The 112536-nt window shown below is 67.1% G+C and carries 97 protein-coding genes (1 of these 97 only partly in view); 50 read left to right on the forward strand and 47 right to left on the reverse strand.

What is annotated here, in order from left to right; translation table 11 throughout:
• The 8 genes from dnaA to AAN986_RS00040 all read left to right on the forward strand — a co-directional run bounded on the left by dnaA (position 1) and on the right by AAN986_RS00040 (position 13555).
• Entirely contained in the window at positions 1-1407 is a 1407-nt protein-coding gene (gene dnaA / locus AAN986_RS00005) for a chromosomal replication initiator protein DnaA (protein WP_016447259.1), read from the forward strand.
• A gap of 121 nt (positions 1408-1528) precedes the next feature.
• Positions 1529-2647: a DNA polymerase III subunit beta gene (dnaN, locus tag AAN986_RS00010; RefSeq protein WP_016447260.1), complete on the forward strand. Its 1119-nt coding sequence runs from the start codon at positions 1529-1531 to the stop codon at positions 2645-2647.
• A gap of 202 nt (positions 2648-2849) precedes the next feature.
• Positions 2850-5429: a DNA topoisomerase (ATP-hydrolyzing) subunit B gene (gyrB, locus tag AAN986_RS00015; RefSeq protein WP_016447261.1), complete on the forward strand. Its 2580-nt coding sequence runs from the start codon at positions 2850-2852 to the stop codon at positions 5427-5429.
• Between the two features lie 153 nt (positions 5430-5582).
• Positions 5583-7211, forward strand: a complete 1629-nt coding sequence (locus AAN986_RS00020) for a class I SAM-dependent DNA methyltransferase (protein WP_047217512.1) — start codon at positions 5583-5585, stop codon at positions 7209-7211.
• A complete protein-coding gene (locus AAN986_RS00025) occupies positions 7208-8578 on the forward strand; it encodes a restriction endonuclease subunit S (RefSeq protein WP_162233970.1) in 1371 nt (456 codons plus the stop codon). The genes AAN986_RS00020 and AAN986_RS00025 overlap by 4 nt, the downstream gene beginning before the upstream one ends.
• 4 nt (positions 8579-8582) lie before the next feature.
• Positions 8583-9494, forward strand: coding sequence for an OST-HTH/LOTUS domain-containing protein (locus AAN986_RS00030; protein WP_047217513.1), 912 nt, complete (start codon positions 8583-8585; stop codon positions 9492-9494).
• A 45-nt stretch (positions 9495-9539) separates the two neighbouring features.
• Complete coding sequence (locus AAN986_RS00035) at positions 9540-12839, forward strand: type I restriction endonuclease (protein ID WP_349335541.1); 3300 nt, start codon at positions 9540-9542, stop codon at positions 12837-12839.
• A 5-nt stretch (positions 12840-12844) separates the two neighbouring features.
• Complete coding sequence (locus tag AAN986_RS00040) at positions 12845-13555, forward strand: SprT family zinc-dependent metalloprotease (protein ID WP_047217515.1); 711 nt, start codon at positions 12845-12847, stop codon at positions 13553-13555.
• A gap of 34 nt (positions 13556-13589) precedes the next feature.
• Here AAN986_RS00040 and AAN986_RS00045 read toward each other — a convergent pair whose 3' ends face one another.
• The gene (locus AAN986_RS00045; RefSeq protein ID WP_349335542.1) at positions 13590-14522 is read right to left on the reverse strand and encodes a DUF5655 domain-containing protein; all 933 of its coding nucleotides are present in this window, start codon (positions 14520-14522) and stop codon (positions 13590-13592) included.
• Between the two features lie 487 nt (positions 14523-15009).
• Positions 15010-15939: a LysR family transcriptional regulator gene (locus AAN986_RS00050; RefSeq protein WP_012201944.1), complete on the reverse strand. Its 930-nt coding sequence runs from the start codon at positions 15937-15939 to the stop codon at positions 15010-15012.
• A 239-nt stretch (positions 15940-16178) separates the two neighbouring features.
• Here AAN986_RS00050 and AAN986_RS00055 point away from each other — a divergent pair, with 239 nt between their 5' ends.
• From AAN986_RS00055 to AAN986_RS00075, 5 genes are read left to right on the forward strand one after another with little or no spacing between them, the layout of a single operon-like run.
• Positions 16179-16967 carry a 5-oxoprolinase subunit PxpA gene (locus AAN986_RS00055; protein ID WP_047217517.1) on the forward strand — a complete coding sequence of 263 codons (789 nt, stop codon included), beginning with the start codon at positions 16179-16181 and terminating at the stop codon, positions 16965-16967.
• Positions 16968-17020: 53 nt separating this feature from the next.
• A complete protein-coding gene (locus tag AAN986_RS00060) occupies positions 17021-17269 on the forward strand; it encodes an acetyl-CoA carboxylase (protein ID WP_012201946.1) in 249 nt (82 codons plus the stop codon).
• 11 nt (positions 17270-17280) lie between these two features.
• Positions 17281-18678 (forward strand): acetyl-CoA carboxylase biotin carboxylase subunit, encoded by a 1398-nt coding sequence (locus tag AAN986_RS00065; RefSeq protein WP_047217518.1) that lies wholly within the window; start codon positions 17281-17283, stop codon positions 18676-18678.
• Positions 18675-19586: an allophanate hydrolase subunit 1 gene (locus AAN986_RS00070; RefSeq protein WP_047217519.1), complete on the forward strand. Its 912-nt coding sequence runs from the start codon at positions 18675-18677 to the stop codon at positions 19584-19586. Before AAN986_RS00065 ends, AAN986_RS00070 begins: the two co-directional genes overlap by 4 nt.
• The gene (locus tag AAN986_RS00075) at positions 19576-20553 is read left to right on the forward strand and encodes a biotin-dependent carboxyltransferase family protein (RefSeq protein WP_047217520.1); all 978 of its coding nucleotides are present in this window, start codon (positions 19576-19578) and stop codon (positions 20551-20553) included. The genes AAN986_RS00070 and AAN986_RS00075 overlap by 11 nt, the downstream gene beginning before the upstream one ends.
• A gap of 119 nt (positions 20554-20672) precedes the next feature.
• On the opposite strand, the gene AAN986_RS00080 is transcribed toward AAN986_RS00075, so the two are convergent.
• Both AAN986_RS00080 and AAN986_RS00085 read right to left on the reverse strand, forming a co-directional pair.
• Positions 20673-21797: a CaiB/BaiF CoA-transferase family protein gene (locus AAN986_RS00080; RefSeq protein ID WP_047217521.1), complete on the reverse strand. Its 1125-nt coding sequence runs from the start codon at positions 21795-21797 to the stop codon at positions 20673-20675.
• A gap of 133 nt (positions 21798-21930) precedes the next feature.
• Entirely contained in the window at positions 21931-22851 is a 921-nt protein-coding gene (locus AAN986_RS00085; protein ID WP_026062803.1) for a LysR family transcriptional regulator, read from the reverse strand.
• Between the two features lie 126 nt (positions 22852-22977).
• Here AAN986_RS00085 and AAN986_RS00090 point away from each other — a divergent pair, with 126 nt between their 5' ends.
• The 3 genes from AAN986_RS00090 to AAN986_RS00100 all read left to right on the forward strand — a co-directional run bounded on the left by AAN986_RS00090 (position 22978) and on the right by AAN986_RS00100 (position 24954).
• Complete coding sequence (locus AAN986_RS00090; RefSeq protein ID WP_016447264.1) at positions 22978-23949, forward strand: tripartite tricarboxylate transporter substrate binding protein; 972 nt, start codon at positions 22978-22980, stop codon at positions 23947-23949.
• A gap of 11 nt (positions 23950-23960) precedes the next feature.
• Entirely contained in the window at positions 23961-24425 is a 465-nt protein-coding gene (locus AAN986_RS00095) for a MaoC family dehydratase (RefSeq protein ID WP_047217523.1), read from the forward strand.
• A 130-nt stretch (positions 24426-24555) separates the two neighbouring features.
• Positions 24556-24954 (forward strand): YkgJ family cysteine cluster protein, encoded by a 399-nt coding sequence (locus tag AAN986_RS00100; protein ID WP_013799932.1) that lies wholly within the window; start codon positions 24556-24558, stop codon positions 24952-24954.
• Between the two features lie 7 nt (positions 24955-24961).
• Here AAN986_RS00100 and AAN986_RS00105 read toward each other — a convergent pair whose 3' ends face one another.
• The 5 genes from AAN986_RS00105 to AAN986_RS00125 all read right to left on the reverse strand — a co-directional run bounded on the left by AAN986_RS00105 (position 24962) and on the right by AAN986_RS00125 (position 32952).
• The gene (locus tag AAN986_RS00105) at positions 24962-26362 is read right to left on the reverse strand and encodes a HAMP domain-containing sensor histidine kinase (protein WP_046239392.1); all 1401 of its coding nucleotides are present in this window, start codon (positions 26360-26362) and stop codon (positions 24962-24964) included.
• A gap of 4 nt (positions 26363-26366) precedes the next feature.
• On the reverse strand, positions 26367-27071 hold the full coding sequence (locus AAN986_RS00110) for a response regulator transcription factor (RefSeq protein ID WP_017407046.1): 705 nt from the start codon (positions 27069-27071) through the stop codon (positions 26367-26369).
• A 153-nt stretch (positions 27072-27224) separates the two neighbouring features.
• The gene (locus AAN986_RS00115) at positions 27225-28682 is read right to left on the reverse strand and encodes a TolC family protein (RefSeq protein ID WP_047217524.1); all 1458 of its coding nucleotides are present in this window, start codon (positions 28680-28682) and stop codon (positions 27225-27227) included.
• Positions 28669-31782: a CusA/CzcA family heavy metal efflux RND transporter gene (locus tag AAN986_RS00120; RefSeq protein WP_016447267.1), complete on the reverse strand. Its 3114-nt coding sequence runs from the start codon at positions 31780-31782 to the stop codon at positions 28669-28671. The genes AAN986_RS00115 and AAN986_RS00120 overlap by 14 nt, the downstream gene beginning before the upstream one ends.
• 21 nt (positions 31783-31803) lie before the next feature.
• Positions 31804-32952 (reverse strand): efflux RND transporter periplasmic adaptor subunit, encoded by a 1149-nt coding sequence (locus tag AAN986_RS00125; protein ID WP_016454185.1) that lies wholly within the window; start codon positions 32950-32952, stop codon positions 31804-31806.
• An 816-nt stretch (positions 32953-33768) separates the two neighbouring features.
• Between AAN986_RS00125 and dinG the strand changes: the two genes are divergently transcribed.
• Positions 33769-35943 carry an ATP-dependent DNA helicase DinG gene (gene dinG, locus AAN986_RS00130; protein WP_082138049.1) on the forward strand — a complete coding sequence of 725 codons (2175 nt, stop codon included), beginning with the start codon at positions 33769-33771 and terminating at the stop codon, positions 35941-35943.
• Positions 35944-37466: 1523 nt separating this feature from the next.
• Here the strand turns inward: dinG and AAN986_RS00135 are convergent.
• Positions 37467-38099, reverse strand: coding sequence for an acyloxyacyl hydrolase (locus AAN986_RS00135; protein WP_016452298.1), 633 nt, complete (start codon positions 38097-38099; stop codon positions 37467-37469).
• A gap of 176 nt (positions 38100-38275) precedes the next feature.
• Positions 38276-38821, reverse strand: coding sequence for a Spy/CpxP family protein refolding chaperone (locus AAN986_RS00140; protein ID WP_047217526.1), 546 nt, complete (start codon positions 38819-38821; stop codon positions 38276-38278).
• Positions 38822-39130: 309 nt separating this feature from the next.
• Between AAN986_RS00140 and AAN986_RS00145 the strand changes: the two genes are divergently transcribed.
• Positions 39131-40168: a recombination-associated protein RdgC gene (locus tag AAN986_RS00145; protein WP_047217527.1), complete on the forward strand. Its 1038-nt coding sequence runs from the start codon at positions 39131-39133 to the stop codon at positions 40166-40168.
• A gap of 64 nt (positions 40169-40232) precedes the next feature.
• On the opposite strand, the gene AAN986_RS00150 is transcribed toward AAN986_RS00145, so the two are convergent.
• From AAN986_RS00150 to AAN986_RS00185, 8 genes are all read right to left on the reverse strand, one after another.
• Complete coding sequence (locus tag AAN986_RS00150) at positions 40233-41420, reverse strand: acetyl-CoA C-acyltransferase family protein (protein WP_047217528.1); 1188 nt, start codon at positions 41418-41420, stop codon at positions 40233-40235.
• Between the two features lie 99 nt (positions 41421-41519).
• On the reverse strand, positions 41520-42308 hold the full coding sequence (locus AAN986_RS00155) for an enoyl-CoA hydratase-related protein (protein ID WP_047217529.1): 789 nt from the start codon (positions 42306-42308) through the stop codon (positions 41520-41522).
• Positions 42309-42315: 7 nt separating this feature from the next.
• A complete protein-coding gene (locus tag AAN986_RS00160; protein ID WP_047217530.1) occupies positions 42316-44151 on the reverse strand; it encodes an AMP-binding protein in 1836 nt (611 codons plus the stop codon).
• Positions 44152-44296: 145 nt separating this feature from the next.
• Positions 44297-45115 carry an ABC transporter ATP-binding protein gene (locus tag AAN986_RS00165; protein WP_016447277.1) on the reverse strand — a complete coding sequence of 273 codons (819 nt, stop codon included), beginning with the start codon at positions 45113-45115 and terminating at the stop codon, positions 44297-44299.
• Between the two features lie 25 nt (positions 45116-45140).
• Positions 45141-46322, reverse strand: a complete 1182-nt coding sequence (locus tag AAN986_RS00170; RefSeq protein WP_047217531.1) for an ABC transporter substrate-binding protein — start codon at positions 46320-46322, stop codon at positions 45141-45143.
• 37 nt (positions 46323-46359) lie between these two features.
• Entirely contained in the window at positions 46360-47397 is a 1038-nt protein-coding gene (locus AAN986_RS00175; protein WP_047217532.1) for a branched-chain amino acid ABC transporter permease, read from the reverse strand.
• 22 nt (positions 47398-47419) lie between these two features.
• Positions 47420-48301: a branched-chain amino acid ABC transporter permease gene (locus tag AAN986_RS00180; RefSeq protein WP_016447280.1), complete on the reverse strand. Its 882-nt coding sequence runs from the start codon at positions 48299-48301 to the stop codon at positions 47420-47422.
• Entirely contained in the window at positions 48298-49182 is an 885-nt protein-coding gene (locus tag AAN986_RS00185; protein ID WP_047217533.1) for an ABC transporter ATP-binding protein, read from the reverse strand. Before AAN986_RS00185 ends, AAN986_RS00180 begins: the two co-directional genes overlap by 4 nt.
• A gap of 130 nt (positions 49183-49312) precedes the next feature.
• Between AAN986_RS00185 and AAN986_RS00190 the strand changes: the two genes are divergently transcribed.
• Complete coding sequence (locus tag AAN986_RS00190; protein ID WP_047217534.1) at positions 49313-50083, forward strand: TetR/AcrR family transcriptional regulator; 771 nt, start codon at positions 49313-49315, stop codon at positions 50081-50083.
• A gap of 26 nt (positions 50084-50109) precedes the next feature.
• Here AAN986_RS00190 and cueR read toward each other — a convergent pair whose 3' ends face one another.
• Both cueR and AAN986_RS00200 read right to left on the reverse strand, forming a co-directional pair.
• Entirely contained in the window at positions 50110-50544 is a 435-nt protein-coding gene (cueR, locus tag AAN986_RS00195) for a Cu(I)-responsive transcriptional regulator (protein ID WP_012201974.1), read from the reverse strand.
• Positions 50545-50587: 43 nt separating this feature from the next.
• Positions 50588-50782, reverse strand: a complete 195-nt coding sequence (locus tag AAN986_RS00200; RefSeq protein WP_012201975.1) for a heavy-metal-associated domain-containing protein — start codon at positions 50780-50782, stop codon at positions 50588-50590.
• A 300-nt stretch (positions 50783-51082) separates the two neighbouring features.
• Between AAN986_RS00200 and AAN986_RS00205 the strand changes: the two genes are divergently transcribed.
• Positions 51083-52786, forward strand: coding sequence for a methyl-accepting chemotaxis protein (locus AAN986_RS00205; RefSeq protein ID WP_012201976.1), 1704 nt, complete (start codon positions 51083-51085; stop codon positions 52784-52786).
• A gap of 105 nt (positions 52787-52891) precedes the next feature.
• Here the strand turns inward: AAN986_RS00205 and AAN986_RS00210 are convergent, their stop codons facing one another.
• The 3 genes from AAN986_RS00210 to AAN986_RS00220 form a co-directional block, all read right to left on the reverse strand.
• Positions 52892-54010: an alkene reductase gene (locus tag AAN986_RS00210; RefSeq protein ID WP_047217535.1), complete on the reverse strand. Its 1119-nt coding sequence runs from the start codon at positions 54008-54010 to the stop codon at positions 52892-52894.
• 287 nt (positions 54011-54297) lie between these two features.
• Positions 54298-54906, reverse strand: coding sequence for a glutathione transferase GstA (gene gstA, locus AAN986_RS00215; RefSeq protein WP_013799958.1), 609 nt, complete (start codon positions 54904-54906; stop codon positions 54298-54300).
• A 95-nt stretch (positions 54907-55001) separates the two neighbouring features.
• Positions 55002-55589 (reverse strand): NAD(P)H-dependent oxidoreductase, encoded by a 588-nt coding sequence (locus AAN986_RS00220; RefSeq protein ID WP_047217536.1) that lies wholly within the window; start codon positions 55587-55589, stop codon positions 55002-55004.
• Between the two features lie 302 nt (positions 55590-55891).
• Between AAN986_RS00220 and mnmG the strand changes: the two genes are divergently transcribed.
• The 9 genes from mnmG to AAN986_RS00265 all read left to right on the forward strand — a co-directional run bounded on the left by mnmG (position 55892) and on the right by AAN986_RS00265 (position 66427).
• Positions 55892-57871 carry a tRNA uridine-5-carboxymethylaminomethyl(34) synthesis enzyme MnmG gene (gene mnmG, locus AAN986_RS00225; RefSeq protein ID WP_016447288.1) on the forward strand — a complete coding sequence of 660 codons (1980 nt, stop codon included), beginning with the start codon at positions 55892-55894 and terminating at the stop codon, positions 57869-57871.
• Positions 57868-58530 carry a 16S rRNA (guanine(527)-N(7))-methyltransferase RsmG gene (gene rsmG / locus AAN986_RS00230; RefSeq protein WP_349335543.1) on the forward strand — a complete coding sequence of 221 codons (663 nt, stop codon included), beginning with the start codon at positions 57868-57870 and terminating at the stop codon, positions 58528-58530. The genes mnmG and rsmG overlap by 4 nt, the downstream gene beginning before the upstream one ends.
• Positions 58531-58636: 106 nt before the next feature.
• Positions 58637-59251, forward strand: coding sequence for a LysE family transporter (locus tag AAN986_RS00235; RefSeq protein ID WP_016447290.1), 615 nt, complete (start codon positions 58637-58639; stop codon positions 59249-59251).
• A gap of 13 nt (positions 59252-59264) precedes the next feature.
• Positions 59265-60035 (forward strand): AAA family ATPase, encoded by a 771-nt coding sequence (locus AAN986_RS00240; protein ID WP_016447291.1) that lies wholly within the window; start codon positions 59265-59267, stop codon positions 60033-60035.
• Between the two features lie 2 nt (positions 60036-60037).
• Positions 60038-60616 (forward strand): alpha/beta fold hydrolase, encoded by a 579-nt coding sequence (locus tag AAN986_RS00245; RefSeq protein ID WP_017405073.1) that lies wholly within the window; start codon positions 60038-60040, stop codon positions 60614-60616.
• 13 nt (positions 60617-60629) lie between these two features.
• A complete protein-coding gene (locus tag AAN986_RS00250; protein ID WP_016447293.1) occupies positions 60630-61565 on the forward strand; it encodes a ParB/RepB/Spo0J family partition protein in 936 nt (311 codons plus the stop codon).
• A 195-nt stretch (positions 61566-61760) separates the two neighbouring features.
• Complete coding sequence (locus AAN986_RS00255; protein WP_016447294.1) at positions 61761-62795, forward strand: peptidoglycan-binding domain-containing protein; 1035 nt, start codon at positions 61761-61763, stop codon at positions 62793-62795.
• Between the two features lie 173 nt (positions 62796-62968).
• Positions 62969-63790 (forward strand): hypothetical protein, encoded by an 822-nt coding sequence (locus AAN986_RS00260; protein ID WP_047217538.1) that lies wholly within the window; start codon positions 62969-62971, stop codon positions 63788-63790.
• A 333-nt stretch (positions 63791-64123) separates the two neighbouring features.
• A complete protein-coding gene (locus tag AAN986_RS00265; protein ID WP_349335544.1) occupies positions 64124-66427 on the forward strand; it encodes an IPTL-CTERM sorting domain-containing protein in 2304 nt (767 codons plus the stop codon).
• Between the two features lie 16 nt (positions 66428-66443).
• On the opposite strand, the gene AAN986_RS00270 is transcribed toward AAN986_RS00265, so the two are convergent.
• The 5 genes from AAN986_RS00270 to AAN986_RS00290 form a co-directional block, all read right to left on the reverse strand.
• A complete protein-coding gene (locus AAN986_RS00270; protein ID WP_047217540.1) occupies positions 66444-66791 on the reverse strand; it encodes a cytochrome c in 348 nt (115 codons plus the stop codon).
• A gap of 96 nt (positions 66792-66887) precedes the next feature.
• Positions 66888-68177, reverse strand: coding sequence for a sulfite oxidase (locus AAN986_RS00275; RefSeq protein ID WP_349335545.1), 1290 nt, complete (start codon positions 68175-68177; stop codon positions 66888-66890).
• Positions 68178-68245: 68 nt separating this feature from the next.
• Positions 68246-68833: a hypothetical protein gene (locus AAN986_RS00280; protein ID WP_047217542.1), complete on the reverse strand. Its 588-nt coding sequence runs from the start codon at positions 68831-68833 to the stop codon at positions 68246-68248.
• 11 nt (positions 68834-68844) lie between these two features.
• Positions 68845-69405 (reverse strand): sigma-70 family RNA polymerase sigma factor, encoded by a 561-nt coding sequence (locus AAN986_RS00285; RefSeq protein ID WP_046985944.1) that lies wholly within the window; start codon positions 69403-69405, stop codon positions 68845-68847.
• A 98-nt stretch (positions 69406-69503) separates the two neighbouring features.
• Positions 69504-70556 carry a helix-turn-helix transcriptional regulator gene (locus tag AAN986_RS00290; protein ID WP_082138050.1) on the reverse strand — a complete coding sequence of 351 codons (1053 nt, stop codon included), beginning with the start codon at positions 70554-70556 and terminating at the stop codon, positions 69504-69506.
• A gap of 65 nt (positions 70557-70621) precedes the next feature.
• Between AAN986_RS00290 and AAN986_RS00295 the strand changes: the two genes are divergently transcribed.
• Entirely contained in the window at positions 70622-71896 is a 1275-nt protein-coding gene (locus AAN986_RS00295; RefSeq protein ID WP_047217604.1) for an MFS transporter, read from the forward strand.
• Between the two features lie 156 nt (positions 71897-72052).
• Entirely contained in the window at positions 72053-73342 is a 1290-nt protein-coding gene (locus AAN986_RS00300; protein ID WP_047217544.1) for a M20/M25/M40 family metallo-hydrolase, read from the forward strand.
• Between the two features lie 188 nt (positions 73343-73530).
• Here the strand turns inward: AAN986_RS00300 and AAN986_RS00305 are convergent, their stop codons facing one another.
• Together AAN986_RS00305 and AAN986_RS00310 are read right to left on the reverse strand one after the other, a co-directional pair.
• Positions 73531-74532, reverse strand: a complete 1002-nt coding sequence (locus AAN986_RS00305) for a tripartite tricarboxylate transporter substrate binding protein (RefSeq protein WP_012202001.1) — start codon at positions 74530-74532, stop codon at positions 73531-73533.
• Between the two features lie 71 nt (positions 74533-74603).
• Complete coding sequence (locus AAN986_RS00310; protein ID WP_012202002.1) at positions 74604-75812, reverse strand: CaiB/BaiF CoA-transferase family protein; 1209 nt, start codon at positions 75810-75812, stop codon at positions 74604-74606.
• Positions 75813-75938: 126 nt separating this feature from the next.
• On the opposite strand from AAN986_RS00310, the gene AAN986_RS00315 reads away from it, so the two are divergent.
• Entirely contained in the window at positions 75939-76844 is a 906-nt protein-coding gene (locus AAN986_RS00315; protein WP_047217545.1) for a LysR family transcriptional regulator, read from the forward strand.
• Here AAN986_RS00315 and AAN986_RS00320 read toward each other — a convergent pair.
• Complete coding sequence (locus tag AAN986_RS00320; RefSeq protein WP_047217546.1) at positions 76834-78258, reverse strand: FAD-linked oxidase C-terminal domain-containing protein; 1425 nt, start codon at positions 78256-78258, stop codon at positions 76834-76836. The two genes, AAN986_RS00315 and AAN986_RS00320, sit on opposite strands and share 11 nt — an antisense overlap.
• A gap of 82 nt (positions 78259-78340) precedes the next feature.
• On the reverse strand, positions 78341-78700 hold the full coding sequence (locus AAN986_RS00325; RefSeq protein ID WP_043789497.1) for an EF-hand domain-containing protein: 360 nt from the start codon (positions 78698-78700) through the stop codon (positions 78341-78343).
• Between the two features lie 181 nt (positions 78701-78881).
• On the opposite strand from AAN986_RS00325, the gene AAN986_RS00330 reads away from it, so the two are divergent.
• Entirely contained in the window at positions 78882-79454 is a 573-nt protein-coding gene (locus AAN986_RS00330) for a cob(I)yrinic acid a,c-diamide adenosyltransferase (RefSeq protein WP_046987903.1), read from the forward strand.
• 18 nt (positions 79455-79472) lie between these two features.
• Positions 79473-80378, forward strand: a complete 906-nt coding sequence (locus AAN986_RS00335) for a LysR substrate-binding domain-containing protein (RefSeq protein ID WP_016452275.1) — start codon at positions 79473-79475, stop codon at positions 80376-80378.
• A 12-nt stretch (positions 80379-80390) separates the two neighbouring features.
• On the opposite strand, the gene AAN986_RS00340 is transcribed toward AAN986_RS00335, so the two are convergent.
• Entirely contained in the window at positions 80391-81620 is a 1230-nt protein-coding gene (locus tag AAN986_RS00340) for a D-amino acid dehydrogenase (RefSeq protein WP_047217547.1), read from the reverse strand.
• A gap of 222 nt (positions 81621-81842) precedes the next feature.
• Here AAN986_RS00340 and AAN986_RS00345 point away from each other — a divergent pair, with 222 nt between their 5' ends.
• Positions 81843-82724 carry an amino acid ABC transporter substrate-binding protein gene (locus AAN986_RS00345; protein ID WP_047217548.1) on the forward strand — a complete coding sequence of 294 codons (882 nt, stop codon included), beginning with the start codon at positions 81843-81845 and terminating at the stop codon, positions 82722-82724.
• Positions 82725-82738: 14 nt separating this feature from the next.
• Entirely contained in the window at positions 82739-83500 is a 762-nt protein-coding gene (locus AAN986_RS00350) for an amino acid racemase (protein ID WP_047217605.1), read from the forward strand.
• On the opposite strand, the gene boxA is transcribed toward AAN986_RS00350, so the two are convergent.
• From boxA to AAN986_RS00370, 4 genes are all read right to left on the reverse strand, one after another.
• Positions 83494-84825 (reverse strand): benzoyl-CoA 2,3-epoxidase subunit BoxA, encoded by a 1332-nt coding sequence (gene boxA / locus AAN986_RS00355; RefSeq protein ID WP_047217549.1) that lies wholly within the window; start codon positions 84823-84825, stop codon positions 83494-83496. The two genes, AAN986_RS00350 and boxA, sit on opposite strands and share 7 nt — an antisense overlap.
• Before the next feature lie 26 nt (positions 84826-84851).
• Positions 84852-86279: a benzoyl-CoA 2,3-epoxidase subunit BoxB gene (gene boxB, locus AAN986_RS00360; protein WP_047217550.1), complete on the reverse strand. Its 1428-nt coding sequence runs from the start codon at positions 86277-86279 to the stop codon at positions 84852-84854.
• A gap of 38 nt (positions 86280-86317) precedes the next feature.
• Positions 86318-87988, reverse strand: coding sequence for a 2,3-epoxybenzoyl-CoA dihydrolase (gene boxC, locus AAN986_RS00365; protein ID WP_047217551.1), 1671 nt, complete (start codon positions 87986-87988; stop codon positions 86318-86320).
• 194 nt (positions 87989-88182) lie between these two features.
• A complete protein-coding gene (locus AAN986_RS00370) occupies positions 88183-89097 on the reverse strand; it encodes a helix-turn-helix transcriptional regulator (protein WP_047217552.1) in 915 nt (304 codons plus the stop codon).
• Positions 89098-89271: 174 nt separating this feature from the next.
• On the opposite strand from AAN986_RS00370, the gene AAN986_RS00375 reads away from it, so the two are divergent.
• From AAN986_RS00375 to AAN986_RS00400, 6 genes are all read left to right on the forward strand, one after another.
• Positions 89272-90864 (forward strand): benzoate-CoA ligase family protein, encoded by a 1593-nt coding sequence (locus AAN986_RS00375; RefSeq protein ID WP_047217553.1) that lies wholly within the window; start codon positions 89272-89274, stop codon positions 90862-90864.
• A gap of 164 nt (positions 90865-91028) precedes the next feature.
• A complete protein-coding gene (locus AAN986_RS00380; protein WP_047217554.1) occupies positions 91029-92192 on the forward strand; it encodes an ABC transporter substrate-binding protein in 1164 nt (387 codons plus the stop codon).
• Positions 92193-92234: 42 nt separating this feature from the next.
• Entirely contained in the window at positions 92235-93107 is an 873-nt protein-coding gene (locus AAN986_RS00385; RefSeq protein WP_047217555.1) for a branched-chain amino acid ABC transporter permease, read from the forward strand.
• Between the two features lie 3 nt (positions 93108-93110).
• Positions 93111-94187, forward strand: coding sequence for a branched-chain amino acid ABC transporter permease (locus AAN986_RS00390; protein WP_047217556.1), 1077 nt, complete (start codon positions 93111-93113; stop codon positions 94185-94187).
• Positions 94180-94938: an ABC transporter ATP-binding protein gene (locus AAN986_RS00395; RefSeq protein ID WP_047217557.1), complete on the forward strand. Its 759-nt coding sequence runs from the start codon at positions 94180-94182 to the stop codon at positions 94936-94938. The genes AAN986_RS00390 and AAN986_RS00395 overlap by 8 nt, the downstream gene beginning before the upstream one ends.
• Before the next feature lie 4 nt (positions 94939-94942).
• Positions 94943-95644: an ABC transporter ATP-binding protein gene (locus AAN986_RS00400; protein ID WP_034348629.1), complete on the forward strand. Its 702-nt coding sequence runs from the start codon at positions 94943-94945 to the stop codon at positions 95642-95644.
• Between the two features lie 32 nt (positions 95645-95676).
• Here the strand turns inward: AAN986_RS00400 and AAN986_RS00405 are convergent, their stop codons facing one another.
• The 5 genes from AAN986_RS00405 to AAN986_RS00425 all read right to left on the reverse strand — a co-directional run bounded on the left by AAN986_RS00405 (position 95677) and on the right by AAN986_RS00425 (position 100866).
• Positions 95677-96522, reverse strand: coding sequence for a nucleotidyl transferase AbiEii/AbiGii toxin family protein (locus AAN986_RS00405; RefSeq protein WP_047217558.1), 846 nt, complete (start codon positions 96520-96522; stop codon positions 95677-95679).
• On the reverse strand, positions 96519-97133 hold the full coding sequence (locus tag AAN986_RS00410; protein ID WP_016447321.1) for a type IV toxin-antitoxin system AbiEi family antitoxin domain-containing protein: 615 nt from the start codon (positions 97131-97133) through the stop codon (positions 96519-96521). The genes AAN986_RS00405 and AAN986_RS00410 overlap by 4 nt, the downstream gene beginning before the upstream one ends.
• 107 nt (positions 97134-97240) lie before the next feature.
• The gene (locus AAN986_RS00415; RefSeq protein WP_047217559.1) at positions 97241-97714 is read right to left on the reverse strand and encodes a hotdog fold thioesterase; all 474 of its coding nucleotides are present in this window, start codon (positions 97712-97714) and stop codon (positions 97241-97243) included.
• A 122-nt stretch (positions 97715-97836) separates the two neighbouring features.
• Positions 97837-99351, reverse strand: a complete 1515-nt coding sequence (locus AAN986_RS00420) for an acetyl-CoA hydrolase/transferase family protein (RefSeq protein ID WP_012202025.1) — start codon at positions 99349-99351, stop codon at positions 97837-97839.
• A 207-nt stretch (positions 99352-99558) separates the two neighbouring features.
• The gene (locus AAN986_RS00425) at positions 99559-100866 is read right to left on the reverse strand and encodes a solute carrier family 23 protein (RefSeq protein WP_047217561.1); all 1308 of its coding nucleotides are present in this window, start codon (positions 100864-100866) and stop codon (positions 99559-99561) included.
• A 195-nt stretch (positions 100867-101061) separates the two neighbouring features.
• Here AAN986_RS00425 and AAN986_RS00430 point away from each other — a divergent pair, with 195 nt between their 5' ends.
• The 7 genes from AAN986_RS00430 (at position 101062) to minE (ending at position 108416) form a co-directional block, all read left to right on the forward strand.
• Positions 101062-103125, forward strand: coding sequence for an acetoacetate--CoA ligase (locus AAN986_RS00430; RefSeq protein WP_047217562.1), 2064 nt, complete (start codon positions 101062-101064; stop codon positions 103123-103125).
• Between the two features lie 88 nt (positions 103126-103213).
• On the forward strand, positions 103214-104371 hold the full coding sequence (locus AAN986_RS00435) for an acyl-CoA dehydrogenase family protein (protein WP_047217563.1): 1158 nt from the start codon (positions 103214-103216) through the stop codon (positions 104369-104371).
• Between the two features lie 168 nt (positions 104372-104539).
• Positions 104540-105556, forward strand: coding sequence for an acyl-CoA dehydrogenase (locus AAN986_RS00440; RefSeq protein WP_047217564.1), 1017 nt, complete (start codon positions 104540-104542; stop codon positions 105554-105556).
• A 24-nt stretch (positions 105557-105580) separates the two neighbouring features.
• Positions 105581-106369 (forward strand): crotonase/enoyl-CoA hydratase family protein, encoded by a 789-nt coding sequence (locus AAN986_RS00445; RefSeq protein WP_047217565.1) that lies wholly within the window; start codon positions 105581-105583, stop codon positions 106367-106369.
• Positions 106370-106537: 168 nt separating this feature from the next.
• Complete coding sequence (gene minC / locus AAN986_RS00450) at positions 106538-107284, forward strand: septum site-determining protein MinC (RefSeq protein WP_047217566.1); 747 nt, start codon at positions 106538-106540, stop codon at positions 107282-107284.
• A gap of 49 nt (positions 107285-107333) precedes the next feature.
• Positions 107334-108146: a septum site-determining protein MinD gene (minD, locus tag AAN986_RS00455; RefSeq protein ID WP_016452260.1), complete on the forward strand. Its 813-nt coding sequence runs from the start codon at positions 107334-107336 to the stop codon at positions 108144-108146.
• Between the two features lie 6 nt (positions 108147-108152).
• Entirely contained in the window at positions 108153-108416 is a 264-nt protein-coding gene (gene minE / locus AAN986_RS00460; RefSeq protein WP_016447328.1) for a cell division topological specificity factor MinE, read from the forward strand.
• Between the two features lie 19 nt (positions 108417-108435).
• Here minE and AAN986_RS00465 read toward each other — a convergent pair whose 3' ends face one another.
• Genes AAN986_RS00465 through AAN986_RS00475 form a run of 3 tightly spaced genes read right to left on the reverse strand, consistent with a single transcriptional unit; the run spans position 108436 to position 111153 of the window.
• Positions 108436-109773, reverse strand: coding sequence for a sensor histidine kinase (locus AAN986_RS00465; RefSeq protein WP_047217567.1), 1338 nt, complete (start codon positions 109771-109773; stop codon positions 108436-108438).
• On the reverse strand, positions 109763-110443 hold the full coding sequence (locus tag AAN986_RS00470; protein ID WP_013800000.1) for a response regulator transcription factor: 681 nt from the start codon (positions 110441-110443) through the stop codon (positions 109763-109765). The genes AAN986_RS00465 and AAN986_RS00470 overlap by 11 nt, the downstream gene beginning before the upstream one ends.
• Positions 110443-111153, reverse strand: coding sequence for a PepSY domain-containing protein (locus tag AAN986_RS00475; RefSeq protein WP_223275184.1), 711 nt, complete (start codon positions 111151-111153; stop codon positions 110443-110445). Before AAN986_RS00475 ends, AAN986_RS00470 begins: the two co-directional genes overlap by 1 nt.
• A 148-nt stretch (positions 111154-111301) precedes the next feature.
• Between AAN986_RS00475 and AAN986_RS00480 the strand changes: the two genes are divergently transcribed.
• Positions 111302-112501, forward strand: a complete 1200-nt coding sequence (locus AAN986_RS00480) for a DUF5666 domain-containing protein (protein WP_016452257.1) — start codon at positions 111302-111304, stop codon at positions 112499-112501.
• On the opposite strand, the gene AAN986_RS00485 is transcribed toward AAN986_RS00480, so the two are convergent.
• Positions 112498-112536, reverse strand: partial view of an amino acid permease gene (locus AAN986_RS00485; RefSeq protein ID WP_047217568.1) — the final stretch only. 1377 nt of this gene lie beyond the right edge of the window; 39 of the gene's 1416 nt are visible here — the last part of the coding sequence; the start codon falls outside the window, past its right edge — the gene reads right to left on this strand; the stop codon is at positions 112498-112500. The two genes, AAN986_RS00480 and AAN986_RS00485, sit on opposite strands and share 4 nt — an antisense overlap.

A 112536-nucleotide genomic window follows, 5' to 3' on the forward strand; every position in this document is an offset into this window, starting at 1 on the left:
ATGACAGAGGAACCTACGAACGATGCAGGCCAGGGCCTGTGGCAAGTCTGCGTTGAGCAACTGGGGCAGGAAATGCCTGAGCAGCAGTTCAACACCTGGATCAAGCCCCTGACCGCGCACGTCGCCGAAGACTTCTCCAAAGTCACCGTCTACGTGGCCAACCGCTTCAAGCTCGACTGGATCCGCGCCCAATATGCAGGCCGCATCTCGGCCATGCTGGAGTCGCTCTATGGCCAGCCGGTGACACTTGAGTTAGCGCTCGCTCAACGGGAAAGCGTTGTGCGTACTTATGTTCGCCCATCTTCCAGCGAGCGCTCGGCCCCACCGGAAACCATTGTCACCTCGGTGCCCACGGTCACTGGCGAAGACGCGGCAGCGCCGGTCTTCCGTACGCGCCTGAACGCCGCGCTGACCTTTGAAACCCTGGTGGAAGGCACGGCCAACCGCATGGCACGCTCGGCCGCCATGCATGTGGCGGGCTCGCCCGGCCACCTGTACAACCCGCTGTTCATCTACGGCGGCGTGGGCCTGGGCAAGACCCACCTGGTGCATGCCGTGGGCAACAAGCTGCTGGCCGACAAGCCCGACGCGAAAGTTCTCTACATCCACGCCGAGCAGTTCGTCTCGGATGTGGTCAAGGCCTACCAGCGCCGCACTTTTGACGAATTCAAGGAGCGCTACCACTCGCTGGATCTGCTGCTGATCGACGATGTGCAGTTCTTCGCCAACAAGGACCGCACGCAGGAGGAGTTCTTCAACGCCTTCGAGGCCCTGCTGGCCAAGAAGAGCCACATCGTGATGACCTCGGACACCTATCCCAAGGGTCTGGCCAACATCCACGAGCGGCTGGTCTCGCGCTTCGACTCCGGGCTGACGGTGGCCATCGAGCCGCCCGAGCTGGAGATGCGCGTGGCCATCCTGATCAACAAGGCCCGCGCCGAGAACGCCGAGATGCCCGAGGAAGTCGCCTTCTTCGTGGCCAAGAACGTGCGCTCCAACGTGCGCGAGCTCGAAGGCGCGCTGCGCAAGATCCTGGCCTATTCGCGCTTCAACCAGAAGGAAGTCTCCATCCAGCTGGCCCGCGAGGCCCTGCGTGATCTGCTGTCCATCCAGAACCGCCAGATCAGCGTGGAAAACATCCAGAAGACGGTGGCCGACTACTACAAGATCAAGGTGGCCGACATGTACAGCAAGAAGCGCCCGGCCAGCATTGCCCGGCCGCGCCAGATTGCCATGTACCTGGCCAAGGAATTGACCCAGAAGAGCCTGCCCGAGATCGGCGAGCTGTTCGGCGGACGCGACCACACCACCGTGCTGCACGCGGTGCGCAAGATCGCCGGCGAACGCCAGCAGCTGACCGAGCTGAACCAGCAGCTGCACGTGCTGGAGCAAACTCTCAAAGGTTGATGAAAACTCCCCCGTTCAGGCCCTGCGTACGCGGCAAAATGGGGGATTCGAGCGGCAAGAGGGGGCTCATGTGTGAGCCGCCGCTCCCACCGAGACCCGCATCCTTAAATCAGAGGTTGACATGATCGTCCTGAAAGCCACACAAGACAAAGTTCTCGCGGTCCTGCAATCGGTGTCCGGCATCGTCGAACGCCGCCACACGCTGCCCATCCTGGCCAACGTGCTGATCAAGAAGACCGGCAACGCATTGCAGCTGACCACCAGCGACCTGGAAATCCAGATCCGCACCACCGCCGAACTCGGCGGCGACACCGGCGACTTCACCACCACCGTGGGCGCGCGCAAGCTGATCGACATCCTCAAGACCATGCCCGGCGACCAGACCGTGAGCCTGGAGACCCAGCAGGCCAAGATGGTGCTCAAGGGCGGCAAGAGCCGCTTCACGCTGCAGACCCTGCCGGCCGAGGATTTCCCGCTGGTGCAGGAGGCTGCGGCCTTCGGCCCGTCGTTCAGCGTGCCGCAGAAGGTGCTCAAGGACCTGCTGGGCCAGGTCTCCTTCGCCATGGCCGTGCAGGACATCCGCTACTACCTCAACGGCATCCTGTTCGTGGCCGAGGGCAAGCAGCTGTCCCTGGTGGCCACCGACGGCCACCGCCTGGCCTTTGCAAGCAGCCAGCTGGACGTGGAAGTGCCCAAGCAGGAAGTGATCCTGCCGCGCAAGACCGTGCTGGAGCTGCAGCGCCTGCTGTCGGATGCCGGCGGCGAGAACCAGCCCCACATCGAGATGCAGTTCGCCAACAACCAGGCCAAGTTCACCTTTGGCGGCATGGAGTTCGTGACCAAGCTGGTCGAGGGCAAGTTCCCCGACTACAACCGCGTCATCCCGCGCAACCACACCAACAGCGTGACCCTGGGCCGCGCCCCGCTGCTGGCCAGCCTGCAGCGCACGGCCATCATGACCAGCGACAAGTTCAAGGGCGTGCGCCTGACGGTGGAGCCCGGCACCTTGCGCGTGGCCTCCAACAACGCCGAGCAGGAAGAGGCCATGGACGAGCTGGACATCGACTACGGTGGCGACACCATCGAGATCGGCTTCAACGTCACCTACCTGATCGACGCCCTGTCCAACATGGGCCAGGACATGATCAGGATCGACCTGCAGGACGGCAACAGCTCGGCGCTGCTGACCATCCCCGAGAACGACAGCTTCAAGTACGTCGTGATGCCGATGCGCATCTGAGCGCGCGCCACACCTACCCGATGCCTGACACATTGCGCAGCCCCTGCACCCGCCGCCCGGTGGCACAAGCCGGTGCAAGGCGCGCAACCACCCTATCCGACTCGTAGCCCGCAGCGCGCGTCCCTACGCACCGCGCCAGCGGCCGAATCGAACATTTTCAAGCGAAGCGACAGCTTCCGACGGAACTACCCCAGGGCCTTCCATGACCGACGAGAACAAGCCAGAAAACCAGACCATTGCCCCCGAAGGCTCAGACTCCAGCGGCTATGGCGAAGGCGCGATCCAGATCCTCGAAGGCCTGGAGGCCGTGCGCAAGCGCCCCGGCATGTACATCGGCGACACCTCCGATGGCACGGGCCTGCACCACCTGGTCTTCGAAGTGGTGGACAACTCCATCGACGAAGCCCTGGCCGGCTACTGCGACGACATCCTGGTCACCATCCATGCCGATGGCTCCCTGTCCGTCATCGACAACGGCCGCGGCATCCCCACGCGCGTGAAGATGGACGACAAGCACGAGCCCAAGCGCTCGGCGGCCGAAATCGCCCTCACCGAACTGCACGCGGGCGGCAAGTTCAACCAGAACAGCTACAAGGTCTCGGGCGGCCTGCACGGCGTGGGCGTGTCCTGCGTGAACGCACTGTCCATCTGGCTCAAGCTCAGCGTGCGCCGCGACGGCGAAGTCTACGAGATCGACTTCTCGCGCGGCCAGGTGCAGAACCGCCCCATCGAGATCGTGGACGGCGTCGAGGTCTCGCCCATGCGCGTGGTCGGCAAGAGCGACAAGCGCGGCACCAAGGTCCACTTCCTGCCCGACACGGAAATCTTCACGCAGAACCATGAGTTCCGCTACGAGATCCTGGCCAAGCGCCTGCGCGAACTGTCCTTCCTGAACAACGGCGTGCGCATCCGCCTCAAGGACGAGCGCGACGGCCGCGAGGACGACTTCTCCGGCGCCGGCGGCGTCATGGGCTTCGTGCAGTTCATCAACGCCAACAAGAAGGTGTTGCACCCCACCGCCTTCCACGCCAACGGCACGCGTCCTGCGGAAAGCTACGGCGGCATCCCCGGCACCGAGATCGGCGTCGAAGTCGCCATGCAGTGGAACGACAGCTACGCCGAGCAGGTGCTGTGCTTCACCAACAACATCCCGCAGCGCGACGGCGGCACCCACCTGACGGGCCTGCGCGCCGCCATGACGCGCGTGATCGGCAAGTACATCGAGCAGAACGAACTGGCCAAGAAGGCCAAGGTCGAGGTCAGCGGCGACGACATGCGCGAAGGCCTGTGCTGCGTGCTGTCCGTGAAGGTGCCCGAGCCCAAGTTCAGCAGCCAGACCAAGGACAAGCTGGTCTCCAGCGAAGTGCGCGCGCCCGTGGAGGACATCGTCGCCAAGGCGCTGACCGACTACCTGGAAGAAAAGCCCAACGACGCCAAGATCCTGTGCAGCAAGATCGTCGATGCCGCGCGTGCCCGCGAGGCCGCGCGCAAGGCCCGCGAGATGACGCGCCGCAAGGGCGTGCTCGACGGCATGGGCCTGCCCGGCAAGCTGGCCGACTGCCAGGAAAAGGACCCGGCGCTGTGCGAGATCTACATCGTCGAGGGTGACTCCGCCGGCGGCTCCGCCAAGCAAGGTCGCGACCGCAAGTTCCAGGCCATCCTGCCGCTGCGCGGCAAGATCCTGAACGTGGAAAAGGCCCGCTACGAGAAGCTGCTGTCCAGCAACGAAATCGTCACCCTGATCACGGCCCTGGGCACCGGCATCGGCAAGGCCACGGCCGAATCGGGCAAGAGCGGCAGCGACGACTTCGACCCCAACAAGCTGCGCTACCACCGCATCATCATCATGACCGACGCGGACGTGGACGGCGCCCACATCCGCACCCTGCTGCTGACCTTCTTCTACCGCCAGATGCCGGACCTGGTCGAGCGCGGCCACATCTACATCGCCCAGCCGCCGCTGTACAAGGTCAAGAACGGCAAGGAAGAGCTGTACATCAAGGACGGCCCCGCGCTCAACCAGTACCTGCTGCGCATCGCGCTGATGAACGCCAGCGTCAGCACCGGCGGCGCCAACCCGCGCACGCTGGACGGCGAGGAACTGGCCAAGCTGGCCAACATGCACCTGGCCGCCGAGACCGTCATCGACCGCCTGTCCAACTTCATGGATGCCGAGGCCCTGCGCGCCATCGCCGACGGCGTGCAGATCACGCTGGACAGCATCGAGGCGGCACAGGCCTGCGCCCCCATCCTGGAGGCCAAGCTGCGCGAGTTGACCACCACAGGCGTGCCCGCCGAGGTCACGGCCGAAATCGATCCGGTCTCCGAAAAGCCCGTGCTGCGCATCAGCCGCCACCACCACGGCAACATCAAGAGCTCCATCCTCACCCAGGAGTTCGTGCGCAGCCACGACTACGCCGCGCTGGCTGACGAAGCCCAGAACTTCAACGGCCTGCTGGGCGAAGGCGCCAAGGTCACGCGCGGCGAAGGCGAGAAGGCCAAGAGCGACAAGGCCACCGACTTCCGCCAGGCCATGCAATGGCTGCTGCACGAGGCCGAACGCACCACGGCCCGCCAGCGCTACAAGGGCCTGGGCGAAATGAACCCCGAGCAGCTGTGGGAAACCACCATGGACCCCACCGTCCGCAGCCTGCTGCAGGTGCAGATCGGCGACGCCATCGAGGCCGACCGCGTGTTCACCATGCTCATGGGCGACGAGGTGGAGCCGCGCCGGGACTTCATCGAGACGAATGCGCTGCGGGCGGGCAATATCGACGTGTAGGCCGCCTATAAGGCGACACATTACGTGAAAATTTGAGACCCATAAGTTGGGAAACTTATGGGTCTTTTGCCATTAATTGGCAACCTCCATTGCTTTCCATCCGAGGCGCTACTAGCCAGCTTCGCGCCTCTTGCACCGGTAATACACAGAGACATGGCCAACCAGCTAACCCTAGAAACCCTCGAATCCTGGCTCTGGGAGTCCGCCAACATTCTGCGCGGCTCCATCGACTCCTCGGACTTCAAGAACTACATCTTCGGCCTGCTGTTCCTCAAGCGCTTCAACGATGTATTTGAAGAGCGTGTGCGACATCTCCAGCAAGTGGAGCTCCTGAGCGAGGTGGATGCCGTGCTTGAGGTCCAGGACAAGTGGGGATCGTTCCCCAAGAACGCGCGCTGGCCCAGCCTGATCGCCCGTACCGAGAACATCGGCGAGGCGCTGGACAAGGCCTTCTCGGACATCGAGCAATACAACACCGAACTGCAATACGTGCTGACCGCCACGCAGTACGGCGACAAGCGCGTGTTGTCCGATGCCACGCTGCAGCGCCTGCTGCGCCATTTCAACCAGTACAAGCTGGGCAATGCCGACCTCTACAAGGCCGACATGCTGGGCGATGCCTACGAGTACCTCATCAAGCAGTTTGCCGACGATGCCGGCAAGAAGGGCGGCGAGTTCTACACGCCCAAGGCCGTGGTGCAGCTGGTGGTGGAGCTCATCGACCCGCAACCCGGCCACAGCGTGTACGACCCTACCTGCGGAAGCGGCGGCATGCTGGTGGAGAGCGCACACCACATCGCCAAGCTGCCCGGCGGCACGCTGATCGGCGACCGCCCCAACGCCCTGCTCTACGGCCAGGAAAAGAACCTGGGCACCTGGGCCATCGCCAAGCTCAACCTCTACCTGCACAACATGCGGGCCGAAATCGAGCGTGGCGACACTCTGGTGGAGCCCAAGCACCTGGACAACGGCTACCTCAAGACCTTCGACCGCGTCATTGCCAATCCGCCGTTCTCGGCCAAGGCCTGGTGGACGCCGCTGGAGCTGGAGAGCGAAGCCAAAAAAGAGAGCGAAGACAAGGATCCCAAGAAAAAACCCAAGTCGCCCAATTACAAGGAGGTCAGCGACCCCTTCGGCCGCTTCACCTACGGCGTGCCGCCACGTGGCTATGCCGACCTGGCCTTCGCCCAGCACATGCTGGCCAGCCTGAAGGCCGATGGCCGAATGGGCATCATCCTGCCGCACGGCGTGCTGTTCCGCAGCGGCGAAGAGGGCAAGATTCGCGAGGGCCTGCTGTTCGGCACCGATGCCGCCAGTGGAGGCCAACCGGGCGACCTGATCGAGGCCATCGTCGGCTTGCCGTCCGCGCTGTTCTACAACACCGGCATCCCGGCCTGTGTGCTTGTGCTGAACAAGCGCAAGCCCGTCGCGCTCAAAGATAAGGTCATCATCATCGACGCCAGCCATGAGTATCTCGAAGGCAAGGCCCAGAACAGCCTTCGCACCGAGGATATCGAGCGCATCGCCCGCATCCATAAAACCGCCTTCGAGCGGCAGGCCGAGGTGGAGAACTACTGCCGCTTGGTCACGCTGGACGAGATTCGCGGCAATAACGGCAACCTCAACATTGCGCGGTACATCGATAAAGGGGAGACCGAGGAAACCGTCAATGTGACGGCAACTTTGGCGGAACTGGCGGCACTGGCCGAAGAAGAGGCGCAGATTGATGCACGTATGAACGGTTACCTGTCAGAGCTGGGTTTGTTCGGGGAGCGTATATGACACAGGCAACTCACCATTTCCTTCAGAACAGCCTGCGGCGCTTGATCGCCTCGGACTGGAAACTGGGAGTGGTTGGGGATTTCGTTGCTGAGCTGAATGCTGGTGTGAGCGTCAATGCGGTTGAGACTGAGGGTGGCTGCGCAGGGGATGAAGTCGGCGTGCTGAAGTCCGGTGCGGTGCTCCGAGGCAAGTTCTTTCCTGAACAGCACAAGGTCGTAGTCCCCGCGGACCGTGGGCGCGTCGCGACAAGTGTCCGTGCTGACCGAATCATCCTTAGCCGCATGAATACGCCCGCACTCGTCGGAGAGTCAGGGTATGTCGAAGAAGACGCCCCGCATCTGTTCCTGCCGGATCGCCTTTGGCAGACGGAGCCGTCGAACGAGCCACATTCACAGCGCTGGCTGTCCTACTGGTTGCAGCATCCCGCGGTGAGGGCGCTCATTGTGGCGGCGGCGACAGGCACGAGCAACAGCATGAAGAACATCTCCAAGGAGACGGTCCTGTCATTGCCCGTGCCGCGAACACCACTGGCTGAGCAGACAAGGATCGCCGCCATCCTGACGGCTGTGGACGACAAGCTGGACGTGATTGCGCGCCAGATTGAAGCCACCCAGACCCTTAAGCAGGGCCTGATGCAGACACTATTCAGCCGGGGTGTCGGCACCAAAGGCTCGAACGGCACATGGGCACCCCACACGCACCTCCACCATATTGATGGGCGAGAACTCCCCCGGGCTTGGGGAGCAGCAACGCTAGGCGCCTACATCGCCGAGCTTCGCTCAGGCGTTAGCGTGAACGCGGAAGACCGGGTCTGCCGCCCGGGCGAGATAGGCGTGCTCAAGGTCAGCTCAGTTCAAGACGGCAGATTTTTTCCGTCGAATCACAAGACCGTCGTTCCCATGGAACTTGATCGAGTGGCTGAACCGGTACAAGAAGGTTGCATCATCATCAGCCGGGCCAACACTCCAGCACTCGTCGGCGAATCTGCCTACGTAGTGAATTCTCACCCGGAGCTATTCCTACCAGACAAGCTTTGGCAGACTCGGCCAACCGACAGCGCCCATTCGGCGCGCTGGCTAGCGTTCTACCTTCAAAGCCCGGGAGTTAGGCAAGAAGTTCGAAAGGCTGCCACCGGAACCAGCGGAAGCATGAAGAACATCTCTAAGGCTTCGTTGCTGAACATATTCATGCCGCTGGTTCCCTTGGAAGAGCAGCTCCACATTGCTGAGTTGCTTGGTGCGATCACGTCCAAGATTGAGGCATTGGAAGAAAAGGATCGGCACTACCAGAGCCTCAAGCGCGGCCTCATGCAAAAGCTCCTGACCGGCGAATGGCGCGTCAAGATCGGCACCGAGACAGCCACCTGATCCCATGGATGCCGCAGTCACGCCAAACGCCAACAGCACTTGCCTAGCCGAGCTGCAGCGCGCCACACAGCACAAGCTGGGCGGCTGCCTGCTGCGCCTGCAGCAGTACGAGCAGCTGCTGAAGGCTATGGTGGTCGGCATGAACCTGGAAGGGGAGCCGGTCCAGCTCCAGGCCGCGCGAGACGCCCGGGTGGCAAGTGTCCAGAAGACGACCCTGGGCGGGCTGGTAGGCCTCTTTACGGGGACGTATCTGCATACGGAGGAAAACGCGGCCGCATCGGAGCAGGAGACGGACAATTCCCCCGGCGACAGGCTCTGGGTCAGCTACCAGCAACGCATGGTGATGAGCGCCGAGTGCCATGAGGCGATCAAGGTCGAGCTCAAGGAGTTGGTGGACCTGCGCAATGAGCTGGTGCACCACCTGCTGGAGCGCTTCGACCTGGGCCAGCTCGACCGATGCGAAGCCGCCGTGGCCTACCTGGATGCCAGCCGGGCGACCATCGACAGGCACTACCAGACGCTACGCAACTGGACCGAGCAGATGGACCATGCGCGGACCCTGATGGCGTCATTCATGGACGGTGGCGCCTTTAAAGACCTGCTATTCGGCGCAATCACACCTGACGGTCAAGTGCATTGGCCCGCAAGCGGCATCGTGGCCAGCCTGCGCGAGGCGGAACAGGCACTCGTTGCATCGGGTGGCAAGGAGAACTGGATCGTGCTGAACGCTGCCATCGCCTGGATCGCCCGGCAGCATCCGGACCAGATGCCCAAACGCTACGGTTGCAGTAGCTGGCGGCAGGTGCTGCATGAAAGCCGACAGTTCGAGGTGATGAAGAAGACACCGACGCCCGCCCAAGGCGCCGGCCCCTCAACAGGCACAGTGGTTTGCTACCGTAGCCGCCGGGAGGAATAACCCAATGAACCACACGCTGCAAACCCAGATCCTGGGAGTACATCCATGAGCCAGTCCCCCGAGAAAACCGGAGTGGAAACTCCGGCCCTGGAATGGCTCGTGCGACTGGGCTACACCCATTTGCCCGGTGCCGCAGTGAAGGTGGAGCACCGCCACTTGGCCCCGGTACTGGAAGACGTGCTGCGCGCGCGGCTGCTGGCCCTGAACCCCTGGCTGGCCGAAGCGCCCAGCGGGGTGGATGCGGCGCTGATCGAGCTGCGCAAGCGCACCCACGACGCGCTGCTGGCGGCCAACCAGGCCGTATGGCAGCAGGTGCTGCACCGCTCGGACATCCAGGTGAAAGACCTGGCGGGCCTGCCGCGCAGCGTGCGCTTTCTGGACGCAGCCGAAGCCAGCCGCAACGACTTCCATGTGGTGGACCAGTACGTGGGCCGCAATGCCGACGGCGACCTGTTCCGCCCCGACCTGCTGCTGTTCGTCAACGGCCTGCCGCTGGCCATCATCGAATGCAAGGCCAGCCACCACCGCCTGGACGAGGCGCTTGGCCAGCTGGATGGCTATCAGCGCAGCTTTGCGCCGCAGTTCGTGTTCAACCAAGTCTGTGTGGCATTGAACCGGCGCCAGGGCCTGTATGGCGCAATCCTCACCAAACCGGCCTTCTACGCACGCTACCGCCTGCAGGAAGACGAACTGGGTACGGTGAGGGAACTATTGGACAGCGAGCCGAGCCAACAGGAGCAACTGCTGTGGGCACTATTCGAGCCTCGACGCTTTCTGGAACTGGTCACCCACTTCGTGCTGTTCGAGGCACGTGATGGCAAGACCGTCAAGAAATTGCCGCGCTACCAGCAGTGGCGTGCCGTCCGCAAGACGCTTGCGCGCCTGACGGCGGCAACACCCATGGGAGGCGTGATCTGGCACACCCAGGGCAGCGGCAAGTCGCTCACCATGGCCTTGCTGGCCCGCATGCTGCGCGCCGACAGCACAGGCCTGGCCAACCCCACGGTGCTGGTGCTGACGGACCGCAAAGACCTGGACAAGCAGATCTTCGATACCTTTCACGCCGTAGGCATCAAGGCCATTCAGGCCATCTCGGTGGCAGGCCTGGTGCGGATGCTGGGCAATGACTATGGCAGCGTCTTCACCAGCACCGTGCAAAAGTTCCAGGAGAACGATGAGCCGCATTCGCCGGAGCAGTTGGCCACCACCCATGGCGCAGACGACGAAGACGAGTTGAACAAAGCCACGCGGCACAGGCGCATACGCGAAGGCAAGGACTTCTTCATGGTGCAGGAGTTCAACGAGCACTTCGGCCAGCACGATGAAGATGGCGTTGCACTTGCGGCCAAGTGGCAGGAAATCAGCCGCGAACCGGTGAACTTCCGGGTACTGAGCGCCAAATCCAACTGCTATGTGCTTGTGGACGAGGCCCATCGCAGCCAGTACGACTTTCTGGCCGCCTTCATGCGGGCCAGCCTGCCCCACGCAAAATTCATTGCCTTCACCGGCACACCGCTGCTGAACGATGACAAGCACACGCTGGCGGAGTTCGGGGGCGACGCCTACATCGATGAATACCGGCTGCACGAGGCTGTGGCCGACGGTGCCACGTTGCCCATCAAGTACCAGGACGCCTGGGTCAAGCTGGCTGCCGATGCGGGGCTTGACGCGGCCTTCGACGCACAGTTCGCCAAGGAGTCCGAGGCGCGTCAGCAGGCTCTGAAGCAAGCGCTGCTTGCCCAATGGCGCAAGGCGGGAAACCGCATGCAGCAAGTGGCGGCGCATCTGGTGGAGCACTTCGTGACCCATGTGCAAGCCAAAGGGCTGAAGGCCATGCTGGTCTGCGACGGCCGCGACATGGCCGTGCGCTACAAGGACTTGCTCGACAGCCTGATGGCACAACGTGCCGAGCAGGGTCTTCCCACCTTCCAGAGCAAGGTAGTGATTTCACTGGCCGGCATCACCGGCGCGCGCACAGGGGCGACCGTCGAAGAGGCTGCTGCGACATACAAACTCGAAATAGCCAAGGTCCAGAGCATCGAAGAGCGGGTGCGAGACGAGCTCAAGAACGGCAAGGAACCGGTCGCCATGCCGTCGGAGCAGATCAGCACATTCGTCGGCAAGCTCTTTCCGCTGCCCTATGGTGACGAGCGCAAGGGGTACGACGGCCAGGCACATGCGAACAATGTGGGCCTCATCATCGTCTCCGACATGCTGCTGACAGGTTGGGACGCCCCCATCGTCAGCACCATGTATCTCGACAAGCCACTGAAGGAGCACACGCTGCTGCAGGCCATTGCACGCGTGAACCGCACGCTGACGGGCAAGAACGCCGGCTATATCGTGGACTACCACGGTGTGGTGGACCACCTGGATCATGCATTGAAGATCTACGGTGGCGAAGTACAGCCCTCACAGGTCTGGCAAGGCGTGGAGAGCGAACTGCCCAAGCTGCAGAGCACACTGGAGCGCATCCTCAAGCTGCTGCCCAAAAAGCATGACCCCGTGACCCAACGCGAGGGCTACAAGGACGATGCAGAGAGCTTTCTCGATCCGGCCTACCGGCTGGATGCCGTCGAGGACTTCCTGGAACTGGTGAAGCAGTTCAATCGCAGCATCGACATCATCCTGCCCGATGTGCGTGGCGTGCCCTTCAAGCCCTACTTCACACTGTTCGGAGAGATCCGGCTGATGCTGCGCGACAAGTTGCCCGATGCCACTTACCGCGAGCGCATTACCCAGTTGGAATCCGCCTTGCTGCAGCGCCTGCTGGACGAGTACATCGCCGCCAGCCCGGCCAGAAGCCTGCTGGGGCGCGAAGTCTCCATTCTGGATGCCAGCGACATGGCGCGGCTGAAGCATCTGGCCAGCCCTGGCAGCCAGGCGCTGGTGATGAAGAACCAGCTCAAGCACACCATTGCCACCGGACGTGACAAGGACCCGGCCTTCTTCGACAAGCTGGCAGAGGAACTGGAGAAGCTGCTGGAAGAAGAGAAGGCAGGACGCATCAGCCAGGCACAATTCCTGGAACAGTTGGAGCTGTTCGGGCAGCGGGTGATGGACAAGGACAAGACGACCGGTTTTGACAAGCCGGCAGAGGCGGCCACCTACCACTACTTGGCAGCGCTACTGGGCAATGAGACCGCCCGAGCTGCAACTGCCAAGCTGTTTGAAGACCAGGAACTGAGCCATACCCTGGCTGCCAGCAACTGGAAGCAGATGCTTGATCTGCATCCCGAGGTCCGAGACCTGCTGCGCAGATTGCTGACGCCCATCGCTGGCTGGGAACGCCCAGTGGCTCGCGAGCATGCCGGACGCATCTTGGACATTCTTTTGAAGAACTGAGCGCCATGCCTCAGCTGCAATACGGACAGACGACCATTGAATGGCGCTTCAAGGCAGACGCCACGCTCAAGCGTCACTACGTGACTGTCGAGCGTGGCCAGCCGGTGTTGCTGCGCGGTCCGAGGGTCTCCCGGCAAGAGCAAGAGGTCTTGGTACGTCAGCGTGCGCGCTGGATTCGCGAGAAGCAGGCGCAGGTCGAACAGCCATTGGCCGAAGAGCTGGTAGTCACCGGCAGCCGTCTGCGCTATTGCGGACGGACCTACTTCACCGAGGTGAAGCACACGCCCGGCCTGCTCTATCCCACGCTCCATTTCACCGCTTCGCGCTTCCTGATCGAAAACCCGATGGGCCGAGATATTGGCGCCGATGCGCTGGCGCCCTTGCTGACAGCGTTTTATCGAGAGCGGGCGCAAGAGAAACTGCTGGCGCGCGTCCGCCACTGGGAACGCCAGTCCGGCTTGCAGGCCGCTGGCGCACGCATCAGACTGTTCCAAAGCCGGTGGGCCAGTTGCAGTGCGAAAAACGTATTGGAATTTCACCCACGCGTCATGGAGTTGCCAGCCAGTGTGCAGGACTATGTGGTCGTGCACGAGTTATGCCATACGATCGAGAAGAGCCACACCCGGGCTTTCTGGGCTCTTGTGGCACAACAGATGCCGGACTGGCGGCGGCAGCACACGCTGCTCGAACAGGCAGCGTTTGGCGACACGATCTAGGACCTAATGACGAGCAGTTGCAAGGGTCTATTCCTCACCCCTCCACATACGCCCGCTCCAGCAACACCTTTGCCCGCTCAAGATCCCCCGCGCTGCGCAGGCACAGCTCCAGCTCCCCCGTCCCCCAGTGCCCGATCTGCCGCACGTCGCGGCTGAAACCTTCCTCCAGCGTCACAGTGTCGGGGTCCAGTTTCAGCATCACGAGCATCTTGTTGGGGTACATGACCACGCTGGCAAAGTTCTTGAGCTTGCGGAAGGCGACATAGAGCTTGAGCTGCTTTTCCGTTACGTCGTCGCCCAGCGCAAACACGAATGAGCGCACATCGGCATACAGGGCCTGGATGTCCGCAGTCGCGCCTTGCAGCTGTTCGGCAAAGCTTTTGTCTTTGCCTTGCGGCTTGGGGGTGATGGGGCTGGCATCTATCGAAGACGATTTGGCGGTCACCGTGGCTGGTTCGACCACCGTCTGCGTGTTCACCAGCTCCAACAGCAACAGGTCTTCGCCAAAGCGTTTGTAGCGGATCAGCTCGATATTGCGTGGGATCTGCTGCACCGCGTGCTGGTCGTAGCGCGTGAAATCCGCAGCGATGCACAGCAGCCGGGTGCCCGACCATTCCACGCTGTCCGCCACGTCCTTACCCAGCCTTTCCATCACCAACCAACGGAATTCGGCCTTGTGGTCCAGCAGCCAGTCCAGGTAGAACAGCCCCTGGTTGATGACGTTCTCGTTGCTGTGCCGCTTGTATTCGATGATGACGGGGCAGTTGTTCTCGTCCAGCCCCAGCGAGTCGATACGGCCGCGGTGCGTCTTGCCGGTGGCGTATTCCGTGGCCAGGAAGCGCACGCCCAGGAAGGTTTCCATCTGGCCTTCGATCAGCGTCTGCAGATTGCGCTCCAGCGCCACCGCCGTGGCGGCCAATTCGGTGGCGGTGCCGCCTTGCAGACGGAAAAGCTGGATATCGCTCATGAGGGGACCTTTTGCACCATGCAGCAGAAGAGATAAGGCCATTCTTCAATGGCCGGCCAAGTCTACAAGAGGCGCATTGGGGCAAAGCACCCCCAACCAGGACTGCCCCGGGGCGCGACCGAAACCATGTGCGGGGCTAGCTCCCTCAGGAAGGGCTCAAGAACAGCGAACAGCGAACCGCGCACGCCCGAATTCTCAGACCCGCCGAGATCATCTGACCCAGCGACTGGCCGTCCAGCGTCAGCGCCACAAGGCGGCTGCCGCCTGCGGCGCAGCGGTGACGCAGGGCCGTGGATGAGACCATGGCCATGCCGTAGATCAAGCGTGAAAAACAGCGGCTGAAAGAGAATGTCGATCGATCCAAGAATCGCCGGCATTCTTCACCCAGGCCATGAAGTGATGCCTCAATTGATGCATTCGCATGTGCGGGAAATTCGGAGCAAGCCGTTTTGCTGAATGCAGAAATGGGCATGTCCAACCAACGACATCAACCGCCGGGCCTCCTTCTGCCTTGATGCACGACCGGCTCGAGAAACAACTGCCGAAAGTAATCGCGAAACGCCGTCATCGCTGGGGAAAATTCGATGCCTTGCTTCCACCCAAGCCCGATGTTCATCGTTGGCACGGCGTCGCGCAGACTGATGGTTTCAATGCGCTTTCCCTCCAGCGACCAAGGTCGATAAACCATATCCGAGAGAACGGTCACACCTAGGCCATTCGCCACGGTGCTGCGCACTGCTTCTACAGAGCTCGTGCGCAGCCTGATCTGAGGTTGGTACGGCGTCTTGCTCCAATATTTCATTGCAGTGCCCGCAGCCTCGTCCACGGTGAGCAGGATGTAGGGCTCGGCCGCCACATCGGCCAGCGTGACTTCCGCCTTTTCGAGCAGCGCATGCTTGGCCGGCACCCACAGTCGGCGTTGCGAGCCAAAGAATGTCTCGAGCGACAGCTCGCGCAGCACCACATTGGACGTGAGCAGTACTCCCATGTCGTATTGCTGCGTGATCAGTCCCTCCTCAATGGCTTCACGCACTACTTCGTGCACCTTGACCTTGATCTGCGGATGCAATTGCTCGAAACGCTGAAGGTGATGGGGCAAGAAGTAGCCGAGCACCGTGTAGGTGGCGGCAATGGTCAGCGTCCCCTCGACATTCACTCCCTCATGCGGCATGCGGATCGCCTCGTCGGCAGCAGAGAGCACGGCATAGGCATGGCTCAGAAAACGCCGTCCGGCCCGGGTCAGTTCCACGCCATGAGGCTGTCGCTCAAACAGCTGCTGCCCCAGCATTTCCTCCAGCTCCCGGACTGCCGTGGTCACCGCCGATTGCGAGATGTTGAGTTGAAGTGCCGCATGTGAGATGCGCCCCACTTCGGCCACCGCCGTGAAGTACTTGAGCTGGCGAAGGGTCAGAGACATGGTGCGGTCTTCCTGGGGTATTTACTTATCTCTCAAAAATTACATGCCAGCGCGCGCAAATCCGATACCGAGGATTCACTGATCTGCAGGGTAGCGTTCATTGCAGGCAGTCGGCGTATCTGTTTTTCAGATATCGCATCGCCTGTAAATAATGCTTTTCAGCCGATTTTCAGCTCACTAATCTTCACCTTGTCCCGCATTGCTGCCATCTGGCCGTGCCAACAACACAAGGCAAAAACGTGAAGAAGACGCTGATTGATCTGAACTCCGACATGGGCGAAAGCTTCGGTCCATGGGCCATCGGCGATGGTGTGGACCAGGAATTGATGCCGTTGATCAGCTCGGCCAATATCGCCACAGGCTTTCATGCGGGTGATCCGAACATCATGCGCAAGACGGTGTTGTTGGCCCGGGAAAACGGCGTGGGCATCGGCGCGCACCCGGGCTTTCGCGACCTCGTGGGCTTCGGGCGCCGCCATATCAATGCACCGGCCGACGAGCTGGTGAACGACATGGTCTACCAGCTCGGCGCGCTGCGCGAATTCGCGCGGCTGGCCGGCATGACGCTGCAGCACATCAAGCCGCACGGCGCGCTCTACATGCATGCGGCACGCGACGAGGCGCTGTCGCGTGCACTCGTCACGGCCCTGCAGCAGATCGAACCGACGCTGCGCCTGTTCTGCATGGAATCGTCCGTCACCTTCCAGGTGGCGTGCGAATTGGGCCAGCCCGTGGCGCGCGAGTTCTATGCCGACCGCGACTACGACCTGAGCGGCTCCATCGTCTTCACCCGCCGCGTCGGCGCGCTCGACCCCGAGGCCGTGGCCGCCAAGGTGCTGCGCGCCTGCACCGAAGGCGTGGTGCGCACGGTCGAAGGCCAGGACGTGGCGATCGGCTTCGACTCGGTGTGCATCCACAGCGACACGCCCGGCGCGCTGGCGCTCGTACAGGCCACGCGCCGCGCACTGGCCGAGCACGGCATCGAAGTTGCAGGTTTTGCCGGTGCGGCTGCGCCGGCGCGGCCTTGAGTTTTCCGTTCTTCCCGCTTTCGTTCCTGTTCCCGCTTTCCAGGAGTGCATCGATGCCCGCTACCCATGAAGTCCTCAGCCCGCTGCCGGGCACTTTCTACCGCCGTTCGGCGCCTGACGCGCCGCCATTCAAGGCCGAAGGCGACACCGTGGCCGTGGGCGATGTGATCGGCCTGGTGGAGGTGATGAAGCAGTTCAGCGAAGTCACGGCCGACGTGGCCGGACGGCTGCGGGGCTTTGCCGTGGAGAACGGCGAACCCGTCGATCCTGGCCAAGCGCTGGCCGTCATCGAAACGGCGTGAGGCCCCGGACCATGACCGCCGCATTCGACAAACTGCTCATCGCCAACCGCGGCGAGATCGCGGTGCGCATCATCCGCGCCGCGAAGGAACTGGGCCTCAAGACCGTCGCCGTCTACAGCGACGCTGACGCGCAAAGCCTCGCGGTGCGCATGGCCGACGAAGCCGTGCGCATTGGCCCGGCGCATGCCACCAGGAGCTATCTGAGCGTAGACGCCATTCTTGAAGCGGCAGCCGACAGCGGCGCCGGCGCCGTGCATCCGGGCTACGGTTTCCTGTCGGAAAACGCCGTGTTCGCCGAGCGCATCGAGGCCGCGGGCCTGGTGTTCGTCGGCCCGACGCCGCACGCGATCCGCACCATGGGCGACAAGGCCGCCGCGCGCGCCGCGGCCATGAAGGCCGGCGTGCCCACCGTGCCCGGCAGCGTGGGCGTGGTGACAGACGCCGACACCGCCGTCGCGCTGGCAAAGGGCATCGGCTACCCCATCATGATCAAGGCCTCGGCCGGCGGGGGCGGGCGCGGCATTCGCGTGGCGCATGACGAAGCCGAGCTGCGCCAGCAGTTCGCCACCGCCACGGCGGAAGCGCAGGCCGCTTTCGGCAACGGCGAGGTATACCTCGAACGCTTCATCCGCCAGGCGCGCCACATCGAGGTGCAGATCCTGGGCGACGGCCAGCGCGTGGTTCACTGCTTCGAGCGCGAATGCTCGCTGCAGCGACGCCGCCAGAAAGTGTGGGAAGAAGCGCCCTCGGCCGCCATCAGCGAGGCCACGCGCGCGGCGCTGTGCGAATCGGCGCTGCGGCTGGCCCATGCCGTGGCCTACCGCGGCGCGGGCACGCTCGAATACCTGTACGACGACGACACGCGCGAGTTCTTCTTCATCGAGATGAACACGCGCATCCAGGTCGAGCACCCCGTCACCGAGATGATCACCGGCATCGACCTCGTGAAGGAGATGCTGCGCATCGCGCTCGGCCAGCCGCTGCGCCTGCAGCAGGAAGACATCCGGCTGACCGGCGCGGCCATCGAGGTGCGCATCAACGCCGAGAACGCCGCGAAGAACTTCATGCCGAGCCCGGGCCTTGTGTCGCAGCTCGTGGTGCCGGGCGGCCCCGGCGTGCGCTTCGACACCATGCTGTTCCCCGGCTGCACCGTGCCGGCGTACTACGACTCGCTGCTGGGCAAGCTGATCGTGCACGACACCGATCGCGCCGGTGCGCTGGCCCGCATGCGGCGCGCGCTCGACGAGCTGCAGGTCGAAGGCATCCACACCACGATCCCGCTGCACCGCGCACTGTGCGAGGACGCGGGCGTGGCGCAGGCCGCATTCCACACGGGCTTTCTCGAAACCTGGCTGGCGGTGAATCCGCTGGCCGACGCACCCGCTCCACTTGCGGAGGTGAACGCATGACCGCTGCCAGCACCCTCCCCGCCCAGGCCCGCTACAGCTTCGGCGGCGACGAGCACCTGTTCGTCGAGATCAGCGAAGAGATGTCGCTGCCCGCGTTCTTCAAGGGCATGGCCATCTGCAATGAGCTGCGCCGCCGCGCACAGGCGGGCGAGATCACGGGCGTGACCGAGATCTGTCCCGCCAACGCCGCCTACCTCGTGCGCTTCGACCCCGATGCGATCGCGCCCGACGCACTGCTCGCCATGCTCAAAGACATCGAAGCGGGCCTGGGCGATGCCGACCTGCAGATGCAGACGCGCATCGTCGAGATTCCCGTGCTCTACAACGACCCGTGGACACACGAGACGCTGATGCGCTTTCGCGAGCGGCACCAGGACCCGTCAGGCACCGACATCGAGTACGCGGCGCGCATCAACGGCCACGTCTCGGTCGAGGCCTTCATCGAGGCGCACTCGTCGGCGCCCTGGTTCGTGTCGATGGTCGGCTTCGTGGCCGGCCTGCCCTTTCTGTTCCAGATGGTCGAGCGCCAGCGCCAGATCCAGGTGCCCAAGTACCTGAGCCCGCGCACCGACACGCCCAGGCTCACGCTGGGCCACGGCGGTTGCTTCAGCTGCATCTACTCGGTGCGTGGTGCGGGCGGCTACCAGATGTTCGGTGTCACGCCCGCGCCCATCTTCGACCCGGCGCAACGGCTGTCCTACCTGAAGGAGCTGATGGTGTTCTTCCAGCCCGGCGACATCGTCAAGTACAAGCCCATTGACCGCGCCGAGTACGACCGCCAGATCGCGCAGGTCGAGGCCGGCACCTACGCGCTGCGCATCGCACCAGTGTCGTTCTCGCTCAACGATTTCCTGGCCGACCCGGGCGGCTACAACCAACAGCTCCTGAAAGTGCTCCATGGCGATTGAAGTGCTCAAGCCCGGCCTCGCGACCAGCGTGCAGGACGCCGGCCGCCCCGGCTACTACCACCTGGGCATTCCGCTGTCGGGTGCGCTCGACCAGCAAAGCCTGGTGCTCGCAAACCTGCTGGTCGGCAACGACGAAGGTGCGGCCGTCATCGAAAGCACGCTGCTCGGGCCCGAGCTGCAGTTCGACGCGCCCGCGCTGGTGGCCGTGACCGGCGCCGACGCGAAGATCAAGCTCAACGGCAATGAGGTGCCACGCAATACCGCATTCGCGGTGCAGGCCGGCGACAGGCTCGGCTTCGACTTCATGAAACTCGGCGCGCGCATGTGCATCGCCGTGGCCGGCGGCATCGACGTGCCGGTGGTGCTGGGCAGCCGCTCGACCTACGGCCTGGGCGCATTCGGCGGCTTCAACGGACGCAAGCTGCTGGCCGGCGACAGACTGCCCGTGGGTGTACCGTCCGCCGCCGCCCGCGCGGGTCGCACGGTGCAGGCCGCATTGCTGCCGGTGCTCGACAAGGAAGTGGTCCTGCGTGTGCTGCCGGGCATCTACTTTCACCGACTGCAGGAGGTGTCGGTGCAAAGCTTCTTTGCCGACACCTGGACCGTCGGTTCCGAGGCCGACCGCATCGGCTACCGCTACAAGAACGGCACGCCGCTGAAGTTCCACGAGCGCACGCCGCCATTCGGCGCGGGCGACGACCCGTCGAACATCGTCGATGCGGGCTACCCGTACGGTTCCATCCAGGTGCCGGGCGGACGCGAACCGATCATCCTGCACCGCGATGCGGTCTCGGGCGGCGGCTACGCGATGGTCGGCACCGTCATCAGCGCCGACATGGATCTCATCGCCCAGATGCAGCCAAACCACAAGGCACGCTTTGTCGAAGTCGATATGGCGCAGGCGCTCGAAGCACGCGCCGAGCGGCGGCGAAGAATCGAGCGCTTGCGCGCAGCGCTCGCGGCCTGAGCGCGACCCTCTTCGTCCCTCTCAAGAGAGCCGATGACAACCAAGGAAGCGGTCGAGTTCGCCACGCTCGAATGGGTTGCGTCGTTCAACCACCATCGCCCGCCTGGACCCATCGGGCATCACTCTTGCCGGCCTCGAGCCTGCCCGCCAAACTCCTCCCACAGCGCCTGCGTATGCTCGCCCAGCGCGGGCACGGCGCCCATGGCGGCTTCGGCATCCGACAGCGTGGCCGGGGGCAGCAGGGCCTGGACGCTGCCGGCGGGCGTGGCGACTTCGCGCCAGCGTTGGCGTGCCTTCAGCTGGGGATGGCTCCAGACCGCGTGCATGTCGTTGAGCGGCGCGTTGGCGATGCCGCCTGCATCCAGGCGCTGCATGGCCTGTTCGCGGCTCAGGTGGGCCAGCACGGATGCGATCACCGCATCGAGTTCCGCACGGTGCGCCACGCGCTGCAGGTTGGTGGCAAAGCGCGCGTCCTGCGCCAGCGCGGGCTGCTGCAGCACATGGGTGCAGAAGCTGTGCCATTCGCGGTCGTTCTGCAGGCCGAAGATCAGGCTCTGGCCGTCACCGGCCGTGTACTGGCCATAGGGCGCGATGGAAGGATGGGTCAGCCCGCTGCGCGCGGGCGCCGTGCCGCCGTAGTGGGCGAAGTTCAGCGGGTAGGCCATCCATTCGGTCAGCGCCTCCAGCATGGACACCTCCACGCGCAGGCCCCGTCCGGTGCGGGCGCGCTGCAGCAGGGCGGACAAAATGCCCGAGTAGGCATACATGCCGGCCGCGATGTCGGCGATGGAAATGCCCACGCGTGCGGGCTGGTCGGGCGTGCCCGTGACCGAGATCAGGCCGGCTGCCGCCTGGATCAGCAGGTCATAAGCCTTCCTGTCGCTGAGCGGTCCGCCCTCGCCATAGCCCGATATATCGCAGACGATGAGACGCGGATATTTTTCATGCAGGCTGTCGAAATCCATGCCCATTCTCTGCATGGCACCCGGGGCCAGGTTCTGGATCAGGATATCGGCGTTTTCCAGTATTTTCCCGACGATATGCTGCCCCTCGGCGGTCTTGATATCCGCAGCCAGGCTTTGCTTTCCCCGATTGGCCCAGACAAAAAAGGATGATTCACCATGGACCTTGTCGTCATAGCCCCGTGCAAAATCCCCATCGGGCAATCGCTCCAGCTTGATGACCCTGGCACCCAGGTCCGCCAGCTGCCGGCTGGCAAAAGGCCCTGCCACGGCGTGTTCCATGGCCAATACCGTCAAACCATCCAATGGGCGTGTCTGCATTTTCTTGAACGAGGCGAATATTCGATTCGCCGCATTCTAGAAGTGCGACCATCACCCAGCCAGTCGGCATTTTCTAAGCGGAATTTCAAATCTTCTAAGGCAGGGATTCCTGCACGGCGCCTTCCTCGGGCAAAGGCTGGGCCGCCACATAGGCCACGAAATCGCGGGCATAGGCGGGCAGGGTTTCGGGTTCGCGCGTGACCACCTTCTGCTCGCGCTGCGCCCAGGCCTCGTCCAGGCCCACGGCAGCCAGCCTGCGCGCCTGCAGCGCCGGCCGGGCAATGGAGCGCGGCACCAGCGCAATGCCCACGCCTTCCTGCACGCACTGCAGCACGGCCTCGAATGTTGGTGCGTGCACACGTACCCTTGGATTCATGCCCAGCCTGGAAGCCATGCCTTGGAGGTAGAGGAAGTTGCTGGTCTTGCGGCCGATCGAGACCAGGTCGTAGGTCAGCGCAGTTTCCAGCGGCACCCTGCTGCTGGCGGCCAAGGGGTGGCCAGCGGGCACCACAAACACCAGTTCATCGTGGCCATAGGTGATGGCGTGCAGGCCATGCAGATCGATCTGGCCGGCCACCAGGCCCACATCGGCACTGCCGTCGAGCACGGCGCGCACCGTGTCTTCGCTCAGGCGCTCCTCCAGGTCCACATTGACGTTCGGATAATGGGCCAGATAGCGGCTGAGCACGGGCGCGATTCCCGTCAGCGTGCTGCTGTTGGCAAAGACGCGGATATGGCCTGATATTCCGTTGATGTGTCTTTGCATTTCTCCGTGCAGGCGGTCCACACTGCCGAAAATGGAATCGGCGTATTTCTTGACCGTCATTCCCGCCGGGGTCAGCACCATGCCTTTGGACGTTCTTTCAAACAGCGATGCGCCCATGGCCTGCTCCAGATTCTTGAGCCGGTAGCTGGCCGATGGCGCCGTCAAATGCATTTCAGCCGCGCCTGCGCTGAGGCTTTTGGCCTGGGCAATCGCAAGGAAAACCCTGAGATCCGTCAATTCATATCGCATCCGTTGCATGCCCGCCGGGAGCATTTCCTTGGTGTTAGACGGTTTCTAACCGCCCTATCAATGATTCGACTGGCCGCATTGGCAGCGCATTTCTATAGTCGGCGCCAGGAGACAACGGAGAAAATTATGGACTTCAAGACGGCAAGACGCCAAACCCTGATCACCGCCTTGCTTCTGGCCGCAGGCGCGGCCGCAGCGCAGGACTATCCTGCGCGCCCCATCAAGCTGGTGATTCCCTACGCGGCAGGCGGCCCCACCGACACCTTCGGCCGCGCCATGGCCGATGTCTGGAGCCAGAAGCTGGGCACGCCCGTGGTGATCGAGAACCGCACGGGTGCCGGCACCCTGGTGGGCACGGAGGCGGTTGCCAAGGCAGCCCCTGACGGCTACACCCTGCTGCTGACCACGGTGGCGCATGCCGTCAATCCCTATATCCACGACAAGCTGGGCTACCGCACGGAGGAAGACTTCGCGCCTGTGGGACTGCTCGCCAGGGCGCCGCTGGTGCTGGTGGTGGACAAGCGGCTGCCCGTGCAGAGCCTGCCGGATTTCCTGGCCTATCTGCGGGCGCGGCCCGGCCAGGTCAGCTATGCATCGGCGGGCGTGGGCAGCGCACCGCACCTGGGCGCGGAGCTGCTGAACCTGATGGCGGGCACCCGGGCCCAGCATGTGCCCTACCGGGGCAGTGCGCCAGCCATACAGGACCTCATCGGCGGGCACCTGGCCTTCATGCTGGACAGCGCGCCCACAGGCCTGGCCCAGGTCAAGGCGGGCACGGTGCGCCTGCTGGCCACCACCATGGCCCAGCGCCTGCCGCAGACGCCCGACACGCCTGCCATTGCCGAGCAGGTGCCCGGCTACGAGGCCTATACCTGGAACGCCGTGTTCGCCCCCGCAGGCACGCCGCCAGCGCTGATTGCCCGCCTGCAGTCCAGCCTGCAGGCCACGGTGGACGATGCCGGGCTGCAGAAAAAGGCCTACGACATGGGCCTGGTGCTGGAAAAGCAGCCGCGCCCCCAGGCGCTGGCCGCCTTCCTCAAGCAGGAGCTGGACAAATGGGGCAAGGTCGCCCGGGCCGCCCACATGAGCGCGAACTGAGGAGAGTCGCCATGCCACGCCACCCATCCCTGTGCGCCCAGCGCTACTTTGAAGACTTCGCGCTGGGCGAGGTCTTCGCCCTGCCATCGCGCACCATGACCGACGCCCTGTTCGCCGCCTTCCAGCTGGCCAGCGGCGACAACCATCCCGTGCACTACGACGTGGAGTACTGCCGTGCGCGCGGCATGCCCCATATGCTGGCCCACGGCTACCAGGTGGCCATACAGACGGCGGCAGGCGCCGGCCTGTTCCCGCACATGGTCGAGGAATCGCTCAAGGGCTTTCTGGAGCAGGGCAGCCGCTTCCTGGCCCCCGTCCATGTGGGCGACACGCTGTACTGCACGCTGACGGTGTCCGAGCTCAAGCCCGGCAACACCACGGGCGTGCTGACCCTGGCCACCGAGGTGCTGAACCAGCGCGCCGAGCGGGTGTCCGACGGGTTTCAGAAATACCTGTTGAGGAAGCGGCCGGCCTGAAGGCCAGGGGATGGATGCAGGGGCGGCGTCCCCCAAAGACCCGCCCCCTCGCTTGGCTACGCCGGCGCGGCAACCGCCGCCAGGCTTTCTGGCGAAAAATAGCGGCCCTGCACACGCCCATCGCCCACCCATGAGATCCCCCATCAGCATCGTCGACGTCGACCGCCTCGACTCCTGGAGCAAATACAAGCCCGGCATGTGCGACAGCTGTGCGGCCAACTGCTGCACCATGCCGCTGGAGGTGCAGCTGCCCGATCTGGTACGGCTGGAGCTGGTGGATCCGTTCGAGGTGGACAACGTGGAGCCCAAGCTCATCGCCAAGCGGCTGATGAAGATGCGCTTGATCGACCACTACAACCCCAAGCACAACATCTTCACCATGGCGCGGCGCGCCAGCGGGGACTGCAATTTCCTGGATGCCAAGTCGCGGCGCTGCACGGTCTACGACAAGCGGCCCGAAACCTGTCGCCTGCACCCCAAGAAGGGGCCCAAGCCCGGCTTTTGCGCCTACGGTCACAAGGACCGCTGAAACGGCTTCAGGCCGTGGGCAACCCGGGCAGCCAGATCCTCGCCTGCAGGCCCGGATGCATGTTCTCGAAGCCCAGCTTGCCGCCATGCAGCTGCACGATGGCCAGCACGCTGGCCAGGCCCAGGCCATAGCCTTCGCGGTCCGATTCGGCGCGGTAAAAACGGGTGCTCATCTTCTCGCGCGTCTGCGCGTCCACGCCGGGGCCGCGGTCCTGCACGATGATTTCCACGCCCCATGCGCCGCCGTCCATGCCGTGTTCGTGGGCCACGCCCGCGCGCAGCAGCATGTCGGCGCCGTGGTCGCTGTCGGGCAGTGATCCGTACTTGATGGCGTTGTCCACGAGGTTGGCCACGGCGCTGGCCAGCAGGTCGCCGTCGCCCAGCGCCATGGGCGTGCCTTCGACCTGCAGCCGCAGCACGCCGCCTGCGTCCTCGACCAGCGGTTCGTAGAACTCCACCACGTCGACCAGCAGGGCGCGCAGGTCCACGGGCGCGAAGTTCTTGCGGCTGGCGCCGCTTTCCACTTCGGCAATCTGCAGCAGCTTGTCGAAGACCACGCCCAGCTCGGCCACTTCCTGGGCCACCAGCGCCAGCGTCTCGTTCTTTTCCTCGGGCGTGGCCTGCTGGGCATTGCGCAGGCGCAGCAGGATGCGCGTCAGCGGCGTGCGCAGGTTGTGGGCGATGGTGTTGGAGACATGGCGTATGCCGTCCATCAGCAGTTCCAGCCGGTCCAGCATGGTGTTGATGTCGCGGTTGAGCAGCGTGAACTCATCGTCGCGGCGCGTGACCGGGATGCGCTGGCGCAGGTCGCCCGTGGCCACGCGCGCCATGGTGCTGCGGATGTCGGCGGCACGCTCTTCCACCACGCGCCGGAAGGCCCCGGCGCCCAGTACGGCCATGCCCAGGGCCACCAGGCCGGCCAGCAGGCTGGCGCGGCCGAACAGCTCCTCCACATCGCTTTGCACCTGCATGTCGCTGCCCACGGCCAGCAGCTTGCCGTCGGACAGCTGGGCCACGGCCACGCGGCCCGCGATGATGCGGCCGTTGCGCCGCACCTTGAGATCGCGCACGCCCATCTCCGTCAGGCGGCGTGCGGGCACCACGTCGGCGTTGCCGATGATGGGATTGCCGTCGCCATCCATGAGGATGAGGATTTCGGTATCGGTGTTGACGCCGTCCAGCAGGGTCTGCTGGATCTCGGCCTCCAGCGCGGGCTCGCCGTACTTGTCGCGGTGCTCGACCAGGCGGCGCATGTGGTTCTCGGCCTGCCTGTCCATGCGCATGCGCAGCACGCCCACGGTCTGCACGTAGAACACCGACAGCACGATGGACATGGTCAGCACCAGCAGCACGCCGTAGGTCAGCGCCAGCCGGAAGGCCGTGGAGCTCCAGGGCTTGGCCAGCGACATGGGATCAGGCCACCTGCGGCAGGTCCTGCGGCCGGTCCGACAGGCTGTAGCCCACGCCACGCACGGTGTGGATCAGCGCGGGCTCGAAGCCCTTGTCCACCTTGCCGCGCAGGCGGCTGATGTGCACGTCGATGACATTGGTCTGCGGGTCGAACCGGTAGTCCCACACCGACTCCAGCAGCATGGTGCGCGTGACGATCTGGTGCGCGTGCTGCATCAGAAAGGCCAGCAGGCGGAACTCGCGCGGCTGCAGCGCCAGCGGCTGGCCCGCGCGCTCGGCGCTGCGCGTGAGCAGATTCAGCCGCAGGTCGGCCAGGCGCATCTCGCGCGCGGGGGCCGGGATCTGGGCGCGGCGCACCAGGGCCTCCAGGCGCGCCGAGAGTTCGGAGAAGGCAAAGGGCTTGGTCAGGTAGTCGTCGCAGCCGGCCTTGAGGCCGCGCACGCGCTCGTCCGTGGCCGACAGGGCGCTGAGCACCAGCACCGGCGTCTGCTTGCCCATGGAGCGCAGCGTCTGCAGGATCTGCAGGCCGTCGAAGCCGTTGGGCAGCATGCGGTCGAGGATGATCACATCCCAGCTCTCGCCCACGGCCATGGCGATGCCCTGCACACCATCGCTGCACACCGCCACCTGCGCGCCCTGCTGGCGCAGGCCTTCGGCGATGTAGCGCGCGTTCAGCGCGTCGTCTTCGATGATGAGATAGCGGTACATGCGGGCGGCAGGGCCTGACTCGAAACTGAGGCAGACACTATACGGCGCGCCAGACTCCGCCGAGATCGGTGGGGATGCCGGCATGTTGACCACCTCTTTCCAGCTAGGGGCAGGGCCGCGCGGCATCCCAAAGCACCGCGCCGCATGAAACCGTCAGGGCGCAGCCCACATCGGCAGATCGCCGCTGGCCACGCGCACCTGCCACTCGGCCAGCATCATTTCCTTGACCAGGTCCAGGTGCTCCAGGCGGTGCTCGTTGATCGATGCCAGCGAATCGATCAGCTCCAGGATGGAGCCCTGGCCCAGCTTGTAGGCGTCCTGGGCCATCTGGTTGAGCGGCGCGATCTGCGCCAGGCCCTGCTTTTCGTAGGCGCGCACGGCATCGCGGCGCAGCTTCAGCTGCCTGATGGCGCGCTGCAGCTCGGTACGCGCCTCGATCAGCGCGGCGTCGTAGCGCAGCTGGGCCTGCTCGGCCTCCACCTGGGCACGCGCGATGGGGCCTTCGCGGCGATCGAACAGCGGCAGCTCCACCGACACGCCGATCTGGTTGTAGTTGCCGTCCAGCCGGTTGCGCACCCGCGCCACGCTGATGCTGGGCGTGGGCAGGGCTTCGCGGCGTTCCAGCTCGACCTTGTGGCGCAGCTGGTCCAGCTCGGCCTGGGCGGCCACCAGGGCCGGCAGGCGCAGGCGCGCGGCCTCCCAAAGTTCCTGCTCGTGCAACAGCTGGGCCACGGGAACGGCCTGCAGGCTGCCCGTGGCGCGCGGTGCCCACTGGGGCAGGGCGGCCAGGGCGGCGGCGTGCGAGGCGGCATCCTGCCAGTCCGACTGGGCCTGGCTGACCTGCATGGCCATCTGGGCCTGCTGCAGGCTCAGGCGCGCGCCGTCATAGCGGCTGCGCGCACCGGCCTCGATCTGTCCGCGCACGATATTGCCCGCGCTGTTCAGGGCCTCCTGCGCCTCTTGCCAGACCTTCAGGCGCTGCTGCGTCATCAGCAGGTCGATGAAGGCCGTGGCTGCATCGTTGAGCGTGGTGGCCACGGCCACCTCGACATTGGCGCGCGCCGCCGTCTCGCCCTTGCGCGCGTTCTCCATGCGCAGGCGCCGCTGGCCGAAAATGGGCAGCGGCTGCTCTATGCCCCACTGCTTCTCGCCCGGCTTGCTGCTGTACGACGCCGAAGGATTGGGAAACGCCGCCGCCGTGCGGCTGTCCGCCTGCGCAATCCCGATCTGCAGTCGCTGCGCAGCCAGCTGGGGCTGGTTGCGCACCACCATCTGCAGATACTCCTGCATCCCCACCGGCTGCTGCGGCGCAGCCGCCGGAGCCACCTCGGAGGCAGGCGCCGCAGTGGTGGCCGGCACAGCCGCCCCGCCCGGTACAGCGGGTACAGCGGGTACAGCGGGTACAGCCTGCTGCGCAAGCGCAGAACCCGTCCCCCAGCACAGCGCCACAGCCACAAACAGGGCCCGATAACGGGCGCTGCCTGCAAAACCGGCGCGACCAAAAGCCAGGGACGCCGAGCAAGAGCCGCCTCGCGGCGAGGGCGTCGTCCCCCCCGCGAAGCGAGAGGGGGAAGCGGCGAAGCCGCTCAGGGGGCTATCACTCTTTTTCATCGAGTTCTTCCTGCGTCAACATGTTCTTGGGGCCCAGCAGCGCATAGAGCACGGGCAGCAGCACCAGGGCCACCAGGGGCAGCACCACCATGCCGCCCACGATCACGGAGGCGAAGGGCTTTTGCGTCTCGCTGCCCACGCCCGTGGACAGCGCCATGGGCAGCAGGCCCAGCAGCGCCAGCAGCGCCACGAGCACGATGGAGCGCATGCGCTCGGCAGCGCCCTCGACCAGGGCCTGCATCATGGGCATGCCCTGCCGTCGCAGCTCCTCCACGGCCGAGATCACCAGCAGCCCGGCCAGCGCCACCTGCCCCAGCAAGGCAATGAAGCCGATGGCCGCGCTGATGGACAGCTCGATGCCCGCCAAGTGCAGGGCCGCGATGCCGCCCACCATGGTGAAGGGCGCGCACAGCAAGATGATGCCGGCGCTGCGCGCCTGGCCCAGCGCGCCGAACAGCAGGGCGTAGACGATGATCAGCGACAGCGGCACCACGATCTTCAGGCGTGCGGCCGCGCGCTGCTGGTTCTCCCACTCGCCGCCCCAGACGGCCTGGTAGCCCTCGGGGATCTTCACGTTCTTCTTGAACGTGGCCAGCGTGTCCTTGACCACGGAGCCGATGTCACGGCCTTCCACGTTGAACTTGAGCGCCATGTAGCGTGCATTGCCTTCGCGGAAGATGGAGGAGTTGCCGATCTTGATGGCCACCTGGCCCACGGAGTGCAGCGGCACCGAGCCGCCCGCAGCGCCATTGGGCAGGGGGATGGCGATGTTGCGGATGCGTTCCTCGTCCATGCGGTCCACGTAGGGCAGGCGCACGCGCACGGGCACGGGGTACTCGCCTTCCCACAGCGTGGTGGAGATGTTGCCGGCCAGCGCGGCCTCCAGCGTCTTTTGCGCGGTCTCCATGGCAATGCCCTGGCGCGCCAGCGCCTGGCGGTCGAACTCCACGTGCACCTGGGGCGCAGGCGCGTCGCGGTACAGGCCCAGGTCGACCACGCCGTCGATGTCCTTCACCAGGTCCACGGTCTGCTGCAGGATGGAGCGCAGCTGCGGAATGTCGGGGCCGAAGACCTTGAGCACCACCTGGCCGCGCGCGCCGGACGTCGATTCCTCCACGCTGTCGCGGATGGGCTGGGCGAAGTTGAACGACACGCCCGGAATCTCGCTGAGCGTGGCGCGCATCTGCTCGATGAGCTGGGGCTTGGTCAGGCCCTTGCGCCATTCGCCGTGGCCCTTCAGGCGCACCAGCACCTTGGCCAGGTTCAGCGTCTCGTTGTCGGTGCCGGACTCGGGACGGCCCTGCTCGGTGGTGACGGTGATGACCTCGGGGAAGGTCTTCAGGCGCAGGCGCACGTCGCGCAGCACTTCCTGGCCCTTTTCCAGCGAGATCGATGCCGGCATCTGCACCAGCACGTAGGCGTCGCCTTCATCGAGCTCGGGCAGGAATTCCGTGCCCAGCCAGGCCGCCGACAGGCCTGCCGCCACCAGGATGGCCAGCGAGGCGACCACCACCATGACACGGCGCCGCCCGGCGCCCAGCAGGCTGCCGATCCAGTGCTGGTAGCCGTGGTGCGCGCGGTCGAAGATCTTGGGCTCTTCCACCATCACGTGCTGGGGCTTGAGGAACAGCGCGCACAGCGCCGGCACCAGGCCCATGGCGAAGACCAGGGCACCCAGCAGCGCGAAGCTGTAGGTCATGGCCAGCGGACGGAAGATGCGGCCCTCGATGCTTTCCAGCGAGAACACGGGGATCAGCGCCGCGATCACGATGGCCATGGCGAACAGCGTGGGCTTGGCCACGGCCACGGCCGAGTCGATGATGATGTGGCGCATGTCCGCCTGCGTCTGCGGCTTGCGCAGGCGGGCGTTGCGGATGATGTTCTCGGCCAGCACCACGGCGCCGTCCACCATGATGCCGAAGTCGATGGCGCCCATGGAGATCAGGTTGGCCGGCATGCCCAGCAGGTGCAGGCCGATGAAGGCCACCAGCAGCGACAGCGGGATCACCGTGGCCACGATCAGCGAGCCGCGCAGGCTGCGCAGGAACAGCCACAGCACGCCCACGATCAGCGTGGCGCCGAACAGCAGGTTGTGCTGCACCGTGCCCAGCGTGTGGCCGACCAGATCGGAGCGGTCGTAGTTGGTCTCCATGTGCATGCCCTCGGGCAGGCCGCCGTCATTGAGCGCGGCCACCTTGGCATGGATCTGGTCCAGCACCACCGAGGGGTTCTCGCCGCGCTTGAGCAGCACGATGCCCTGGACCACGTCGTCGGCATCGTCCATGCCCACCGAGCCCTGGCGCGGCGTGTGCGACTGCACCACGCGCGCCACGTCGCCAATGGTCACGGGCGCGCTGCCGCGCATGGCCACGACCACGCCCTGGATCTCCTGCGGCGTGCGCAGCAGGCCGATACCGCGGATGATCAGCGACTGCTCGCCGCGGCGCATCAGGCCGCCGCCCACGTTGCGGTTGGACTTGGACAGGGCATCGCTCACGTCTTCCAGCGACAGGCCCAGCGCATACAGCTTCTCGGGATCGACCTCGACGTGGTACTCCTTGACGAAGCCGCCGATGCTGACCACATCGGCCACGCCCTGCACCTGCTTGAGCACGCGCACCACGCGCCATTCCTGCTCGGTGCGCAGCTGCGCCAGCGTGTGGCGGTCGCTCTTCAGGCGGTAGTAGAAGATCTTGCCCAGCGGCGTGTAGTCGGGCGCCATCTCGGGCGTGACGCCGTCGGGCAGATTGGCCTGGGGCAGGCGCTGCGACACCTCGGCGCGCGCATGGAAGCTGTCGGCCTCGTCATTGAAGACGAGGTTGATCATGGCCAGGCCGAAGTAGCTCTCCGAGCGCAGCGACACCAGGCCCGGCGTGCCGTTGAGCTCGCGCTCCAGCGGCTGGGTGATCTGGCGCTCCACCTCTTCGGGGGCCAGGCCCGGCGCCTGGGCAATCACGCCCACCTGCACATTGGTCACATCGGGATAGGCCTCGATGGCCGTGTGCAGGTACGAATACACGCCATAGATGGCGATGATCAGGGTGGCGCACAGGGCGACGAGCCGCCGGTGCACCACAAACGCTATCAGGGAACGCAGCATTGATGGGACTCCTTGCCGCGATCAGAGCAGCTGGCTGGCTGCGCCGTCGAGCAGCAGGCCACCGCGCACGACGATCTTCTCACCCGACTTCAGGCCCGACACCACGGGCACCATGCCGCGCGAGGGCCGGCCCAGCACCACGGTGCGGGCCTCGAACTGCAGCTCGCCGGTCTGCACGAAGACGATGCTGCGGCTTTCATCCTTGATGAGCACGGCCGTCACGGGGATCAGCATCTCGTGCTCGTTGGAGACCTGCAGGCCCACGCGCGCCTGCATGCCGGAACGCAGCACGGGGTTTTGCGCATCGAGCTGCACGATGACGGAGGCGCGGCGCGATTCCTTGTCCAGCGTGGCGCCCAGGTGGCGCACCGTGCCGGTCAGGGGCTTGGGCAGCTGCGGCACATCGACCTGCACGGCACTGCCCAGGCGGATGCCGGGCAGATCGCTTTCGAAGACATCGGCCACCACGTTCATGGCGGCGGGATCGCCGATCAGGAACAGCTCGCCGCTGGGCTCGACCGAGGCGCCGACCACGGCCTTGCGCTCGGCCACCACGCCGGCGCGCGGCGCACGCAGCACCAGCCGGTCGCCGCCGCCTTGCCCCAGCAGCGCCGACGTGCCCTGGGCACGCGCCAGCTCCTGGGCCGACTCGCGCAGCTTTGCCTGGGCCGCGCGCAGATCCACCTCCACGCCCACGCCCTTGTCCACCATGGTCTGCTGGCGCCGCACTTCCACGGTGGCCACGTCATGCGCGCTGCGGGCAGCTTCCACTTCGTAGCGCACGCGCAGCGCCTCGGGGCTGACCAGGGTGGCCAGCTCGTCGCCGGCCTTGACGATGTCGCCCACGTGGGCACGCACGGACACCACGCGCGCGGCCAGCGGCACCGAGACGGTGGCCACGCGGTCCTCGGCAAAGGTCACGCGCGCCGGCGCCCAGGCCATCTGCGTGCCCTGCGGATCGGCCACCGCGGCGATGTCCAGCATCTTCAGCGACTCGGGCTTGACCCGCACCACGCCGGCGGGCGCGGGTGCCTGCGCGGCAGGCTCGTTCTGTGCCGATGCCTTGGATGCATCGCAGCCCGCCACAAGGCAGGCCACGGCGATGACGGCGCATGCCGAGGCCGCCGGAAACCGGGCTGCCGTGGGCAGGCCCGCAAGTGTCTTGATCATTCTTGCCCCTTCAATCCATGCCTGGAGCGCAGGGACTGCAGCGAGCCGCCCCTTGTCTCCTGAGATGAAACAGATGCTAGAAAACGCATCTTCCGGCGTGCGTGAAGCCTTCATTACCGTTTGGTAAGGCACTCGCATGCCCTGGGCTTGCCCCCGGGACCTGTCCCCGGCGGGGATGGTCTGTGCCTTTGCCGGACTTTTGCGAGATCCGGCGCGGTCCGCGGCGCACAGCCTGCGCGGTCCCGGACCTGCCGCCTGGCGTGGGACCCAGGCCAGGCCGCAGCGGCGGCAGACCTGTGGATATCCCGGGGAAAAATGTGCCCTGCAAAGCCAGAGATCTGCACAGGCCCTGTTTTCCACAGTGGTGACAACTTCCATCACCTTCTGCAAATTGCAGCAAACCTTAATCCGCGAAAAATTCGTTGCAAATCAACGATGAATCGCGACAATCACTCCATCAATCCACAGGCATGCCAACAGCATGCACACAAGATTGACCACAGGCCGCACACCCTGGCAGCTGTGGGCAAGACTGTGGATGCAGCCACGCGCACAGCCATCAACGGCCATGGGAACAATCCAGGAACAGCCGGTGGACAGATGTCCATCCCGGCCACCGATACCCACCTGTACGCACATGCGATTGGCGGGTGCAGTGATCCATATGACGTGCAGCTTGTAGGCTGTACGGCATACGAAAAACGCGCTTTGTGCGCTGTATTCCATAAGATTTCGCATCTTATTTAATACATATCACTGTACGAATCCTTATAAACAGACGGACCAAAGTGATCCATCTGGTCGAAATACGCCGAAATGCATGAAAAAAAATGGGCTGACCAAGCCCTGAAATCCTTCGATGACGTGGTCGGAGCCATCCCGGGGTTCCGAAATCGTGAGGGGCAGCGAAAAATGGCGGCCCAGGTCGCGCAGACCTTGAGCCAGGCCCAGCTGGGAAAAATCGATGAGGGCGCGCCGGAGCCCACCCGGTCCATTGCCGTGGTGCAGGCCGGAACGGGGGTGGGCAAATCGCTGGCGTACAGCATTCCCGCCATTTCGATGGCGCTGGCGCGCGGCACCCGGGTGCTGATTTCCACGGCCACCGTGGCGCTGCAGGAACAGCTGGTGAACAAGGATCTGCCCGCGCTGGCCCAGCAGCTGGAGCAGCCTTTCAAGTTCGCGCTGGCCAAGGGCCGGGGCCGCTTTGTCTGCAAACTGAAGCTGGAGCGGCTGGCCAGCACTGGCGAGGCCCAGGACGAGGATCTGGACGATCTGTTCGCCGAGGAAAAGGCCCAGGCCCAAAGCCGCGTGGCACGCCCGGCCCTGGAGCTGGAGGCGCGCATGCAGTTCTACAAAAGCATGGCCAACGCGCTGGCCAGCCAGGCCTGGGACGGCGACCGCGACTCGCTGGAAACCCCGCCCGAGGCCGAGGCCTGGAGCCCCGTGGCGGCCGAATCCTCGTCCTGCACGGGCAAGCACTGCCCGGCCTTCAGCAACTGCGTCTACTACGAGCGCCGCAAGGACCTGGTGGCCGCCCAAGTCATCGTGGCCAACCACGATCTGCTGCTGTCCTCCCTGGGCGCGCGGCTGCTGCCCGAGCTGGACAACTGCCTTCTGGTGCTGGACGAAGCCCACCATCTGCCCGCCACGGCGCTGGGCCAGTTCGCCGGCGAGATGGACCTGAGCCGCCTGGGCTGGATAGACAAGCTGACCAGCCGCGCCCTGCGCGTGAATACCCTGGTCGAAGTGGAGGAACTGGCCGACCTGCCCAGCCATGCCAGCCAGCTGCGCCAGCAGCTGCAGGAATTGGCGCGCCTGGTGATGGAGCTGTACGGCGATACGCTCAAGTCACAAAAGGACAGCTGGGGGCCGGCGCGGGTGCGCGCACCGCGCGGCATGTTGCCCGAGCCCCTGCTGGAGCCGCTGGGCAGGGCGGCCCACCATGCCAACAGCTTTCTGGACGCGCTGCGCGCCATCTCCAAGGCGCTGCGCGCCGCCATCAAGGACAATCCAGAGGAAGCACGCAGGCTGTCTACAGCTTATGCACAGGTTGGCGCACTGGCACCCCGCCTGGAATCCGTCTATGACACGGCCCAGTTGCTGATGCAGCAGCCGGTGCAGGATGACGACAGTAGCCGCGTACCCAATGCCAAATGGTTCACGTTGGAGACAGATGGCGAGTACATCGTGGTCAAGGCCCATGCCAGCCCCATCCTGCCCGGCGCCACGCTGCGCCATCACCTGTGGTCCCAGGTGCGCGGCGCGGTGCTCACGTCGGCCACCTTGACCAGCTGTGGACAATTCGACTTCTTCCTGCGCGAGGCCGGCCTGCACGACGATGCGGCCGTGACCACGCTGGAAGTGCCCAGCCCCTTCGACTACGCGCGCCAGGGCACCCTGGTGGCGCGCGAAACCGTGGCCGATCCCAAGGAGGCCGCCCGCTTCACCCAGGAGATGGTGGACGCCCTGCTGGGCGACCTGTCCCGTGTGCAGGCCGGCGCCCTGGTGCTGTTCACCTCGCGCGAGCAGATGCGCCTGGCGGTGGATGCGCTGTCCACGGCCATGCGCTCGCAGGTGCTGGTGCAGACGGCCATGCCCCGCGCCCTGCTGCTGGCACGCCACCGCGATGCCGTGGAGATGGGCGAGCCCTCCATCATCTTCGGCATGCAGTCCTTCGGGGAGGGACTGGACCTGCCCGGCGCACTGTGCGAGTCCCTGTTCATCACCAAGCTGCCCTTTGCCCCGCCCGACGACCCCGTGGGCGAGGCCCGCGCCGAATGGCTGCGCAGCAGCGGCCGCAACCCCTTCAACGAACTCGTGGTGCCGGCCACGGCGATCCGCCTGGCCCAGTGGGTGGGCCGCGCCATACGCACCGAGGAAGACCAGGCCCATGTGTATTGCTATGACCGGCGCCTGGTGAACACCAGCTATGGCCAGCAGCTGCTCAAGGGCCTGCCGCCCTTTGCCTTGCAGCGCCGCCCGGCACGCTGAGACGAAAGCTGTGGAAAGAACGGGGAAACCAGCCCCTCTCCGTTTCCTCCACCTCGCTCCATCCACATAAGCCCTTGATTTCAGGCAATTTTCCTGAAAACCATCCTCCCGATTGCCCACAGGCCATTTGCACACAGCCTGTGGGCAACTTCACTCCACGGGATCCGTTCATGCATGCGGCGCCCGGCAACAGGTTCAAAGGACCTGCGCGACCTCGCAGGCCACACCTGCCGACCACCCCCGGAGATCACGGCCCACAGGCCATCAGGCGGCCCCAGGAAGCGCTTTGGCGCCCCTGCAGGGGTCCTGGCATCTGCCTGGTGTTTGCGCTGTCTGCGGGCCGTTGGAGAGACGGCCTGATTCCCATCCTTTCTCCCTGCAGTGCTGCAGCCATCACTTTTCGTGATTGCCCTTGCCAGTGCTGGATCAGCTGCTCCTGATTCGGATGCACAGGCCGCTTGCAGGGCCCAGATCAAGGATTGAATTTTTTTGAATGAACAACGGCGGCCTCTGGCGTGTCCGCATGTGCCCGTGCGAGAGACGCCGTTTCCTCGAAGTTTTCCCTGGTTGTTCACAGCCTGGCGTGAAAAAGGCCGTCGTTCACCTGCATGCCAACCGGGTGACGGGTGACGTCTTGTCTTCATGAGCAAGGCCATCGCCCAGGAGTCTTGCGGATTTTTTGCAGACAGGCGCGCCAATTTCGCTGGAGCGCAGTCCTTCTTTGCACTTGCCTGGCTCCAGCCAAGCTCACGCGTCTGTTTTTTTGGCAAACCTGGCTGCCTTGGCTTCCCGGCGTGACTTCGCCTTTGGTTGTTCTTTGATCTTCTTATAAAGAATAGTCGTAGTAGTAGAGGCATGATATCTCTGTGGATAACTGCCATTACCTTAAAAAAAACAAGGATCTAGCGTACTGAAAAACATGTGGTCAACGCCCTGTTCCTGGTGTCTTGCCAACGGGGATAGATTGCATGTCACGGATTTTTCTGTGGATAACTTGAAAGTTGATCATCTTCTATCCACAGTTTTACATGACAGGCTTTTTTTGTGATGTTTTCTCGTAAGTTATTGATTTAAAAGAAATTTAAGCGTTTACCACTCAGAAGGCAGACCTGTGATGCATGGATGAACACAGGGTCTGACCATGCTGTGATCTGTTGACAAGCAGCTTTTCCTGGGTAAGGGGGCTGCTTTTTTTATCCAGATCGGCGTTCGTGCTGTGAAAAACCGAGCTCGGCTGTTATTCCTATTTCTTCTATTTTTTAATTAGTAGTAGTAGTAAGTGAAGCGCTTAATTGTTGATAACTGATTTTTCACATTGAAAATCAATAAGTTATGAGTATGCAAACCCTGTGGTGGATGCTGCCTTGCAGCTGCACCCGTTTTGGGAACAACTTTCCGAGATGCATCCATCCTGTGAATAAGCATGGATTTACAAGGTTTTTATACCCAGGTTTTTCCACAGGCCTGCAGCGGGCAAAAAAAAGACCACCTCGCGGGTGGTCGGGGCTGGGCTGCAGCGATGGTCAGAAATGGTGGGCGTAGCGCAGCTGCAGGAAGTTTTCGCCGGGGTTGGGCTTCTTGATGCCAGCGTTGGAATGGTGCTCCAGCCTCAGCACCAGTTCATGCTGGCCTTGGTTGCCAAACAGGTAGCCCACGCCGATATGGGTGGCGAAGTTGTAGCGGGTCGGGAATTCCTTCTCGTCCGTGACGTAGCGCCGGTTCAGTGCCCAGCTCAGACCCACGCCGGTTTCTGCAAACCAGGGTGACTGTCCGTTGCTGCCACGCCAGCGCAGCGTGGGATTGATGCCCACCACCCAGGTGCTGCGGTGGCTGCCTTCCAGGGGGGCGGACCATCGCGCGCCCCAGATATCCCAGTAGCCGCTGAGCTGGCCGCCCCACAGCGCATGGCGCCAGTTGCGCCAGGGCACGGTAACGCCCAGGGTCCAGCTGTCGGCGCTGCGCTCGGCCGCGCCATATTGCAGGTACAGGGAAGGGGTGGATTCCGGCGCCAAGGATTGCGCCTGGGTCGCCATCGGCAGGACAGCGCCTGCGCAGGCCAGCATCACGGTCGCTACCAGGCGTGCTGGCGGATGGATGCGTGCCTTGGCGAGGCGCTGGTAGCTGGATGGCGTCGTTTGAATGATTTTGAGGGCCATGATCTTCTCCGGGGGCGGCACACGTTGCTGTGCCTGTAACACTCTAGGGAGGCTGGTGAAGACCAGGGCGTCAGCAAAAAAGCCCTTGCACTGTCGGTCGCCCGACAAGGCGTCCGTGCAAGGGCTGGCTCAAGCAATCCGGCTGCCCGCCGGTGGCAGGCAGGCCAGGCTGGCGCTTACTGGGCAGGTGCCGGGGCAGGGCGGGCCTGGCCGCTCTTGTGGTCATAGCGCGGGCCGTGGCCCATGCCGTGGTGGCCAGGGTGTCCCTTGTGCAGCGTGGCGGCATCGAAGGTCTTTTGCTGGTTGGCGTCCAGCTGGGCGTAGAAGGCCTTGGTGGCTTCGCCGCGGCGATCGGCATCGGCCGCGCGCTGGGCGCGCATTTCACGCATCTTGTCGATGCGCTGGGGCGTGGTCAGCTTGGCGAAGTCCTCGCGCTCCATGCGCTGGGGACGCTCGCCGGGCTTGAAGGTGGCCGCATAGGTGTTCCATGCGGTCTCCTGGGCCGGCGTGAGCTTGAGGTCGGCCTTGAGCTTTGCGATGCGCTGCTGCATGTGCTCGCGGCGCTCGCCGGGCTTGTGCATTGGACGTTCGGGCTTGGGCGTGGTGGCTGCAGCCGGTGCTGCCGGCGCGGCGGTCTGGGCGTACGAGGGCAGGGCGAACGATGCCAGCAAGGCGGTGGCAGCTGCGGCGCTGGCGAGGGTGCGGCGGAAGGTGGTGGTCATTCCAAAATCCTTTCTGGAGAGGGTGACTGAAGGCCGCCGTCAAGGCACTTGGCGGGCCCTGTGCAGCGGATGGTTGAAGTGTGGTCGTCCGATGTATCGGGGCCGTGAGGTTTTGCGCAGGGCTTGTAAAGAATTGACAAGCTTGTGCAGCGCTGTCCGGTGCCAGGCATGCACAATGGCCGGGCGGGGCGCCAAGGCATGGCGCCCCTGCTGTTTTTTCTGTTTTCTCCCTCTGGATGGAGGCGGCGCAGCCCGGTGTTGCACACCCTCTTGCGGCACGGCCGCAGTCCGTCCGAGCAAAGGTTCGCTATGTTCAAAAACATGATCGTCTATCGCATTGCCGAGAGCTGGCAGGGCGATTTGCAGCAGCTTGAAGAAGCCCTGGGCAAGAGCCCGTTTGCCGAGTGCGGCGCCACGCAGGAGCGCAGCGCCGGCTGGGTGCCGCCGCGCGGCGAGCCCCATGGCCCGCTGGCCGAGTCCGTGGCCAATCAGTGGGTGATGCGCTTCATGACCGAGGCCAAGATGCTGCCGGCCAGCGTGCTCAACCGCCGCGTCAACGAAAAGGCTGCCCACATCGAGGCCACCGAAGGCCGCAAGCCCGGCAAGAAGGAAAAGAAGGATCTCAAGGACGAGGCCAAGCTGGACCTGCTGCCCATGGCCTTCACCAAGCAGGGCTCCATGTGGGTCTGGCTGGACCCGCAGGCCCGCACCCTGGTGCTGGACACCGGCAGCCAGGCGCGCGCCGACGAGGTGGTCAGCTCGCTGGTGGAGGGCCTCACTGGCTTTGCGCTGGCCCTGGTCGATACGCAGACCAGCGCACAGGCCGCCATGGCGCACTGGCTGACCACGCAGGAAAGCCCGGCCGGCTTCTCGATTGACCGTGAATGCGAGCTCAAGGCCGCCGACGAATCCAAAGCCGTGGTGCGCTATGCGCGCCATCCGCTGGACATCGACGAGGTGCGCCAGCACATCGAGCACGGCAAGCTGCCCACGCGCCTGGCGCTGACCTGGGATGACCGCGTGAGCTTCGTGCTGACCGAGGGTCTGCAGATCCGCAAGATCGCGCTGCTCGATGCCGTGATGGAAGGCCAGTCGCAGGACGACGGCGGCTTCGATGCCGATGTGGCGATTGCCACGGGCGAGCTGTCCCGGCTCATCCCCGATCTGATCGAGGCGCTGGGCGGGGAAGGGCGCACGGGCCTGGGCCAGGATCTGCCGGCATCGCTGCAGACGCCTGCTGCCCACGCTCCCGCGACGGCACCGCGCGCAGCGGCATCGGGCCGTGGAGCGCTGACGGGGCCGGCCACGGCACCCGTGGACACGGCGCCTGAAGAAGCGCCGTTCTGAGCCAGCAGCAAGGCACCCGGGCCGGCAATGTTTCATGTGAAACATCGCCACGCCCCCAGGGCGCTCAGACCCTTTCGAAGATGGCTGCGATGCCCTGGCCGCCGCCTATGCACATGGTCACCAGCGCATAGCGGCCGCCCGTGCGCTGCAGTTCGGCGATGGCCTTGGTGGTGATGATGGCGCCCGTGGCGCCGACCGGGTGGCCCAGCGAGATGCCCGAGCCGTTGGGATTGACCTTGGCCGGGTCCAGCGCCAGTTGCTGGATCACGGCGCAGGCCTGGGCCGCAAAGGCCTCGTTGGCCTCGATGACGTCCATGTCTGCAATCTTCAGGCCCGTGCGCTGCAGCACCTTCTGCGTAGCCGGCACGGGGCCTATGCCCATGTAGGCGGGGTCCACGCCGGCATGGGCGTAGCCCACCAGGCGCGCCAGCGGCTTCAGTCCCAGGGCAGCCACGCGATCGCCTGCGGCCAGTGCCACGGCGGCGGCACCGTCGTTGATGCCCGAGGCATTGCCGGCCGTCACGGTGCCGCCTTCCTTGCGGAAGGCCGGCTTCATGGCGCTGAGCACTTCGATGGTGGTGGCCGCGCGCACATGCTCGTCGGTGTCGAAGACCACGACGCCCTTGCGCGTGGCGATTTCCACGGGAACGATCTGCTCCTTGAAGTGGCCGGCCGCGATGGCAGCGGCCGCGCGCTGGTGGCTGGCCGCTGCCAGTTCATCCTGCATTTCGCGGCTGATGTGGTAGCGCTCGGCCACGTTCTCGGCCGTGATGCCCATGTGCATCTTCTGCCAGGGATCGTGCAGGATGCCCAGCATGTAGTCGATGCTCTTGGCGTCGCCCATGCGCGCGCCCCAGCGCGCGGCCTGGTCGAAGTAGGGGCCGCGGCTCATGGACTCGCTGCCGCCGCCGATGGCCACGTCGCAATCGCCCAGCGCAATGGCCTGGGCGGCAGAGACGATGGCCTGCAGGCCGGAGCCGCACAGCCGGTTGACGTTGAAGGCCGGCGTCTCGATGGGGCAGCCCGCATCGATGGCGGCCACGCGCGAGAGGTAGGCGTCCTTGGTATCGGTGGGGATCACATTGCCCATGACCACGTGGCCGACGGCGTCGGGCGCCAGGCCCGCGCGCTCGATGGCGGCCTTGACGGCCGTGGTGGCCAGCTGGGTGTTGGGTACGTCCTTGAGGCTGCCGCCGAAGGTGCCGATGGCGGTGCGCGCAGTGCCGACGACGAAGACGTCGCGTGGGGTCATGGTGAAGCTCCTCGAAGCGATGAACACGGGGGATGGAGTGCATTGTGCCGGGCAGGCGGCAGGCAGCGCAGCCGCCTCGGCGTCAGTTCCGGGCGCAGGTCAACGTCCCTCGAATTGCGGCGCCTGCCTGGCGTGGAACGCCGCAATGCCGCGCGGCAGGTCGGCCGTGCGGGCACAGGCGTCGAAGGCGCAGGCCTCGGCGGCCAGCTGGTCGCGCAGGCTGCGGTCCAGACCGGCGCGCATGAGGCGGCGCATATGGCCCAGCGCCACCGTGGGGCCGGCGGCCAGGCGCTGGGCCAGCTGCTGCACGGCGGCGTCGAGTTCGGCGGGCGGCAGGACGCGGTTGATGAGGCTCAGGCGCTGCGCTTGGGCGCAGTCCAGGGTCTCGCCCAGCATGGCGATCTCCAGCGCGTTGCGCAGGCCCACGATGCGCGGCAGCGCCCAGGAGGCGCCCACGTCGCAGCTGGCGCCCAGGTTGATGTAGGCCAGGTTGAAGCGCGTGCCCTCGGCCGCGTAGACGAAGTCGGCCTGCAGCATCAGCGACAGGCCTGCGCCTGCCGCCGCGCCATGCACCTTGGCGATGACGGGCGCATCGAGCTGGCCCAGCAGCGCCACGGCCTCGTTGAGCGGGCCCAGCAGTTCGGCGGCGCCGCGCACGGGGTCGGCGGCCAGCGTGTCCAGGTCACCGCCCGCCATGAAGGCGCGGCCCGCGCCTTCCAGCACCACGCAGCGCAGCGCGCGGTCCTGGGCCAGGGCGCGCACGGCGTCGCGCAGCGCCAGTGCCATGGGCACGTCGATGGCATTGAGGGCGGCGGGGCGGTGGAAGGTCAGCGTGGCGATGGCGCCTTCGCGCTGCAGCCGCAGCGGGGTGTCTTGCGTATCGGTCATGGGAGGCTCAGTGGTACAGGGCGTCGATTTCGGCGGCGTAGGTCTTGTAGATGGAAGAACGGCGCACCTTCATCGTGGCCGTGACTTCGCCGTCGTCGTGGTCCAGCTCCTTGGTCAGCAGATGGAAGCGCCGCACATGCGAGACCTGGGCCAGGCGCGCATTGCCCTGCGCGATCTCGGCCTCGATGAGCGCGCGCACCTCGGGCATCTCGGCCAGGGAGCGGAAATGCGTGAAGGCAATGCGCCGCGCCTGGGCCCATTGGCCCACGGTCTCGTAGTCGATCTGAACCAGCGCGCCCACGAACTTGCGGCCCTCGGCCACGACGATGCACTCCTTGATGAAGGGGCTGGCCTTCATGGTGTTCTCGATCTCCGAGGGCGTGAGGTTCTTGCCGCCGGCGGTGATCATGATGTCCTTGAGGCGGTCCACGATGCGCAGCTGGCCGCCCTGCACGCGCACCACGTCGCCCGTGTGCAGCCAGCCGTCCTGGATGCTTTGCGCCGTGGCCTCGGGGTTCTTGTAGTAGCCCGCGAAGACCATGTCGCCCTTGATCTGCAGTTCGCCGCTGTCGTCACCCTCGTGGCCCGCGCTGCTGCCGAGGCTGGCAATGCGCCACTGCACGCCTTCGGTGGCCACGCCCACGGTGCCCACAGACACGTCGTCCAGCCGGTGGCCCGTGACCATGCCCGTGGATTCGGTCAGGCCGTAGACCTCGATCAGCGGCACGCCCAGCGTGCGGAAAAAGCGCACCACATCGGGCGGTATGGGCGCGGCGCCGGTGAGCGCCACGCGCGCCTCGCGCAGGCCGATGAAGTTCTGCAGCGCGCGCAGCACGCTCCAGTAGCTGGCCGCCCAGGCCAGGCGCTCGGCCAGGCTCCACTGCCTGCGGGGCTTTTCGGCCAGCGGCGCGCAGGCCGCCATGGCGCGCCGGTAGAGCGCGCGGCGCAGCGGCCCGGTCTCCTGCATCTTGATGCTGATGGCCGCATGCAGCTTTTCCCAGATGCGCGGCACGCCCAGGAACATGTTCGGCGCCACTTCGCGCAGGTCTTCCTGCACCGTGCGGATGGACTCGCCGAAGTGCACCTGCGAGCCCAGGTAGACGGGCACGAAGCTGGTCAGCATCTGCTCGGCCACGTGGCACAGCGGCAGGTAGGACAGGTGGCGCGTGCCGCCATCCAGCCCCAGCCGCTCGGCAATGCCGGGCACCACGCCGCGGATGTTGCGGTAGGTGATCATGGCGCCCTTGGGCTTGCCGGTGGAGCCCGAGGTGTAGATCATCAGCCCCACGTCATCCAGCGTCTGGCGTGCCAGCGCCTGTTCGATGGGGGCGCGGCTGGCGGCCTGGGCGCCCAGGCGCTCGACCTCGTCGAAGGTGGTGATCAGGGCGCGCAGCTCGGGCGCAAGGCTGCGCAGGCCCTTGGTCTCCATGACGATGATTTTCTGCAGCTGCGGCAGCTCGGGCAGGGCGGCCAGCAGCTTGTCGGTCTGCTCCTGGTCCTCGCACACCATGATGGCGATGTCCGCGTGTCCGGCCACGTAGGCGACCTCGGGCGTGGGACTGGTGGGGTAGACGCCCACGGTGATGGCGCCGATCAGGCCCGCGCCCATCTGGGCCAGCACCCACTCGATGCGGTTCTCGGAGATCACGCCCATGTGGCCGCCTGGCGGCAGGCCCAGCTGCGCCAGGCCCAGCCCGAAGTGGCTGGCACGCTCGTGGTAGCGCGCCCAGCTGGTGGGCTTCCAGATGCCGAAGTCTTTTTGCCGTATGGCCACGCGCTGGGCATCGCTGCGTGCGCGTTCGGCCAGCATCTGGGGCAGGGTGAGTTCGGGAAGGTTCTTCATATCAATGACCCATCGCGCTGCCTGTGACACTGGCGTGCCCCCACACGGGAGCACCGAGGAAGGGCCGCCCCGCACCGAGGGTGCTGTCCCCCTCCCTCGCGAAGCGGGAGAGAGGGGGAAGGCGCGAAGCGACTCAGGGGGTGCTTCATGACAACCAGCGCTTGCGGCGCTTGTAGTGCTTCAGGTCGCGAAAACTTTTTGCCTCGCCGCCACCACCCATGCCCAGGTAGAACTCGCGCACGTCGGCATCCTGGGCCAGGCGTTCGGCCGGGCCGTCGATGACGATCTTGCCGTTCTCCATGATGTAGCCGCTGTGCGCCACGGCCAGGGCCACGGTGGCGTTCTGCTCGACCAGCAGCATGGAGGTGCCGCGCTCGGCATTGATGCGCGCGATGATGGTGAAGATGTCCTCCACCAGCTTGGGCGCCAGGCCCAGCGAGGGCTCGTCCAGCAGCATGAGCTGGGGCTCGGCGATCAGCGCGCGGCCAATGGCCAGCATCTGCTGCTCGCCGCCCGACAGGTAGCCGGCCAGGCCTTTGCGTCGCTCATGCAGGCGCGGGAAGTAGCTGTAGACCAGGTCGAAGTCGGGCTTGACTTGATGGCGGCCCGTGAGCGCGTAGGTTGCGGCCACGAGGTTTTCCTCCACCGTGAGGTCCTCGAACACGCGCCGGCCCTCCATCACATGCGACAGCCCCAGGCGCACCAGCTGCTGGGGCGCGTACTGCGCGGTGGACTGGCCGTTGTAGCGCACGCTGCCGCTGGCCAGCAGGCCGTCCTCCAGCGCCAGCAGTCCGGAGACGGCCTTGAGCGTGGTGCTCTTGCCCGCGCCGTTGCTGCCCAGCAGCGCCACGATCTGGCCGCGCGGCACGGCCAGCGACAGGCCGCGCAGGGCCTGCACGACCTTGTTGTAGATGACCTCGATGTTGTTGATTTCGAGGACCTTGTCCGTGGGCTGCTCGGTCATGTGCGGGCGTCTGTTCGGACGACGGTCAAAGTGCGATCCAGTCGGACGCAGGCAGCATCTTCTGCGCCTTCATGTCCGCCTTGTAGACGCGGCCCACGGGAATCGAATTGCCCTTGATGGTGATGGGCACGCCGATCAGTCCGCCCGTGTCGAAGTCCTTGATGGAGTTGAGCGCTGCCTTGAGGTTGGGGCCGGTGAGCGGCTTGCCCGCGTCCAGGCAGCGCCTGGCCGATTCCACGAACAGCATGGCCGCCAGAAAGCCCTGGATATAGGCCGTGCTCTGGTACTCGGGGCGCAGCGCGCGGATCTTGTCCAGCATGGGCGCCTTGGCCGAGGTGTCGTAGTAGTAGCGGTAGGGCATGACGCCCATGAAGCCGTCGCCGGCCTCGCCCATCTTCATGACGGTGGAGCTGTCCATGGTCCAGAAGGTGCCCATCCATCGGCTGGTCATGCCCATCTGCTTGCCCTGCTGGATGAACTCGGGAATGGGCGCGAGGATGTAGCCGTGGAAGATGGTGTAGTCGGGCGCGGCGCGGCGCAGCTTGATGACTTCGGTGGACACGTCCACGCTGCCGGGCGGCGTCATCAGCTTGGCCACCATGTTCAGGCCCAGCTTCTTGGCGGCCGCTTCGCTGGCCTCGATGGGGTCGCGGCCGAATTCGGAGTCGGAGTAGACGAAGGCCACCTTGGCGCCTGGTTTTTCCTTGGCGATGTGCTTGAGCAGGATGCCGAACATCTCCGTGTAGTCGGGCCCCACGAGGAACTGGTTCGGGTACTTGGCCGGGTTGTTGAGCTCGGTGGCGAAGGAGGCGCCCGCCATGAGGATGGCGCCGTTGCGGTCCAGCTCCGGATTGATGGTCTTGGAAAAGCCCGTGGAGTCGCCGTAGTAGAGGTTGACCTTGTTCTGGCTGGTGATCTTCTTGAACGCGGCCACCGAGACATCGACCTTGTAGCCCGTGTCCTCGGGCACGTAGCGGACCTTGCGGCCCTTGATGCCGCCGGCCTCGTTGACCATCTTCACGTAGTCGCCCATGCCGGCATTGATGCCCACGCCCGCGAAGGCGAACACGCCCGTCATGGGGATGGAGCCGCCGATCACGATGTCTTCGCCACCGGCCTGGGCGCGGGCGGCCAGCGGTGCGGCCAGGCTGGCGCCGGCCGCCAGCAGCAGGCTGCGGCGGCGCGAGGAGGTCGGGTGTTGCTGCATTGCTTGTCTCCTTTTGCTTGTCGTGCGCGGCGCCGCCTCAATTGCGGAAGGGCCACAGGTGGAAGAAGCGGCGCAGGCGCCGCCACATTTGTGCGAGCCCCTGCGGCTCGAAGACCAGAAAGACGATGATCAGCAGCCCGAACACCATGGTGCGCACGGGCGACAGGAAGACGGCCAGCTCCGAGCCGCCGGGCAGCAGGTCCACGATGAGCTTGAGCAGCTCCGGGACCATGGTCATGAAGACCGCGCCCAGGATGCCGCCCAGGATGGAGCCCATGCCGCCGACGATGATGGCCGCCAGAAAGAAGATGGACATCAAGAGGGGAAAGCTCTCGGGCGTGACCACGCGAAAGAAGTACGCCCACAGCCCGCCCGCCACGCCCGCGTAGAACGAGGACAGCCCGAACGACAGCAGCTTGTAGCGCAGCAGCGGTATGCCCAGCACCTCGGCCGAGATGTCGCGGTCGCGGATGGCGATGAAGGCGCGGCCTATGCGCGTGCGAAACAGGTTGGCCGCGCCCAGCAGCATCAGCAGCGTGACGGGCACGATCACCCAGTACAGCCGGAACGAGGTGTCCAGCGCCACGCCGAACACCGTGGCCGGCTGCAGCGTCAGGCCCGCCGTGCCGCCCGTGAGCCTGAGGTTGGCGAACAGGAAATGGGCGATGAACGAGGCCGCGATGGTGGCAATCGCCAGGTACAGGCCCTTGACGCGCAGCGAGGGCAGGCCCACCACGATGCCGCCCAGCATGGCCACCAAGCCGCCCGCCAGCAGGTTGAACAGCACGGGCGTGCCCCAGCGCGCCTGCACGATGGCCACCGTGTAGGCGCCCAGTCCCATGAAGGCGGCTTGGCCCAGGCTCACCAGACCCGTGTAGCCGGTGAGGATGTTCAGCCCGGTGGCGCCGGCCACGTTGATGCTGACCAGGCAGGCCAGGTACAGCCAGTAGTCGCTGGCCATGAAGGGAAACAGCAGCAGCAGCGCGCCGGCCATGGCCAGCCAGATGCGTTGCGTGCGGGAGTCGAACAGCGCCGCATCGGCGATGTAGCTTTCCTTGAGGGTGCCTATGCGCATGCTGCCGTCTTTCTGAAGCTGTCTAGAGCCGCTCGATCTCGTGCGTGCCGAACAGGCCGTAGGGCCTGAGCATGAGCACCACGACCAGCACGATGAAGGTGGCCAGCAGCTTGTACTCGCCGCCCAGGTAGGCGCCGGCCAGCGCCTCCACCAGGCCGATGAACAGGCCGCCGACCAGGGCGCCCAGCACGCTGTCCAGCCCGCCCACGATGACGACCACCAGCACCGACAGGCCGAACACGCCCATGCTCGACGAGATGCCGCCGATGGAGCCGACGATGATTCCCGAGACCGCCGCGATCATGGCCGACACCACCCAGGCCAGCGAGAACACGCGCGGCACGTTGATGCCCACCGAATAGGCCGCTGCCTGGTCGCTGGCCGTGGCGCGCAGGGCCACGCCGCCACGCCAGTAGCGGAACACCAGCAGCACGGCCGCGATGAAGACCACGGCCACGGCTGCGCCCCAGGCCACCTTGGGCGCGAGAAAGGCCTCGCCGATCATCACGGGCTGCGTGGGCATGAACTCGGGCAGGCGGCGCTGGTCGGCCGTCCAGATCAGCTCCACCAGGCCCACCAGCACCGAGGCCAGGCCCACGGTGACCATGAACACCGAGATCGGCGGCTCGCCCAGCAGCGGCCGGATCATCGTGCGCTCGATCAGCGCGCCCAGCAGCCCCGTGCCCAGCACGGCGGCGGGAATGGCCAGCCACAGCGGCAGCGCGAACATGGCCGCGAAGGTGAAGAACAGGTAGGCGCCCACCATCAGCAGCTCGCCGATGGCGATGTTGACCACGCGCGTGGCCTTGTAGACCACCACGAAGGCCAGCGCGGCCAGCGCATACAGGCCGCCGCCGGCCAGGCCCGTGAGGGCGATCTCGAACAGGTAGGCCCAGTCCATCATGCGGCCCTCTGTGCCATGGCGGGCAGGTGCTCGGTGGACGCTGGCCGTTCGGCTGCGCCGCGCAGCCGCTGGCGCAGCTCGCCCACGTCGCCCGCGCCCAGGTAGGCCCGGTTCACCTCGGGATCGGCCTGCACAAGGGCGGGCGTGCCCTGGGCGATGACCTGGCCGAAGTTGAGCACCACCACATGGTCGGACAGGTCCATGACCATGCCCATGTCGTGCTCCACCATGAGCACGGTCACGCCCCATTCGGCGCGCACGTCGAGGATGAAGCGCGCCATGTCCTCGGTCTCCTCGCGGTTCATGCCGGCCACGGGCTCGTCCAGCATCAGGATGCGCGGCTGCATGGCCAGGGCGCGCGCCATCTCCACGCGCTTTTGCAGGCCGTAGGACAGGGCGGCCACGGGCGCATGACGGATGTGGTCTATCTCCAGGAAATCGATGATGCGCTCCTCGATGTCGCGGCGCAGCTCGGCCTCTTCGCGGCGAGCGCGGCCCAGGTAGAGCAGGGCGTCGAGCACGTTGGTGCGCAGGTGGGCGTGGCGGCCCAGCTTGATGTTGTCCAGCACCGTCATGCCCCGGAACAGCGCAATGTTCTGGAAGCTGCGCCCCAGGCCCAGCCGCGCGCGGCGCGGCGCCGGCATGCGCGTGATGTCCTCGCCCTGGAAGCGGATGGAGCCGCCCGTGGGCCGGTAAAAGCCCGAGATGGTGTTGAACAGCGACGTCTTGCCCGCGCCGTTGGGACCGATCACCGCCGTGATCGAGCCGGGCTGCACATCGAAGCCCACGCCCGACAGCGCCTTCACGCCGCCAAAGGCGAGCGTGACGCCATCGACCTGCAGCAAGGGGGCGGGCGGGCCGCCGTCGGGGTGTGTCTCCATGGCTGTCTCGTGCGTTGGTTCGTCGAGCCGGGCAGGAGCCTACTGATGCGTAGGCTGTTTACTTTGGAGTAGATTCTGGTTGTCGCCCACCGCATGCAGCATCGGTGATTTCCCCGGTGCACCCGCCGCCATGAAGCCATCGAGCCCTGAAACCAAGACCCGACCCAGCCCCAGCCCCGGAACCCGCGCCGGCAAAGGCCGTGCAGCGGCCGTCGTGGACTCGCCCTGGAGCGGCACGCCCGACCGCGAGCAGCAGCGCGAGGCCAAGCGCCAGGCCGTGCTGCAGGCCGCCGCGCAACTGTTCAACGAGCGCGGCTTCTCCGCCACCTCGCTGGACGACATCGCCGCACGGCTGGGCGTGAGCAAGCCCACGCTGTACTACTACGTCAAGAACAAGGACGAGATCCTGCTGCAGTGCGTGAACCAGGGCCTGGCCATGACGCTGGAAGGCATCGAGGCCTCGCGCCGCGCAGGCGGCCAGGCCGTGGACCAGCTGCGCGCCTGCATGCAGGTCTATGCGCGCATCGTCACCATGGACTTCGGCATGTGCCTGATCCGCGTGGGCGACGAACAGGTCCCCCCAGACAGCCGCCGCGAACTGCGCCGCCAGAAGGCCGCCATAGACCAGGCCTTCCGCCGCCTGGTGGCCGCCGGCGTGCAGGAGGGCTCGCTGGCCCCCTGCGACCCCAAGATGACCGCCTTCGTGATTGCTGGCGCGCTCAGCTGGATAGGCCGCTGGTACCAGCCTGGCGGCCAGTACTCGGCCGAGGAAGTGGCGCAGCAGTGCATTGATACCTTGATGGGGGGCGTGTTGCGGCGGGCGGATGTTCTCGATACGCCCAAGTTATCCAAGCCACCCAAGGTGGGCAAGCCTGCAAAGCGTGCGAAGGCGGGCGGCTGAAGCGCCGTTCCCTGCCTTGAGACACGCTACGGCGCCGCACTCTCCTGCGCCGCCAGATCATCCAATATCGGGCAGTCCGGCCGGTCGTCGCCGTGGCAGCAGTGCACCAGGGTCTTGAGCGTGCGCTGCATGGCCTGCATGGCGGCGATGCGCTCGGTCAGTTCGTCGATGTGCCGCTGGGCGATGGCCTTGACCTGGCTGCTGGCGCGGCTCTTGTCCTGCCACAGGCCGAGCAGGGTGGCGATCTCGTCCATGGAAAAGCCGAGGTCGCGCCCCCGGCGGATGAAGCGCAGGGCGTGCACGTCGGCCTCGGCGTACTGGCGGTAGCCACCGTCCGTGCGGTGCATGGGCGGCAGCAGGCCCTGGGCTTCGTAGTGGCGCACCATGCGCGCCGAGACACCGGCGCGGCGCGCGGCCTCGCCGATGGAGACGGGCCAGTGCTGTGCGGGGTGGGCGGACATGGTGCGTGCCTTTCGGATGCCTTCGGTGTCTTTGAGGTGTCTCTCAGGCGACCTTGTAGCCTTCTTCGGCAATGGCGGCGCCCAGTGCCTCGCGGCTGGCGCTGCTGTCGACTTCCACGCGCTGGGCGGCGCGATCGATTTTTACCTGGGCCTGGTCATCCACGCCCTGCACGGCCTGGGTGACGGCGCGTTCGCAGTGGCCGCAGGTCATGCCCTGCACGGTGAAAACATGTTGCATCTCTCGCTCCTGGTTGGGGCGCGCCGAAGTGGCGCAAGCCATGGACGGCATGTTGAACCCTGACACCATGGCAAGGTCAAGCGCCTGGCTGGACAAGGGTTGATTTGGCCCAATTCGATGTGAGTCGGCCGGCTCAATGATCCGCTGCAATGGCCGATAGATCGAAAAGAGCCGTGAATATGCAAAAACCGTCATAGACCATTGGCGATCATCTGACAAACTGCAACAATTTGTATTTACGTTGGCGCTATGCACTTGGAGACCGTGCGTGCGCCCTGACTGACAGAGAGGAAAACGGTCATGAACTTGTTGGGAATGATGCGGGCTTTCACGATCCGCACGCGGATGCTGGGTGCCATCGCCATGGTGCTGGTACTGCTGGGTCTGCTGGGCGGAGCCGGGATGCTGGGCATGTTCCGCATCCATGGCATGAGTCAGCAGTTCATGCATACCTCGTACGCCAAGATGGGCTACATGGTGGAGTTGCGCGCCGAGCTGGGTGCCGTGCGCGCCCATGAAAAGGACATGATCATCCAGTACGAGCGTGCCGAAGAGGTGCGCAAGGCCCACACCCAGTGGCTGGCCGCCATCGACCGCGTGAAATCCGTGGCCGAGCGCTTTCTGAAGGATGAGGATCCGGCCGACGATGCCATCGTCAGCGGCATCTCCGAGCGCGTGGACCGCTACCGCCAGCAGTTCGAGCACATTGCGCGACAGCTGGAGGCCGGTGGCTATGACACGGCGACCACGGCCAACCGCATGAGCGGCAAGGCCATGGCCGAGGTGGCCGAGGTCGAAAAGCTCATCGCCCAGCTCGACCAGCTGCTGCGCCAGCAGGTCGATGCCATGGCCGCCGAGGAGCAGGGCGTGGCCGAGCAGACGCAGTGGATCTTCGTGGCTGCCGTGGTGCTCACGGTGCTGGTGGTGGTGCCGCTGACGCTGATGAACATGCTGTCCATCTGCCGCCCCCTGGTGCAGGCGCGCCAGACGGCGCTGACCATTGCCCAGGGCGATCTGTCGCAGAGCGTGAAGGTGGAGGGCAAGGACGAGGTGGCCGATCTGCAGCGCGCGCTGGACCAGATGCAGCAGAGCCTGGGCTCCATGGTGACCCAGGTGCGCGACGCCAGCGGCAACATCGCCACGGCCAGCCAGGAGATCGCCACGGGCAACCAGGACCTGTCCTCGCGCACCGAGCAGACGGCCAGCAATGTGCAGGAGACCGTGGCCTCGCTGTCCCAGCTCACGGCCACGGTGCAGCAGACGGCATCGTCCTCGCAGCTGGCCAACCAGCTGGCGGCCTCTGCCTCGACCACGGCCACGCGCGGTGGCGACGTGGTGGCCCAGGCGGTGGTCAGCATGCAGGAGATCACGACCTCCAGCCGCAAGATCGGCGACATCATCGGCCTGATCGACTCCATCGCCTTCCAGACCAACATCCTGGCGCTGAACGCCGCCGTGGAAGCGGCACGCGCCGGCGAGCAGGGCCGCGGCTTTGCCGTGGTGGCGGCCGAGGTGCGATCCCTGGCCCAGCGCTCGGCCCAGGCGGCCAGCGAGATCAAGGCGCTGATCCAGACCAGCGTGCAGGCCGTGGACGTGGGCGTGCGCCAGGTCGAGGACGCGGGCAAGACCATGAAGGAAATCGTGGACAGCGTGCAGCGCGTGGGCGACATCATTGGCGAGATCACGGCGGCTTCCAGCGAGCAGTCGGGGGGCATCGGCCAGGTCAACCAGGCCGTGGGCGACATCGACCGCATGACGCAGCAGAACGCAGCCCTGGTCGAGGAATCGGCTGCCGCCGCCGAGTCGCTGCGCGAGCAGGCCGCGCGCCTGGCGCAGGTGGTGGGCCAGTTCCGCATTGCCGGTGCGGCCGTGGCGTCCATGGGCTCGCATGCTTCCTATGGCCGTCCCTCCCAGGGCCAGCCCAGCCTGGCGCCGGCTGCAGGCCGCGCCTCGCTGGCCTCTGGCCGGGACACGCGCGAGACCCAGCTGCTGGAACACGCCTGAGATAGCGGACGCAGGGACAGGGGCCTGACCCCTGTTCCACGTGGATCGTCTGGACAAAAAAAGCGGAGTGCGATGCACTCCGCTTTTTGTTTGTGCGGCCGCAAATCAGGCCTGGCGCGCGAACGGGTAGTCGGTATAGCCCTCGGGGCCGCCGCCGTAGAACAGGCTGGAGTTCCAGGGGTTCAGCGGCAGGTCGTCGCGCAGGCGGTGGACCAGGTCGGGGTTGGAGATGAAGGCCTTGCCGAAGGCCACGATATCGGCGTGGCCGCTTTCCACGGCGCGCAGCGCCATGTCGCGGTCATAGCCGTTGTTGACCATCCAGGCGCCCTGGCCGCCGGCCTCGCGGTAGGCGGATTTGAGGGCCGCGTAGTCGAAGGGCCGGTCGGGCAACTCACGCGGGCCGCCGGTGGAGCCTTCGATGATGTGGATGTAGGCCAGGCCCAGCGGCGCCAGCTGGCGCACCACGTATTCGAACAGCGGCTGAGGGTCGGCATCGGCGATGTCGTTGGCCGGCGTCACGGGCGACAGGCGGATGCCCACGCGGCCGCCGCCCACGGCATCGGCGGCGGCGCGCGTGCATTCGAGCAGCAGGCGGGCGCGGTTCTCGATGCTGCCACCGTAGTCGTCATCGCGCTGGTTGGCGCCGGTCTTGAGGAACTGGTCCAGCAGATAGCCGTTGGCGCCGTGCAGCTCCACGCCGTCGAAGCCGGCCGTCTCCACGGCATTGCGCGCGGCCACGGCGAAGCTGTGGACGATGGCGGGAAGCTCGTGCTGGGCGAGCGCGCGCGGCGCGGAGGTGGGCACGAACTGGCCCTTGCCCGAGTCCTCGTCGATCACATAGGTCTTGGATCTGGCCGCCACCGGGGACGGCCCCACGGGCGCCTGGCCTTCGGGCTGCAGCGAGGTGTGCGAGACCCGGCCCACATGCCACAGCTGGGTGACGATGCGCCCGCCGGCCTTGTGCACGGCGTCGGTCACGCGCTTCCAGCCGTCGAGCTGCTCGCTGCCGTACAGGCCCGGCACATGGGCATAGCCCTGGCCCTGGTGGCTGATGGCCGTGCCTTCGCTGATCAGCAGGCCGGCGCTGGCGCGCTGGGCGTAGTAGGTGACCATGATGTCGTTGGGCAGGGCCTGGGGTGCGCGGTTGCGCGTCAGCGGCGCCATGGCGATGCGGTTGGGCAGGCGCAGTTCGCCAGCCTGTATGGGATCGAACAGAGAGGTCATGCAACGGGGCTTTCTGTGCGTGAAGCAAAAGCGCCACCTGTGCGGGCGGCGCGGCGTACGGCACAGATTACGCCCATGGAATCAATCGTGCAGGCCAGGGATTTGCGCGCTGTCGTGCAGGCGACGCCCGCATGCCGCATGGCCCGGCAGATGCGCGCGGCACCCGCCGAGGTGCAGCCGCGCATCCGCAGGCGCCAGGCCTGCGCCGCAGGCACCAAAGACAAAGGGCCGGCCGGTTCCACACCAGCCGGCCCCGTCAGGCCTTGAGCGCCGCAGCGCGGCGCTGCTTACTTGAGCAGGCCTTCGGCCTTCATCGCGGCCTGCACGGCAGGGCGGGCCAGCACGCGCTCGCGGTAGGCCAGGAGGTTGGTCAGCTCGGAGATGTCCACGCCCACGAACTGGGCCCAGCCCGTAACGGTGAACAGGTAGGCGTCGGCCACGGTGAACTGCTCGCCCATCAGGTAGTCGCGGCCATTGAGCTCGCCGTCCACCCACTTGAGGCGGTCCAGCACGCGCTGGCGCACCACGGGCTTGTAGTCGTCGGGCGTGGCGGGGTTGAACAGGGGACCGAAGCCCTTGTGCAGCTCGGTGCCGATGAAGTTCAGCCACTCCTGAAGGTGGTAGCGGGCCATGGTGCCGTTGGCAGGCGCCAGCTTCTTCTCGGGGACCAGATCGGCCAGGTACTGGACGATGGCCGGGCCTTCATGCAGCGTGTCGCCGTCGTCGAGCACGAGGAAGGGAACATAGCCCAGCGGGTTGATGCCGTAGTAGTCCGTGCCGTCCTGCAGCTTGTGCGTCTTGGTGCTGGCCAGGACCGGCTCGTAGGCCAGGCCTGCCTCGTGCAGGACGATGTGGGGAGACAGAGAGCAGGCGCCAGGGCTGTAGTAGAGCTTCATGGTGGATGGCTTCCGATCAGGGTAAGAAAGACAAGCGCCCATGCTAACCCCATGTGGCGGGGCTGCGCATGATGGGACCGCGCTGGCGCCAGGGTTCAGGCCGACAGGCGCTGTGCAGCCCAGAGCACCTGTTCCAGCACGGCCTTCATGCCCAGCTGGTCCTGGGGCCGCTGCAGGCGGCCGGCCTCGTCAAAGGCCTGGCCTGCCTGTCCTACGGCGTGGCTCACGGGTGCCAGCCAGCACTGCAGGTTCAGCAGCAGCGGCGCCAGGTGCGACTGGGCCCGCAGGCCGCCCAGGCCGCCGGGCGAGGCGCTGGCCATGCCCACGACCTTGCCGCGAAAGGGCAGGGTGCCATCGGACCAGACCGGATCACCGGCCACGGGGCTGGAAGCCCAGTCGACGGCGTTCTTGAGCAGGGCGGGGTAGCTGCCGTTGTACTCGGGCGAGCAGATCAGCCAGGCCGGGTGGCTGTGCAGCGCGGCCTTGAAGCGCAGCACGTCGGGCGGCGTGCCGCTGGCCTCCAGGTCGGCGTTGTACATGGGGATGTCGAAATCCGACAGCTCCAGCAGCGTGGGCTGGGCGCCCAGTTCACGGGCCATGTCGGCGGCGGCGGCGGCCAGGCGCCGGTTGTGCGATTGTTGGCGGGTACTGCCCGCGAAGATGAGGATCTGCATGGCCGCCATTGCATCACAGGCCCTGCACATGTTTCTTGCAAGCGGGCCGCGTTGCGGGCGGCGGCGCGCAGCATCCTGCGGAGAATGCCGTCGCCCGCCGCCCTGTTTCACGTGGAACACCGGCACAGTGCCGGCCCGGTGGCAGGGCCGGCCGACCCCTTGCAAGGCACTGGTGCGGCAAAGGTGGGAAAATCGCGGGTTCCCCGCTGGGTTCCCCTCGCTACATGAACGAGGGCCGCCTGCCATGAGCGCCGGAGCGTGAGTGCTCCGTGTCGGGGGCTTGGGCCGGGCAGGCCCCCGGAGTGATAAGCATGTTGTACCCACAGGAATTTGATGTGATCGTGGTCGGTGGCGGCCACGCCGGCACCGAGGCCGCGCTGGCCGCTGCGCGCATGGGCTGCAGGACGCTGCTGCTGAGCCACAACATCGAGACCCTGGGCCAGATGAGCTGCAATCCCAGCATCGGCGGGATCGGCAAGGGCCATCTGGTCAAGGAAGTGGATGCGCTGGGCGGCGCCATGGCGCTGGCCACCGATATCGGCGGCATACAGTTCCGCATCCTCAACAGCTCCAAGGGCCCGGCCGTGCGTGCCACGCGCGCCCAGGCCGACCGCATTCTCTACAAGGCCGCCATCCGCGACATGCTGGAGAACCAGCCCAACCTGTGGCTGTTCCAGCAGGCGGTGGACGACCTCATGGTCGAAGGCGACCGCGTGGTGGGCGCCGTCACGCAGGTCGGCGTGCGCTTTCGCAGCCGCACCGTGGTGCTCACGGCGGGCACCTTCCTGGACGGCAAGATCCACGTGGGCCTGAACAACTACGCGGCAGGCCGCGCGGGCGACCCGCCGGCCGTCAGCCTGTCGTCGCGGCTCAAGGAGCTGCAGCTGCCCCAGGGGCGCCTGAAGACCGGCACGCCGCCGCGCCTGGATGGCCGCAGCATCGACTTCTCGCAGTGCGAGGAGCAGCCCGGCGACGGCATGCCCGGCGGTGTCAACGAAGGCGTGCTGCCCGTGTTCAGCTTCATCGGCAATGCGGCCATGCACCCGCGCCAGATGCCCTGCTGGATCACCCACACCAACGAGCGCACGCACGACATCATCCGCAGCGGCTTTGACCGCAGCCCCATGTTCACGGGCAAGATCGAGGGCGTAGGCCCGCGCTACTGCCCCAGCGTCGAGGACAAGATCAATCGCTTTGCCGACAAGGAAAGCCACCAGATCTTCCTGGAGCCCGAAGGCCTGACCACCAACGAGTTCTATCCCAACGGCATCTCCACCAGCCTGCCCTTCGACATCCAGTACGAACTGGTGCGCAGCATGAAGGGGCTGGAGAACGCGCACATCCTGCGTCCCGGCTACGCCATCGAGTACGACTACTTCGATCCGCGCTCGCTCAAGAGCAGCTTCGAGACGCGCCAGATCCAGGGCCTGTTCTTCGCGGGCCAGATCAATGGCACGACCGGCTACGAGGAAGCGGCGGCCCAGGGCCTGTTCGCAGGCCTCAACGCCGCGCTGCAGTGCCGCGGTCAGGAAGCCTGGCTGCCGCGCCGCGACGAGGCCTACCTGGGCGTGCTGGTCGATGACCTGATCACCAAGGGCGTGACCGAGCCCTACCGCATGTTCACCAGCCGCGCCGAGTTCCGTCTGCAGCTGCGCGAGGACAACGCCGACATGCGCCTGACCGAGGCCGGCCGCGCCATGGGCCTGGTGGACGATGCGCGCTGGGATGCCTTCAGCCGCAAGCGCGATGCTGTTTCACGTGAAACAGAGCGCCTGAAGTCCACCTGGGTCAATCCGCGCATCGTCGCGCCCGAGGAATCGGAGCGGGTGCTGGGCAAGTCCATCGAGCGTGAATACAACCTGTTCGACCTGCTGCGCCGCCCCGATGTGGGCTACGGCAAGCTGATGAGCCTGAACGAGGGCCGCTATGCCTCGGCCGATGTGCAGCCCGAGGTGCTGGGCGATCTCAGCGCCTCCGTCGTCGAGCAGGTGGAGATCGCGGCCAAGTACGCAGGCTACATCGACCGCCAGAAGGACGAGGTGCAGCGCGCCGCCCACTTCGAGAACCTGCGCCTGCCGGCCGAGCTGGACTATATGCAGGTGCCGGCCCTGTCCTTCGAGGTGCGCCAGTCGCTGCAAAAGCACAGGCCCGAGACGCTGGGCCAGGCATCGCGCATGTCGGGCGTGACGCCAGCGGCGATCTCCCTGCTCATGGTGCACCTGAAGAAGGGGGGCTTCCGCGGCTTTGCCCCTGATGTGACAGACGCGAAGGGCGAGGAGGCATCCGCATGAGTCAGGAACTGCGCGCTCCTCTCGAGGCCGGCCTGCGGGCGCTGGGCCTGGAGCTTTCCCCTGCCCAGGTCGATACGCTGATGGAATTCCAGGCCCTGCTGGGCAAGTGGAACAAGGTCTACAACCTCACGGCAGTGCGTGATCCGCAGGAGATGCTGACCCACCACCTGCTCGACAGCCTGGCCGCCGTGCCGCCCCTGCAGCGCCACCTGGCCCAGATGCCTGCGCGCGCAGGGCGCACCGCCATGCTGGACGTGGGATCGGGCGGCGGCCTGCCCGGCGTGGTCTTTGCCGTCTGCTGCCCGCAGGTCGACGTGCACTGCGTGGACACGGTGGGCAAGAAGGCGGCCTTCATCCAGCAGGCGGCGGCCACTCTGCGCCTGCCCAACCTGCGCGGCATCCACAGCCGCGTGGAGCAGTTGACCACGCGCTATCCGCTGATCAGCTGCCGTGCCTTTGCCTCGCTGGCGGACTTCACCAGCTGGTCGCGCCAGGCGCTGGAGGAGGGCGGCACATGGCTGGCCATGAAGGGCAAGCACCCCGACGAGGAAATCGCCGCGCTGCCTGCCGACGTGCAGGTGTTTCACGTGGAACCATTGAAGGTGCCGGGCCTGGATGCCGAGCGCTGCATCCTCTGGCTGCGCACTGCTGCAGCCTGATTTTTTTACCGAATAGCACACTGCCGCGTTGCGGCGGGGCCATGTTCCCCATGCGCTGGCCATGGCCCTCGCATAAACTCCCAGCTTTCATCGCTCAGGGGTCAGCATGTTCGGCATCTCCGATTTCAGCGCATTCGTTGTTGCCATTCTTCTGTTTTTGCTGATTCCGGGGCCGGGCAATCTGGCGCTGATCACCTCCACCGGCAAGGGCGGCATACGGGCCGGAATGGCGGCCTGCGCCGGCGTGCTGGCGGCCGACCAGGTGCTGATCTGGATGGCGGTGGCGGGCGTTGCCGCGCTGCTGGCCTCCTATCCCGCGGCCTTCCATGCCGTGCAGTGGCTGGGCGCCGCCTACCTGGGCTGGCTGGGTTTCAGGATGCTCACGGCCAGGCCCGGCGACAAGCCCGTGCTGCACATCGAGCCGCGCCACTACTTTCGCCAGGCTGGCCTGATCACCCTGATGAACCCCAAGTCCATCGTGTTCTACATGGCCTTCTTCCCGCTGTTCGTGGATCCCGCAAGCCACCAGGGCCTGCTCACGTTCGCGGTGATGGCGGCCACGGTGGCTGCTCTGACCTTTCTCTATTGCCTGATCGTGGTGCTGCTGACCGCGCATCTGGCCGAGCGCATGCGCGCCAATCCTGCGGTTTCCCGGGTTCTCGAAAAGACTGCGGGCGTGTTTCTGATCGGTTTTGGCCTCAAGCTGGCCATCGCCAAATAAGCGTGTAAATACCATGGCCAAAATCTTCTGTGTCGCCAATCAAAAGGGTGGGGTCGGCAAGACCACCACCGCTGTCAACCTTGCTGCGGGCCTGGCCAAGATCGGCCAGCGCGTGCTGATGATCGACCTGGACCCCCAGGGCAATGCCACCATGGGCTCGGGCGTGGACAAGCGCGCGCTGGAGCTGTCGGTCTACGACGTGCTGCTGGAGAACGCCAGCGTCAAGGAAGCCGCCGTGCGCTCCGAGGCCGTGGGCTATGACGTGCTGGGCGCCAACCGCGAACTCAGCGGCGCCGAGATCGAGCTGGTCACGCTGGAGCGCCGCAACGAGCGCCTGAAGGGCGCCCTCAGGGCGGCCGATGCCGACTACGACTTCGTGCTCGTGGACTGCCCGCCCAGCCTGTCCATGCTCACCCTTAACGGCCTGTGCGCGGCCCATGGCGTGGTCGTGCCCATGCAGTGCGAGTACTTCGCGCTCGAAGGCCTGACCGACCTGGTCAACACCATCAAGCAGGTGCACGCCAACATGAACCCTGACCTGCAGATCATCGGCCTGCTGCGCGTGATGTTCGACCCGCGCACCACGCTGCAGCAGCAGGTCAGCGACCAGCTCAAGGAGCACTTCGGCGACAAGGTGTTCGACACCGTCATCCCGCGCAACGTGCGCCTGGCCGAGGCGCCCAGCTATGGCGTGCCCGGCGTGGTCTTCGACCCGGGCGCCAAGGGCAGCAAGGCCTTCATCGATTTCGCGCACGAGATGGTGCGCCGCATCAAGAAGATGTAGTCATGCAAGGTTCACATGAAACGGCAGGGCAGGGCGTGCCGACCGGGTGGGCTGCCGAGGACGTCTGGCTGCTGCCCGGCTGGCAGAACTCGGACGCCGGCCACTGGCAAAGCCGCTGGGAGCAGCGCCACGGCTACCGCCGCCTGGAGCAAAACGACTGGGACCGTCCGCTGCGCGGCGACTGGAGCGCCAGGCTGCAGGAGACGGTGCTCGACGCGCCGCGCCCGGTGGTGCTGGTGGCCCACAGTCTGGGCTGCATCCTTGTGGCGTGGTGGGCGGCGCATTCGCCGCTGGCCGCCCGCAAGGTGCGTGGCGCGCTGCTGGTCGCCCCCGGCGATACCGAGCAGCCCCAGCTGCGCGAGCAATTGCCTGGCTGGTCGCCCGTGATGATGCAGCGCCTGCCGTTTGCCTCCATCGTGGTCGGCAGCAACAACGATATCTATTGCAGCGCGCAGCGCGTGCAGACCCTGGCCGATGCCTGGGGCGCGCGCTTTGTCGATGCAGGGCCTTCGGGCCATCTCAACACGGCCAGCGGGCTGGGCGACTGGGACAGCGGACACGCGCTGCTGGCGTCGCTTTGACAAGGACAACACCATGGTGACCAAGAAACCCAAGGGACTGGGACGCGGACTCGAAGCCCTGCTCGGCCCCAAGGTCCACGACAAGGAAGAGGCCGGCGGCCCCGTGGCCGAGACCGGGCTGCCCAGCATCCTGCAGCTGGACGTGATGGTGCCCGGCCAATACCAGCCGCGCACCCACATGGACGAGGGCGCGCTCTACGAGCTGGCCGAAAGCATCAAGGCCCAGGGCATCATGCAGCCCATCCTGGTGCGCCGCCTGGCCAAGGGCGAGCACGCCGGCAAGTACGAAATCATCGCGGGCGAGCGGCGCTTTCGCGCAGCCCGCATCGCCGGCCTGGCCGAGGTGCCGGTGCTGGTGCGCGAGGTGCCCGACGAGGCCGCCGCCGCCATGGCGCTGATCGAGAACATCCAGCGCGAGGACCTCAACCCGCTGGAAGAGGCCCAGGGCCTGTCGCGCCTGGTCAAGGAATTCGGCCTCACGCACGAGCAGGCGGCCCAGGCCGTGGGACGCTCGCGCAGCGCGGCCACCAACATCCTGCGCCTGCTGAACCTGGCCGACCCGGTGCAGACCATGCTCATGGCCGGCGACATCGACATGGGCCATGCGCGCGCCCTGCTGTCGCTGGACCGCGCGGCCCAGATCACGGCCGGCAACCAGATCGCGGCCAAGAAGCTGTCGGTGCGCGAGGCCGAGGCCCTGGTCAAGAAGATCGGCGCCGACTTCAGCCTGGTGCGCCAGAAGTCCAAGAAGGAAGGCAAGACGCGCGACATCAAGCGCGTGGAGGAAGAGCTGTCCGACCTGCTCATGGCCGATGTCGAAGTGCGCATCAAGAAGTCCGTGCGCCGGGGCGGCAAGCTGCAGGAAATGGGCGAAGTGGCGATCCAGTTCGGCTCGCTCGATGCGCTCAACGGGCTGATCGAACGTTTGCGCGGCGATGCACCCGAGTGATGACAACAGCTTGTAACCGTCTGTGATCTGTCGTTCTCCAGCAAAGCAGCGCTTTTTCGCGAGGGTGAATCCCGGTATATTTGCGCGCTGTTATGCGGGGTAATTGTGTGTAATCGCTGACTGGCGACGCTGCCAGTGCGTGGACGCCATTGCCCTGGCGCTGATTCACCTAGACCAGACCAAGAGGATTACAACGTGAAGAAGTATCTTGCCCTGACTGCCATCGCCGCCGTGGCGCTGACCGGCTGCGTGACCACCGACATGCGCATGGGTTCGCCGGAAGCCAAGACCGTGGCCACGGGCGCCGCGGGCGGTGCCAGCGCCGAGAACGCCAACACCGAGCTGGAGCGCTGCGACTCCTCGCTGGGCACCATCTCCCTGGTCGAGAACCAGACCGCCGGCTGGTACACCATCCTCACCCAGCAGTACCGCCTGCCGCCCACCTCGCAGCTGCTGCGCCTGATGATCCAGCAGTCCAACTGCTTCATCGTCGTGGAACGCGGCGCGGCCGGCATGGGTGCCATGGCGCGTGAACGCGCGCTGATGGACTCGGGCGAAATGCGCGGCGGCAGCAACCTGGGCAAGGGCCAGATGGTGGCCTCCGACTACGGCCTGTCCCCCGAAGTGATCTTCAACCAGAGCGATGCCGGCGGCATGGGCGGCGCCATCGGCGGCCGCGCCGGCGGCATCTTCGGCGCGCTGGCTGCAGCCACCAAGACGCGCGAGGCCTCGGTCATGCTGGCCCTGGTGGACAACCGCTCGGGCGTGCAGGTGTCGGCTTCCGAAGGCTCGTCTTCCAAGACTGACTGGGGCGGCATGGGCGCGCTGTTCGGCGGCTCTGCCGGCGCCTCGCTGGGCGGCTACACGCGCACGGCCGAAGGCAAGGTGATCGCCGCCGCCTTCATGGACGCCTACAACCAGATGGTGCGCTCGCTGCGCAACTACAAGGCACAGACCGTCAAGGGCCAGGGCCTGGGCGGCGGTGGACGCCTGGGCGTGGACGGCGGTGCCGCACCGTCGCAGACATCGGCTCCGGGCGCCAATGCCGCCGGCATGTCGCTGCGCGCTGCCCAGCAAAAGCTCAATGCCCTGGGCTACACCGCAGGCACGCCTGACGGCGCCATGGGCAAGAACACCCAGAACGCCCTGCGCGAATTCCAGCGCGACCAGAGCCTGCCGCAGACCGGCCGCCTCGACCGTGCCACCTCGCAAGCACTGCAACAGCAATGAGATGCAGCACCCCCTGAGTCGCTTCGCGCCTTCCCCCTCTCCTGCGGGAGGGGGACGACAGCCTCGCTGCGGGGCGGCCCTTGCTCGCTGTCCCTGGTTTGGGGCGTTTCGGGCGCATAGGTCGCGCTCGTTTCATGGGCTGTGGGAGGCGCGTCGCGCAATGAGGCTCTGACATGCGGCGCCTTCCCTGGCCGGCCCCGGCCCTTCTTGCCTGGGCAGGCGCCTGGCTTGTGTACGCCGCGCTGCAATCGACCCTAGGGCCGCTGGCCGCCTGGCTGGCGGCCTGTTTTTTGGGCGTGCTCGCCAGCCTGCTGGCCACGCCCTGGTGGCGGCGCCTGGCCGTGGCGGCGGGCTTTCCGCTGTCCTGCCTGATGCTGTGGGGGCCGGGCGGCCTGGCCGCCATCAGCCCCTGGCTGTGGCTGGCGGCGCTGGGCCTGCTCGCCCTGGTCTACCCGCTCAACGCCTGGCGCGATGCGCCGCTGTTTCCCACGCCCGCCGATGCGCTGCAAGGCCTGGCCGATGCCGCGCCGCTGCCGGACGGCGCGGCCGTGCTCGATGCCGGCTGCGGCCTGGGCGACGGCCTGCGCGCGCTGCGCGGCCAGTACCCGCAGGCGCGGCTCAACGGCATGGAGTGGAGCTGGCCGCTGCGCTGGCTGTGCGCGCTGCGCTGCCCCTGGGCCCGCGTGCGCCGCGCCGATATCTGGCTGGCCGACTGGAGCGGCTACCAGATGGTCTACCTGTTCCAGCGCCCCGAAAGCATGGGCCGTGCGGCCGTCAAGGCCGCCACGGAGCTGCCCGAGGGCGCCTGGCTGGTCAGCCTGGACTTTGCGCTGCCCGGCGTGGAGCCCTCCTGGCAGCGCCAGGGCCCGGGCCGGCACAGCCTCTGGGTCTACCGCATGCCGCTGGGCGGTGCCGGCGAGGCCGTGGTGCATGTTCCCGAGCCCGAGGAGACGCCCTACGAAAAGGCGCGGCGGGAGCTGCAGCAGCGCCGATGAGAGCCTGTGCCGCTCCAGCCGTGACGTTGCACGGCCGGGGCCTGGCACTGAGTCCGGACGGCGGGCCCACACACTTCGCGCCTTTGTCTTACAGGAGAAAGGCGGGCTCTCCATGCTCCCCGGAATTGACTCTTTGTGTACGTGCGCAAGACTTGCTGTGCCTGCCATCCACAGATGCAGGACCTGCAAGCCTTGACCCATCTGCTGCGCCAGGCTGCGGTGCAGATGACAAACACAAAGATCGCCAAGATGGATATGGAACTGTCTCGTGCATGCACGGCCCGCAGCCGCATGCGTTCGCCTTCTTCTTCGCTGCCTGTGCCCCCTCGGTCCGTGTTGAAAATCCTGGCATGGGGCGTGGCCTTGTGCTGCACCCAGGCGCAGGCCCAAACGGTCACTTCCACCGGCGATGTGGTGCCTGTCCAGGTGCCCAACCCCTCGCCCAGCTGGAATGCGGGCACCACGCTGCACGTCGGCAGTACGGGCACGGGAACGCTCACCATGGACAGCGGAGGCTCAGTGACCCACTCCGGGGTCGGCACCGTGGGCTACGACCTGGGCAGCAATGGCACGGTCACCGTCCGGGGCGCGGGTTCCACGTGGAACGGTTCAAGCAGTCTCGTGATTGGTGGCAGGGGCACAGGCACCTTGAAGGTCGAAGATGGGGGCGTGGTGTCAGGTGTGGTGGGTGCTTTGGGCGATGTCCCTGAAGGCGTGGGCACGGCGACAATCAGTGGAACAGGCTCGGCCTGGCGCAGCACCCAGGATTTCTTCACCAGCTTCAACGGAACAGGCACGGTCACCTTGCGCGATGGTGGTGCGCTGTCTGTGCAGGGGGGCGCCGGGACCATCACCATGGATGCTGACGCGGGCGCTGTCGGAACCCTCCAGGTGGGCGGTGGACCGGCCGACGCCGCCATGGCGCCCGGCGTGGTCGATGCGGCCCGCATCAACTTCAGCCTGGGGACCGGCACCCTGCATTTCAACCATACGGGCGCCAACCTGGGCTTTGGGCTTGCGCTGTCCAGCGTCGATCCCGGCACGCACCGCATCACCCATCAGGCCGGCACGACCACGCTGTCGGCCGACAGCTCCGGTTTCTCGGGCAGCACCGCGGTCTCCGGGGGGCGGCTGGTGGTCGCCAATGCGCTTGGCGGCACGGCGTCGGTCACGGGCGGGCAGCTGGATGTCGATGGGACGCAGGGCGGCACCGTCACGGCCAGCGGCTCCGGCGTGGTGACCGGGGCGGGCACGGTCTCTGGCGACCTGGACCAGACCGCCGGCGGCGTGCTGCTGGGCCAGCAAGGCCGCAAGCTCAGCGTTGCAGGCCTGGCGACGCTGGGCGGCGGTGCTGTGGTACAGGCCGGCCTGGGAGCGCCTTCGGCCACGGCCTTGTTCGATGTGAACGGCAATCTCACGCTGGGCGGCACGCTTGGCATCAATGACCTGGGCGGCTTTGGCGCAGGCGTGTACCGGCTGTTCGACTATCGCGGCACGCTGGCCGGGAGCCTGGCCTTCGGCGCGCTGCCCGCAGGCGTGGTGGCGGACAACCTGACCCTGCAGACTTCGGTGCCCGGGCAGGTGAACCTGCTCTCCACGGTCGGCGTGGCCCTGGGCTATTGGGATGGTGGCAATGCCGCGCTCAGGGACAACAACGTGGTCAACGGCGGCACAGGCGTCTGGCGCGCCGATGGCCGCAACTGGACCGGCGCGGGCGGCGCGCTCAACGGCCCTTATCAACCCAACCCCACCGTGGCCCGGTTCCAGGGCCTGGCCGGTGTGGTGACGGCGGATGCCGGTGCGGGGGCCATCGGCATTACCGGCATGCAGTTCGATGTCGATGGCTACCGCCTCCAGGGTGCGACCCTGGGATTGCTGGGCGCGGGAGCCAACACGGTCAACGTGGCCAGCGGCGCGACGGCGACGGTGGCATTGGTGCTGTCCGGCCCGGGTGGCCTGGCCAAGGCCGGCGCCGGCACGCTGGTGCTGGAAGCTGCCGGCAGCTACGGCGGCGCCACCACGGTCCAGGGCGGCAGTCTGCGTGCCGGCGCTGCCAATGTGCTGACCAGCGTTTCGGCCCATGAGGTGCAGGCTTCGGGCGTGCTGGATCTCGACGGCCTGGCCCAGACCGTGGCCAGCCTGGTGAACGCGGGCACGGTGCGCCTTCCCAGGAACGGCGCTCCGGCCGTACCCGGCACCACGCTGAGCGTGACAGGCAACTACAGCGGCGGCGGCGTGCTGGCCATGGCCACGCAACTGGGCAATGAAGCGTCGCCCAGTGACCGCCTGGTGGTGAACGGCAGCGTGACGGCAGGTGCGCCCACGCGCCTGGACATTGCCAACGCCGCAGGCCTGGGCGCGGCGACCGCGGGCAACGGTATTTTGGTCGTGCAGGTCAATGGTGCGGTATCGCCTGCAGGTGCCTTCGTGCTGGCGGCGCCGCTGCAGGCTGGAGGCTACAGCTACCAGCTGGTGCAGGTGGGCAGCCACTGGTATCTGCAGTCACGCCTGGCGGGTGCCACAGGGGTGCAGCAGATTCCCGCGCTGGGCACGGCGGGCCTGGCTGGCCTGGCCCTGATGCTGGGCGGGCTGGCTGCCTGGCGGCAGCGCCGCCGTCCGGGCGCCGTGCGGGACTGAGCACGGCGGCCTGCCTCTACTTCTTCGCGCTGGCCTTGCTCACATAGAGCGACAGCGCGGCGATATCGGCCTCGCTGAGCGTGGCCTTGAACGAGGGCATGGCGCCTATGCCGTCGCGCAGGGCACGGGCCACGCGCGCGGCGTCGGGCTTGAGCTCGTCGAGCACGGGGCCGATGGCGCCCTCGGCACCCGCGTCCTTGAGCGTGTGGCACAGCGCGCAGGCAGGCGTGGCCGTGGTGAACAGCTTCTTGCCCAGGGCCATCTGGGCCGCTTCATCGGCAAAGGCGGGGGCGCACAGCAGGGCGCTGCCGAACAAAGTGCTGCCCAGCAGGGCGGTGTGGATCAGGTGTTTCATCGTGAACATGGCAATGGGGGTACGGGCCCGCCACGGTCTGGCGCCGTGTGCGGGAGGTGACGGTAGTGAAGAGAAGGGGGGGCGGGATGAGCGCGCGGGCCGTGTTCAGGCCACGGTGACGGTCACGGCGTGGTCGGCCCAGCTGGTGTTGTTGTAGCCACTCTGGTTTTCGCCGCGCGTCTCGGGCTGGACCCGGCCGCGCGCGTCGGTGGCGCGGCTGGCCAGCACATGCGTGCCCTTGGGCAGGCGCGCCTGCAGCACGAACTGGCGCCAGGCGTACTTGCCCAGGTCGGGGCCGACCAGGCGCGCGGCCTGCCAGCTCTTGCCGCCGTCCGTGGACACCTCCACGCCCTTGACGGCATCCATGCCGCCAAAGGCCACGCCGTGGATCTGCACCAGGCCGGCGGCCTGCCCGCCGTCCTCGGGCAGGGGCGAGTTGATCCAGGACTTGACGCTCATCTCCTGCACCGAGGGCTGGCTCGGATCGCCCTTGCTGCCGGGCGGCGAGATGCGGTAGCCGTGGGACATGATGTGGGCCTCGCTCTCGCGCGGCGTGAAGGCCAGCTGCTTGATGTACTTGATGTTGTTCACGCCCGTGTAGCCGGGCACGATCAGGCGCAGCGGCCCGCCATGGGCCAGCGGGATGGGCTCGCCGTTCATCTCCCAGGCCAGCAGCGCGTCTTCCATGGCCGACAGCGGCACCGAGCGCTCGACGATGACGCTCTTGGGGTCCAGCCCTGCAGGCAGCACCTCGCCGCCCGTGCCGGTCATGTAGAGGCCGCCGTCGGCCACGCCGCCCAGGGCCTTGACCACCTCGCGCACGGGCACGCCGCTCCAGACCACGCAGCCGGCCGCACCCACGGTCCAGGCCGTGCCGCTGGGCTTGCTGGGAAAGAAGGCCCGGCCATTGCCCGAGCACTGCAGCACCATGGCCACGGTCTCCAGGCCCAGGGACTTGAGCTCGCGCACGCTGAGGCTGCGGGGCTGGCGCACGCCCTCCACCTGCAACTGCCAGGCATCGCGGTCGGCCACGATGGATTCGGGCGGTGTGGGCAGGTTGTTGCGCACATAGAGCTGGTCGCTGGGCGTGATCACGCTGGTGCCGAAGGCGCCGCGCCGCGTCTCTATGGTGGTGGAGCTGTGGACGATGAGGGCATCGGCCTTCTTCCAGCCCGCGTAGCCGGGCAGGGGCTTGGCCGCCGGTGCTGCCGCAGCTGCGGGTGCCTGGGCCTGGGCCTGGGCCTGGGCCTGGGCCTGGGCCTGGGCCTGGGCCTGGGCCTGGGCCAACGCGCCCTGGTGCAGGCCGGCCAGGCCTGCGGCGGCCAGTGCGCTGGCGCTGCCGGCCAGCAGGCTGCGGCGCGCGGGGGAGGTGGGCGATGTCGGCAAGTGGTTCATGGTTGTCTCCTCGTGGTGGTGGTCAGGGGGCGTGTCATGGCGTCTCATGGGGCATCTCATGGGGCATCTCATGGGGCAGGGGGGCCCAGGGCCTTGCTGGCCACGGCCAGGGCCTGTTTCTTCTGGGCCACCAGCACCAGCGGCCGGCCTTCGCGCGAGCGGACGACCTGCCAGTGCATGTTGGCCCACCAGCCCTGGCCATCGGCCAGGGGCTGGGGCTGGTCGAAGGCCAGTACGGTGACGATGCCGCCCTTCTCGAAGAAGGTGGTCAGGTGGTAGGCGCGCGTGCCGTCGATGTCGCAGGGCCGCATCAGCTGGGTGTAGCCGGGCAGCTTCTCGCCGGCCGGCAGGTCCATGCGGCGCGCCACCTCGGCCTCGGGCATGAAGCTGCCGCGCAGCGTGCGCTCGTAGTACTCATGCTCGATGGCGGCGCGCACCAGCTCGGGCGGGCGCATGGCGAACACGGCCGTGGCGGCCGAGCTGCCCACCAGCAGCGCGGCGATCAGGCGGCGCACGCCGCTGCGCGCATGCCAGGGCGTGTGGCGCAGCAGATGGGCGGGCGGCTCGCCGTGCGGCCCGGGGTCGAAGGCCAGGGCCAGTTCGGCGCGTGCGCGCAGGTCGAAGGCCGATTCGTCGGTCGTGTCCGGGGCAGTCATTTCAAGCCTTGCTATCGGGTGGCGCGCAGCGGGGTGGGGCGCAGCGGGATCACGCTGGCAGTCTCTGGGGCAGGCGCCGGGGCGGCCTGCTCCAGGGCCGCCTTCAGCGCATCGCGGGCGCGTGACAGGCGCGACAGCACCGTGCCCGGCGCAATGTCCAGGGCCTCTGCCATCTGGGCCGTGGGCATGTCGTCGAAGTAATAGAGCACCAGCACCTCGCGGTGGATGGGGGCGATGCGCGACAGCGCCTTGACCACGTCGAGCCGGTCATCCAGCGCCGAAGGCGAGGGGGTGGGGGCGGGATGCTGGTCCAGTGCCTCGTCATCGCTGACCAGATGGGCCGATGGCGCAAGGTGCCGGAAGGCATGGCGGCGCATGATCTGGAACAGCCAGGCCCGCGCCATTGCGGCCTCGCGCAGCTGGTGGCGAAAGCGCCAGGCGCTGGTGAAGCAGTCCTGCACCACGTCCTCGGCCAGCGCGCGCGAGCCGGTCAGCGCCCAGGCGCTGCGCAGCAGGAATCGGTAGTGCTCGCGCACCCACTGGTTGTAGCGCGACTCGGCGGTGGAGATCATGCGGCATAAGAGCACGCAGGGCGCCGCCCTATTCCATGGGCTGGCCTTAGGCAAACCCTATATCGGATCAGCTATCGCGAAGAGGCGGTGGTTCCCAGTCATTCCCTGGTCGGCCGCGATACAGCGCCTGATCCGACCCTGTGGGCAGCGGAGCCGGCCTGCTGCCCGAAGAACCGTGCCGGAGGCATGCCCACCGTGCGGTGCACCATGGCGCTGAAGGCGCTGGGGCTGTATCCCAGCTCGGCCGCGATCTGCTGTATGGGAAGGCCGCGCGCGGCCAGGCTCAGGCCGTGGGCCAGCACGACTTGCTGGCGCCAGGTGGTGAAGCTGCAGCCCAGCTGCTGCTGGAACAGCCGGGCCACGGTGCGCGGGCTGGCGCCGGTGTCTGCCGCCCAGTCGGCCAGGCTCTCGTGCTGGGTGGGGTCGGCCACGACGGCCTCGCAGAGCATGCGCAGCCGCTTGTCCTGGGGCATGTTCACGCCAAGGTGGACTTCGCTGGCCCGGCGCAGTTCTTCCAGCAGCAGGGCGCTGAGATGGTGCTCGCGCTGCAGGGTGGCGGCGTCCGGGGCGGGCTGGTCATCGCTTTGCTTGGGCAGGGCCGTGATCAGCTCGCGCATCAGCGGCGAAACCTCCAGCACGCGGCAGCGTGCCCAGTCCTGCGGGTTGCAGGCCACGCCGCAGGGCGGGAGGTCCGGCAGTACGGGGCCCTGGGCCGGATCGTCCTGCAGCACGGGGCCCTGGGCCGGATCGTCCTGCAGCACGTAGATGGAGACGAGATCGGCTTCCTCGACCATGGCCACGGCGTGGACCAGGCCGGGCGGAATCCACACGGCCTTGGAGGGTGGGGCGATCAGCGTGCCCTGGGGGGCCGACAGGTGCAGCACGCCGTCCAGCGAGATGGCGATCTGTGCCCAGCTGTGGCTGTGCGGTATGACGCGCGTGCGTGCCGACAGGCGATGCTGCTTGGCGCGCACGGGGCGCTGGGGCGTGGGCACGAACAGGTGTGGATGCAGGGCCTCCACCGGCTCCATCGGCCGGGCCCTGCGCACCGACCGCAGTGCGGCTGCGGGGCAGGCGCTGGGCAGGGTGTCGGCACAAGTGTCGGCAAGGGTGTGGGCAGGGGTGCCGGGTATGGAGACAGGCTTTGGCATGTTTGCGACAGAAGTTGGCAGACTATCGCATACAAGACGAAACGCTGCTGCCTAAGATGCGGCCCATGACCGCCTCTTCCTCTTCCATGCCGGACGCCGTGGCGCCGGACCCGCTGCGCAGCGATGTGCGCACCATCGGCCTGATCGGCCTGGCGCATGGTTCCTCGCATTTCTTCCACCTGCTGCTGCCGCCGCTGTTCCCGTGGCTGATCGCCGAGTTCGGCTACAGCTATGCCGAACTCAGCGTGATGGTGTCGCTGTTCTTCGTGGTCTCCGGCGTGGGACAGGCCATGGCCGGCTTTGCCGTGGACCGCTTCGGCGCGCGCCCCATTCTGTTTGCGGCGCTGGGCAGCTTCACCGTGGCGGGCGTGGTCGCCAGCCTGGCACAGGGCTATGGAATGCTGCTGCTGGCAGCCTTCTTCGCGGGCCTGGGCAATGCGCCCTTCCACCCGGTGGACTTCACCATCCTCAACAAGCGCGTGTCGGCCAAGCGCATCGGCCATGCGTTCTCGGTGCACGGCCTGTCGGGCAATATCGGCTGGGCGCTGGCGCCGCTGTTCATGGCGGGCATCACCACGGCCACGGGCTCGTGGCGCCTGGCCTGCCTGTGCGGCGCGGCCCTGGCCGCCGTCATCCTCACCATCATGGTGCTCAACCGCGAGGCGCTGGACGACCGTGCGGCCGATGCCCTGGCCCCGGCGGCGCGTGCCGCTGCGGCCGCCGTGCCGCAGGAGCATCCCATGGCCTTCCTGAAGCTGCCCTCGGTCTGGCTGTGCTTCTCGTTCTTCTTCTGGAGCACCTGCGCGCTCAGCGCCATCCAGAGCTTTGCCAGCCCCGCCATGCAGTCCATGTACGGACTGCCGCTGAGCGTGACGGCGCTGATCGTCACGGGCTATATGCTCTGCGGCGCGGCAGGCATGCTGGCCGGTGGCTTCCTCGTGGGCCGCGTGCAGCGGCTGGAGAAGGTGATCTCCATCTGCATGCTGGGCTCGGGTGTTGCGCTGTTCCTGGTCGGCACGGGCTGGCTGCCGGCCATGGCGGCCGTGGCCGTGGCCTCCATCGCGGGCCTGGGCACGGGCCTGGCCGGCCCCTCGCGCGACATGCTGATCAAGCGCGCCGCCCCGCCCGGCGCCACGGGCCGCGTCTACGGCACGGTGTATTCGGGCCTGGACCTGGGCTTTTGCCTGGCCGCGCCGGTGTTCGGCTACATGCTGGACCACGGCATGAGCCACGGCGTGTTCTACGGATCGGCCATTGCCCTGGTGCTGAGCGTGGTGTCGGCCGTGGTCGTGGGCGATGGCGTGAGCCGGAAAAGCGGCATGGCGCTGAGCGCGGGCTGATACCGGGTCGCACTCCCCACAAGGCCCCGCAGGCCCAAGCTTGCGGGGCCTTTGCTTTGGGCGCAGAGATGGACAAAACAGGCACGCCAATTGCGTGCGCACTGCGCGGCGCCTGCTATCGTGCAGGCACAACTTTTCAACACAGGAGACCTGTCCATGCGTTCCGCCTTCGCACCGCTTTCCCTCATGTTCCGCAGCGCCCCGCTGGCGCTGGCCCTCGCCATGGCCGGCCTGTCCGGCAGTGCCCTGGCTGCGCCCAAGGCCGATATCCAGGCGCTGGCGCAAAAGCACCAGCAGCCCCTGCTGGACACGCTGCGCGAGCTGGTGCACATCGAGTCGGGCAGCAAGGACATGGAGGGCGTGGAACAGATCGCCAACTACGTGGCCGGCAAGCTGCGCGAGCAGGGCGGCAAGGTCGAGATCCTGCAGCCCACCGACGTCTACCGGCTGGGTGACACGCCCGAGAAGATCGGCCCCATGGTGCATGCCGAGTTCAAGGGCAAGGGCACCAGCCGCATCATGCTGATCGCCCACATGGACACGGTCTACCTGCGCGGCATGCTCAAGGACCAGCCGTTTCGCATCGACGGCGAGCGCGCCTACGGCCTGGGCATTGCCGACGACAAGCAGGGCGTGGCCCTGATCCTGCACACCGTGGCCATGCTGCGCCAGATGGGCTTCGACAACTATGGCACGCTGACCGTGCTGATGAACAGCGACGAGGAAATCAGCTCGCCCGGCGCGCGCAGCACCATCACGCGCCTGGGCGCCGAGCAGGATGCGGTCTTCTCGTTCGAAGGCGGCGGCACCGACGGCGGCGTGCGCCTGGCCACCAGCGGCATCGGCGCGGCCTACCTCAAGGTCGAGGGCAAGGCCTCGCACGCGGGCGCCAAGCCCGAGGACGGCGTGAATGCGCTGTACGAGCTGTCGCACCAGCTGCTGCAGATGAAGGACCTGTCCAAGCCCGAGACCGGCCTCAAGCTCAACTGGACCGTGGCCAAGGCCGGCACCAACCGCAACGTCATTCCCGCCGAGGCCACGGCCCAGGCCGACGCCCGCGCGCTGCGCGTGGCCGACTTCACGGCGCTGGAGCAGGCCATGCAGGCCAAGGTGGGCCACAAGCTGCTGGACGCCAGCAAGGTGCAGCTCAAGTTCGAAGTGCGCCGCCCGCCGCTGGAGGCCAACGAGGCCTCGCGCAGCCTGGCCAAACAGGCGCAGACCATCTACAGCGATGAGCTGGGCCTGAAGATGAGCGTGATGGAAAAGGCCACGGGCGGCGGCACCGACGCGGCGTTTGCGGCGCTCAAGGCCAAGGGTGCCGTCATCGAGGGCTTTGGCCTGAGCGGCTACGGCGCGCACTCCAATGATGCGGAGTATGTGCAGCTGAACACCATCGTGCCGCGCCTGTACCTGGCCACGCGCATGATCATGGATCTGTCGAAGTAGCCCCCACGCTCCCCTGCTTCGCATGGTCCGCTGCCCCTGGCCGGGCGCCCCCCGAGGGGGCCGCGTTTCGCCTTGGGGCGGCCCGGCGGCGAAACCTGGCGCACTCTGCAGATGGCGGGGGCAAAAAGCAAAAAAGGGCATGCCTTGCGGCATGCCCTGAAGGCGCATCGTGGGGCGCTCTGTGTTCTTTACTGCGAAGAGATGTTCTTGTCTTTCGCGATCTTGCTCCAGCGCGTGAAGTCGGCATTCAGGCGCGCCTTCATGGCCGCGCCGTCCTGGTAGGTGGCGATGGCGCCTGCGGCCAGCATCTTCTTTTGCAGCTCGGGCTCGGCCAGGATGAGCTTGAGTTCCTGGTTCAGGCGCTGGACCACGGCGGGAGGCGTGTTCAGCGGGGCGATCAGGCCGCCCCAGGTGTCGGCGTCGAAGCCGGGGAAGCCCTGCTCGGCCACCGACTTCACATTGGGCAGCAGCTGCTTGGCCTTTTGCGAGCTGACGGCAATGGCGCGCAGCTTGCCGGCCTGGATGTGGGGCAGGGCCGCGACCACGTCGGCGAACATCACGGCGATCTGGCCGCCGATCAGGTCGGTCACGGCCGGCGCGCTGCCGCGGTACGGCACGTGCTGCATGTCGAAGCCGCCCAGGTCCTTGAGCTGCTCCATGGACAGGTGGCCGAAGCTGCCCGTGCCCGAGCTGGTGTAGTTCAGCGCCGGCTTGGCCTTCCTGGCGTGCTCGATCAGCTGCTGCAGGTTGGTCACGTCCGGCAGCTCGCGCGGGTTGATGACGATGGCCATGGGCAGGTCATAGACCGTGGCCACGGGCAGGAAGTCCTTGCGCACGTCGTACAGGTTGTTGTTGAACAGCATGGGCGCCAGCAGCGCGGGCATGCCGAACATGGACAGCGAATAGCCGTCGGGCTGCGACTTGATGAAGGCCGCCGTGCCCACCGAGCCCGAGGCGCCGGGACGGTTGTCGATGACGATGGTCTGGCCCAGGCGCTCGGTCAGGCGCTGGGCGACGATGCGCGCGGCCGTGTCGGTGGGGCCGCCGGGCGGGAAGGCCACGGTCAGCTTGATCAGCTTGTCGGGCCACTGGCTCTGGGCCCGTGCGGCGGGGGCCAGCGTGGCGATGGCGGTGGCGCAGGCGGCGGAAAGGATCTGGCGGCGCGAGGCCTGGAAGGGGGTGGAAGTCATATGTCTCCTCAAGCGGGAAGGGGTGGAAATGAGAGCCGTGGAGCGGTCTGGGTGGGAACGTCTGCGCGCTCTCAGATGATGTTTTTGGCGCGCAGCGCGGCGCGGGCCTGTTCGTCCAGGCCCAGGCGCTGCTGCAGCACCTCGTCGGTGTGTTCGCCCTGGTGCGGCGGCGGGCGGCGCACGGGCAGGCGCTGGCCGTCCAGCGCATAGGGCGGGGCCAGCACGGACTGGCTGCCGGCTTCGCTGTCCTCGAAGCGGTGCAGCAGGCCGGCGTCGGCCGTGCGCTGCGAGTTCAGGGCCTCGAACAGGCCCAGCACCTCGCCGCAGGGAATCTGCGCGGCCGTCAGGCATTCGAGCAGTTGGGCGCGCGTGAAGCGCAGCAGCTCGGCCTGCACCAGCGGCATCAGCAGCTCGCGGTTTGCCGAGCGTGCGGTATTGGTGGCAAAGCGCTCGTCGGCGGCCCACTCGGGCTTGGCGATGACGTCGGTGCAAAAGCGCTGGAACTGGCCGTTGTTGCCCACGGTGATGACCAGAGGGCCGTCGGCCGCCTCGAACACGCCGTAGGGCACGATGGACGGATGGGCGTTGCCGAACTTGGGCGGGTCGCCGGCCTTGAGCAAGGCCTCCATGCCGTAGTAGCTGGTGATCATCAGGCCGCAGTCGTACAGGGCCATCTGCACATGGCGGCCGCGCCCGCTGCGCTCGCGCTCGTAGAGCGCGGCCAGGATGGCCTGGGCCGAGTACATGCCCGTGAACATGTCCACGGCGGCCACGCCGAACTTCAGCGGGCCCTGGCCCTGCTCGCCGTTCATGGCCATGATGCCGGACTCTCCCTGCACCACCAGGTCGTAGCCGGGCCGCGTGGCCTCGGGGCCGCTGCGCGAGTAGCCCGAGATGGAGCAGTACACCAGGCGCGGGTTCAGCTGCGACAGCTGCTCGTAGCCCAGCCCCAGCTTCTCGGCGCCGCCGACCTTGAAGTTCTGGATGACCACATCGCTGTCGGCCGCCAGCTCGCGTGCGATGCGCAGGCCCTCTTCGGCCTGCAGGTCCAGCGTGACCGAGCGCTTGTTGCGGTTGGCGCTGTTGAAGTAGGAGGTGTTGCGCTGGCCCACGCGCACGCCCCAGTCGCGCGTGTCGTCGCCGCGGCCCGGGTGCTCGACCTTGACGACATCGGCGCCCAGGTCGGCCAGCGCCATGGCGCACATGGGGCCGGCCAGCACGCGCGAAAGATCCAGGACGCGCACGCCGTCCAGCGGCAGGGAAGAGGGGAGAGCACTCATGCGAAACCTTGTCGAACCACGAAAACCGCAACGGGCCAGAGCCCGGGCAGGCCCGCATTCTTCATTCGTTTATGGACTTTGACAATCGTGCTAAAAAATGGACATTGTGTGTACTGAGGTTTGACAATGGATCTGGGCGGACTGTCCCTGCTGGTGGACATCATTGAAGCCGGCAACCTGAGCCGCGCCGCCGTGCGCCTGGGCATGAGCCGCGCCAACGTCAGCCACCGGCTCAACCAGTTCGAGCGCCAGATCGGCCAGCAGCTGCTGCGCCGCACCACGCGACAGGTCGAGCCCACCGAGCTGGGCCTGCGCCTGTATGCCCATGGCCGCGCGATACGCCAGGAGGCCATGGCGGCGGACGAGTCGGTGGACAGCCTGGGCCAGAGCCTGCAGGGCACCGTGCGGCTGAGCGTGCCCAGCGGCTACGGCCAGCTGCAGATGTCGGGCTGGCTGACGGAGTTCATGCGCATGCATCCGGGCATCACGCTGGAGGTGATCTTCGACAACGACATCGAGGACCTGATGCAGGGCGCCGTGGACTTCGCCGTGCGCGTGATGACCGAGCCGCCTGAAAGCCTGGTGGCCTGCAAGCTCGGCGATGTGCTCTACGAGGCCTGCGCCACGCCGCAGTTCCTGGCTGCGCATGGCCATCCCGACTCGCTGCTGGCGCTCAAGCGCGTGCCGCTGATCACCTCGGCGCTCACGGGCCAGAAGCTGCGCACGGCGGGCATGAACGGCGCCCGGCCCACCGAGCTGCGCATACGCCCGCGCCTGATGTCGCCCAACTTCCATTTCCTGCGCGATGCCGTGCTGCAGGGCCTGGGCGTGGCCGTGGTGCCGCGCTACATGGTGGCGGCCGAGCTGGCCAGCGGCGCGCTTGAGCGCCTGCCGCTGCCGCCGGGGAGCCTGGACTTTCTGGCCACGCGCCAGTACCTGCTGTACATGCCGTCCCACTACCAGACGCGGGCCATCACCACGCTGATCGACTTCCTGCGCGAGAAGGCCGCGGCGGAGGGACTCAGAGGCTGAAGATCTTGCCGGGGTTCAGGATGTTCTTCGGGTCCAGCGCCTGCTTGATGGAGCGCATCATCTGCACCGCGCCGTCGCCGGCTTCCTCGCGCAGGAAATCCATCTTGTGGATGCCCACGCCATGCTCGCCCGTGCAGGTGCCGCCCAGCGCAATGGAGCGCGACACCAGCTGGTGGTTGAGCTGCTCGGCGCGCGAGCGCTCGTCCTCGTTGTCCGGGTCGATCAGGTAGCCGAAGTGGAAGTTGCCGTCGCCCACGTGGCCGACGAGGAAGTAGGGAATGCCGCTGTCATCGGCCTCGCGCACCGAGTCCAGCAGCGCATCGGCCAGGCGGCTGATGGGCACGCAGGCGTCGGTGGTGATGCAGCGGCAGCCGGGGCGGCTGGAGACAGCCGCGAAATAGGCGTTGTGGCGGGCCGTGAACAATCGCGTGCGGTCCTCGGGACGCTCGGCCCATTCGAAGGCGTTGCCGCCGAACTCGCCCGCAATGTCCTGCACCATCTCGGCCTGCTCCTTCACGCCCGTGGGCGAGCCGTGGAACTCCATCAGCAGCATGGGCTCCTCGCGCAGCGTGAGCTTGCTGTAGGCATTGACCATGCGCACCGAGTTCACGTCCACTAGCTCCACGCGGGCAATAGGCACGCCCATCTGGATGGTCTGGATCACCGTGCGCACGGCGGCCTCGATGCTGGGGAAGGAGCAGATGGCCGCGCTCACGGCCTCGGGCAGCGGGTACAGGCGCACCGTGATCTCGGTGACCACGCCCAGCGTGCCCTCGCTGCCCACGATCAGGCGCGTGAGGTCGTAGCCCGCGCTGCTTTTCTTGGCGCGCGTGCCGGTGCGCATCAGCTCGCCGCCGGCCGTGACCAGTTCCAGCGCCAGCACGTTCTCGCGCATGGTGCCGTAGCGCACGGCATTGGTGCCGCTGGCGCGCGTGGCGGTCATGCCGCCGATGGAGGCATCGGCGCCGGGATCGATGGGGAAGAAGAAGCCCGTGTCCTTGATGGCATCGTTGAGCTGCTTGCGCGTGATGCCGGGCTGCACGGTGACCGTCAGGTCCTCGGTGTTGACCGAGAGAATGCGGTTCATGCGGCTCAGGTCCAGGCTGATGCCGCCCTCGACGGCCAGCAGATGGCCTTCGAGCGAGGAGCCCGCGCCGTAGGGGATGACCGGCACGGCATGCTGGTCGGCCAGCTTCAGCGCGTCCTGCACGTCCTGCGTGCTTTCGGCAAAGACCACGGCCGCAGGCGGGGGCGCCTGGATGGCGCCCTCGTCGCGGCCGTGCTGTTCGCGCACCGCCAAAGCCGTGGAGCACTGGGCGCCGAAACGCTGGGCCAGGGCTTGGAGGAAGGCTTCGGGGATGGGGCGCTGAGCGAAGTCAGGCTGCAGGCGGACGGGGGCGACAGGGGCGTTCATCGGTGTTCTCCAGGGGGAACCGGAAAGAATACCACCGGCCCTGCCGCCCAACCATGTGGGTCAGCCGCCAGGCATCCGGGTGTCAGCGCGGCTGGACAGCCTTGCTGAATTCATCGCGCGACAGCGATCCGTTCTTGTCGGCATCGATCTGGGCGAAATTGCTGCTCACGGCGGGCAGGGCCTCGGCCTCCTTCTTGCTCAGCTTGCCGTCCCGGTTGGTGTCGGCGCGGTCGAATGCGGCTTGCACCTCGTTGGCGCCGCCCGCTGGTGCTGCGGGTGCTGGCGCAGATTGCACGCCTGCTGCCGAGCCGCCGCCAAACGTCGGCTGCGGTGCCGTGGACGGAGCCTGCGCCATGGCAGCAACGCTGCCCAGCGAAATGGCCGCGAACAACATCACGCTGCGGATTTCAAAACCGGAGACTTTGCGCAGTTGAGAGGTCATGTGTCGAACTCCTTGTCGAACGTGGAACATGACTGCATTCCACCTGTTGCAGCGCAGCAGGGCCAGCACTTTTGCCGGCTGTTGCCTGCTACAACATTTGCGTGCCGCCTGTAACGCACAATTGGGTGTTGGGCCGTTACGGGTCCGACTTTCCACCCCCGCACCGCCAAGGAGAACGCCCATGGGCAACCGTTTGACACAGATCGCCACGCGCACCGGAGACGACGGCAGCACGGGCCTGGGCGACAACACGCGTGTCTCCAAGAACAGCGGCCGCCCGCACGCCATGGGCGATGTGGACGAGCTCAATTCCCACATCGGCCTGCTGCTGTGCGAGGCCCTGCCCGACGACGTGCGCGAGCTGCTGGTCGATGTGCAGCACCAGCTGTTCAACCTCGGCGGCGAGCTGTCCATTCCCGGCTATGAACTGCTCAAGGACGACGCCCTGCTGCAGCTCGATGAAGCGCTGGCCCACTACAACGCGCAGCTGCCCCGGCTGCAGGAATTCATCCTGCCGGCCGGCAGCCGCGCAGCGGCCCAGGCCCATGTCTGCCGCACCGTGGCGCGCCGTGCCGAGCGCATGGTGGTGGCGCTGGAGCAGGGCGAGGTCATGCGGCCCGCGCCGCGCCAATACCTGAACCGCCTGTCCGACCTGCTGTTCGTGCTGGCACGCGTGCTCAACCGCATGGATGGCGGCGACGACGTGTACTGGAAAAGCGAGCGGCTGGCGCGCGCGCAGTCCGCTCAAGAGTGACCGTGCTGAGGACGGCCCATGCGCCTGCGCCACATCGAGGTCTTCAATGCCGTCATGCAGACCGGCAGCGTCAGCGCTGCCGCACGGCTGATCAACATCACCCAGCCGGCCGTCAGCCGCACCCTGCAGCACGCTGAGCTGCAGCTGGGCTTTGCGCTGTTCCAGCGCGCACGCGGGCGGCTCACGCCCACCAATGAGGCGCTGGCGCTGTTCCCCCACATCGAGAAGCTGTTCGAGCAGCTCGACGAGGTCCAGCGTCTGGCCGACAACCTGCGCCATGGCCGGGCAGCGGACCGGCTCACCGTGCTCACCGTCTTCGCGCTCAGCCGCGAGGTGCTGCCGCGCGCCGTGGCCGGATTTCGGCGCCGCCACCCGCAGGTGCAGGTCCATGTGCAGGCGCTGCACACGCCCCAGGTGGTCTCGGCCCTGCTGCTGCAGGAGGCCGACGTGGGCTTCGTCATCAGCTCCGTGGGCCAGCCCGCGCTGGAGCATGAGCTGCTGGCCGAGGTGGACATGTTCTGCGTGCTGCCCAAGGGCCTGCTGCCGCCCTCGCGCGTGCGCGAAGAGGGCATGGAGCTCAAGGACCTGGCCGAGCTGCCCGTGGTCGCGCTTGATGCGCGCGACCCGCTGGGCATGCGCCTGGGCCAGGCCTGCCGCGAGCACGGCGTGGGCCTGTCGCCCGTGGTCACCGTGCAGACCTACCACGCGGCCCTGTCCATGGCCGAGTACGGCCTGGGCGCCGCCATCATGGACGGCTGCACCGCCCTGGCCGCCGACCGCCGCAAGGTCCATGTCGTGCCCCTGCTGCCGCGCATCACGGTGGGTGTGAATGCCCTGAGCCTGCCCCAGCGGCCGGGGTCGGTGCTGGCGCGGGCAATGACCGAGGAAATGCGCAAGGCCTTGCGCGAGTTGCTGGCTGGTTGAGGCCTGCGGGTTTCAGGCCTGCTCCATCTGCCCCACCAGCCTCTGCGCCGAACCGAACGCCAGCGTCAGCCCCAGCGCGCCATGCCCCGTCTGCAGCCACAGGTTGCGCGGGCCGCCGCGCTGGCGGCCGGTGAGGGGCAGGCCGGTGGGTGTGGCGGGGCGCATGCCGGTCCAGGGGTGGAGGTTGCCGTCCAGCGGCAGGTCGGCGAAGACCTCCTGCGTGGAGCGGCGCAGGCTGGCGATGCGGCGCGGGTCGGTGCGCGTGTCCCGGCCCACGATCTCCACCATGCCGGCCACGCGCAGGCGTTCGCCGATGCGTGCGAAGACGACCTTGCGTGCGGTGTCGGTGACGCTGACCCGGGGCGCGGCGTGCGGCAGCTGCGCGGCGGCATCGGCGGTGATGCTGTAGCCCTTGAGCGGATAGACGGGAATGCGCAGGCCCAGCTGGCGCGCGTGGACCGCGCTTTCCCAGCCGCTGGCCAGCACGTAGTGGTCGGCGCGCAGCGGCAACGGACCTGCGGCGGTGCGCAGGCCGGTGATGGCGTCGCCCTCGCGCTCGAAACCCTGCAGCTCCACGCCGTAGCGCAGTTCGGCGCCGCGTGCGGTGAGCCGGGCGGCCAGTTGTTCGCACAGCAGGCGGCAGTCGGCTGCGGCCTCGCTGGGCGTGTGTACGGCGCCTGCAATGCGCTGGGCGTAGCCGGCGAGCGCGGGTTCGATGCGCGCCACTTCGGCGGCGTTGACGATGCGCTGCGGCGCGCCACCCAGGCCGGCCTGCAGTGCCACCTGCTGCGCGGCGGCATCCAGCGCCTGCTGGGTGGGGTAGAGCACCAGCTTGCCGGGCGTGTGCAGGTCGCAGGCCAGTGCTTCGTCGGCCTGGAGCGACTCGAAGGCCTGGCGGCTTTCGGCGGCCAGGGCCAGCAGGGCGCGCGTGCCTTCGGCCGAGGCATGGGCATTGCAGGCACCCAGAAAGCGCAGTCCCCAGGCCCATTGCGCGGGGTCGGCGCGCAGGCGGAAGGCCAGCGGCGAATCCTTTTGCAGCAGCAGGCGGGGCAGCATCTTCCAGATGCCGGGATCGGCCAGCGGCTGCACGTAGGAATAGCTCAGCTGCGCGCCATTGCCGCCGCTGGCTCCCTGGGCGGGGCCCGGTGCGCGGTCCAGCACGGTGATGCGGTGGCCGGCCTGCTGCAGCGTCCAGGCCGTTGCCAGGCCGACGATGCCGGCGCCCACGATGCATACATGCATTGATCGTTTCTCCATGCAGCCGCACTGTAGGCCGCGCGCGGCAGGCCGGGCCATGGCATTTGGCACACGGGCCATGCACGCAGGTTATGGCCGGGGGCTGCTGCTCAGGGCAGGGCGACAGCCCATAACCGGCGGGCATGGACCGGCCCGATATTGTCATTCCGCAAAGGCCGCCGCCCTTCCTACACTGGCCGCACATCCACCAAAGACGAGGAGACAAGCATGCAACTTCACACCACCGCGCTGTGCGCGGCCCTGGCCCTGGGCGGCCTGGCTGCGGCCCATGCCGACACGCTGGCCAAGGTGCGCGACAGCGGCCGCATCACGCTGGCCTACCGTGAGTCCTCCGTGCCCTTCAGCTACCTGGACAACGGCAAGCCCATTGGCATGACGGTGGAGATGTCCCAGGCCGTGGCCGAGGCCGTGAAGAAGGCGGTGAACCGGTCCGATCTCAAGGTGCAGTGGCAGGCCGTGACCTCGCAGAACCGCATGCCGCTGCTGGCCAACGGCACCATCGACCTGGAATGCGGCTCGACCACCAACAACACGGTGCGCGGCAAGGAGGTGGCCTTTGCCATCAACCATTTCTACACGGGCACGCGGCTGCTGGTGAAGAAGAGTTCGGGCATCAAAAACTACGCCGACCTCAAGGACAAGACCGTGGCCATCACCACGGGAACCACCAACCTGCAGGTGCTGCGCAAGGCCAATGCCGACAAGGCCTGGGGCATGAACATCGTCATGGCCAAGGACCATGCGGACGGCTTTCTGCTGGTGGAGAACGACCGCGCCGCGGCCTTCGGCATGGACGACATCCTGCTCTTCGGCCTGATCCCCACGGCCAAGAATCCCGGGGACTTCGAGGTGGTGGCCGACTCGCTGCAGGTCGAGCCCTATGCCTGCATGCTGCGCAAGGACGATGCCCAGTTCAAGCAGCTGGTCGATGGCGTGATCGGCGACATGATGAAGTCGGGCGCGTTCGCCAGGCTGTATGACAAGTGGTTCATGCAGCCCATTGCCCCGAGGAACGTGGCCCTGGGCCTGCCGATGAGCGAGCAATTGCAGAAAAACCTGCAGGACCTCAGCGACAAACCCGCTTTTTGATTTCGGATCGCAGCATGCAGCAGCAGCTTCAGCCCCCGCGCGCGGTGGGCATTCTCGGGGGCATGGGCCCGGCCGCAGGCGCGGATTTCGTGCGCCTGTTCGTGCAGGCCTGCACGGCGCACCTGCAGCAGCAGGGCCTGCCCGTGCATGACCAGGCCTATCCCGAACACTGGCTGGTGCAGCTGCCCATGCCCGACCGCAGCGCCGCGCTGCGCGCGGACCCGCAGTCGCCCACGGGGCCGGCCCAGCACCTGCTGCAGGGCGTGGGCCGCATGGCGGCGCTGGGCGTGCGCAGCGTGGCCCTGGCCTGCAACACGGCCCATGCCTGGCATGGGCAGCTGCAGGCGCTTTTTCCGCAGCTGCATGTGCTGCACATCGCGCGCCAGGCCGCCCTGCACCTGCAGGCCGGCGGCGCGCAACAGGCCATCGTGCTGGCCACGCAGGGCACCTATGACAGCGGCCTGTACGACGCGGCACTGGCCGAGTGCGGCATCACCGCGCTGCAGCCCGATGCGCAGGGCCGCGCGCGGCTCATGCAGGGCATCTACGACGGCGTCAAGCAGGGCGACATGGACCTGGCCGCGCGCTGCTTCGGTGAGGTGCTGGCGCCGCTGCTGCAGCGCCATGGCGATGTGCCCGTGATCATGGGCTGCACCGAGATCCCGCTGGCCCTGCCGCAGTCGCCGCTGGCGCGCGGTGCCGAGCTGGTGGACCCTGCCTGGATACTGGCCCAGGCCCTGGCCGGCGATGCGTATGGGCCTGTGGCGGTTCAATAAGTCTCCAGATGCAGTCGGCCTTCGCGCTTGAGGCGCGCGCCGACCTGTTCCCAGTCCAGCCCGGCTTGCTGCGCCACGTCGCGCAGTGCCAGCACCACGCCTTCCTCCATGCTCTTGAGCCCGCAGACGTAGAAGTGCGCGTTGTCGTCGCGCAGCAGGGCCGCCAGGTCGGCCGCACGTTCGCGCAGCAGGTCCTGCACGTAGCGCCGGGGCTGGCCGGCCACGCGCGAGAAGGCCAGGTTGTTGTCGATGAAGTCGCGCGGCAGGCTTTGCAGCGGGCCGAAGTAGGGCAGCTCCTGCGGCGTGCGTGCGCCGAAGAACAGCATGAGCTTGCCGCCCTCGAACCTGCCGCTCTTGCGCAGCCGCCTGCGCCATTCGGTCATGGCGCGCATGGGGGCGCTGCCCGTGCCCGTGCAGATCATCACGATGTGCGAGCGGGGATGGTTGGGCATCAGGAACGACTGGCCGAACGGGCCTATGACCTGGACCCTGTCGCCTATGCGTGCGTCGCACAGGTAGTTGCTGGCCACGCCGCGCACGGGGCGGCCCTGGTGGTCCTGGGTGACGCGTTTCACGGTCAGCGCCAGGTTGTTGTAGCCGGGCCGCTCGCCATTGCGCGCACTGGCCACCGAGTACTGGCGCGCCACATGCGGGCGGCCCTGGGCATCGGTGCCGGGCGCGATGACGGCGATGGACTGGCCTTCGAGCACGGGGAACGGCTGGCTGCCGAAGTCCAGCACGATGTGGTGGGTCTCGCTGTCGAAGCCCGCCTCCGTGCAGTTGAGGTTGCCGACCACGGTGGCCGTGACGGGGCTCCTGGGGCCATGCAGGTTGGTGTACGGATGGGCGGCCGACCAGGGCGGCACGGTGGCGCCGTAGCTGGCGCTGCGCAACACCTGGGTATCGGCCTGGTCGTCGGGCCGGGACGCATCCGCACCGCGCGTGGCGGCCGCCGCGATCACGGCCTGGGCCTGGCTCAGGTCCTCGGCGGCGGGCGCGTCCACTGTGGCCTGTGCCTGAACCAGTGCCTGGACCAGCGCCTCAGGCGGCAGCTCCTCGGGCAGCTCGTCCCAGAGCAGCTGCTCGGCCACGGGATAGGCGCTCGCCAGCGGCACCTTGCGCCAGTTGTCGATGGCGCCCGTGGGGCAGGGCGAGACGCAGTCCATGCAGCCGTTGCACTGCTCGGCCAGTACCACGTAGTTGCGGTCATCGTGCGTGATGGCGCCCACGGGGCAGGTGGCCTCGCAGGTGTTGCAGCGTATGCAGATCTCCGGGTCGATCAGGTGCTGGGTGAGGATGCCGTGTTCTACCAAGGCGACTGTCATGGGCGACTCCCTGCTGGCGCGGCGCTTCAGTTGAAGCGCACGTATTCGAAATCCACGGGCTGGCGGTTGATGCCCATGACCGGCGGCGCGATCCAGCCCGCGAACTGGCCCGGCTCCACGCAGCGGCCCATGAGCGAGGCGACGAAGGCGCGGTCGGCGTCCGTGGGCAGCCATTCGGCCTCGCGCATGCGCCATTCCTGCTCGCTGACCACGCGGCCGTCGGGGCTCATGCGCACGCCCGCCAGCGCGCCGATCTGGCGGTTGAAGGCCTTGTGCGGCACGGTGAGGCGGAAATCGATGCCGGCCTTTTCCATGACCTTGTTCCAGCGGCCCACGCCCGCGTTGGAGTCCTTGATGTAGTCGTCGCGCAGCACCTCGTTGAGCGCGTTGAGCATGGGCACTTCCTTTTCCTGCAGCCTGCCGTCCACCACTTCCAGCACCTTGTAGTGCTGGTCGTGCAGGCGGTGGTCGTCCGCGCGCTTGCCTTCCTCGTAGCGGCCCTTGAGGCCGCTGCTGTAGAAGGTGGCGGCATTGCTGGACTGGTCGGCGCCGAACAGGTCGATGGTCACGCTGTAGTGGAAGTTCAGGTAGCGCTGCAGCGTGGGCAGGTCGATCACGCCGGCCGCGCGCAGGCGGCCCACGTCGTCGGTGCGCAGCTCGTTCATGACCTGGCAGGTGCGCTGCAGCACGCGCGAGACACCGGACTCGCCCACGAACATGTGGTGGGCCTCCTCGGTCAGCATGAACTTGGTGGTGCGCGCCAGCGGGTCGAAGGCGCTCTCGGCCAGCGCGGCCAGCTGGAACTTGCCGTCGCGGTCGGTGAAGTAGGTGAACATGAAGAAGGACAGCCAGTCGGGTGTCTTCTCGTTGAAGGCGCCCAGGATGCGCGGGTTGTTCTCGTCGCCGGACTGGCGCTCCAGCAGGGCCTCGGCCTCCTCGCGGCCGTCGCGGCCGAAATGCTTGTGCAGCAGGTAGACCATGGCCCACAGGTGGCGGCCTTCCTCCACGTTGACCTGGAACAGGTTGCGCAGGTCGTACATGGACGGCGCGGTCAGGCCCAGGTGGCGCTGCTGCTCCACCGAGGCGGGCTCGGTGTCGCCCTGGGTGACGATGATGCGGCGCAGGTTGGCGCGGTGCTCGCCGGGCACGTCCTGCCAGGCCTTCTCGCCCGCGTGGTCGCCGAAGTGCACCTTGCGGTCGGCCTCGGCCGGGTTCAGGAAGATGCCCCAGCGGTAGTCGCGCATCTTCACGTGGCCGAACTGGGCCCAGCCCTGCGGGTCCACGCTGATGGCGGTGCGCAGGTAGACGTCGTAGTCGGTGGAGCCTTCGGGGCCCACGTCGCCCCACCAGTTCAGGAAGTTGGGCTGCCAGCTCTCCAGCGCGCGCTGCAGGGTGCGGTCTTCGCCGAGGTTGACGTTGTTGGGGATCTTCTCGCTGTAGTTGATGGCGCTCATGGTGGGGTCTCCGTGGATGTTTCGGGGCGTGCCTGCGGTCAGACGCGGTTGAAGTCGAAGCCGGCCTTCTGGCCCGTGCCGTAGAGCTTGAGAGCGCCCTTGTCGCCCACGGCATTGGGGCGATTGAAGATCCAGTTCTGCCAGGCCGACAGGCGCCCAAAAATGCGCGTGACCATGTTCTCGCGGCTGGCAAAGCGCAGGTTGGCCTCCAGGCCCGTGAGCGCATCGGGCGACATGGCGGCGCGCTCTTCCATGGCGATGCGGATCTCGTCGTCCCAGTCGATGTCGTCGGGCGCGGCCGTGACCAGGCCCAGGGCCAGGGCCTGGTCGCCGTCCAGCGCGCGGCCCGTGGCGGCGCGCGCGGCCTCCAGCGGCGCTGTCTCCTCGTAGAAGCGGCGCTGCAGGCGCGACTGGTCGTTGACCAGGGGCAGCAGGCCGAAATTGAATTCGTCCAGCTGGATGCGCGGGGCGCGCTCGGTGTCATCGGGCAGCACCAGCATGTAGGCGCGGTCGGCCGCGAAGGCCAGCTCGGCCAGCATGCCCACGAAGCAGGAGCCGGGCTCGATCAGCGCGAACAGCGTGCGCGAGGACACATCGAGCCGCGCAAAGCTGCGGCGCAGCAGGCCCAGCGTCTCGCGCGCCAGCCAGTGGTCCTGGTGGGCCAGCAGGGCTGCGTCTGCGGCCAGCACGGCGGCGGCATCGCCTTCGGTCTTGAGCAGCCAGGTGCCCACGTCCAGCTCATTGGTGCGCAGGTGCAGGATGGCGTCGTCCAGCTCGCGGCCCATGGCCAGCGGCCACCAGGCGTCGCCGGCCTGCTCGATGGCTTCGAGGGTGGCGGGCTGCGGGCCCTGCCCAAGCGTGGGCGCCTTCACGGTCAGCGTGGCGCTGCGGCGCGCGCGGTCGATCTGCACGCTGACATGGCGGTAGTGCAGCGCATCGTCCGTGGCTTCGCGTTCCAGGCGCGTGAGCGTGATGCCCTGCGCATTGGCGGGGCGCGTGCTGCCCTCGGCCAGGCGCTGCGCGCGCTGGGCCACCACGGCCTCGAACTGCGCGGGCTTGGCCACGGCATCGACCAGGCGCCAGTCCACGGCGCGCTGGCCGCGCACGCCTTCCACGCTGGTGCAGAAGATGTCGGCCAGGTCATGGCGCACATGGCGCTTGTCGGTCACGCGCGTGAGGCCGCCCGTGCCGGGCAGCACGCCCAGCAGCGGCACCTCGGGCAGGGAGACGGAGGAGGAGCGGTCGTCGATCAGCACGATGTCGTCGCAGGCCAGGGCCAGCTCGTAGCCGCCGCCCGCGCAGGCGCCGTTGACGGCGGCCAGGAACTTCAGGCCCGAGTGGCGCGAACTGTCCTCGATGCCGTTGCGCGTCTCGTTCGTGAACTTGCAGAAGTTCACCTTCCAGGCATGGCTGGACACGCCCAGCATGAAGATGTTGGCGCCCGAGCAGAAGATGCGGTCGCGCCCGCTGGTGACGATGACGGTGCGTACCTGCGGATGCTCGAAGCGGATGCGGTTGAGCGCGTCGTGCAGCTCGATGTCCACGCCCAGGTCGTAGCTGTTGAGCTTGAGCTTGTAGCCGGGCCGTATGCCGCCGTCCTCGGCGATGTTCAGCTGCATGCGGGCGATGGCGCCCTCGACGGTGAACGACCAGTGGCGGTACTGGGCGGGCTCGGTGCGGTAATCGACAGTGGGGCTGGACGGGTGCATGGACGGCCTCTTGGATGAAAAATAGTGCAGTCGCAGATACGGTGCAGGCACAATTATGCAAATTCATCCAGAAAATGCACGCAGCAACACGCATGATAGTGCGTGTTTTGGCCATATCCAGGGTAAACACCAGCCAGCACAGGCGAAAAAAATCCAGGCCTGGGGCCTGGATGCCGTGGGTTGCTGCCGCCGTCTCAGCGTGGGGGCAGGAACAGTGCCTTCAACTGGTCGAAGCTCTGCTCCAGCGTCTGCCCGCTGGTATCCACCACGTGGTCGGCCTTGGCGTAGAAGCCGGCGCGGCCTTCGAGGATGCTGCGCAGATCGTCCATGGCCTCGGGATTGGCGGCCATGGGGCGGGTGTCGCCCTGGGCCACGACGCGGGCCATGTGCTCCTCGGGCTGGGCCTTGAGCCAGACCGTGGTGCAGTGCGACAGCAGCTCGTTGAAGGTGGCCGGGTCGGAGACGATGCCGCCCGGCGTGGCGATGACTACGTCGCTGTAGATCTGCACGGCTTCCTCCAGCGCGCGGCGCTCGTAGCGGCGGTAGGCGTTGGCACCGTACAGGTCGTGGATGGCGCGCACGCTGCAGCCCGCAATGCGCTCGATTTCCTGGTTGAGTTCGAGGAAGGGCACGCCCAGCTGCTCGGCCAGCATGCGGCCCAGCGTGGACTTGCCCGCGCCGCGCAGTCCGATCAGGGCGATGCGCGTGTGGCGCTGGCGGTCGCTGGGCGCCGTGCCCAGCAGCTCGCCTGCGGCCAGGCGCACGCGGCGCAGGTCCTCTTCATTGCGGCCTTCCAGCAGCTCGCGGATCAGCAGCCATTCGGCGCTGGTGGTGGTCACGTCGCCCAGCAGCTCGGCCATGGAGCATTGCAGGGCCTGTGCAATATGGTGCAGGACCAGTACCGACACATTGCCCGTGCCGTATTCGAGGTTGGCCAGGTGGCGCTCCGAGACATCGGCCGCCGCCGCCAGGGCGCGCCGCGTCATGCCCCGGCGCGAGCGCAGGCTGCGCACACGCTCGCCCAGCGCTTGCAGCACCTGGTTCCTGGGGGCTTCTGAGAGGGAATCCGCCGCCCCGGCGGACTGGGCTGCCGTCTCGAACTGGTCCATAGAGTTTCCTTGAAGAGGGCGTGAATGATAAACAGTCGGGGTTAACACCAGCCATGCAATATAGTGCTTGACGCTCGGTGGCGTTCTAACTATCTTTTCGGTGCACGCACAATATTGCATGTTGTGCGGAAGATCACAAGTCGGGCCGGATGCCCGATGTCGAAGGAGACCCCGATGATCGACTTCACCCAGCCCTTCAATTTCGCCGCGCACCTGTTCGCGCTCAATGAGGGGCGGCCCGGCAAGATCGCCTACATCGACGACCACGGCACGCTGAGCTACGGCCAGCTGCAGCAGCAGGCGCAGCGCATGGCCAGCGGCCTGCTGGCGGCGGGCATCCACCGCGAGGAACGCGTGCTGCTGCTCATGCACGACCGCCATGAATGGGCCGTGGCCTTTCTGGGCGCGCTGTATGCGGGCGTGGTGCCGGTGGCGGTGAACACCTTGCTCACGGCCGACGACTACGCCTACATGCTGGGCCACAGCCGCGCCCAGGCCGTGCTGACCTGCGATGCGCTGCTGCCCCTGCTGCGCCAGGCGCTGGACCGGGCGCCCAACGAGGTGCGCCATGTCTGGGTGGCTGGCGACGAAGCGGCGGCGCGCGCCGCAGGCTTTGCGCCCCTGCAGCCCTGGCTGGCGGCGCAGCCGCCGCTGCCCGCACCGGCGCCCACGCTGGGCGATGACCCGGGCTTCTGGCTGTATTCCTCGGGCTCCACGGGCAAGCCCAAGGGCGCGGTCCACACGCATGCCAATCCGTACTGGACGGCCGAACTCTATGGCGGCCCGGTGCTGGGCCTGGGCGAGGGCGACATCTGCTTTTCCGCCGCCAAGCTCTACTTCGCCTACGGCCTGGGCAATGCCCTGAGCTTTCCGCTGAGCGTGGGCGCCACCGTGCTGCTGATGGCCGAGCGGCCCACGCCCGAGGCCACCTTCGCGCGCTGGGTGCAGCATCGGCCCACGGTGTTCTTCGGCGCGCCCACGGGCTTTGCGGGCATGCTGGCCTCGCCGCTGCTGCCCGCGCGCGAGCAGGTCAGCCTGCGCATGTGCTCCTCGGCCGGCGAGGCGCTGCCGGCCGAGATCGCCCAGCGCTTCAAGACGCATTTCGGCGCCGACATCGTGGACGGCATCGGCTCCACCGAGATGCTGCACATCTTCCTGTCCAACCGGCCTGGCGACATCCGCTACGGCACCACGGGCAAGCCCGTGGACGGCTACCGCGTGGAGCTGCGCGGCGAGGACGGCCGCCCCGTGGCCGATGGCGAGGTGGGCGACCTGTTCATCCAGGGCCCCAGCGCCGCCCTCATGTACTGGGGCAACCGCGACAAGACGCGCGAGACCTTCCAGGGCGGCTGGCTCAAGAGCGGCGACAAGTACGTGCGCGACGCCGATGGCTACTACACCTATGCCGGGCGCAGCGACGACATGCTCAAGGTCAGCGGCATCTATGTCTCTCCCTTCGAGGTCGAGGCCACGCTGATGCAGCACCCGGCCGTGCTGGAGGCCGCCGTGATCGGCAAGACCGACGCCGACGGCCTGCTCAAGACCAAGTCCTTCGTCGTGCTCAAGGACGGCTGCAGCGCCACCGAGGCTGAACTCAAGGCCTTCGTGAAGCAGCGCCTGGCCGCCTACAAGTACCCGCGCTTCATCGAATTCGTGGACGAACTTCCCAAGACCGCCACCGGAAAGATCCAGCGTTTCAGGCTCCGAGAGCGCGAAGCCAGTACACCCCCTGAGCCGCTACGCGGCTTCCCCCTCTCTACTCGCTGAGCGAGGGAGGGGGACGACACCCTCGGTGCGGGGCGGCCCTTCCTCGGTGTCCCTCGCTTTGGGACGCGCCAGTTTCAAGGGGCGTGGCAGTGCCATGGAGAACCGAAATGAATTGTGTGAGCAAAACCCGCAAAGCAAGACCCATCCACCACAAGGAGACACGCATGAACATCGATCGCAAACACTGGGCCGCCCTCGCCCTGACGGCCTCCCTGTCCTGCGGCGCATATGCGCAGGACAAGATCAAGGTCGGCTTCATGCTGCCTTACAGCGGCACCTATGCGGCGCTGGGCTCGGCCATAGAAAACGGCTTTCGCATGTTCGTGAACGAGCACGGCGGCAGGCTGGGCGGGCGCGAGATCGAGTTCTTCAAGGTCGATGACGAGTCCGATCCGGCCAAGGCCACGGACAACGTCAACCGCCTGATCAAGCGCGACAAGGTCGATGTGCTGGTGGGCACCGTGCATTCGGGCGTGGCCATGGCCATGGCGCGCGCGGCCAAGGAAAGCGGCACCGTGCTCATCGTGCCCAATGCAGGCGCCGATGCGGTCACGGGCGCCATGTGCGCGCCCAACATCTTCCGCTCGTCCTTCTCCAACTGGCAGTCCTCCTATCCCATGGGCGTGGTGGCCGCCAGGCAGGAAGGCAGGAAAACCGCCATGACCATCACCTGGAAATACGCGGCCGGCGAGGAGATGACCAATGCCTTCAAGGAAGGCTTCGAGAAGGAGGGCGGCAAGGTCAGCAAGCAGCTCACCGTGCCCTTTCCCAACGTGGAGTTCCAGGCCCTGCTGACCGAGATCGCGGCGGCCAGGCCCGATGCGGTGTTTGCCTTCTTCGCGGGCGCGGGCGCCGTCAAGTTCGTCAAGGACTACCACGCGGCCGGCCTGCACAAGACCATCCCGCTGTACGGCTCGGGCTTTCTGACCGACGGCACGCTGGAGGCCCAGGGCGAGGCCGCCCAGGGCGTGCTGACCACGCTGCACTACGCCGACGAGCTGGGCACGGAGCGCGACCGGCGCTTTCGCTCCGCCTATGCCCAGGCCTACAAGCTGATGCCCGATGTGTATGCCGTGCAGGGCTACGACGCCGCCCAGATGCTGGGCGTGGGCCTGAAGGCGGCGGGCGGCGACATCGCGAAGAAGGCCGAGTTCCGCCAGGCCATCGAGAAGGCCACCATCCCCAGCCCGCGCGGCGACTTCACCATCAGCAAGTCGCACAACCCCGTGCAGGACATGTACCTGCGCAAGGTCGTGGGCAAGAAGAACCAGCGCATGGGCGTGGCCATCAAGGCCCTGGGCGATACCGGCCGCGGCTGCCGCATGTGAGGCGCAGGGCGCACTCATATACGGACGCATACGGACATCGCCATGGACCTTGCCACCTTTCTCGTGCAGTGCCTGAACGCCGTCCAGTACGGGCTGCTGCTGTTCCTGCTGGCCTCGGGCCTGACGCTGATCTTCGGGATCATGGGCGTGATCAACCTGGCCCATGGCAGCTTCTACATGATCGGCGCCTACATGGCCTTTGCGCTGTCCCCGCTGCTGGGCCAGCACTTCATCACCATGCTGCTGGCCGGCGTGGCGCTGACCGTGGTGCTGGGCTATGCGCTGGAGTGGGCCTTCTTCAGCTACCTCTACGAGCGCGAGCACCTGCAGCAGGTGCTGATGACCTTCGGGCTGATCCTGGTGTTCGAGGAGCTGCGCTCGCTGCTGGCGGGCAATGACGTGCATGGCGTGCCGCTGCCCGGCTGGCTGTCGGGCAGCTTCTCGCTGGGCGGGCTCATGAGCTATCCGTGGTACCGGCTGTTCGCCTCGGGCGTGTGCCTGCTGGTGGCGCTGGCGCTGTACTGGGTGGTCAACCGCACGCGCCTGGGAATGATGGTGCGCGCGGGCGCCAGCAACCGCGACATGGTGCGCGGCCTGGGCATCGACGTGAAGCGCCTGTACCGCATCGTCTTCGCCATCGGCGTGGCGCTGGCGGCACTGGCGGGCATGATCGCCGCGCCCATGAGTTCGGTCTATCCGGGCATGGGCGGCAACGTGCTCATCATCTGCTTCGTGGTGGTGGTGATCGGCGGCATCGGCTCGATCACGGGCGCGCTGCTGGCCTCGCTGCTGGTGGGCTTTGTCGATACCTTCGGCAAGCTGTTTTTCCAGGAGCTCAGCGGCATGAGCGTCTACCTGCTGATGGCGGTGGTGCTGGTGTGGCGGCCACAGGGCCTGTTGGGGCAAAGGAGCTGAACAATGGCCGTATCCAATCCTTCTCCGGCCCTGCTGGCGGCCGCCGTGCAGCCTGCGCAGCCCGTAGAGATGCCGCAGCGCGCCTGCCGATGGCAGGCCTGCGCCGTGCCGCTGGCCTGCGTGGCGCTGCTGGCGCTGGCCGGCCCCTGGTGGTCGGACTATCTGTCGGGCCTGGTGGTCAAGACCATGATCCTGGCCATCTTCGCGCTCAGCCTGCAGCTGCTGGTGGGCGGTACGGGCCTGGTGAGCCTGGGGCATGCGGCCTTCATGGGCCTGGGCGCCTATGCCGCCGTGCTGTCCGCAGGCAACGAGGGCGGCAGCCTGCCGGCCATGCTGGGCTGGGCGCTGCTGGCCTCGGGCGGCTATGCGCTGCTGGTGGGCCTGCTGAGCCTGCGCACGCGCGGCATCTACTTCATCATGGTGACGCTGGCCTTCGCACAGATGGCCTACTTCGTGGTCCACGACACGGGCATCGGCGGCGGCAGCGATGGCATCTACCTGATGGCCCGGCCCGCGCTGGGCGCCATCGACATGGAAATCCCGCGCGTGCAGTACTACCTGGTGCTGGTCGCCCTGGTGCTGGTCTATGCCTTCCTGGCCGGGCTGCGCCAGTCGCGCTTCGGCGCGGCGCTGGCGGGCATACGCGTCAACGAACAGCGCATGCGTGCGGCCGGCTTCACCACCTACGGGTACAAGCTCGCGGCCTTCGTGCTGGCCGGCATGCTGGCCGGCGTGGCCGGCTTTCTGCTGGCGGTGCGCGATGCCGTGGTCAACCCCGAGCTGCTGTCCTGGCACCACTCGGGCGAGGTGCTGCTGATGGTCATCCTCGGCGGCCTGGGCTCGCTGCGCGGCGCCGTGCTGGGCACGGTGGCCTTCGTCGCGCTCAAGGAGGTGCTGTCCACGCATGCCATCGTCGGCCCCATGGCCGACCACTGGCAGCTGAGCCTGGGCCTGGCCATCATCGTGCTCGTGGCCCTGCTGCCGAAAGGACTGATGGGGCTGATCGGGCCGGCGGGCCTTGCACGGCAACGCGCTGGAGTGCACAACGAGGCCCGCCACAAGGAGGCCGACCATGGCTGATGCGGCACTGCTTTCGGTGCGCGGCCTCACGCGCCGCTTCGGCGGGCTCACGGCCGTGGGCGGCGTGGACCTGGACCTGCACGAGGGCGAGGTCCATGCCGTGATCGGCACCAACGGCGCGGGCAAGTCCACCCTGGTCAACATGCTCTCGGGCGAGCTGGCGGCCAGCGCGGGGCGCATTGCGCTCGCGGGCCAGGACGTCACGCGCATGCCCCAGCCCCGGCGCGCGCGTGCCGGCGTGGGCCGCAGCTACCAGCGCACCACCATCTTTCCCGAGTTCTCGGCGCTGGAAAACTGCCGGCTCGCGGCCCAGGCGCAGATGGCGCTCAGGCCCTGGCAGCTGGGTCTGTCCGCACAGCGCTGCGCGGCCAGCCTGCGCCAGGCCCATGCGGCCCTGGAGCGTGCGGGCCTGGCCGGGCAGGCGCTGGCCGTGGCCGGCACACTGAGCCATGGCGCCAAGCGCCAGCTGGAAGTGGCCATGTGCCTGGCCACCGGCCCGCGCGTGCTGCTGCTGGACGAGCCGCTGGCCGGCATGGGCGCCGAGGAGACCGAGCGCATGCTGGCCCTGCTGCAGGAGCTCAAGCGCGGCCACGCGGTACTGCTGGTCGAGCACGACATGGACGCCGTGTTCCGCATCGCCGACCGCATCACCGTGATGGTCAACGGCAGCGTGGTGGCCACGGGCACGCCAGCGCAGATCCGTGTCGATCCCGTGGTCCGTACTGCCTATCTCGGAGAAGACGATGACTGAGCCCATGTTCGCCATCGACGAGCTGCATACCTACTACGGCGACAGCCACATCCTGCAGGGCGTGAGCCTGGCGCTGGGCGCGGGCCAGGCCGTGGGCCTGCTGGGGCGCAACGGCATGGGCAAGACCACGCTGATCCGCACACTCATGGGCTATGTGCCGGCACGCTCCGGCCGCCTGCGCGCCGATGGCCGCGACTGCACGGGCGCGCCGCCCGAGCGCATGGCGCGGCTGGGCATTGGCTATGTGCCAGAGGGGCGCGGCATCTTCCCCAACCTCAGCGTGCGCGAGAACCTGGTCATGAGCGCCCGCCCCGGACTGCAGGGCGAGCGCCACTGGACGCTGGAGCGCGTGCTCGACACCTTCCCCCGGCTCGCGGAGCGCCTGGCCAACGGCGGCGACCAGCTCTCTGGCGGCGAGCAGCAGATGCTGTCCATAGGCCGCGCGCTGATGACGCACCCGCGCCTGCTCATCCTCGACGAAGCCACCGAAGGCCTGGCCCCCCTGGTCGTCGCCGAAATCTGGCGCGTGATCGCCGCCATCCGCAGCACCGGCATCTCCACCCTGATCGTGGACCGCGACTACAAAAAGGTCCTGGCCCACACCGACCGCGCCGTGGTCATGGCCAAGGGCCGGCTGGCGCTGCAGGCCGATTCGCGGGAGCTGCTGGCGCAGCCGGAGCGCCTGTCGGAGTTGCTGGGGGTTTGAGATGGTGGTGGGCGGAGGACTTCCAGGCGGTATCAGAAGATGCCGCATTGCTGGAATTCCTCTCGCAGCCTTGCCACGACAGGGGCCAGCTCCAGCGCTTCAAGCCGGTTCTTCTTCAGGAAGGCGGCCCACTGCGCCTGCTTGGCCGCATCGCTGCTGAAGCCATCGCTCAATCCGGCTGGCAGGCCTGCGGGCAGCGCGAGTTGGCGGCGCTCGAAGGTCGCTGCCATGGCGCGCCGCAGTTCGGCAGGGTCCAGCGTGCCTTCGGTCATCAATACCCAGAGATCGAAGTAGTCCTTCATCCGGGTATTGGCCATGCCCAGCAGGCATATCGCGTGGAGTTTTTCGGCCACCACGGTGTACTTGGGGTAGCTGCGCAGTTGCGGTGCGGGCAGGCCGTCGAGCAGCACGGGGTAGCGGATGGCTTGTGGCGATGGTGTCACGGCATCGCCGAAGCCTATGTCCACCTGCAGCGTGATGCGTGCACCGTCCAGCGTGGCGCGCAGGTCAATCCGTACTCCGCCATAGCCGGCTTCCTTGCGGATGGTGGTTCCACGCACCGACGCGGCATCGAAGGCAATGCCGTCGTCCACGGCAATCCGGCAGATCTCGCGGAAAGCGCTCACCGCCGAGTCAACGTCGTCCAGGCCAAAGCCCAGCAGATCGGCGTCGCGGGTCGGCCTGTGCGGCTGCTCGTACCAGATGGCAAACAGCAGTGCGCCCTTGAGCAGATAGCTGTCCGCATGGGGCGAGATGGACAGGCGGTACAGCAGGCGCTCCAGGCCATAGTGGGTGAGCGTGAGGTTGAAGTCCTGCCGGCGGGCGTCCGCGCAGTGCTTCAAACGTGCACGGATTGAGGCTGCGATATCGCGGCTCATGCGGCGATGCTTTCAAGGTAGGGGCGCATCACATTGCTGACGCGGTCGATGGCTGCGTAGTGCCAGAGCGCGTCGGCCGTCAGCTTGCGTTGTGCCCATCCGTCGCGCAGTGCTTCCAGCGCCACATCCAGGCCGATCTTGTTGCGGTACTTGAAGCAATCGGCCACGGTCTTCGATGCGTTGAAGACGGCGACACCGACGCCATCGATCTGCAGGGTTTCCACGCCTTCGGACAGTGCCGCACCGGACATGCGGATGGCGCGCAATGCAGGCTGGTCTATGCGGGGCGTGGGCGAGTGATGGGGAATGGCCATCCACACCTCGAAGGGTGCCTGCGTTCCTATGCCGTGGACCCGCAGCGCGGACAGCAGGCAGACCACGCCCTGCGGCACGCGCAGGGCCACTTCCGCCAGCGAGCGGTGCTCGCTGAGCGGCCGACCCGGCAGGCTGTACAGGCCGCGTGCAACGCGTTCAAGGCGGCCTGCCGCGACCAGCCGGCTCAGCGCCATGGTCGGCAGGCCAAGCGCGGCAAGGTCGCGTGCGCGCAGCAGCGGCCGTTGTTCGGCCAGTGCCAGAACGGCTTGTTCGAGCGCGGAGCCAGGAGCGGGCATGCCGGAGTCTGTTGTATTGATTAGGCAATTATCAATAACTGAAGAAGAAATACAACGGACGACAGCGACGTGACCGAGAGCGCGAGGGTTCCCAGTCCATCAAGCGGTCAGGGCTGGGCCGCCACCGGCGGCTGCGCCGCGAGCTTGACGTTCTGCGCATGAGTGGGCGGCAGCAGCGCCATGGTCAGGCTGCAGGTGCAGGTCAGGCGGCCGGTTTCGTCGTGCAGTTCGATGGCCCAGACATGGGTGGTCTGGCCCAGGTGCACGGAGCGGGCCGTGCCCGTGACCCAGCCCTGGCGCGCGGCGCGCACATGGTTGGCCGAGACGTTCAGGCCCACGCTGCGCCAACCTTCGGGGATGGAGCAGGCCGCGGCCACCGAGCCCAGGGTCTCGGCCAGCACCACGTTCACGCCGCCGTGCAGGATGCCGTAGGGCTGGCAGGTGCGCTGGTCCACGTGCACGCGGCCGCGCAGGAAGTCGTCACCGATCTCGGTGAACTCGATGCCCAGGTGCGAGACGGCCGTGTCGGCGCTCAGCGAGGTGATGTCTTCAAGGGTGAAGCTGCGCTTCCAGATCGGCATGGGAGAAGTCCTGTGGGTGCAACGAAAAAGACGGCCCCGTGGGCCGTCCTTGCATGCTACGCCAGTCCAGGCAGCCATGCCGATGGCCGCCTGTAGCCCAGGAGACTGCGCGCTTGCGCGGTTCAGGCGCGCATGTCGCCCGTTTCGACAAAGCGCTGGTGCCAGCTCAGCGCTTCGCCCAGGATGTGGGGCGTGTGCAGCGCGCCCTGGCGCTGGGCGCGGTCGAAGTAGTCCTGCAGCTGGGGGCGGAAGTCGGGATGGGCGCAGCGGTCGATGATGACCTGGGCGCGCTTGCGCGGCGACAGGCCGCGCAGGTCGGCCAGGCCCTGCTCGGTGACGATGATCTGCGTGTCGTGCTCGGTATGGTCCACGTGCGAGCACATGGGCACGATGCAGCTGATCTTGCCGCCCTTGGCCACCGAGGGCGTGACGAAGAAGGACAGGTAGCCGTTGCGCGCGAAGTCGCCCGAGCCGCCGATGCCGTTCATCATCCCCGTGCCCATGACGTGGGTGGAGTTGATGTTGCCGTAGATGTCGGCCTCGATCATGGAGTTCATGGCGATCACGCCCAGCCGGCGCACCAGCTCGGGGTGGTTGCTGATCTCCTGGGGGCGCAGGATGATGCGCTCGCGGTAGAAGTCGATGTTCTCCTCGAAGTCCCTGTAGGCGCTGCCGGACAGCGAGATCGAGGTGGCCGAGGCGCGGCTCATCTTGCCCGCGCGCAGCAGGTCCAGCATGCCGTCCTGCAGCACCTCGGTGAAGCCCAGCAGGTTCTCGAACGGCCCCGTCAGCAGGCCGGCCAGCACGGCGTTGGCCACGTTGCCCACGCCCGACTGGATGGGCAGCATCTCCTTGGGCAGGCGGCCCATCTTCATCTCGTGCGCGAGGAAGTCGATGATGGACGCGGCGATCAGGTTGGAGTTGGCGTCGGGCTGGGCGAAGACGTTGTCGCGGTCGCCCTTGTGGGTCTCGACCACGGCGACCACCTTGGCCGGGTCCACGCGCAGGTAGGGCTCGCCGATGCGGTCATCGGCATGGGTCAGGGCAATGGGCACACGGCGCGGCGGGATGGCCGTGCCGTAGTAGATGTCGTGCATGCCTTCCATCTTGGCCGGCGGCTTGGTGTTGACCTCCAGGATCACCTTGTCGGCGATCTCCAGCCAGGTCTTGTTGTTGCCCACGGCGGTGGAGGGGATGAGGCGCCCGTCCTCGGTCACGCCCAGCACCTCGACCACGGCCACGCTCATGGGGCCCAGGAAGCCGAACCACGCATGCTGGGCCACGTGGGACAGGTGCATGTCGATGAAGTCGATCTCGCCGGCATTGATCCTGGCGCGGCAGGTGGGGTCGGTGTTGAAGGGCAGGCGCTGGCCCAGTGCGCCGGCCTCGGCCAGGGCGCCGTCCATCTCGGCGGCCGTGGAGGCGCCGGTCCAGACATTGATCTTGTAGGGCCGGCCGGCCGCGTGTTCGCTCTTGGCGTGCTGGGCGATGGCCTGGGGCAGGGCCTTGGGGTAGCCCGCGCCCGTGAATCCGCTCATGCCGACGTTGACGCCGTGGGGGATCAGGGCGGCGGCCTGCTCGGCCGTCATGGTGCGCGAAAGGAATTCTGGGAAACGTACGCGGTCTGCGAGGGACATCTATGGCTCCGGCTGACGGCTCGCGCCAGCCGGCAGGGTGCCGCAGCGCTGGCTTGCAAGCCTAAAAAAAACCGCCCCATGCAAGAACGCAAGGGCGGTATATCTCCGGAAACCGATGGTAGCAGCGCTGGCAGCGGCCCTCGGGTTTCCCCGTAAAGGCCCTGCCGCGCAGTCAAAGGCTCAAAGAATGTTTGCGTGTGCTCACATTCAATGGATCAGCGACTGATCGTCGCGTGCGTGATCCAGCAGCGCGTACAGGATGATGGCGCCGAAAGTCGCGGTCCCGATGCCGCCCAGCGCGAAGTCGCCGAACTTGAGCGTGAAGTCGCCCGTGCCCAGGATCAGGGTGATGGCCGCCACGATCAGGTTCTTGTTCTGCGAGAAGTCCACGCGGTTGTCCACCCAGATCTTGGCGCCGGCCACGGCGATCAGGCCGAAGACCACGATGGACACGCCGCCCATCACGGGCAGCGGGATCGCCTGGATCAGCGCGCCGAACTTGGGCGAGAAGCCCAGCAGCACGGCCAGGACGGCGGCCACGAAGAACACGGCCGTCGAGTAGATGCGCGTGGCGGCCATCACGCCGATGTTCTCGGCATAGGTGGTCACGCCGGTGCCGCCGGCCGCGCCGCTGACCATGGTGGCCACGCCGTCGCCGATGAAGGCCCGGCCCATGTACTGGTCCAGGTTCTTGCCCGTCATGGCGGTCACGGCCTTGATGTGGCCCAGGTTCTCGGCCACCAGGATGATGACCACGGGCACGATGAGCACCATGGCCGGGCCGCTGAACACGGGCGCGTGGAACTGGGGCAGGCCGAACCAGGCGGCATTGGCCACGCCCGACAGGTCCACGGGCTTGCCCATGCCCAGCACATTGGTGAACAGGCCGTACAGCAGGCTGGCGGCGATCAGGCCCACCAGGATCAGCAGGCGCTGCACCATGCCGCGCGTGAACACGGCCACCAGGCCCACGCAGACGAAGGTCAGGGCCTGCATCCACGACTCGAAGTTGTTGGCCGCCATGTTCTTGACGGGTATGGCCGCCAGGTTCAGCCCGATCACGGCCACCACGGCGCCCGTGACCACGGGCGGCATGAAGCGCTCGATCCAGCGCGTGCCCACCATCTGCACCACCAGGCCGATCAGCGCATAGACCGCACCGCAGGCAATGATGCCGCCCAGCGCCACGCCGATGTTGCCGTTGGCGCCCTTGCCGCCATAGGCCGTGGCTGCGATCACCACGCCGATGAAGGCAAAGGACGAACCCAGGTAGCTGGGCACCTTGCCGCCCGTGATCAGGAAGAAGATCAGCGTGCCGATGCCGCTCATGAGCACGGCCACGTTGGGGTCGAACCCCATGAGGATGGGCGCCAGCACGGTGGAGCCGAACATGGCGATCACGTGCTGTATGCCCATCAGCCCGGTCTGGGGCCAGGGCAGGCGCTCATCGGGGCCGATCACGCCTCCCCGTTGCAGCTGGTCGGCGGATTTCTCCGTCCATTGGAAAAGGCCCATGTGGCATCGCTCCTTGTAAAAAATTGGCGCGATATTAGAGGCATTTGTTTTCTGGCAGGAGGGGGCGAGCGGAAATTTTTTCCCAGTGTTTGTGCGCAGATACGCGATCCGGCCCGCAGACTTTGTCGCCCAGGTGCCAGGCTAATGGCTTTCCCGTCTGGGCTCGCGGGCAGCGCGCGCGTACCGTGGCCGGTCATGAGCCACACCCCTGCCTTCATCCCCCAGATCCGCCTGTACCAGGACTGGCTGCGCGAGCGCCACGGCCTGCAGTTCGACAGCTACGACGCCCTGTGGCGCTGGTCGGTGACCGACCTGGACGCCTTCTGGCAAAGCATCTGGGACTACAACGCGCTGCAGTCGCCCACGCCGCACACGGCCGTGCTGGAGCGCAACACCATGCCCGGCGCCCAGTGGTTTCAGGGTGCCCAGATCAACTACACGCGCCAGGCGCTGCGCCATGTGGATGCCGCCCATGCGGCCGGCATGCCCGCCGTGGTCAGCCGCAACGAGACGGGCCGCCACCGCGAACTGTCCTGGCCCGAGCTGCGCCGCCAGGTTGCCGCCCTGGCCCTGCACCTGAAGGCCCAGGGCGTGGGCCGCGGCGACCGCGTGGCTGCCTACCTGCCCAACATCCCCGAGGCCATGGTCGCCCTGCTGGCCACGGCCAGCCTGGGCGCCGTCTGGAGCATCTGCGCGCCCGACATGGGCACCAACGCGGTGCTGGACCGCTTTCGCCAGATCGCGCCCAAGGCGCTGATCGCCGTCGATGGCGTGCACTACGCCGGGCGCGATATCGACCGCATGGCCGTGCTGGCCGAGCTGCGCGCAGGCCTGCCCAGCGTGGAGCATGTGGTGCTGGTACCCAACCTGGACCTGCAGGCCAGGCTGGCCGATGCCGCCGACTACGGCCAGGTCACGGCCCGCGACGACGCGGCCACGGCGGCCTTCGAGCCCGAATGGCTGCCCTTCGACCACCCGCTGTGGATCGTCTACTCCAGCGGCACCACCGGCCTGCCCAAGCCCATCGTCCACGGCCATGGCGGCATGGTGCTGGTGGCCCTGCAGCTCAAGGCCCTGCACAACGACGTGGGCTGCAGCTACCACCCCAACAGCTGGGGCGAGCGCTACCACTGGTACAGCTCCACGGGCTGGGTGATGTGGAACGCCCAGGTCTCGGGCCTGCTGGGCGGCACCACCTGCGTGATCTTCGACGGCAGCCCCGGCGGCAGCAAGGACAGGCCCGACTGGGGCGTGCTGTGGCGCTTCGCGGCCGAGACCGGCGTGACCAGCTTCGGCTCGGGCGCGGCCTTCTACGCCAACTGCATGAAGGCCGGCGTGGACCTGGCCCAGTGCGGCGACCTGTCGCGCATCCGCAGCCTGGGCACCACGGGCTCGCCGCTGTCGCCCGAGGTGCAAAGCTGGGGCACGGCGCAGTTCGCCAGCATGGGGCGGCCTGACATCTGGTGGAACAACATCTCGGGGGGCACCGACTTCGCGGGCGCCTTCATCGGCGGCCACCGCGAACTGCCGCAGCAGCCGGGCATCATGCAGTGCCGCCAGCTGGGCGCGGCCGTGGAGGCGTGGAACGAGCAGGGCCAGCCCGTCATCGACGAGGTGGGCGAGCTGGTCTGCACCCAGCCCATCCCCTCCATGCCCCTGTACCTGTGGGGCGATGCGGACGGCAAGCGCTACCTGTCCAGCTACTTCGACATGTACCCGGCCGGCCATGGCCGCGCGCCCGGCGGCGGCGACGGCCCCGCCGCCATGGGCCCGGTCTGGCGCCACGGCGACTGGATACGCATCCTCCCGGACGGCGGCTGCATCATCTACGGCCGCAGCGACGCCACCATCAACCGCCACGGCCTGCGCATGGGCACCAGCGAGATCTACAGCGCCGTCGAGGCCCTGCCCGAAGTGCTGGACTCCATGGTCGTGGACCTCGAATACCTGGGCCGCGAAAGCTACATGCCGCTGTTCGTGGTGCTGCGCCCGGGCGTGGATCTGGACGACGCCCTGCGCGCCCGCCTGCAGGGCGCCATCCGCCAGGCCCTGTCGCCGCGCTTCGTGCCCGACGAGATCGTGCAGGTGGCCGAAATCCCGCGCACGCTCAGCGGCAAGAAGCAGGAGCTGCCCATCAAGAAGCTGATGCTGGGCCAGCCGCTGGACAAGGTGGTCAACAAGGAGGCCATGGCCAACCCGGGCTGCCTGGACTGGTATGTGGGCTTTGCGGCGCAGCATGCCAAGGCACAGGCCGCCTGATATTCAAACGGTATCAGTGGCTCGGTTTTTAATATTGGACTGCGACAGACCGGCTGCCTAGAGTGGGGTCCAACCATGGAGCCCTGCAATGAGTGTGCTTGATTCCCTTGCCCTGACCCGCATCCCCGCCGAGGACGAAGCCCTGCGCGCCGAGGTACGCGCCTTCCTCGCCCAGGCCATAAGCGGCCTGCCGCCCCATGTGCGCGCGCGCTCCTGGGGCGGCTACAGCGCCGAATTGAGCCGGCAACTGGGCGAAAAGGGCTGGATAGGCGTCACCCTGCCGCGCGAGTACGGCGGTGGCGGGCGCAGCGCCTTCACGCGATACGTGCTGGTGGAGGAATACCTGGCCTGCGGCGCGCCCGTGGGCTCGCACTGGATTGCCGACCGCCAGAGCGGCCCGCTGATCCTCAAGTACGGCACCGAGGCGCAAAAGCAGTTCTACCTGCCGCGCATCTGCCGGGGCGAGGCCTTCTTTTGCATCGGCATGAGCGAGCCCGGCGCGGGCTCGGACCTGGCCAGCGTGAAGACGCGCGCCGTGCCGAACGACAAGGGCTTCGTGCTCAACGGCCAGAAGATCTGGACCACCAACGCCCACCACTGCCACTACATGATCGCCCTGGTGCGCACCTCGGGCGAGGCGGGTGACCGGCACAAGGGCCTGTCCCAGGTCATCGTGGACCTGTCGCTGCCGGGCGTGACCGTGCGGCCCATCACCGACCTCTCGGGCGACAGCCATTTCTGCGAAGTCTTCTTCGACAACGTGCAGCTGCCGCCCGACGCCCTGATCGGCCAGGAAGGCCAGGGCTGGGAGCAGGTCACGGCCGAGCTGGCCTTCGAGCGCAGCGGGCCCGAGCGGCTGTTCTCCAGCATCGTGCTGTTCGACGAATGGCTGGCCTGGCTGCGTGCAACGGGCGAGCGCAGCGAAGGCGCGCTGCGCCTGGCCGGCCGCGTGTTCACCGAGCTGGCCCCGCTGCGCGCCATGTCGGTGGCCGTGCAGGACAAGCTGGTGCGCGGCGAAAGCCCCATCGTCGAGGCGGCCCTGGTCAAGGAGCTGGGCACGACGCTGGAACAGTCCATTCCCGCCGCCATCGCCGACGACCTGTTCGCACGCGAGGCGTCCGAGGTTCCGCTGGAGCTGCTGCGCACCCTCAACTACGTGACGGAGGTTGCGCCTTCGTATTCGCTGCGCGGCGGCACGCGCGACATCCTGCGCGGAATGATCGCGCGAGGTTTGGGGCTTCGTTGACACGAAGCGCCCCCTGAGCCGCTGCGCGTCTTCCCCCTCTCGCTTCGCGGGGGGGACGACACCCTCGGTGCGGGGCGGCCCTTCCTCGGTGTCCCTGGTGTTAAAGGTGCGCCAGTTTCAAACGGAACGCCCAAGGCCTGGCGTCATGTGTCATGAATGGAGAGAGACATGGAAGACGATTTGTTTGCCGACGCCGCGCGTCAGCTGCTGCAGGGCGAGTGCACGCCCGCGCGGGTGCGCGCCATCGAGGCCGGGGGCTCGCCCCGGGCGCTGTGGCAATCGCTGGAGCAGGCCGGCTTTGCCGATGCCCTGGTGCCTGAGCACGCGGGCGGCGCGGGGCTGGCGCTGGCGCAGCTGTTCGATGTGTGGTCGCTGGCCGGCGCCCATGCGCTGCCCGTGCCGCTGGGCGAGACCATGCTGGCGCGCGCGCTGCTGGCTGGCGCGGGGGCGGAGCGTCCACCAGGCGCCATCGCGTTGGCGCAAGGCCTGCTCCAGCCGGATGGCAGCCTGCACTGCGCACCCGTGCGCCTGGGCGCGGTGGCGGACAGCGTGCTGGTGCAGCATGCGCAGGGCTGGAGCCTGCTGCCCGTGGCACAGGAGCAGTCCGAGCCGGCGGCCTTCTGCCTGGACGTGAACCTGCGCTGGAGCGCCGATCAGGTCCGCGCAGCACCTGCTCCCGATATCGCCCTGCCGGATGGGCTGGACCTGCGCACGCTGCAGGCCGGCCTGGTGGCGGCGCAGCTGGCGGGCGCGCTCATGGAGGTGTTCCAGCGCACGCTGCAGTATGCGAATGACCGCCAGCAGTTCGGCCGCCCCATCGGCAAGTTCCAGGCCATACAGCACCAGCTGGCGGTGATGAGCGAGCATGTCTTCGCCGCGCGCATGGCGGCCCGGCTGGGCTGCGCGGGGCAGGGCATCTTCCCCGATCGGCTGCGCGTGGCCGTGGCCAAGGCGCGCTGCAGCCAGGCCGCGCTGGCCGTGGCCGAGGCGGCCCACGCCATCCACGGCGCCATGGGCTTCACCGAGGAATACGACCTGCAACTGCTCACGCGCCGCCTGCATGCCTGGCGCCAGACGGCGGGCTCCGAGTCGTACTGGCACGGTGTGGCAGGCGCCGCGCTGGTCCATGGCCACGCGGGCAGCACGCTGGACCTGATCCGTTCGACCACCGACATCACCGCATAAACCCTTGCTCAAGGAGTCTTCTCCATGTCCTTTCTGAACATCGCCCGCGACGGCGCCATCTGGACCCTCACCATGAACCAGCCCGAGACGCGCAATGCGCTCACGGGCAACACGGCCGTGGAGGAATTCGTGCAGGTCTGCGACGAGATCCGGCGCGACGCCTCGGTCAAGGCCGTCATCCTCACGGGCGCCGGCCCCATCTTCAGCTCGGGCGGCAACGTCAAGGACATGCAGCGCTTCTTCGACGACGCGCTCACGCCCGACGCCATCCGCGAGGAGTACCGCCAGGGCATACAGCGCATTCCGCGCGCCCTGACCCAGCTGGACGTGCCCGTGATCTGCGCCGTCAACGGCCCGGCCATCGGCGCGGGGCTGGACCTGACCTGCATGTGCGACATCCGCATCGCCAGCGAGACGGCCACCTTTGCCGAGAGCTTCGTGCGCGTGGGCATCGTGCCGGGCGACGGCGGCGCCTGGCTGCTGCCGCGCGCCGTGGGCCGCGCCAAGGCGGCCGAGATGGCGTTCACGGGCGAGGCCATCGACGCGCAGGAGGCCCTGGCCTGCGGCCTGGTCAGCCGCGTCGTGCCGGCGGACCAGCTGCTGCCCACGGCACGCGCGCTGGCCGACAAGATCGCCGCCAACCCCGGCGCCGTGATGCGCATGACCAAGCGCCTGCTGCGCGAGGGCGAGCACAGCACGCTGGAGTCGCTGCTGGAGCTGTCCGCCGGCTACCAGGCCCTGGCCCACAAGACCGCCGACCACCGCGAGGCCGTGATGGCCTTCGTGGAGAAGCGTAGGCCCCGGTTTCAGTGACCGGGCCTGCCCGGCCCCCGCCACGGGGGCATGGGCCGTGTGTGACACAACACAAATGGACACTCCCCGGTGCCGGCCTCCCGGCGGGAGTGGGCGCCCATGTACTGCACACACAGTACACTTTGCGCGTCGAGAGGCAACTCTCCCATCCACCGCACTCCCAGTCCCATGGCCGTTGAAACGACGAGTACTGCCCGCCCCAGCTTCGACCTCAAGAGCGCGCAGCTGCCCGTGGTGGCCGTGGCCCTGCGGGACACCGATGTCAGCGTGCTCGTGGCCGACCTGGCCCAGCGCCTGGCCGACGACCCGGATTTCTTCGACAACGACCCCGTGCTGATCGACCTGGCCCATGTGCGCGAGGCCGAGGAGGCCATCGACTTCGCCGTGCTCGTGGAGGCGCTGCGCTTTCACCGCACCGTGCCCGTGGCCGTGCGCGGCGGCAGCCCCGCGCAGATGGAGGCGGCGCGTGCCGCAGGCCTGGCGCCCGCGCCCGAGGCCGCGCCCGTGCGGCCCACGGTGCCCGAGATCGAGATCCAGGAAGTCGTGCGCGAGGTCGAGGTGGTGCGCGAGGTGCCTGCTCCCCAGGCCGACGCCCTCATCGTGGACAAGCCGCTGCGCTCGGGCCAGCGCGTCTATGCGCGCGGCACCGACATCGTGGTGCTGGCCATGGTCAGCTATGGTGCCGAAGTCATCGCCGACGGCAACGTCCATGTCTACGCGCCGCTGCGCGGCAGGGCCATCGCCGGGGCGCGCGGCAACACCGAGGCGCGCATCTTCAGCACCTGCATGGAAGCACAGCTGCTGTCGATTGCCGGCATCTATCGCACAATCGAGACCGATCTCCCGGCGGACGTAGCTGCCAGGCCCGCCAAGGTGCGTCTCGACGGCGAGAAAATCCTCATCGAGCCGGTATGACACCGGACCCTTCTTCTTTGCTCTCCAGTCTTTAAGGAACCGTGCAAACATGGCCAAAATAGTCGTCGTGACCTCCGGCAAGGGTGGCGTGGGCAAGACCACCACCAGCGCCAGCTTCGCATCGGGCCTCGCATTGCGCGGGCACAAGACCGCCGTCATCGATTTCGACGTGGGCCTGCGCAACCTGGACCTGATCATGGGCTGCGAGCGCCGCGTGGTCTACGACCTGATCAACGTCATCCAGGGCGAGGCCAACCTCAACCAGGCCCTGATCAAGGACAAGCAGTGCGACAACCTCTTCGTGCTGGCCGCCTCCCAGACGCGTGACAAGGATGCGCTCACGCAGGACGGCGTCAAGAAGATCCTGGACGACCTGGCGGGCATGGACTTCGAGTACATCGTCTGCGACTCGCCGGCCGGCATCGAAAGCGGCGCGCTGATCGCCATGCACTTCGCCGACGAGGCCCTGGTCGTGACCAACCCCGAAGTCTCCTCCGTGCGCGACTCCGACCGCATCCTGGGCATGCTCAGCTCCAAGACCGCGCGCGCCATCGCGGGCGAGAGCGTCAAGGAACACCTGCTGATCACGCGCTACAACCCCAACCGCGTGCAGGACGGCCAGATGCTGTCGCTGGAGGACATCCAGGACATCCTGCGCATCGAGCTGATCGGCGTCGTGCCCGAATCCGAAACCGTGCTGCAGGCCTCCAACCAGGGCATTCCCGCCGTGCACATGCAGGGCTCGGACGTGGCCGAGGCCTACCAGGACGTGGTCGCGCGCTTCCTGGGCGAGGAAAAGCCCATGCGCTTCACCGAAGCGCAAAAGCCCGGCTTCTTCAAACGCATGTTCGGGGGGAGGTAAGCGGCCATGTCCATGCTCTCTTTCCTGCTCGGAGAAAAGAAGAAGACGGCCTCGGTGGCCAAGGAGCGCCTGCAGATCATCCTCGCGCGCGAGCGCGTGGGCGGCAATGGCGGCGGTCCCGACTACCTGCCTGCGCTGCAAAAGGAGCTGATGGCGGTGATCTCCAAGTACGTGGACATCGACGTCAACGACATCAAGGTGCACCTGGAGCGCCAGGAAAACCTGGAAGTGCTCGAAGTCAAGATCGAACTGCCCGACGCCGCGCGCTGAGCGCCGCCCGGCGCCGTGCTCAGCCCAGGCGCAGCGTGCAGCGCAACCCGCCCAGCGGGCTCGGCCCCATCTCCAGCGATCCACCATAGGTCTCGGCGATGTCGCGCACGATGGCCAGGCCCAGGCCGTGGCCCTGGGCCTGTTCGTCGAAGCGGACACCGCGCTCCATGGCCTGCGCGAGATGCTCCGGCGCCAGGCCTGGGCCGTCGTCATCGATCTGCAGCAGCGTCGTCGTGCCATCCTGGCACACGGCCAGCGTGACGCGGCTGCGTGCCCACTTGCCGGCGTTGTCCAGCAGGTTTCCCGCCATCTCCTCCAGGTCCGAGGCCGCGCCGCGCCAGCGCAGCCCATGGCCGGGCAGCGGCGTGGAGGTCTGGATGGACCAGGACAGGCGCCGCTGGGCGTGGATCTGGCGCATGGCATCCAGCAGCCGGGCCAGCACCTCATCCAGCGCCACGCTGCCGGCGCTGCCGGCGCCGCTGGCGAAGCGCGCCAGATGGCGGTCGATGGTGTGGGACATGGCCTGTACCTGGTCACGCAGCCACGGGCCATCGACCTGATGGCCGCGTGCCTGGATGCCGAGCACGGCCAGCGGCTTCTTGAGCGCATGGCTCAGGTCGGCCGCCTGGTGGCGCGCGCGCTCCACGACCTGGGCATTGCGCTGCAGCACCTGGTCCACGGCCTCGGCAATCGGGTCCAGGTCGGGGCCGAAGTGCCGCCCCAGCTGCGTGCGTGTGCCGTCTTCCATGTCCTGCAGCGCCTGCTGCAGGCTGCGCAGCGGCTGCAATCCCAGGCGCACCAGCGCCACCGTGCACAGCAGCAGCGCGGCGACCAGGCCCAGTTCGGTGACCAGCAGGATGCGGTCGATGCGGCGCCATTCCTGGCGCGTACCGTCCAGCGGGCCGAAGACATGCAGCTGCACGCGCCGGCCCGCGACATCGAAGCTGCGGCGCAGGCCCAGCAGTTCGCGCCCCTGCGGCCCGCGCAGCGACAGCAGCGTCTCGCTGCCCTTGTGCCGGGGCCAGGGACGGGCGTCGTCCAGCTCCAGGCTGTCGTCCCAGACAGAGCGCGACTGCTGCAGCCGCCCGTCCTGCTCCAGTGTCCAGTACCAGCCCGAGAAAATGCGGCCGAACTCGCCGCGATTGAGCCGCGCGCCCTGTCCGGTCAGGGGTCCCGGGGACTGCAGCTCGGCCTGCAGCCGCTCGGCACGGTCCTGCAGGCCGGCCTTGAAGCTGCGCAGCACCGCATCGTGCAACTGCTCGCGCAGCAGCCAGCTGGCGGCCGTGCCGCAGGCCAGCGTGGCCACCAGGCTCAGTGCCAGCAGGCGCTCCGACAGGCCCCAGTGCCTAGGACGCATGGTCGCCGCTGGCCTGCTGCAGGCGAAAGCCCCGTCCGCGCTCGGTATGGATCAGGCCATGCGGGGACAGTTTGCGGCGGATGCGGCCGACCAGCACGTCCACGGTGTTGGAGTCCGGGTCCAGGTCGCGTGCGTAGACATGCTCGCTGATGTCGGCGCGGCTGACGAGCTGTCCATGCCGGTTGGTCAGAAAGCTCAGGATGCGTTGCTCCTGCGCGGTCAGCGCAAGCGGCCGACCTTCGAGCGTGAAGCGGTCTGCCATGGTGTCGTAGGCCAGCGGGCCTATCTGCACCAGGGGCCGGCTGCCGCCTGCTGCGCGCCGGTGCAGCACACGCAGCCGCGTGACGACCTCCTCGTGCAGAAAGGGCTTGGTCAGGTAGTCGTCCGCGCCGGCCTGGAAAGCCGTGAGCTTGTCACTCCAGCGGTTGCGGGCCGTGAGCACCAGCACGGGAAAGGAGCGGCCCTGCTCGCGCCAATGGCGCAGCACCGAGACGCCGTCCTGTCCTGGCAGCCCCAGGTCCAGCAAGGCGGCGTCATAGTGTTCGACGCTGCCCAGTTCCTGGGCGAGGCGGCCGTCCGCGCAGCACTCGGCCAGCATGCCGGCCTCCTGCAGGATGGCCTGCAGGCCTGCAGCAAGATCGGCGTCGTCTTCGACGATGAGCACCCGCATCAGCGCAGTCCGTCCTCTTCGATGGGCTGGCCGCTGTACGCATCCACATGCACTTCGATGCTGCGGCCGGCGCTCAGCTGCAACTCGACCTCATAGTAGGCGCGCTGCCGGACGTCGATCTTGAGCTCGGCCTCTGTGGCGCGGGCCTGGTACTTGCGCTCCAGTTCCTCAAGAATGCGCGGCAGCGGTTGCAGCGTGGCGGCCTGCTCCCGGCTCAGGACAGGCTCCGCCAGGATGCGGCCCGTCTGGGCGTCGGCGCGCAGCAGCTGCTCACGGCCTTCGCGCGTGAGCAGCTGGATCTCGTAGTAGGGCCTGGGGCTGCGCGTTTCCTCCAGCTCGATCTGCAGCACGGTGCCGGGATGCAAGCGGGTGACGGCTGCCGCCACGGCGGACATGGGTATCAGCACGGCGGTGGTCGCGCCCGGCCGGGGGATGTCCTGTCCCGTGACTGCATCGATATAGATCTCCGTGCGCTGGCCATTGGCGAGCTTGATTTCGTACCAGCGCCGGCCGTCGGCGCCGCGCTCGAGTTCGATGTCGATGACGCGCCCTTTGTGGCGCTGCTGCACGTCCTGGAGGATTTCCGCCAAGGGCCGCAGGCGCTTGGACTGCACCTCGCGGCGCACGCTTTCATGCTCCGCTGGCGTGGTGGCAGAGGCGGGCGCCAGCGGCAGGGCCAGCAAGGCAGCAAGTGCGAGGCGGAGTTTCACGGCCACGCATCTTATGTGCACGTTCTTAAACAGTGCATGAACGCGCCATTCATGCGCGGTTTAGGCGCCTTTGCCGACACTGCAGGCGGTTGCACCGATGGCCCCGCCGCGGTGCCTTTTCATCTGTTTCTTTCTGGCATCGAACACCATGCATTTTCTTCGCTTTTCCCGCTCCGCCCCGCCATTGCCCCGGGTCCTGGGCGCTGGCGCGCTCTCGCTGTCCGTGCTGCTGGCCGCCTGCGGCGGTGGCGGCGGCGGGGCTGACAAGCCCGCCCCCACGCCGGTCACTCCCAGCGCCAGCTATGCGTCGGGCACCATTGACGGCTTCGGCTCCATCCTGGTCAATGGGGTGCGGTATGACGAGCGCCAGGCCCGGATCACCGATGGCGATGGCGTCCTGCTGGCCAGCGATGCGCTCAAGCTGGGCATGGCGGTCCATGTCACGGCCGACCCCGTGACCACCGGCAGCGATGGTGTGGCGCGCGCCATGGCCCGCCAGATTCTTGTGCGCAGCGATCTGGAAGGTCCGTTGAGCGCGGTCGTGGGCGACCGGCTGACCGTACTGGGCCAGACCGTGATCGTCGATGCGGCCACGGTGTTCGAGGACGGCCGCGCGGCGGCGCTGCAGGTCGGCCGTGTGCTGGAAGTCCACGGCCTGCGCGATGCGCAGGGCCGCATTCTTGCCAGCCGCATCGAGATCGAGGATGACGCCGACGAGCCCTGGCGCCTGCGCGCGCCTGTGGATGCCGTTGACATGTCGCGCCGCACCCTGCGCATCGGCGAGGCCGTCGTCAACTGGAGCGGCGTGCAGGTTGCCGCCGCGCTGGCTGCCGGCGACGTGGTCAGCCTGCGCCTGGCGCGCCAGCCCGATGCCGCCGGCCTGTGGGTGGCCACCGCACTGTCGGTGCAGCGTCCCACGCTGCCCGAACAGGCGGGCGTGGAGGCCGACGTCACCGGCCATATCACCCGCATGGACTCGCCGACCCGCTTCGTCGTGGACGGCCTGAGCGTGGACGCGGGCAGCGCCGCACGCCTGCCCGCAGGCCTTGCCGTGGGCGACCTGGTCGAGGTCGAGGGCATGTTCCAGGACGGGGTGCTTCGCGCCTCCGAGGTCGAGCGCAAGCTGCGGCTGGACAGTGACGATGGCTTCGAGATCGAGGGCCGCATCACCGCTGTCGACAGCCTGGCCGGCATCTTCGAGCTGCGCGGCGTGCGCGTGGACTATCGCAATGCGCGCTTCGAGGATGGCAGCGCTGCCCAAATTGCCGTGGGCCGCGTGGTCGAGGTCAAGGGCCGGCTCTCGGTCGATGGCGCGATGGTGGTGGCCACCGAGGTCGAGTTCGACTAAGGGTTCGCGTTCGCCGCAGGCCGCATCGCCTCGCT

This window comes from Delftia sp. DS1230 (genome assembly GCF_040112715.1).
Classification (GTDB): domain Bacteria; phylum Pseudomonadota; class Gammaproteobacteria; order Burkholderiales; family Burkholderiaceae_C; genus Comamonas; species Comamonas tsuruhatensis.

What these genes read in the sequence shown, in the direction of transcription:
- boxA (WP_047217549.1), bottom strand. Translation starts at nt 84,825, where the DNA reads ATGACAGTCGCCTTGGTAGAACACGGCATCCTCACCCAGCACCTGATC.
- AAN986_RS00090 (WP_016447264.1), top strand. Translation starts at nt 22,978, where the DNA reads ATGGACTTCAAGACGGCAAGACGCCAAACCCTGATCACCGCCTTGCTT.
- AAN986_RS00440 (WP_047217564.1), top strand. Translation starts at nt 104,540, where the DNA reads ATGGAAGACGATTTGTTTGCCGACGCCGCGCGTCAGCTGCTGCAGGGC.
- AAN986_RS00170 (WP_047217531.1), bottom strand. Translation starts at nt 46,322, where the DNA reads ATGCAGCAACACCCGACCTCCTCGCGCCGCCGCAGCCTGCTGCTGGCG.
- AAN986_RS00275 (WP_349335545.1), bottom strand. Translation starts at nt 68,177, where the DNA reads ATGAACCACTTGCCGACATCGCCCACCTCCCCCGCGCGCCGCAGCCTG.
- AAN986_RS00160 (WP_047217530.1), bottom strand. Translation starts at nt 44,151, where the DNA reads ATGAAGAACCTTCCCGAACTCACCCTGCCCCAGATGCTGGCCGAACGC.
- AAN986_RS00200 (WP_012201975.1), bottom strand. Translation starts at nt 50,782, where the DNA reads ATGCAACATGTTTTCACCGTGCAGGGCATGACCTGCGGCCACTGCGAA.
- AAN986_RS00110 (WP_017407046.1), bottom strand. Translation starts at nt 27,071, where the DNA reads ATGTACCGCTATCTCATCATCGAAGACGACGCGCTGAACGCGCGCTAC.
- AAN986_RS00050 (WP_012201944.1), bottom strand. Translation starts at nt 15,939, where the DNA reads ATGTCTCTGACCCTTCGCCAGCTCAAGTACTTCACGGCGGTGGCCGAA.
- AAN986_RS00205 (WP_012201976.1), top strand. Translation starts at nt 51,083, where the DNA reads ATGAACTTGTTGGGAATGATGCGGGCTTTCACGATCCGCACGCGGATG.
- AAN986_RS00120 (WP_016447267.1), bottom strand. Translation starts at nt 31,782, where the DNA reads ATGCTGCGTTCCCTGATAGCGTTTGTGGTGCACCGGCGGCTCGTCGCC.
- AAN986_RS00140 (WP_047217526.1), bottom strand. Translation starts at nt 38,821, where the DNA reads ATGACCACCACCTTCCGCCGCACCCTCGCCAGCGCCGCAGCTGCCACC.
- mnmG (WP_016447288.1), top strand. Translation starts at nt 55,892, where the DNA reads ATGTTGTACCCACAGGAATTTGATGTGATCGTGGTCGGTGGCGGCCAC.
- AAN986_RS00325 (WP_043789497.1), bottom strand. Translation starts at nt 78,700, where the DNA reads ATGACCTCTCAACTGCGCAAAGTCTCCGGTTTTGAAATCCGCAGCGTG.
- AAN986_RS00295 (WP_047217604.1), top strand. Translation starts at nt 70,622, where the DNA reads ATGACCGCCTCTTCCTCTTCCATGCCGGACGCCGTGGCGCCGGACCCG.
- AAN986_RS00020 (WP_047217512.1), top strand. Translation starts at nt 5,583, where the DNA reads ATGGCCAACCAGCTAACCCTAGAAACCCTCGAATCCTGGCTCTGGGAG.
- AAN986_RS00415 (WP_047217559.1), bottom strand. Translation starts at nt 97,714, where the DNA reads ATGCCGATCTGGAAGCGCAGCTTCACCCTTGAAGACATCACCTCGCTG.
- AAN986_RS00280 (WP_047217542.1), bottom strand. Translation starts at nt 68,833, where the DNA reads ATGACTGCCCCGGACACGACCGACGAATCGGCCTTCGACCTGCGCGCA.
- AAN986_RS00115 (WP_047217524.1), bottom strand. Translation starts at nt 28,682, where the DNA reads ATGAAAAAGAGTGATAGCCCCCTGAGCGGCTTCGCCGCTTCCCCCTCT.
- AAN986_RS00070 (WP_047217519.1), top strand. Translation starts at nt 18,675, where the DNA reads ATGACCGCTGCCAGCACCCTCCCCGCCCAGGCCCGCTACAGCTTCGGC.
- AAN986_RS00100 (WP_013799932.1), top strand. Translation starts at nt 24,556, where the DNA reads ATGAGATCCCCCATCAGCATCGTCGACGTCGACCGCCTCGACTCCTGG.
- cueR (WP_012201974.1), bottom strand. Translation starts at nt 50,544, where the DNA reads ATGTCCGCCCACCCCGCACAGCACTGGCCCGTCTCCATCGGCGAGGCC.
- AAN986_RS00305 (WP_012202001.1), bottom strand. Translation starts at nt 74,532, where the DNA reads ATGACTTCCACCCCCTTCCAGGCCTCGCGCCGCCAGATCCTTTCCGCC.
- AAN986_RS00235 (WP_016447290.1), top strand. Translation starts at nt 58,637, where the DNA reads ATGTTCGGCATCTCCGATTTCAGCGCATTCGTTGTTGCCATTCTTCTG.
- AAN986_RS00400 (WP_034348629.1), top strand. Translation starts at nt 94,943, where the DNA reads ATGTTCGCCATCGACGAGCTGCATACCTACTACGGCGACAGCCACATC.
- AAN986_RS00045 (WP_349335542.1), bottom strand. Translation starts at nt 14,522, where the DNA reads ATGAGCGATATCCAGCTTTTCCGTCTGCAAGGCGGCACCGCCACCGAA.
- AAN986_RS00210 (WP_047217535.1), bottom strand. Translation starts at nt 54,010, where the DNA reads ATGACCTCTCTGTTCGATCCCATACAGGCTGGCGAACTGCGCCTGCCC.
- AAN986_RS00150 (WP_047217528.1), bottom strand. Translation starts at nt 41,420, where the DNA reads ATGACCCCACGCGACGTCTTCGTCGTCGGCACTGCGCGCACCGCCATC.
- AAN986_RS00330 (WP_046987903.1), top strand. Translation starts at nt 78,882, where the DNA reads ATGGGCAACCGTTTGACACAGATCGCCACGCGCACCGGAGACGACGGC.
- AAN986_RS00165 (WP_016447277.1), bottom strand. Translation starts at nt 45,115, where the DNA reads ATGACCGAGCAGCCCACGGACAAGGTCCTCGAAATCAACAACATCGAG.
- AAN986_RS00420 (WP_012202025.1), bottom strand. Translation starts at nt 99,351, where the DNA reads ATGTCCCTCGCAGACCGCGTACGTTTCCCAGAATTCCTTTCGCGCACC.
- AAN986_RS00270 (WP_047217540.1), bottom strand. Translation starts at nt 66,791, where the DNA reads ATGTTCACGATGAAACACCTGATCCACACCGCCCTGCTGGGCAGCACT.
- AAN986_RS00025 (WP_162233970.1), top strand. Translation starts at nt 7,208, where the DNA reads ATGACACAGGCAACTCACCATTTCCTTCAGAACAGCCTGCGGCGCTTG.
- AAN986_RS00155 (WP_047217529.1), bottom strand. Translation starts at nt 42,308, where the DNA reads ATGACCGATACGCAAGACACCCCGCTGCGGCTGCAGCGCGAAGGCGCC.
- AAN986_RS00405 (WP_047217558.1), bottom strand. Translation starts at nt 96,522, where the DNA reads ATGAGCCGCGATATCGCAGCCTCAATCCGTGCACGTTTGAAGCACTGC.
- AAN986_RS00435 (WP_047217563.1), top strand. Translation starts at nt 103,214, where the DNA reads ATGAGTGTGCTTGATTCCCTTGCCCTGACCCGCATCCCCGCCGAGGAC.
- AAN986_RS00040 (WP_047217515.1), top strand. Translation starts at nt 12,845, where the DNA reads ATGCCTCAGCTGCAATACGGACAGACGACCATTGAATGGCGCTTCAAG.
- AAN986_RS00105 (WP_046239392.1), bottom strand. Translation starts at nt 26,362, where the DNA reads ATGTCGCTGGCCAAGCCCTGGAGCTCCACGGCCTTCCGGCTGGCGCTG.
- AAN986_RS00465 (WP_047217567.1), bottom strand. Translation starts at nt 109,773, where the DNA reads ATGCGTCCTAGGCACTGGGGCCTGTCGGAGCGCCTGCTGGCACTGAGC.
- AAN986_RS00350 (WP_047217605.1), top strand. Translation starts at nt 82,739, where the DNA reads ATGCAGCAGCAGCTTCAGCCCCCGCGCGCGGTGGGCATTCTCGGGGGC.
- AAN986_RS00260 (WP_047217538.1), top strand. Translation starts at nt 62,969, where the DNA reads ATGCGGCGCCTTCCCTGGCCGGCCCCGGCCCTTCTTGCCTGGGCAGGC.
- rsmG (WP_349335543.1), top strand. Translation starts at nt 57,868, where the DNA reads ATGAGTCAGGAACTGCGCGCTCCTCTCGAGGCCGGCCTGCGGGCGCTG.
- AAN986_RS00125 (WP_016454185.1), bottom strand. Translation starts at nt 32,952, where the DNA reads ATGATCAAGACACTTGCGGGCCTGCCCACGGCAGCCCGGTTTCCGGCG.
- minE (WP_016447328.1), top strand. Translation starts at nt 108,153, where the DNA reads ATGTCCATGCTCTCTTTCCTGCTCGGAGAAAAGAAGAAGACGGCCTCG.
- minC (WP_047217566.1), top strand. Translation starts at nt 106,538, where the DNA reads ATGGCCGTTGAAACGACGAGTACTGCCCGCCCCAGCTTCGACCTCAAG.
- AAN986_RS00470 (WP_013800000.1), bottom strand. Translation starts at nt 110,443, where the DNA reads ATGCGGGTGCTCATCGTCGAAGACGACGCCGATCTTGCTGCAGGCCTG.
- AAN986_RS00425 (WP_047217561.1), bottom strand. Translation starts at nt 100,866, where the DNA reads ATGGGCCTTTTCCAATGGACGGAGAAATCCGCCGACCAGCTGCAACGG.
- AAN986_RS00190 (WP_047217534.1), top strand. Translation starts at nt 49,313, where the DNA reads ATGAAGCCATCGAGCCCTGAAACCAAGACCCGACCCAGCCCCAGCCCC.
- AAN986_RS00335 (WP_016452275.1), top strand. Translation starts at nt 79,473, where the DNA reads ATGCGCCTGCGCCACATCGAGGTCTTCAATGCCGTCATGCAGACCGGC.
- AAN986_RS00445 (WP_047217565.1), top strand. Translation starts at nt 105,581, where the DNA reads ATGTCCTTTCTGAACATCGCCCGCGACGGCGCCATCTGGACCCTCACC.
- AAN986_RS00060 (WP_012201946.1), top strand. Translation starts at nt 17,021, where the DNA reads ATGCCCGCTACCCATGAAGTCCTCAGCCCGCTGCCGGGCACTTTCTAC.
- dnaA (WP_016447259.1), top strand. Translation starts at nt 1, where the DNA reads ATGACAGAGGAACCTACGAACGATGCAGGCCAGGGCCTGTGGCAAGTC.
- AAN986_RS00345 (WP_047217548.1), top strand. Translation starts at nt 81,843, where the DNA reads ATGCAACTTCACACCACCGCGCTGTGCGCGGCCCTGGCCCTGGGCGGC.
- AAN986_RS00310 (WP_012202002.1), bottom strand. Translation starts at nt 75,812, where the DNA reads ATGAGTGCTCTCCCCTCTTCCCTGCCGCTGGACGGCGTGCGCGTCCTG.
- boxC (WP_047217551.1), bottom strand. Translation starts at nt 87,988, where the DNA reads ATGCACCCGTCCAGCCCCACTGTCGATTACCGCACCGAGCCCGCCCAG.
- AAN986_RS00030 (WP_047217513.1), top strand. Translation starts at nt 8,583, where the DNA reads ATGGATGCCGCAGTCACGCCAAACGCCAACAGCACTTGCCTAGCCGAG.
- AAN986_RS00290 (WP_082138050.1), bottom strand. Translation starts at nt 70,556, where the DNA reads ATGCCAAAGCCTGTCTCCATACCCGGCACCCCTGCCCACACCCTTGCC.
- AAN986_RS00390 (WP_047217556.1), top strand. Translation starts at nt 93,111, where the DNA reads ATGGCCGTATCCAATCCTTCTCCGGCCCTGCTGGCGGCCGCCGTGCAG.
- AAN986_RS00480 (WP_016452257.1), top strand. Translation starts at nt 111,302, where the DNA reads ATGCATTTTCTTCGCTTTTCCCGCTCCGCCCCGCCATTGCCCCGGGTC.
- AAN986_RS00245 (WP_017405073.1), top strand. Translation starts at nt 60,038, where the DNA reads ATGCAAGGTTCACATGAAACGGCAGGGCAGGGCGTGCCGACCGGGTGG.
- AAN986_RS00285 (WP_046985944.1), bottom strand. Translation starts at nt 69,405, where the DNA reads ATGATCTCCACCGCCGAGTCGCGCTACAACCAGTGGGTGCGCGAGCAC.
- AAN986_RS00220 (WP_047217536.1), bottom strand. Translation starts at nt 55,589, where the DNA reads ATGGCGGCCATGCAGATCCTCATCTTCGCGGGCAGTACCCGCCAACAA.
- AAN986_RS00380 (WP_047217554.1), top strand. Translation starts at nt 91,029, where the DNA reads ATGAACATCGATCGCAAACACTGGGCCGCCCTCGCCCTGACGGCCTCC.
- AAN986_RS00340 (WP_047217547.1), bottom strand. Translation starts at nt 81,620, where the DNA reads ATGCATGTATGCATCGTGGGCGCCGGCATCGTCGGCCTGGCAACGGCC.
- AAN986_RS00395 (WP_047217557.1), top strand. Translation starts at nt 94,180, where the DNA reads ATGGCTGATGCGGCACTGCTTTCGGTGCGCGGCCTCACGCGCCGCTTC.
- AAN986_RS00240 (WP_016447291.1), top strand. Translation starts at nt 59,265, where the DNA reads ATGGCCAAAATCTTCTGTGTCGCCAATCAAAAGGGTGGGGTCGGCAAG.
- AAN986_RS00075 (WP_047217520.1), top strand. Translation starts at nt 19,576, where the DNA reads ATGGCGATTGAAGTGCTCAAGCCCGGCCTCGCGACCAGCGTGCAGGAC.
- AAN986_RS00375 (WP_047217553.1), top strand. Translation starts at nt 89,272, where the DNA reads ATGATCGACTTCACCCAGCCCTTCAATTTCGCCGCGCACCTGTTCGCG.
- boxB (WP_047217550.1), bottom strand. Translation starts at nt 86,279, where the DNA reads ATGAGCGCCATCAACTACAGCGAGAAGATCCCCAACAACGTCAACCTC.
- AAN986_RS00410 (WP_016447321.1), bottom strand. Translation starts at nt 97,133, where the DNA reads ATGCCCGCTCCTGGCTCCGCGCTCGAACAAGCCGTTCTGGCACTGGCC.
- AAN986_RS00385 (WP_047217555.1), top strand. Translation starts at nt 92,235, where the DNA reads ATGGACCTTGCCACCTTTCTCGTGCAGTGCCTGAACGCCGTCCAGTAC.
- AAN986_RS00145 (WP_047217527.1), top strand. Translation starts at nt 39,131, where the DNA reads ATGTTCAAAAACATGATCGTCTATCGCATTGCCGAGAGCTGGCAGGGC.
- AAN986_RS00080 (WP_047217521.1), bottom strand. Translation starts at nt 21,797, where the DNA reads ATGGAACACGCCGTGGCAGGGCCTTTTGCCAGCCGGCAGCTGGCGGAC.
- dinG (WP_082138049.1), top strand. Translation starts at nt 33,769, where the DNA reads ATGCATGAAAAAAAATGGGCTGACCAAGCCCTGAAATCCTTCGATGAC.
- AAN986_RS00250 (WP_016447293.1), top strand. Translation starts at nt 60,630, where the DNA reads ATGGTGACCAAGAAACCCAAGGGACTGGGACGCGGACTCGAAGCCCTG.
- gyrB (WP_016447261.1), top strand. Translation starts at nt 2,850, where the DNA reads ATGACCGACGAGAACAAGCCAGAAAACCAGACCATTGCCCCCGAAGGC.
- AAN986_RS00370 (WP_047217552.1), bottom strand. Translation starts at nt 89,097, where the DNA reads ATGGACCAGTTCGAGACGGCAGCCCAGTCCGCCGGGGCGGCGGATTCC.
- AAN986_RS00180 (WP_016447280.1), bottom strand. Translation starts at nt 48,301, where the DNA reads ATGATGGACTGGGCCTACCTGTTCGAGATCGCCCTCACGGGCCTGGCC.
- AAN986_RS00035 (WP_349335541.1), top strand. Translation starts at nt 9,540, where the DNA reads ATGAGCCAGTCCCCCGAGAAAACCGGAGTGGAAACTCCGGCCCTGGAA.
- minD (WP_016452260.1), top strand. Translation starts at nt 107,334, where the DNA reads ATGGCCAAAATAGTCGTCGTGACCTCCGGCAAGGGTGGCGTGGGCAAG.
- AAN986_RS00095 (WP_047217523.1), top strand. Translation starts at nt 23,961, where the DNA reads ATGCCACGCCACCCATCCCTGTGCGCCCAGCGCTACTTTGAAGACTTC.
- AAN986_RS00085 (WP_026062803.1), bottom strand. Translation starts at nt 22,851, where the DNA reads ATGCGATATGAATTGACGGATCTCAGGGTTTTCCTTGCGATTGCCCAG.
- AAN986_RS00185 (WP_047217533.1), bottom strand. Translation starts at nt 49,182, where the DNA reads ATGGAGACACACCCCGACGGCGGCCCGCCCGCCCCCTTGCTGCAGGTC.
- AAN986_RS00135 (WP_016452298.1), bottom strand. Translation starts at nt 38,099, where the DNA reads ATGGCCCTCAAAATCATTCAAACGACGCCATCCAGCTACCAGCGCCTC.
- gstA (WP_013799958.1), bottom strand. Translation starts at nt 54,906, where the DNA reads ATGAAGCTCTACTACAGCCCTGGCGCCTGCTCTCTGTCTCCCCACATC.
- dnaN (WP_016447260.1), top strand. Translation starts at nt 1,529, where the DNA reads ATGATCGTCCTGAAAGCCACACAAGACAAAGTTCTCGCGGTCCTGCAA.
- AAN986_RS00315 (WP_047217545.1), top strand. Translation starts at nt 75,939, where the DNA reads ATGGATCTGGGCGGACTGTCCCTGCTGGTGGACATCATTGAAGCCGGC.
- AAN986_RS00300 (WP_047217544.1), top strand. Translation starts at nt 72,053, where the DNA reads ATGCGTTCCGCCTTCGCACCGCTTTCCCTCATGTTCCGCAGCGCCCCG.
- AAN986_RS00175 (WP_047217532.1), bottom strand. Translation starts at nt 47,397, where the DNA reads ATGCGCATAGGCACCCTCAAGGAAAGCTACATCGCCGATGCGGCGCTG.
- AAN986_RS00430 (WP_047217562.1), top strand. Translation starts at nt 101,062, where the DNA reads ATGAGCCACACCCCTGCCTTCATCCCCCAGATCCGCCTGTACCAGGAC.
- AAN986_RS00320 (WP_047217546.1), bottom strand. Translation starts at nt 78,258, where the DNA reads ATGAACGCCCCTGTCGCCCCCGTCCGCCTGCAGCCTGACTTCGCTCAG.
- AAN986_RS00065 (WP_047217518.1), top strand. Translation starts at nt 17,281, where the DNA reads ATGACCGCCGCATTCGACAAACTGCTCATCGCCAACCGCGGCGAGATC.